A 115,343-nucleotide genomic window follows, 5' to 3' on the forward strand; every position below is an offset into this window, starting at 1 on the left:
GTGGCGATCCACGCGGGCACGGCGGTGGCGTCATGGCCGAGCAGCCGTGGCGCGTACACGCCGCCCATCCGGGACAGGGCCTCCGCCTCCGTTGAGATCAGCGCGGCGCTCCACGACCGCTCCATTTCCGGGATACGGATCACGGCGATCCCCGCATGCTGCTCGGAGGTCCCCAGATACAGCCCCATATGAGGCCAGCCGTACCGATGCCGGGCGATCAGCCGGAAGGGACCCGCAGTCCGCGGGTTCCCCGGGGCAGGCGACTGCCAGTCGGAACCGGGAGCGTCGACGAACGACGGCGGCGGAACCGCGGGGCCCCGCGGAACCCCGAGCCGTCGCAGCAGCCGCTCGTCCATCCACCCGAAGGGGCGCCCGCCCGCGGGCAGCCGGTCCGTCCCCGAGGGATGCGGCAGCCAGGCAGGGAAGTCCGCCTGGCGGTCGGCGAGTTCGGCGAGTCGTGCACTGACCGCGCGGGTGGCCCGTACGAGTTCGCCGGCCGGGAGCGTGTCGAGCAGGATGCGCCGGGTGTCCTCGGCGAAGTCGAAGCCCCGGTGCTGCGGCAGCAGATCGTCCCCGCCCGCAGGGCGCATGAGGCCGCCCAGGAACACCTCCGCCAGATGCCCGGTGTCGATCTCGGGGCCCAGCGCGTCCTGCACCAGTCGCATGGCGGGGACCGAGAGCGGGGAGACCGCCGCGAGATGGGCGGCGAGACGGTACGCCTGAGGGGAGGCCGCCGTGCGGAAACGCAGCAGGCCGTCCCCGCCGGGCGTGCGCGTCGCGGCGTACGGGCGGGCAGGGGTCCGGTTCGCGAGCAGCGGCAGGACCGCCGAGGTGCCGGGCGATGCGACCAACCGGGCCCAGGCGCCCAGGGATTCGGGGGTCGCCGCGAGCACCGGCACCGCAACCCTGTCGTACGGGGCGACTTCGGGCGGCAGCACCGGGTCCACGACCCGCCAGGTGTGGTTGGGCGCGCCACGCCTGGGCGTGGTCACCTCCCATTCCTCGGTACGGATGCCGGAGCCCTCCCACAGCCGCTCGGGCAGCGCGTGCAGCACGGCCGTCGGGCCGACCCGCGCGGCGCGCTCCAGCGCTGTGTGCATCCGGCCGTCCCGCCACGCCGCGCCGACGCCGTCGCTGATGGCGAGCAGCAGGGTGTGGCCGGCGGGGTCCGTGACGGCGGACGCGGGCAGCGGGGCGCTGTCCTGCTCGTAGGGGCGCCTGCCCAGCAGGGGAGCCTTAGGGCTCCGGCTGTCCAGCCCGTACACGCGTACGTCACGGAAGGCGCCACTGCGCTCCATCAGCAGCCGTGTCTCGCCGGCGAGCCGCTGCCACAACAGCATCGACACCCCGTCGTCCACGAGGAGCACCAGATCCAGCCAGCGGGCGCGGCCCGGGCGCAGGACCGCGTCGGGCAACCGGGTCTCGGCCATCGCGGTCACGGTGGCGGGCTCGTCCAGCTCGGCGGTCCTGCGGTCGGGGCGCAGCTGTTTGAGCGGGCGCAGCGCACGGCCGAGGGGCAGTTCGGCGGAGCCGAGCGCCTTGTCCTGCGGGGCACGTACGGGGACGGCGGGCCGGTCGTGCCGCGGGCGCTGCCGTGGGGCGGGTGCGCCGTGAACGTCGGAGCCGCGTCCCATGCCGGGCCGCGCGTCCGGCGAGAGTCGCGCGTCCGGCGCTGTGGGCACGGGCCTCTGCGAGGCCTCCGGCCAGGGAGGGCGGGGGTCGGCGGCCGGGTCCGCGCAAGGAGGTGCCTCCTGCCCCTCCGGCGGTGGCTCGGCGTCGGCGCCCGCCCCGGCCAGTACCGTCGACGCTCCCGCCGGCAGCCGCCCGGCCAGCCACAGCGCATCCAGCAGCTCTTCGTGGGACAGCTCCGCCCCGCAGTCCGCCAGGATCCGCCGCAGCTTGCTCCACACCGGCGCTACACCGTCCCGCCGAGCCGGTGCAGTACGGCGTCGAGCAGGCCGTCGGCGTCCAGGTCGACGCCGCCCTTGCGCAGGAAGACGGCGTTCAGCAGCTGGTCGGTGGCGAGTTCACCGCGGGCCCGCCGTGCCAGGAAGGCGCGCAGCAGCTCGTCGACGCCGGGTAGATCCGCCGATCCCAGGTGGGCGCGGACGATGGCGAGCAGCCTGTCCGGGTCCGGTTCCGGCAGAGCGAGCCGTACGCACCGGCGCAGAAACGCGGGCGGGAAGTCGCGTTCGCCGTTGCTGGTGATGACGACGACCGGGAATTCCGAGCAGCGCACCCGGCCACTGACCACCTCCGTCCAGGACTCGGGGTCGGCCGTCATCACCTGGACCGAGGCCTGGTCCTCGGGCAGCCGGGCCAGCTCGGGGATCTCGAACTCACCCTCCTCGAAGACGTTCAGCAGATCGTTGGGGAGATCGACGTCCCCCTTGTCGAGTTCGTCGACGAGCAGAACCCGTGGGCGTGGGCCGGGAACCAGCGCCGTACCGAGCGCTCCCAGCCGCACGTACGAGCCGACGTCCAGCTCTCCGGAGACCTCGCCGGCCTCGTTGCGGAGGTTCGACTCACGCAGCCGGCCGATCGCGTCGTAGTGGTAGAGGGCGTCCTGCAGGGCGGCCCGGCTGTTGACCGGCCAGTTCAGCACCCGGCCGAGCCGCAGTTCGTGCGCGATCGCGTACGCCAGGGACGACTTGCCCGTGCCTGGCCGGCCCGTCACCAGCAGGGGGCGGCGCAGATGCAGCGCGGCGTTGACGATATCGGCTTCGGCCTGCCCGATCAGATACGGGAGCGGGCGCGGCGTGCTCGCCGAGACCGAGGAGTTGTTGTCGAAGCGGCGCCACGGCGGAGCCTCGGGGAAGTCGACCGTACGCGCCTGCCCGTCGCCGCGGAACAGCCTCCAGTCGCCGTTGCCCTGGTGGTCCTGTGCGGGGTTCATCGGATGTCCGCTCCTTCCGCGGGGTCAAGCAGTTCGAGCCCACCGGGCAGTGGCAGCTCCGTGTTCTCCCACACGAGTGAGGGCCGGGCGGGCGACGGGACGCTCGCGCCGTACTGCTCGGCTCTGAAGTGCTGGATGCGCTCGGGGAGTTGGTGCAGCGGTCCGGAGGGTGCGATGCCGTCGAGCCGGTCGGCGTGCTCGTGGCTCTGGGCCGCCCGGTCCCACAGCACCACGGGGACGCCGAGGGCCAGACAGAGCTGGAGCAGCGCCTCCCGCGGGGCGGGCGGGCCGTGCAGCACGACCTGCGCGGTGTCCCGGTGGCTGGTCTCCAGCAGTGCGTACACCTTCTCCGGCGACGCACAGTTCTCGTCGACGACGAGCGGCCCGGTGTGCGCGCTCTCCCAGCGGCGACGCAGCTCGGCCTCGCGGCGCGGGGCGCGGGCGCTCACCTCGGGGCAGCGCAGCGCGATACGGAACTTCACCCCGAGCGGGATCCGCGGCAGGAACTCCACCGAACTGGCCGCCTCCCACTCGTCGAAGGGCAGTTGCAGCCCGTCACGGTCGACGACGATGTCGACATGGGTGACGCCCTGACCGCCGTCGTCCCGGGCGGTCTCGGCCGCCTCACGGATCAGCCGGGCGATCTCGGCCCCGCTGCGCGGCTCGTCCGCGGTCACGAGCGAGGCCGTGGCACCGTCCTGGCGCACTTCCCACAGCGCGCAGGCGTACCGGTCGGGCGGACCGGAGATCTCGGCGACCAGACGGACGACGGGGGAGGGGCGGTACGCGGCCCAGGCCGTGGCATCCGCACGGCGCAGCTGCAAGGCGGCCGGATGGCAGCCGAGCCGTGCCGCGACCCGCTCCGACCAGGCGTGAAGGGCCGCGCGCACCGGCGGCGCGGTGGCCGCGGCCGCATACTCGACGAGCGTGAGCAGGGCGGGCACCGGCGAGATGCCGTCCGCGGGCCGCCCGCCGTCGCGGTACGCCTCCAGCTCCGTCACCGCCGCATCCAGGTCGCGCGGATCCAGCCTGGCGCCGCTCAGCGACCGGGGAGGGGCGATGTACCGCAGTGCCTCGCGTGCCGCCCGCGGCAGCAGCGCGGCGTCCGCGACGACAGCCGGTCGCAACTCCCGTAATAACGACCGGTGTTCGTCGAGGGAGAGCAGCCGCGCCGTACCGGTCAGCCTGCCCAGCGCGAGCAGCCGGTCGAGCCCGGCGCGCGCGTGGCCGTCCTGGAGGGTGGGGGCGAGCGACTCGCTGAGCGAGGCGAGTGCGCGTTCCTCGGAGGCGAGCAACTGCGCCAACTCCTCCACGGCCGGGGCGGATTCCCCGGGCGGGGGCTCGTATCCGAACAGGGCGGCCAGGGTGCGGGCGTGCTGCGCCCGGCGCGCCGGATCGCCGAGCAGTGACCACAGCTCGGCGGCGAAGCCGGCGGCCGTGGAGCCGTCTGCGCACGCCGCCGTGCCGTACCGTCCACGCACCGCGCACTCGGCGACGGTGTCGGCCGCCCCCGCCCGCTCCAGCTCGTCCCGGATCGCCTGCCACGGCACGGCCCAGCTGCGCCGCACCGTCGCCTGCGGGCTCATCGGCCCCTCGCCGGGCATCACATGGGCCACGACCAGACCCACCACCGTCGCGTCCTCGGTCGCCCACAGCGGCCCGCCGCTGAAACCGGGCCCGATCGCGGCGCCGGACAGCTGCCCGTCCAGATAGCCGAACCGGCCTTCCTGGAGCTTCACTTCGGTGTCGGCGAACGCGATGGCCTCTCCGCCGCCGTGCCACGCCCGCAGCCTCTGCCCCTCGGCCATGTCGCGCCAGACGACAGGGCTGAGCCACTGCGGCGCGGGCTCTTCGAGTTCCAGTACGGCGAGATCGCCCTGCCAGACCATCGCGGACGCGCCCCACTGCGGCGGCACCCACACCACGAGCCTGGCCGTGCGGTGCTGGGCCGCGCCGGGCCCGTGGAAGGCCAGGTGCAGCGCGTCGTCGGCGGGCGGGGCCGTGGTGTACAGCTCGCGGCCCAGCGCGTCGTTGACGACATGGGCGCAGGTCACCACACGGCGGGCGGAGAGCAGTGCGGCGCCGCCCGCCGCCGTCTTCGCGCCGCCGTGCAGCACGGAGACGCGGGGCGCGGCGGCGGCCGCCGGCCTTCTGAACCAGCCCATCAGTTCCGCGGTGTCCCACTCTGCCAGGTAGCCGAAATGCTCATAGTGGCCTTGCCGTTAGCCCCGACGATGCCCAGCTTCAGATCCTGGCCGATCTCGACGCCGAACGCGACGGTGATCTCCTGCGGCGGGTTCTCGGACGCCGACACCGCGCCGTGGACCTCGTCGAGCAGCGGACCGAGCGGGCGCAGCGCCGTACGCAGCGCGTCAGCGGCCAGCGCCGCCGCCCGGCCGGGGCCGCTCGCCACCGGCCTGGCCGCACCGAAGCCCTCCGGCAGATCGGCAGTGCCGGTGCCCTGAGACGGTACGGCGAGCGGCTCTCCGGCCCCCGACAGCTCCAGGCGCACCTGCGAACCGTCCGACAGCGCAAGCTCCATGTACTCAGGCATCTGGCCATTGTGCCGATCAAGCACCCCCGGCGGCAGCCGTTTCGCGTCAACTCGCGGAGAACGCCGCCAACCGCACCGTACGCTCCGCCAGTTCGCTGATCCGTACGCCGTCGAATCCGAACACCGCTGTACGCAGCCGGTCTTCCAGAGGCTCCGTCCACTGCGCGGGGATGGCGGCCGCTCCGCTCAGCACACCCGCCACCGAGCCCGCCGTCGCCCCGTTGGAGTCGGTGTCAAGGCCGCCGCGGACCGTGAGGGCGATGGTGGCGGTGAAGTCGCCCGCGCCGTACAGCAGTCCGGCCGTGATGACGGCGGCGTTCGGAACGGTGTGGATCCAGCCCAGGCCGCCCGTCTCGTCGGCCAGTTCGCCGAGCGTGTCGGACCAGGACGTCCCGGAGGCGTGCAGGGCCACGGTGTGGCGCACCGCGCGCGCGAGCCGGCAGCCCGCGGGGATACGTTCCAGAGCCGCCTCGACCGCATCGCGCGGGATGTTCGCGGTGAACGCGGCGGCGATCAGGGCCGCCGCCCACATCGCCCCGTACACGCCATTGCCCGTGTGCGAGAGGACCGCGTCGCGGCGGGCGAGCGCGGCGGCTCGGTGCGGGTCGCCGGGACAGGTCCAGCCGAAGATGTCGGCGCGGATGAGCGCGCCGATCCACTCCTGGTAGGGATTGTCGCGCGTGGCGCTGACCGGAGGCTTGAGACCGTTCGCGAGATTGCGGTACGTGGCCCGCTCGGCGGTGAACGTCTGCAGAAACGGCAGATGCAGCAGCCATGCCTCGCCCACCTGCTCAGTGGTGAATCCGAAACCGTGGCTCTCCAGCAGATGCAGCCCGAGGACCGTGTAGTCCACGTCGTCATCCCGGCAACTGCCGTGGATCCGGCCCCGTACGCACTCACGCCACTCGGGACGCAGCTCGAATTCGCCGGGCAGCGCGTCCGCCGGCGGCCCGGGCAGGTAGTCGGTGAGCGGGAGCGCGTCGGTGCGGCGCAGATACCGGTCGATGCGGTCGCGGGTCCAGTAGTCGCCACGCTCGACGGGCTTGCCGAGCATGTTGCCGGCGACCCGGCCCAGCCAGCCGCCGAGAATCCGGTCGGCGAGGTCGACCTGCTGTTGGCCCATACGTCCGGTTTACCGAATCGGCGCCGGGTCCGCGCGGCAGTGCCCCGGTATGGTCCGAAATATCAAGCCATGATGAGGTGGCAGACCGTCTGAACGTCCGGATAGGGTCGGGGCGGCGCGACTGCCTGTTCGAAAGCAAGGGATAGCAAGGTGACGAACGGAGCAGTTACTCAGTCCGCGCGTGTGCTCGTCGCGGCTGACAAGTTCAAGGGCTCGCTCACGGCCGTACAGGTCGCGGAACGGGTCACCGCAGGTCTCCAGCGGGTCGTACCCGGTCTGGCGGTCGAGACCCTGCCCGTCGCGGACGGCGGCGACGGCACGGTCGCCGCGGCGGTGGCGGCCGGGTTCGAACGACGCGAGGTCCCGGTGACCGGGCCGCTCGGCGAACCACTCACCGCGGCGTACGCCCTGCGGGAGGGCACCGCGGTCGTGGAGATGGCGGAGGCCTCCGGGCTCCAGCACCTCCCCGACGGGGTCTTCGCGCCGCTCACCTCGACGACGTACGGCTCCGGCGAGCTGCTGCGCGCCGCGCTCGACGCGGGAGCCCGGACGATCGTCTTCGGCGTCGGCGGCAGCGCGACCACGGACGGCGGCGCGGGCATGCTCGCCGCACTCGGCGCGCGCTTCCTGGACGCGGACGGCGAGCCGGTCGGCCCCGGCGGCGGCGGCCTCCGCGACCTCGCGTCCGCGGACCTGTCCGGCCTCGACCCCCGGCTCAAGGACGTCGAGCTGGTCCTCGCCAGCGACGTCGACAACCCGCTGACGGGGCCGAAGGGCGCGCCCGCGGTGTACGGCCCGCAGAAGGGCGCGACCCCGGAGGACGTCGCCACACTGGACGCGGCGCTGACCCACTACGCGTCCATCCTCGGCCCCGAGCAGGCCCAGCTCCCCGGCGCGGGGGCGGCGGGCGGCATCGGTTACGGCGCGCTGGTCGCCCTCGGGGCGAGCTTCCGGCCCGGCATTGAGGTCATGCTCGACGTGCTCGGCTTCGCGGCCGCGCTGTCCCGGGCGACTTTGGTGATCACCGGCGAGGGCTCCCTCGACGAACAGACCCTTCACGGCAAGGCCCCCGCGGGCGTCGCCGCGGCGGCCCGCGCCCGGAACATCGAGGTCGTCGCGGTCTGCGGCCGCCTGACGCTGCCGCCCGAGGCGCTGGGCCGGGCGGGGATCCGCAGGGCGTATCCCCTGACGGCGCTGGAACCGGACCCACGGAAGTGCATGGCGGAGGCGGGGCCGCTGCTGGAGCGGGTGGCGGAGGGTATTGCGCGGGATTTCCTGCGGTAGGGGGTTGTCCCCCATGGGTGGTTTCGCGGGCGAACCCCGGCGGCCCGGGGACCCGCTTGGGCGTCGGGCTTCGTGGCGCGGGGGTTTGTTCCCCCACCACGCCCCTTCCCGAAACTGGGGCGAGGCCCCCAGACCCCCGGGGAGGGGGGAGGAACGTGGGGGCTGGCGCCCCCACACCCCCGGGGCGCCGGCTTCCCGGCGCGCCGCGCCCGTCACCCGCACTGCGCCGGCTGCGCGGCGCAGGCCTCCGGGTCCCCGAGGGGGAGGGGGACGTGGGGGCTGGCGCCCCACACCCCCCGAGCGCCAGCTTCGCGGCGCAAGCCGGGCATCCGCTTCCCGCGGCGCGAGCAAAGCACCCGCGTCTCCGCGGTGCGGGGACCGAGAAGCGTCATCCCGCAAGGGGGCCGCGGAGCGGGTGGAGTCGGGACGTAGAGCGTGATTTGTGGCGCGGGGACGCCCGCGCCCCTAGGTACGGCTGAGACGCGCCGTAAATCATGCAGTCCCGGCTCCACCCCGGAGCGGACCCCAGGCGCCCACCCCGCGGCGCCGGGCAACCCCGTGACCCGCACCCCGGACGCCCCGCGGCACCGGGCAACCCCGCGACCCGCACCCCAAACGCCCCGCGGCACCGGGCAACCCCGCGACCCGCACCCCAAACGCCCCGCGGCACCGGGCAACCCCGCGACCCGCACCCCAAACGCCCCGCGGCACCGGGCAACCCCACACCCCGCACCCCGGACGGCCGCGCCCACCCTCACCCCAGCCGAAACGCGTCCAGCGCCAGCGTCATTTCGATCAGGTCTCGCGGGCGGCCCAGGGATCTCGACGTCAGTTGTTCCAGGCGGCGCAGGCGGTTGAACACCGTGTTCCGGTGGCAGTACAGCCGCGTCGCCGCCCGGCCCGCCGAGCCCCCGCACTCCAGCCACGCGTCCAGCGTCTCCAGCAGCAACGCCCTGTCCGCCGGGTCCAGGTCCAGCAGGGGGCCGAAGACATCCGCGATCAGGCGGGCCGCCAGTTCCGGCTGGCTCACCACCAGGGCCGTGGGGAGGTGTTCGTCCAGGCGCACGATCCCGCGCGCGTCCGGGCCGCACGTGCGCAGGGCCGTCTCCGCCAGGCGTCGCGCCAGGCCCAGGTCGGCCAGGCCCGGCACCACCGGGCTGATCCCGCCGGGGCCCTGGCAGCGCCGGTGCAGAACAGCGGACAGCTCCGCCAGCCCCACCCCCGCCTCCAGCGCGACCACCGCGATCTCGTAGTCCGTACGCATCCGCCAGAAGAACCGCAGCCCCTCTGCCATCGCGACCCGGCGGAACGGCTCGCGCCCCGCCGCGCGCTCCACCCGGACCACGACCACCGCGTACCGCCCCTGTTCCGGCAGGTCCAGGCCCGCCGCCGCGCTCGATGCCAGGCCGGGCGTGGAGCGGCCCTCCAGGAGCGCGTCCAGCAGCGCCTGGACCCGCTCGTCGCTGCGCCGCTGCATCTCCTGCTCGGTGTCGCGGTACGCGTCCGCGACCGTGGAGGCCTGCCGGTCCACGCCCGCCCACACGTCGGATGCCAGATGCACCAGCACAGGCAGTGCGTCCGGGTTCTTGTCGGTGACGATCTCCAGGAGCTCGTCCCAGACGAGATAGCCCGCGTGCCGGTACGCGTACAGGACGAGGTCGAGCGGGAGCCCCTGCTCGGCGCGCTGCCGGCCGAGCTGTTCCGCGTACAGCAGGTCCCGCCGCGGCGCCGAACGCGATGCGGCCAGCGCCTCGATGCCGTACCGCATCGCCTCGTTGATCTGCTGCCAGTGCTCGTCCCGCGGCACGGCGAGATCGAACTGCGGTGAATGGGCCTGAAGTTCGTCGATGAGCAGGTCCGTCAGTCCGGGCACGCGCTCCAGCAGCACCTTGGAGGCGCTCACCAGGACGGACCACTCATGCTCGGTGCGTGCTCTGTGGCCACCCATGACCGGAGGATGCCAGCCCTTGTGCCGGTGCACAATGCGCGCGCCGCACCGCTGGTCATGCGCAGCGATTCGAGCATACCGCCTGGACGGTACGCCCGGCCGGTGCTGGTGTGTGCCCCCACAGGGCAATTTCGAACAAGCCCGGAAAGGGGGTCCACATGGCTGCCACGTCGCTCGAAGTGCGTGCGCTGTCCGTCGGCTACGGGCCGGTACGGGCACTGCGGGACGTCTCAATCGATGTGCCCGAGGGCGCGATCGTCGCCGTCCTCGGCGGCAACGGTGCCGGCAAATCGACCCTGCTGCGCTCCGTCTCCCGCACCCTCGGCTTTCAGCGTGGCCGCGTCACGTCCGGCAGCATCAGCTACGACGGCCGTCCGCTGGAAGGGCTGAGCGCGGCCGCGGTCGTCGCCGCGGGCGTCGTCCAGGTCCCGGAGGGACGGCAAGTCTTCGCGCGGATGACCGTCGCCGACAATCTGCGGGCGGGCGCACTGGGCGCGACCGGCGGGCGCCGCTCCGGCGCCGAGGCTCTCGCCCGGGTGCATGAGCTCTTCCCCGTCCTCGCCGACCGCGCGCACCAGCGTGCCGGACTGCTGTCGGGCGGCGAACAGCAAATGCTGGCGATGGGACGGGCGTTGATGGCCCGGCCACGGCTTCTGCTGCTCGACGAGCCGTCGCTCGGCCTCGCCCCGCTCATGGCGGCGCGCATCGCTGAGACCGTGCAGGAGATCAACGCCGCCGGTACATCGGTCCTGCTGGTCGAGCAGAACGCGGCGATCGCGCTGCGGCTGGCCTCGACGGCGTACGTACTCGACGTCGGCGAGGTCGCCCTCTCGGGCCCGGCGGACGAGCTCGCCTCCTCGGACGAGGTACGCCGCCGCTACCTGGGCGTCGTCGACGAGACGGCTGCGGCCGACGCCGTCAGCGCGGAAGCGGCGGCGCCGACGCTGAGCAGGTGGTCGGCATGAGCGCACCCCGTACCGACCTGGAAGGCGCGGCGACACCCCCCGCCCCCGCCGTCCCCGCCCTGACCGTCACCGATCTCACCGTCCGCTTCGCCGGGCTCACGGCCCTCGACTCCGCCTCCTTCACCGTCGCACCCGGCAGTGTCCACGCCCTCATCGGCCCCAACGGCGCCGGCAAGTCCACCACGTTCAACGTCCTGTCGGGCGTCTACCGGGCCACCTCCGGCAGTGTCCGCTTCGGCGGGAGGGAGCTCACCGGGCTCCCTCCCGACCGCATCGCAGCCCTCGGCATCGCCCGTACCTTCCAGAACCTCGCGCTCCCGCCGCACGCCACCGTCGCCGACAGCCTGCTGCTCGGCAGGCACCGGCTCACCCGCGCAGGGTTCCTCGCCGCCGGGCTGCGGCTGCCGTCCGCCGCCCGCGAGGCCCGTCAACATCTGGACCGGGTACGGGAGATCGCGGAGTTCACCGGACTCGGCGGCGATCTGGACCGGCTCGCGGGAGCACTCCCGTACGGCAAGCAGAAGCTCGTCGAACTCGGCCGCGCCCTGTGCATGGAACCCCGGCTGCTGCTCCTCGACGAGCCCGTCGCCGGGATGACCGCGGACGAGCGGCGGCAGACGGCCTCCGTCATCGCGGGCGTACGAGACAGCCTCGGCATATCCATCGTGCTCGTCGAACACGACATGGGGGTGGTGATGCGGCTCGCGGACGCCGTGACCGTACTCGACTTCGGGCGCCGGATCGCCGACGGCAGCCCCGCCCAGGTACAGAGCGACCCGGCCGTCGTACAGGCCTATCTCGGAACGGAGGCGCAGGCATGACGACCTTCGTCGAACTACTCCTCGGCGGAGCTCTCCATCGGCTCCGTCTACGCGCTGATCGCGCTCGGCTTCGTCGTCATCTTCAAGGCCACCGAAGTCGTCAACTTCGCCCACGCGTCCCTGCTGCTCGCGGGCGGCTATGTCACCGCCGTACTCCACGACGACATCGGCTTCTGGGCCGCGCTCGCCGTCGGCATCGCGCTGAGCGGCCGCTGCTGGTCCGGCGCGGCCGGGAAGCCAAGTACCTCGTCGTGCGCCGCCGCCGGGGCTCCCGTACGGCAGCGTCCTGGCCATCGTCACCATCGGCGTCGACATTCTCCTGACCACCGAACTCACCCGCCGTATCGGCACGGACGTCCTCGCGCTCGGTGACCCGTGGGGGGATCGCGTCGTCACCATCGGGGACATCACCATCGCGCAGACCCGCATCGCCGCCTTCGTTGCGGCGGCCCTGCTCATCACCGTGTTCCTGCTCGCGTTCCGGTACACCTCGTGGGGCGTGTCGATGCGCGCGGCGGCCGAGAATCCGGAGACCGCGGCGCTGATGGGGGTACGCCTGGGCCGGGTCTCGCTCGCCGCCTGGGCGGTCGCGGGCGCGCTCGCCGCGGTCGCCGCCCTCTTCCTCACCGTCTTCCCGACGCCGGGGCTCGAACGCGCCACCTCGCTCGCCGCACTCAAGGCCTTCCCGGCGGCGATCCTCGGCGGGCTCGACTCCACGCACCGGCGCGCTCGCGGGAGGTCTGATCGTCGGCGTCACCGAGTCGTTCGCCACCGGCTACCAGGACGAACTGTCCTTCCTGGGCCGGGGGATCGGCGATCTCGCGCCGTATCGACGGTGATCGCGCGCTTTCGTCGTGCTGTACTCCAGGCCCGCCGGTCTCTTCGGTACTGAAGGAGCGCTGCCGATGGCTATCGCGACGCTGAAGACGCCCGAGGCGAGACGTGACGAGCGAGGCCTTTCGAGCGTGCGAGCCAGCCGCAGGGCGTACGTGAAGAATCCGGGCACACCGCACCTCGGATCGCGGCGCAACGTCCTGCTCCTCGCGCTGCCCTTCCATCTCGACCGCTCTTCTGGCTGCAAGCCGACTCTTCCAGCGAAATGGCCGCCTCGCGATCCGGCGCAGATCGGCATCAACACCTCCTCTGCCGGTGCCACCGGACGGCTGCAATCCATGAGGTGGCGGCCGCGCCTGTGCTCACTCGCAGGCGGGCGCGTGCGGCCAGCTGCCGTCCTGGCGGGCGAGAGCGGAGTCGAGAACGGCCACCGCCTCACTGGCCTCGGCCTACCGACCTGGCTCGCCGCAGTACTCGCGGTGCTCGTCGCGGGCGCGGCAGGCGGCCTGTTCAGCCCCATCGCGGGGCGGCTGCGCGGCGCGTATCTCGGCATCGCCACGCTCGCGCTGATCTTCATCGGCCAGCACGTCCTCTTCAACGCCCGTGACCTGACAGGAGGGTTCAACGGCCGGGCCGTGCCACCCCTCTCGCTCTTCGGCATCGACTTCGACGACAGCGAGACGGTCATCGCAGCCGTCCCCTTCCAGTCCGCCGAGAAGCTCTGGTACGTGGCACTGCTCGCCCTCATCGGCTGCGGCCTCTTCGCCCGCGGAGTGCTACGGGGCCGCCCCGGCCGCGCCATGAACGCCATCCGGGACCATCGCATCGCCGCGGGCGTCATGGGCGTACCGGTCGCCCGCTACCGGGCCGCCGTCTTCGTCCTGTCCTCGATGTACGCGGGACTCGCCGGCGTACTGATCGCCCTGGTCTTCCAACGCACCGTCCCCGAGTACTTCGGCGTGATCCTGTCCCTCGAATTCCTCGCCATGATCGTGATCGGGGGCCTCGGCACGGTCGCCGGCGCCGTCGTCGGCGCGGTCTTCGTCTCCCTGCTGCCCCAGATCCTCACCCACTACAGCGACACCCTCCCGCTGGTCTCCGCCCCCGGCACCGGCGGCGTCGCACCCGGGGAGGCATCGCGCTACCTGTACGGCGCCGCGGTCGTCGCGGTCGTCCTTTTCCTGCCCGGCGGACTCACCCGTCTCATCACCTCACGCAAGACCCCACGGGAGTAGACATGAAGCCACGTCTGTACCTGGCGGCGCTGGCCGCCGCCCTGACCCTGACCAGCTCCGCCCTCGCCGGATGCAGCTCGAAGGCCACCGAAGGCGGCGGTGACGAGAAGGACGCCGGAGGTGTGAAGACCGGCGAAGGCGTCACGGCCAAGACCATCAACCTGGGCGTGCTCACCGACATGACCGGCGTCTACGCCTCGCTCGGCAAGAGCGTCACCCAGGCGCAGCAGCTGTGGGCGAAGCAGACCAACGCTGCCGGCGGCATCTGCGGCCGCAGCATCGAACTGACCATCCGCGACCACGGCTACGACCCGCAGAAGGCCGTCGCCGGGTACACCGAACTCGAACCGAAGGTGCTCGGCTTCTCGCAGTTCATCGGCTCGCCCTTCGTCGCCGCGGTCAAGGGCCGCATCGACGGCCAGGACAAGGCACTCGTGGTGCCCCAGGCCTGGTCGGCATCGCTGCTGGGCAGCCCGTACATCCGGGTCGTGGGAGCGACGTACGACATCGAGACGATCAACGCCGTCGACTATCTCCTCAGCCAGAAGCGCATAGCCAAGGGCGACAAGATCGGCCACGTCTACTTCGAGGGCGACTTCGGAGAGAACGCGCTGAAGGGCTCCAAGTACGCGGCGCAGCAGGCCGGTCTGACCGTCGTCGAGCAGAAGATCAAGCCGACCGACAACGACATGTCCGCGCAGGTCGCGGCGCTCAAGAAGGCGGGCGTCAAGGCGGTCCTGATCAGCGCCGGGCCGCGCCAGGCGGCCTCGCTGGTCGGCGTCGCCGCGGCGGGCGGGTTCAACGTCCCGATGGTCGGCAACAACTCGGCCTTCGCTCCGCAGCTGTTGGGCACCCCGGCTGCGCCCGCGTTGACGAAGGACTACTACGTCGCCGCCTCCACCCTCCCCATCGGCGACCCGGGCGCGGGTCCGGCGAAGCTGGCGAAGGAGTACAAGGCCGCGTACCCCAAGGACGGCCTCGACAACGGGGTGGTCGCCGGATACACGGCAGCGAGCGTCTACGGCGAGGTGCTGAAGAAGGCCTGCGCGGCCAAGGACCTGACGCGGGAGGGTATCGACAAGGCACTGCTCACCATCTCCTCGTACGACAACGGCTTCGGCATCACGAACAACTTCTCCGACCCCGCGGCACCGTCGACGCGGCAGAGCCTGATCATGAAGCCGGACCTCAAGGTGCCGGGCGGTCTGAAGGTGGTGCGGCCCGCGACCGCCGCGAAGGCGGCGGAGTCGTACAAGGCGGGTGGCTGAGGGGAGTGTCCTCAGTCGCCGGACAGGCTGAACATGAGGCTCCCGGCGATTGAGGCTCGGGGTGGACGCCTAGGGTCGTGGCGTGTGGATACGTGACGCCCGTCCCGATGAGGCCGACGCCCTGACCGCTCTGGTCCTGCGCTCCAAAGCGCACTGGGGCTACGACGAGGCATTCCTGGCGGCGTGCCGCGACGAACTCGCCATCCGGGCGGGGGAGTTGGTGGCACGCCGCATCGTCGTCGCCGAGAACGACACTGCAGTGCTCGGCGTCGCGTCTCTGGAGGGCGAGGCACCCGACGGTGAGCTGGGCCTGCTGTTCGTCGAACCCTGGGCGATCGGCGGCGGAGTCGGCAGGACCCTCTACGCGTATGTCCTCGACGCCGCACGGCAGTTGGGCTTCAAGCGGCTGGCCATCGACGCCGACCGGAACGCCGAGCCCTTCTACCGGGCGATGGGCGCACGCCCCGTCCCGGAAGCCGGGCGGGAGCTGCCGCGCCTGGAGGTGACGCTGACCCCGCGCGCCGACTGGGCGCAGGCCTGGACGGACGGGCGGCGGGCGGTGCATCTGGGCAATGTCGCGGAGTTCCAGGGCCAGTTGGGGGAAGTGACGGACGAGGCGCGGCGGGCGGCCGACCACTACGCCTGCTTGGCCGCCTTCGCGAGCCCGCACCCGGCGGCGCTCGTTCTGCCCGGGTCCGTACCCGGCGGGTGGATCACCATGGTGGCCCGGCAGCTGTGCTGGGGCCAGGTAGAGGTGTACGCCGACCTCACCGGCCCCGATGTACTGGCTCGCCCCGCCCTGGTACGGAATCTGCGCGCGCTCGGTCTGCCCTTCGTGCCCTGGGGCCACACCGAGGCGTCCGGCGAGCTCTCCGGACGCCGACTCCCGCCGGACGCCCTGCGCTACGAGTCCAAACGGGCCTCCCACACCCTCTTCCGGCAGCTCGCCCCCGAGCATCCCGCCATCGTGGTGCCCGAGCGGTGGACGCCCGCCACCCGCCGTGAGGCGGCCCGGCTGATCGCCGCAAGGGCCCGCGCCGGTGCGGCCACCGTCGTCAAGACCGAGCACGGCGCCGGAGGTTCGGGTACCCGCGTGGTGACGGACCGCGTCCGGGCGGGCTCTCTGCCGAGGGGCCCGCTGCTGCTCGAGGAGTATGTGGCGGGTGACGGGACGACGGGCGATCCGACGTACGACGGGCTGATCGACGCCCAGGGTCAGGTGCACGATGTGGGCGTCGCGGCGATGGACGTCGAGGGCACGGTCTACCGCGGGGCGACCGTGGGCCCCGGAGCCGTACCGGACGACCTTGCCGCGCATGCCCTGCGGTTCGGCCACGCCGTGGGCCGGGAGCTCGCCGCGAGCGGATACCGCGGCTGGTTCGACGTCGACTTCGTGACCGGCCCCGGGGGGCGGCTCGCCCCGACCGAGACCAATCTGCGCCTCACGGGCCCCTCGGCCGCGTTCATGGTGAAACTGCGCCTCGATGAGCTCCGCGGTGGCGACCATCTCGTACGGTCACTGGACCGCGTACCGCTCGGCGCACGCCTTCCCGCGCCCGAACTGATCGCATTTCTACGGGATTTGACGGAGCGGTGCGCCGGGATCGACGCGGTTCTCGTCCCGTCGATCCCCACGGCGGGCTATGAGCCCGATCCGTACGTTGGTGTGCTCATCGCGGCGTGTACGTCAGAGCGGCTGGATGCGGCCGAGGCTTTGGTGCGCGCCGCGAGTCGCGACCTGGGCCGGATCTTCCCTGATCACTTCTGGTCCTCCGGATCGGACTTCAGCGCTCCCCACACGGCCCAGGTCGCCACCACACCCGCCGCGATCATCAGCGGCACATTGAAGGTGTAGACGAGCGCCGCCTGCCGTGGCCAGTCCTGCTTGGCCGCCAGCCGGTACAGATTGTCCTGCGGCCACCAGGAGGCGAGCAGATAGACGATGGCCAGATGGGCCGCGGTCGTCAGTCCCTTCGGTCTGCCCAGGCTCGGCATCAGCCTCCGCCCGCCGATCAGGAATCCCACTCCGGCCGCGAAGGCCAGGCTCTCGGCGACGTACAGGCCGCGGAAGAACCATGCCCAGGGGTCGGGCACCAGGGACAGATCGGTGGAGCCGGGCCAGATGGTGTCGGTGAAGAAGAACGACATGATCGCGACCGGGAACGCCATGGCCCAGCCGGCGACAACCCGGTCCTCGGCCGTGAGCGGAACGCCGCCACCCTTGCTGCCGGCCGACCTGCTCGTGGCGGACCGGATCGGCGGGCGCACCAGCGCCTTGCGGTCCACCTTCCCCGCGCTGTTGCGCGGCAGCGACGTGATCGGCACCACCGTGCGCGGGATGTCCGCGGCCGGTACAACGCCGGTCAGATGGCTCCGTAAGGCCTCTGCCCCCGGCGACGCACTCCTCGGGGCCGGCAGGACATAAGCGATCAGCCGCCCGCCGTCCTCCCCGACGACCGCCTCGCCGACCCGCGGATGCCCGGCCAGCGCAGCCTCGACCCGGTAGGTGTCGACGGTTCGTCCAGCGACCTTGACCCGGTGTGCCATCCGGCCTCGGAACTCCAGCGGTCCCTCGCCCTCCTGCCGCCCGAGATCCCCGGTGGGCACGGCGTCACCGCCGCCGGGCGGCGTCAGCCAGATCTGCCCCTTGCGGACCTGTGCCTTGCAGCCCGGGAACGGTCGTCCGAGATAGGCGTGGCGCTCGGGATAGTTCACCGGACCGCCGAGCTGACCGGTCTCGAACCAGGTGCCGCATCCCGCGACCTCCGTCGGACCGTACACATTGATCAGTCGCGCGCCGGGGGCGAGCCGCCGCTCCAGCCGCACCTGCTCGTCGAGCCGCAGTTGTTCACCGCCCACCGCGACCAGCCGCAGCCCCGAGACGTTGCGGGCGTCGTCGAGCAGCCGCGCCACCGTCAGCGGATCGGTGTCGGCGACGGTGAAGGCCTCGCGCCGGGACAGCACCAGCGTCGCGCCGGAGCCGAGGACCCGTATCCAACCGGCGGCGAACTCGGTGGTGTCCGGCGCCGCGGTGACGAGCACCCGGCCCTCGGCGTCGAGCTGGTAGACCTCGGCCCAGGCGTCGTACGCGGCCCTCAGCCGCTCGTGCGAGATGCCCACCGGGCGGCGCACACCTGTGGTCCCGGCCGTGAGCAGCACGCCGGCTCGCCAGCCCGTGGCGGGGGGCTCGTCGAACGGTTCGCCTGAGTGAGCCCCGATGGCCGCGGCGTCGCCGTCCAGAGTGATGACGGGCCGGTCGTTGCCGTCGTCGATCCGGGCCAGGTGTCGCTGATGAGTGATGACGGCCCGCGCATCGGCGACGACCGGGTGTGCCTTCTGGTCGGGCCCGACGACGGCATAGGCACCGCCCGCCTTGAGCACGGCCAAAACGGCGACAAGCACATCCGGGGTGCGCAAGGTGCGGATGGCGACCAGATGTCCGGTCGGCAGACGGACGGTCTCGGCAAGATGCCGGGCCAGCCGGTTGGCCCTGGCGTCCAGCTGCTGATAGGTCAGCCGGGTGCGGTCGGTGATCACGGCGGTACGGTCCGGCTCGGTCCGTACCCTGTCTTCGAACAGCTGGTGAAGCGTTCCCCCTGACATGGCCGTCGATCATTCCAGAAGGGACGGCACATGACGAGGGCCCGGATGCAGATCGCATCCGGGCCCACCGTGCGTTTGCGCTAGGGCAGCTGCGCCGCCCTTGCCTCGCGGTTCTCGCGCCGGTTGTCACGGAACGTGTTCACACGTCGCGCCGTCGCGAAGAGCGGAATCGTCGCCGCCATCACGATCTGCAGCGCGCAGCCGGTCTGGAGCAGCACCTGGCCGCCCGGGGCGTCGAAGGCCCACGCCGCCAGCATCCCCATCGCGGCAACGATCCAGCCGAGCATCGCCACCGCGAGGACACCCCGCGGCTTGGGGTACTCGACCCGGCTCACCATCAGCCATGCGGTGCCGATGATCGCCAGCAGCGTCGGGATGAACGGCAGCTCCAGCAGCACGATCGAGACGACCGTGAGCGCTCCGAAGGGGCTCGGCATGCCCTGGAACATGCCGTCCTTCATGGTCACGCACGAGAATCTGGCAAGCCTCAGCACCACCGCCAGCAGTACGACGATCGCGGCCACCGCCGAGACCTTCTGCTGGGCGTCGTCCGCGACCATTCCGTACACGAGCACGAAATAGGCCGGGGCGAGACCGAAGCTGATCAGGTCGGAGAGGTTGTCCAGCTCCGCGCCCATCGGCGAGCTGCGCAGCTTGCGCGCCACGAGCCCGTCGCAGAGGTCGAAGATCGCGGCCAGCAGCATGAGGATCACGGCGGTCGCCGCGCTGTTGCGCGCCATGCCGCTCTCGTTGCTGCCGGTGAGGTGCGGGATCAGGATCCCGGTGGTGGTGAAGTACACCGCCATGAAGCCGCACGTGGCGTTACCGAGCGTGAGGGTGTCGGCTATCGACAGCCGCAGTGAGAGCGGCATCTCCTCCGCGTCGTCCTCGGCCTCTGCCTCGGCGACCCAGCCCGCCTGTGTGTCGGGATCAATCACGGTCAATTCGAGTCACCCCCGCGGTCGTGGTCTGACCGACCTCGACGGCGACGTCGACACCTTCCGGCAGGTAGATGTCAACGCGCGATCCGAAGCGGATCAGACCAATGCGCTCGCCCTGCTCGACCTTCGTCCCCTGGGGGATGTACGGCACGATGCGCCGGGCGACAGCCCCCGCGATCTGCACCATCTCGATGTCGCCGAGCTCGGTGTCGAAGTGCCAGACAACGCGCTCGTTGTTCTCGCTCTCCTTGTTGAACGCCGGCACAAAGCCGCCGGGTACGTGCTCGACGGACGTCACCGTGCCCGCGAGGGGGGCGCGGTTGACGTGGACGTTCAGCGGGCTCATGAAGATCGCGACGCGGGTACGTCCGTCCTTCCACGGCATGATGCTCTGCACCACACCGTCGGCGGGGGAGATGACGCGGCCCTCGGCGATCTCGCGCTCGGGGTCGCGGAAGAACCACAGCATGCCCGCCGCGAGCGCGGTGGTGGGCACGGCGATGGCCGCCGCACGCCGCGAGCGGCGCGAGCGGGCCAGGCTGAGTGCAGCGGTGGCGACGGTCGGCAGAAGCCACGGCGATGCTCCGCGCGCAAGGCGGACGCGGCCGCGTGGTGCAGAGGTTTGGCTGTGGGGCATGGATGACCTTCGTAGCGGATGATGCCGCGCAGGCAACGGGGGGACGGCGGCTTTCGGGCGATGCTATCGGTTGCGGGCCGCAACTGGGAAAGCCAGAGCCCGAGTCGGCAGCCGGAAGACGATGACAGGCTGTGATCGTCTTCGCGGCCGAACCGGCTCAAACGCGACAATCAACCCTGGAATCGGTACTCCTCGAGCAGCCGACGACCGATGATCATTTTCTGGATCTCGGCGGTACCTTCGCCGATCAGCAGCATCGGAGCCTCACGGTAGAGGCGCTCGATCTCGTACTCCTTGGAGAAGCCGTAACCGCCGTGGATACGGAAGGCGTCCTCGACGACTTCCTTGCAGTACTCGGAGGCGAGGTACTTCGCCATCCCTGCCTCCAGGTCGTTTCGTTCCCCGGAGTCCTTTTTGCGTGCCGCGTTCACCATCATCGCATGCGCGGCCTCGACCTTGGTAGCCATCTCGGCCAGCTTGAACTGAATCGCCTGGTGCTGAGCGATCGGCTTGCCGAAAGTGTGACGTTGCTGGGCGTAGGAGACGCCCAGTTCAAAGGCACGCTGTGCGACGCCGCAGCCACGTGCCGCGACATTCACGCGGCCGACTTCCACCCCGTCCATCATTTGGTAAAACCCTCGGCCTGTGGTGCCGCCGAGTACCCGATTGGCCGGAATGCGCAGTCCGTCCATGATGAGTTCGGTCGTGTCGACGCCCTTGTAACCCATCTTGTCGATCTTCCCGGGGATGGTGAGACCGGGACGGACCTCTCCGAAGCCGGGCTCCTTCTCGACGAGGAAGGTCGTCATCGACTTGTGGGGGGCGGTGCCCTCCGGGTGTCCTTCGTCACTCCGGCACAGGACGGCGACCAAAGTGGACGTTCCGCCGTTCGTCAGCCACATCTTCTGGCCGTTGAGGACGTACTCGTCGCCGTCCTTGACGCCCTTGGAGGTGATGGCCGACACATCGGAGCCAAGACCCGGCTCCGACATCGAGAACGCGCCACGCACCTCGCCGAGCGCCATCCGCGGCAGGAAGGTGTCCTTCTGCTCCTGGGTGCCGTGCTGCTTGAGCATGTACGCCACGATGAAGTGCGTGTTGATGATGCCCGAGACGGACATCCAGCCACGCGCGATCTCCTCGACGCACAGGGCGTAGGTGAGCAGCGACTCGCCCAGGCCGCCGTACTCCTCCGGGATCATCAGCCCGAACAGGCCGAGTTCCTTGAGGCCTTCGACGATCTGCGTCGGGTACTCGTCGCGGTGCTCCAGCTCGGTCGCGACCGGGAGGATCTCCTTGTCGACGAAGTCCCGGACGGTGGCCAGGATTTCCTGCTGGATGTCGGTCAGACCTGCGGTCTGGGCGAGACGCGCCATGGCTACTTCTCCTGTGCCTTCAGCTCCGGGCGGCCGGGCTGCTCGCCGCCGCGCTCCTTGATGTACGTCTCGGTCGGGACCATCACCTTGCGCCGGAACACGCAGACGAGGGTGCCGTCCTGCTTGTAACCCTTCGTCTCGACATAGACGATTCCGCGGTCGCTCTTGGAGCGGGAGGGGGTCTTGTCGAGGACGGTGGTCTCGCCGTAGATCGTGTCGCCGTGGAAGGTCGGCGCGACGTGCTTCAGCGACTCGACCTCCAGGTTGGCGATGGCCTTGCCGGAGACATCCGGGACCGACATGCCGAGGAGCAGCGAGTAGATGTAATTGCCGACGACCACGTTCTTGCCGAAGTCCGTCGTCTTCTCCGCATAGTTGGTGTCCATGTGGAGCGGGTGGTGGTTCATGGTGAGCAGACAGAAGAGGTGGTCGTCGTACTCGGTGACCGTTTTTCCGGGCCAGTGCTTGTAGACCGCGCCGACCTCGAACTCCTCGTAGGTGCGTCCGAACTGCATGATCAGGCCTCCGGGGCTTCGAACTTCGAGGTGCGCTGCATGCCGGCGGCGCGGCCCTTGCCGGAGATGACCAGCGCCATCTTGCGGCTCGCCTCGTCGATCATCTCGTCGCCGAGCATCGCCGAGCCCTTCTTGCCGCCCGCCTCGGAGGTGTAGTACTCGTACGCGTCCAGGATCAGCTCGGCGTGGTCGAAGTCCTCCTGCGAGGGCGAGAAGATCTCGTTCGCGGCGGCGACCTGGTCCGGGTGCAGCACCCACTTGCCGTCGAAACCGAGGGCGGCGGCGCGCTGGGCGACCGCGCGGTAGCCCTCCTGGTTGCGGATCTGCAGGTACGGGCCGTCGATCGCCTGGAGGTTGTGCGTCCGGGCGGCCATCAGGATGCGCATGAGGATGTAGTGGTACGCGTCCGCCGGGTAGCCGGGCGGCTGCTCGCCCACGACCAGCGACTTCATGTTGATCGATGCCATGAAGTCGGCCGGGCCGAAGATGATGGTCTCGACGCGCGGCGAGGCGGCCGCGATGTCGTCGACGTTCACCAGGCCCTTCGCGTTCTCGATCTGCGCCTCGATGCCGATCTTGCCGACCTCGAAGCCCATGGTCTTCTCGATCTGGGTCAGCAGGAGGTCGAGGGCGACGACCTGCTGGGCGTCCTGGACCTTCGGCAGCATGATGCAGTCGAGGTTCTGCCCGGCGCCCTCCACGACCGTGACGACATCGCGGTAGGTCCACTCGGTGGTCCAGTCGTTGACCCGCACGACCCTGGTCTTGCCCGTCCAGTCGCCCTCGTTGAGGAACTTGACGATGGTGTGCCGGGCCTCGGGCTTGGCCAGCGGGGCGCAGGCGTCCTCCAGGTCCAGGAAGACCTGGTCGGCCGGCAGGCCCTGGGCCTTCTCCAGGAAGCGCGGGTTCGAGCCGGGAACCGCCAGGCACGAGCGACGCGGGCGGAGACGGTTGACGGTCATGCGGGGACCTCCAGAGGGTCGAGCTTGTTCGCTTTCCGGATCTCGTCGACGATACGGCCGATGATCTCGGTGATGCCGAAGTCCTTCGGGGTGAACACGGCGGCCACACCCGCCGCCTTCAGATCGGCGGCGTCGGCGTTCGGGATGATCCCGCCGACGATCACCGGGATATCGGCCGCGCCGGCCTCGCGCAGCCGCTCCAGTACATCCGGTACCAGCTCGGCGTGCGAGCCGGACAGGATCGACAGGCCCACGCAGTGCACGTCCTCGGCGAGGGCCGCGTTGACGATCTGCTCGGGTGTGAGCCGGATGCCCTGGTAGACCACCTCGAAGCCCGCGTCGCGGGCCCGTACGGCGATCTGCTCGGCGCCGTTGGAGTGCCCGTCCAGGCCGGGCTTGCCGACGAGGAGCCGCAGCCGTCCCGCGCCGAGCTCGTCGGCGGTACGCGACACCTTCTCGCGTACGACGGCGAGCGGCGTGCCCGCCTCGGCGGTCACGGCGACCGGTGCGCTGGAGACACCCGTCGGCGCGCGGAACTCGCCGAAGACATCGCGCAGCGCCCAGGACCACTCGCCGGTCGTGACACCCGCGCGGGCGCACTCGACGGTGGCGGCCATCAGGTTCGTGGACCCCGCGGCCGCCTTCTTCAGCGCGGCCAGCGCCTCGGTCGCCCGGGCCTCGTCGCGGTTGTCGCGCCACTCGTGGAGCTTGGAGACCACCCGCGCCTCGTTGGCCGGGTCGACCGTCATGATCGCCTCGTCCAGGTCCGCGGTGAGCGGATTGGGCTCGGTGGTCTCGAAGATGTTGACGCCGACGATCTTCTCGTCGCCCGATTCGATCCGGGCGCGCCGCTCGGCGTGCGAGGAGACCAGCTGCGACTTGAGATAGCCGGATTCGACGGCTGCCATCGCGCCGCCCATTTCCTGGATCCGGGCGATCTCGGCGAGGCACTCGTGGACCAGGGCGTCCACCTTGGCCTCGATGACGTGCGAGCCCTCGAAGATGTCCTCGTACTCCAGCAGGTCGCTCTCGTGGGCCAGCACCTGCTGGATACGCAGCGACCACTGCTGGTCCCAGGGGCGGGGCAGGCCCAGGGCCTCGTTCCAGGCGGGCAGTTGGACGGCACGCGCGCGTGCGTCCTTCGAGAGCGTCACGGCCAGCATTTCGAGGACGATGCGCTGGACGTTGTTCTCCGGCTGGGCCTCGGTCAGGCCGAGCGAGTTGACCTGGACGCCGTAGCGGAAGCGCCGCTGCTTCTCGTTCTCGATGCCGTACCGCTCGCGGGTGACCTTGTCCCAGATGCGGCCGAAGGCGCGCATCTTGCACATTTCCTCGACGAAGCGGACGCCCGCGTTCACGAAGAAGGAGATACGCGCGACCACATCGCCGAACTTCTCGGCGGGCACCTGACCGGAGTCGCGGACGGCGTCCAGCACGGCGATCGCGGTGGACATCGCGTACGAGATCTCCTGGACCGGTGTGGCCCCGGCCTCCTGCAGGTGGTAGCTGCAGATGTTGATCGGGTTCCACTTGGGGATGTTGGCCACCGTGTACGTGATCATGTCGGTGGTCAGCCGGAGCGAGGGGCCGGGCGGGAAGACATGCGTCCCGCGCGACAGGTACTCCTTGACGATGTCGTTCTGCGTCGTCCCCTGGAGCTTGTTGGCGTCGGCGCCCTGCTCCTCGGCGACCACCTGGTAGAGCGCCAGCAGCCACATCGCGGTGGCGTTGATCGTCATCGAGGTGTTCATCTGCTCCAGCGGGATGTCCTGGAACAGCCGCCGCATGTCACCGAGATGCGAGACGGGGACCCCGACCCGGCCCACCTCGCCGCGGGCGAGGATGTGGTCCGGGTCGTAGCCCGTCTGCGTCGGCAGGTCGAACGCGACCGACAGGCCGGTCTGGCCCTTGGCGAGGTTGCGCCGGTAGAGCTCGTTGGACGCCTCGGCGGTCGAGTGACCGGCGTACGTCCGCATGAGCCACGGCCGGTCCTTCTGACGCTCTGTCATGTGTGCGTCTCTCAGACGTTACGGAAGCGGTTGATGGCGTCGATGTGCTTGGCGCGCAGCTCCTCGTCGCGGACGCCCATACCCTCGCGCGGGGCGAGGGCGAGCACGCCGACCTTGCCCTGGTGGAGGTTGCGGTGCACGTCGTACGCGGCCTGGCCGGTGTCGTCGAGCGAGTAGACCTTCGACAGCGTCGGGTGGATCTTGCCCTTGGCGACCAGGCGGTTGGCTTCCCATGCCTCGCGGTAGTTGGCGAAGTGCGAGCCCACGATCTTCTTCAGCGACATCCACAGGTAGCGGTTGTCGTACTCGTGGTTGTAGCCGGAGGTGGAGGCGCACGTCACGATCGTGCCGCCCTTGCGGGTGACGTACACGCTCGCGCCGAAGGTCTCGCGTCCCGGGTGCTCGAAGACGATGTCGACGTCCTCGCCGCCGGTGAGCTCACGGATGCGCTTGCCGAAGCGCTTCCACTCGCGCGGGTCCTGGTTGTGCTCGTCCTTCCAGAACTTGTAGCCCTCGGCGTTGCGGTCGATGATCGCCTCGGCGCCCATCGCACGGCAGATGTCCGCCTTCTGCGGGCTGGAGACGACACAGATCGGGTTGGCGCCGCCGGCAAGCGCGAACTGGGTGGCGTACGAACCGAGTCCGCCGCTCGCGCCCCAGATCAGCACGTTGTCGCCCTGCTTCATGCCCGCGCCGTTGCGCGAGACGAGCTGGCGGTACGCGGTGGAGTTGACCAGGCCCGGAGCCGCGGCCTCCTCCCAGCTAAGGTGCTGCGGCTTGGGCATCAGCTGGTTGGACTTCACCAGCGCGATCTCGGCCAGACCGCCGAAGTTGGTCTCGAAGCCCCAGATGCGCTGCTCGGGGTCGAGCATCGTGTCGTTGTGGCCGTCGCTCGACTCGAGCTCGACGGACAGACAGTGCGCCACGACCTCGTCGCCCGGCTTCCAGGCGTTGACGCCGGGGCCCGTGCGCAGCACGACGCCCGACAGGTCGGAGCCGATGATGTGGTACGGCAGATCGTGCCGCTTGGTCAGCTCGGAGAGCTTTCCGTACCGCTCCAGGAAGCCGAAGGTGGCCATCGGCTCGAAGATGGAGGTCCAGACGGAGTTGTAGTTCACCGAGCTGGCCATCACCGCCACCAGGGCCTCGCCCGGCCCGAGTTCGGGCACCGGCACGTCCTCGACATGGAGGGACTTGCGGGGGTCCTTCTCGCGGGTCTCGAGACCCGCGAACATCTCGACCTCGTCCTTGTGCACGGTCACCGCGCGGTACGAGTCGGGGATGGGCAGTGCGGCGAAGTCGGCGGACGTGCTGTCCGTCGACTGGATCGCGTCCAGGATTTCCTTCACGGGGTGCCTCCGGCGAAGCGCGTTTCGGGGAACGCTGAGGGGAACGTCGGGATGCTGCTGTGGAGGTGTGCCGTCGGTTCGGCGGGGGTGGTGCTGTTGGCAGCGCTGGTTGGCGCGGGAGGTTGCCTGTGACGCAGGCGTCCGGGCGCACAAACCGATGGTTTGCGGGGACAGCCGGCGTACGAGTGGTCTCTGCACGCCGGCCGCCCGGACTCTCTCAACGTATGGCACGCCGTGCCAGCTCGCAAGACACTGCGTGCCAAGACTTTGAAACAAAGGTGTCTCGCGGATGTCACCTGGGCGCCGCACACGCGAAACGGCCCCGCTATGTGCGGGGCCGTCGCGTTCTGTGTTCGCTTGTGTGCAGGTCGCCTGGGGCGGGCCTGTTCCCCTACCCGCCCCTTCCCGTAACCGGGGGCGCTGCCCCCGGACCCCCGCGCCTCAAACTCCCCCAGACTTCGTCCGGGGAGACCCCCACGGGGCTGAGATGTGCGGCGGGGCCGCACATTCAGCCCGTCCGGCGTTTGAGGACATGCGGCCGAAGGTCGCATACGGGGAGGTTGGGGGGTCCCCCCGGACGGAGTCTGGGGGAGGGCGGGGTGAGGGCTAGCCGCGCAGTGCGCGCTCGATCGTGCGCATGACCTCGTCCAGCGGCGCATCCGTCCGTGCCACCGTCACCAGCACGTCGTCACTCGTCCGCGTCGCCACCGCCGCCGGCCCCGTCCGTTCGCCCTGCGGCGCGCGGCCCGCGCCGATGCCCGTGCCGAAGGCGTCGCGGACGATCGCGAAGGCGTGGTCCAGCTGGGACTCGACGTCCCCCTGGCCACCCGCCCGCAGCCAGCGGCGCAGCACGTGGTTGTGCGCGGTGACGACCGCGGACGCGGCCACCTCCGCCAGCAGCGGGTCGTCGTTGCCGTCGTGGTGATCGCGCTCGTCGAAGTGGCCCAGCAGATAGCGGGTGAACAGCCGCTCGTAGCGGGCCACCGAAGCGATCTCCCGCTCCCGCAGCGTGGGCACTTCACGGGTCAGGCGGTAGCGCTCGACCGATACCGCGGGGGAGGCCGCGTACATCCGCATGACCTCCTTGATGCCCCGGCACACCGTGTCCAGCGGATGCTCGTGCGCCGGAGCCGCGTTCAGCACAGCCTCGGCGCGTACGAGCGTGTCGTCGTGGTCCGGGAAGATCGCCTCTTCCTTGGAGCGGAAGTGGCGGAAGAAGGTCCGCCGCGCGACCCCGGCCGCCGCGGCGATCTCGTCGACGGTCGTCGCCTCGTAGCCCTTGGTCGCGAACAGCTCCATGGCCGCGGCCGCCAGCTCCCGCCGCATCTTGAGGCGCTGGGCGGCGGCGCGAGAGCCCGCGGCACTTTCCGGAGCGTCGGGAGTGGCTTTGGTACGGGTGGGCTTGGCGGGCTGGGGCATGAGCTGAACGTACTGCATTCGTGCAGCCGAGCGCGCCTGCGGGTGCGGTGCCCCGGAGGCATCTGGCGGGCCGTCCGAGGGATCGAGCAGCCCGCCCCAGCCCGCTTCGCGATCAGCGCCGGGCATATTCGCGGAAACCACGCCCCGTCTTGCGGCCGAGGCAGCCCGCGGCCACCAGGTGCTCCAGCAGCGGCGCCGGGGCCAGGCCCGGGTCGCGGAACTCGCGGTGCAGCACCTTCTCGATGGCGAGCGAGACATCGAGCCCGACCACGTCGAGCAGCTCGAAGGGGCCCATCGGATAGCCGCCGCCCAGCCTCATCGCGGTGTCGATGTCGTCCAGGGTGGCGTAGTGCTCCTGGACCATCTTGATCGCGTTGTTGAGGTACGGGAAGAGCAGGGCGTTCACGATGAAACCGGCCCGGTCGCCGCAGTCCACCGGGTGCTTCCTGATCTTCGTGGTGACCTCGCGGACCGTGGCGTGGACGTCGTCGGAGGTGAGGACCGTACGGACCACCTCGACCAGCTTCATCGCCGGGGCCGGGTTGAAGAAGTGCATTCCGATGACGTCCTGCGGGCGCGAGGTGGCGCGGGCGCAGGCGACGACGGGCAGCGAGGAGGTGGTGGTGGCGAGCACCGCGCCCGCCTTGCAGATCTTGTCCAGGGTGGCGAAGAGCTGCTGCTTGATCTCCAGGTCCTCGGCGACCGCCTCGACGGCGAGGTCGACTTCGGCGAAGGCATCGAGCGAACCGGCCGGGGTGATCCTCGCGAGCGTCTCCTCGCGCGCCTCGGCCGTCATCCGGCCCTTGTCGACGGAGCGCGAAAGCGACTTGGCGATACGGAACTTGGCGGTCTCGGCCTTCTCCAGACCGCGGGCGGCGAGCACCACGTCGTAACCGGCCTTGGCGAAGACCTCGGCGATGCCGCTCGCCATCGTGCCGGAACCGGCGACGCCGACGGCGCTGACCTCGCGGCCGCCCGACGCCTCGGCCGACGGCTGCGGGGTGAGCGCGTCCGGCACCACGTCTCCGGTGCCCGGCGCGGCATAGGTGTAGAAGCCGCGGCCCGACTTGCGGCCGGTCAGGCCCGCCTCGCTGAGCTGCTTGAGGATGGGTGCGGGAGCGTGCAGCCGGTCGCGGGACTCGGCGTACATCGCGTCCAGCACGGTACGGGCCGTGTCGATGCCGATCAGGTCGAGCAGCGCGAGGGGGCCCATCGGCAGTCCGCAGCCGAGCTTCATCGCGGCGTCGATGTCCTCGCGTGAGGCGTACTTGGCCTCGTACATCGCTGCAGCCTGGTTGAGATAGCCGAACAGCAGCCCGTCGGCGACAAAACCGGGCCGGTCGCCGACCGCGACGGGCTCCTTGCCGAGCTCACGGGCGAGCACGGTGACCGCTTCGACGGCGGCCGGAGCGGTCAGCACCGAGGAGACGACCTCGACCAGCTTCATCGCCGGGGCCGGGTTGAAGAAGTGCAGGCCGAGCACGCGCTCGGGGTGCTCGGAGTCGGCGGCGAGCCGGGTCACCGACAGCGCGTTGGTGCCGGTCGCGAGGATGGTGCCGGGGCGGACGACTGCGTCCAGGGCGCGGAAGACCTGCTGCTTGGCCTCGTACGACTCGGACACGACCTCGATCACGAGGTCCGCATCGGCGGCGGCCTGCAGATCGGAGAAGGTGCGGAAACGGGCGAGGGTGTTCCGGCGCTCCTCCTCGGTCATCCGCTCGCGCTCGACGGCGCGGGCGGTGGAGGCCTCCAGGGCGGTGACGGCCCGGCGGGCGGCGGCGTCGCTGATGTCGATGCCGATGACCTCGCGTCCGGCGCGGGCAAGGACCTCGGCGATGCCGGTGCCCATGGTGCCGAGGCCGACGACGGCAATGGTGTGGAGAGGGGTGTCCATCGGGGGACTCCAGGGATGAGTGACGACTGATGAGGGGAGCGCGCAGGCGGAGCGCGGGCGAGAACGCGGGCGGAACGCCAAGGGGCGCGGGGCGCACGGAGAATTCGCCGCACCGGATGACATACGTGTCGTGGTGCGGGTCGACGGACTCTGTCCCGGAGTCGCGTCGTACGTCGTGCAGGAACTGCCGAACCGACAAACACTCGCGGCGGCTGCGTCACCAGGCCACCGTGAGCTGTGCGGGGGTTACCCGCTCACTTGAGATTAACTCGCGAGTAACGAGCGCGCCAGGGGTGAGGCAATGTGATCTGGATCGCCGACGCCGCGCCGCTACCCTGGCCGCCATGGATGAGGAGTTACGGGTACTGGCGCAGCGGCTTCGGGGCGAGTCGGGCGGCTCGGTGGCATACGAAAGACTGCTGACGACCGAGGACCGGGAGGAGCTCGCGGGCGTCCTCACGGGACAGGAAAGGCCCCTGTGGGCGCGCGAAATGGCCGCCTTCCGGCTCGGCTGCGCTGGGGACGGGCGGGCCTTCGAGGCCCTGGTCCTGCTCCTCAACCACCGCGACCCCGATCGCTGTGTCTCGGCCGCGCACGCCCTGTCCCGGCTGGCCGACCCCCGCACGCCGCGTGCCGCGGCAGCCCTCGCCACGAACGAGCTGCGGGTCGCCTATGCGCTGCTCCCCGTACGCCTGCTCACGCGCTTGAGGGCACCCGAGTCCGTACCGGCCCTGATCACGGTCCTGCGGCGCAGGCTGGCCCCGGGCGACCCGCACTGGAGGCTGGCGCTCGCGTGCGTCGAGGGGCTGGGCGCGCTGGGCGACAAGCGGGCGGGGGAGATACTCAGGTCGGCGCGGGCGCATCCGCGTCTGACGGCGGCGGCGGAGGCGGCGCTGGCGCGGCTGGCCTGACGCGCGCGGCGCCTGCGGCGGGCTTTCCCCACCCCGCCCCTTCCCGTAACCGGGGGGCCGAAGGTCGCATACGGGGTCCGGGGCGAAGCCCCGTCGGGGGTCCGGGGGCTTGCCCCCAGTTCAGGGAAGGGGCGGGGTGGGGGACAACCCCGGCAACGGCCTAGCCGTTGAGCCGCCGGGCGTACCGCACTTCCGGGACCTCGACGCCCGCCACCTCGAACCGCTCCTCCGCGCCGTCCGGTGCGAAGCCCGCCTTGCCGTAGAAGCGGCGGGCGCGGTCGTTCTCCTTCAGGACCCACAGCAGCATCCGCTCGAAACCGTCCCCCTCGGCCCGCCCCGTCAGCTCGTCCATCAGCGCCCGTCCCACCCCCGTGGAGACCCGGTCCGGCAGCACGTATATCGCGTAGAGCTCGGACACCCCGGGCGGCTGGCCCTCGTCCCTGCTCGGTCCGAAGCAGCCCCAGCCGCGAACCTCGCCGTCCTGCTCGGCGACCACATTGGTCATCACGCCGCCGCCCTTGGTGAGGAATTCGCGGCGCCGCGCCGCGTCCTCCTCCACGCTCATCGCGTCGAGATACGACGCCGGCATCAGCCCGTCGTAGGCGAACTGCCAGCCGCGCACCCGGACCGTCGCGACGGCCTCGACGTCCTCCAGCGTCATGTCCCGCACCCGGACGTCCATCACTCGCTCTCCCCGACGAGGACGAAGTAGGTCGCCCGGACGACATGGCTGTATCCGGTGCCGGGGGCGACGCCTTCAGGGGCATGTACACGGGTGAGTCGCGAAGTCATGCGTCCATCCTTGCGTACGCCACTGACAACCCTGATCAGAGCAGCGTCAGCTGCTCCGGCTGCGGAAGAATCGCCGGATCCGGCTCCTGCGGCACCGGAATGCGCCGGGGCATGCCCCGGTCCGCCGGGCCTATCCCGAACTCCGTGGCCAGCTCATGGACATGGCGCGTGATCCGGCGCTGGTACCACTTCGGCGCGTACGCCCCCTCCGCGTACAGCCGCTCGTAGCGCTGCACCAGATGCGGATGATGCTGCGCCACCCAGGCCATGAACCACTCACGTGCGCCGGGCCGCAGATGGAGCACGAGTGGGGTCACCGATGTCGCCCCCGACGCGGCGATCGCCCGGACCGTGGCGCGCAATTGGTCCGGGTGGTCGCCCAGGAACGGGATGACCGGCGCCATCAGCACCCCGCAGCCGATGCCGTTGTCGGTGAGCGTGCGCACCACGTCGAGGCGGCGCTCGGGCGAGGGCGTGCCGGGCTCGACCGTGCGCCACAGTTCGCGGTCGGTGAAGCCGACGGAGACGGAGATGCCCACCTCGGTCACCTCGGCCGCCTGCCGCAGCAGCTCCAGATCGCGCAGGATCAGCGTGCCCTTGGTGAGGATCGAGAAGGGATTCGCGTGGTCGCGCAGGGCGGCGATGATGCCGGGCATCAGCCGGTAGCGGCCCTCTGCCCGCTGGTAGCAGTCGACGTTCGTCCCCATTGCGACATGCGCGCCCTGCCACTGCCGGGACGCGAGCTGCCGGCGCAGCAGCTCCGGCGCGTTGATCTTCACGACGATCTGGGAGTCGAAGTCGAGCCCGGTGTCGAGGTCCAGATAGCTGTGGGTCTTGCGGGCGAAGCAGTAGACGCACGCGTGCGTGCAGCCCCGATACGGGTTGACGGTCCACTCGAACGGCATGCGTGAGGCGCCCGGCACCCGGTTCAGGATCGACCGGGCGCGGATCTCATGAAAGGTGATGCCGCGAAATTCGGGTGTGTCGAAGGTTCGGGTGGTCACCGCCGACGTCGCGAAGAGCGCGGTGTCCCCGGCCGCCCGGGGGTTCTCGACCAGATTGTCCCAGCGCATGGACGCCTCCTCGGTAGCACTGACCACAGAATAGAACACTTGTTCCCTTGATCACCGCAACCCTGTTCCCTGAACCGGATCCGGGCTGGACCCGAACCGGACCCGAGGCGGATTTGGGCGGCCGCATGCGAGGTGATTGGCTAGCGGTCACCCCCGAAGAACGAAGTGCTGGAGGAACAGGAATGGCGCAGGTCGAGGCCACCACGGAACGGATCATCTCGGCGGACGCGGAGAAGGTGTTCGACGCGCTGGCCGACTATGAGAACACCCGCGCGAAGCTCCTGCCCGAACACTTCAGTGAGTACGAGGTCCGCGAGGGCGGCGACGGTGAGGGCACCCTCGTCCACTGGAAGCTCCAGGCGACCAGCAAGCGCATCCGTGACTGCCTCCTCGAAGTGACCGAGCCGACCGACGGTCAGCTGGTCGAGAAGGACCGCAACTCCTCTATGGTCACCACCTGGACGGTCACCCCGGCGGGTGAGGGCCGGTCCAAGGTCGTCGTCAGCAGTGTCTGGAACGGCGCGGGCGGCATCGGCGGATTCTTCGAAAGGACCTTCGCCCCCAAGGGACTTGGGCGCATTTACGACGCGGTGCTCGCCAAGCTGGCCGCCGAGGTCGAGAAGTAGCCGAGAAGAGCCGAGAAGAGTCGAGAAGCAGCCGAGAAGGAATCGACTCCAACTCTCACCGTTTCGAGTGGTTTTCCCCGCGGCTCCGTGATGCGCCCGCGCGCCACGGGTCGCGGGAAAGCCCCTGATGAGCGCCCGACGTGCGCCCCGCCAGGGCGAGTTGGGCCCACGACGCGCCCTCGTTCTCAATAACGTCCCGCTTGCTCCCCGTTGGCGTGTAATGCGAAGAATTACGCCGCGCAGTCGCGACGAGGGGAGCAGTTGACGTGGGCGGGATCACTCTGGTGAAGGACGAACAGGCCGCTCCGGCCGCGGCCCCGCCGCCACCCCCCGGACCTGCCGAGAGCACCGCTCTCAGCCCCCGCCGCGTACGCCTCGTCTTCACCGGCCTGATGCTCGCGATGCTCCTCGCCGCGCTGGAGCAGATGATCGTCGCCACCGCCCTGCCGAAGATCGTCGGCGAGCTCCACGGCCTGGAACGGATGCCGTGGGCGATCACCGCCTATCTCCTCACCGCCACCATCGGCCTGCCCCTCTACGGCAAGCTCGGCGACCTCTTCGGCCGCAAAGGCGTCTTCCAGTTCGCGATCGTCGTCTTCGTCATCGGCTCCGCACTTGCCGGCCGGTCGCGCAGCATGGACCAGCTCATCGCCTTCCGCGCCATCCAGGGCATCGGCGCCGGCGGCCTCATGATCGGCGTGCAGGCGATCATCGCGGACATCGTCCCGGCCCGAGCGCGCGGCCGCTTCATGGGACTCATCGGCGCCGCCTACGGACTCGCCTCCGTCGCGGGACCCCTGCTCGGCGGCTACTTCACCGACCATGTCTCCTGGCGCTGGTGCTTCTACTTCAACGTGCCCCTCGGCCTGGTCACCCTGCTCGTGATCACCGCGGTGCTGAAGCTCCCGAAGCCCGCGGCACGCGGCCGGCTCGACGTCCTCGGTGCCCTGTTCCTCACCGCCGCCTCCACCTTCCTTGTTCTGCTGACCAGTTGGGGCGGCACTCAGTACGCGTGGGGCTCGCGCGTCATCCTGGGACTGGCGGCCGGGGCGGCGGGATGCACCCTGCTCTTCATCGTCGTTGAGAACTACGCCCCCGAACCGATCATCCCGCTGCGGCTGTTCCGCGACTCGGTCTTCACTGTCACCAGCCTCGTCGGCGCGGTCGTCGGCGTCGCGCTCTTCGGCGTGGCCAGTTATCTGCCGACTCTCCTCCAGATGGTCGACGGCGTCAGCGCCACCGAGTCCGGGCTGCTCATGCTGCCCATGATGGGCGGCATCGTCGTCGCCTCGATCGTGTCGGGCCGGCTCATCACCCGTACCGGCCGCTACAAGATCTATCCGGTCCTCGGCAGCGCGGTCTCGGTCGTCGGGATGTGGCTGCTGTCCCGCCTGGACAGGGACACCCCGCGGCTGGACCACAGCATCGGGCAGGCCGTGCTCGGTGTGGGCATCGGACTGGTGATGCCGGTACTGATCCTGGCCGTGCAGAACTCCGTACCGCCCGCCGACCTCGGCACCGCCACCAGCGCCGGCAACTACTTCCGGCAGATCGGCGGCAGTGTCGGCGCCGCCGTCTTCGGCACCCTCTTCGCCGACCGCCTCACCCGCGCCCTCGCCGACCGCCTCCCGGCCGGCGCCGACCTGCCGGACCCGCAGTCCATCACTCCCGAGCTCGTCCATGCCCTGCCGCCCGCCCTGCGCGACGGCTATGTCCAGGCCTACGCAGACGCGATGCCGCGGATCTTCCTCTTACTCGTGCCGGTGCTCGCGCTCGGCCTGTTCATCGCCTTCTTCCTCAAGGAGAAACCGCTGGTGTCCCACATCGCCTCCGCCGAAACCGCGTCCGTGCCCAAGGCCCGCACCGCGCCCGCGTACACCTCCGGCGTGCCGGTCTGCGGAACCGTCCAGCACCACGACGGAAGCGGCGTCCCGCGCGCAGCCCTGACCCTGATCGACGTGTACGGGAGCCAGATCGGGCGCGGGGCGAGCGGCGAGGACGGGCGGTACGCGCTGAGCGTGCCGGGCTCCGGCTCGTACGTGATGATCGCGGCAGCGGGCGGGCATCAGCCGCAGGCGGTCACTGTCACCGTCGGCGACCGGCCCGTTGAGCTCGATGTGGTCCTCGGCGGTGCCGGACGCCTCGCCGGGACCGTCGTCACCGCTGACGGCTCACCCGTGCGGGACGCGGCCGTCACGCTCACCGACGTACGCGGCGATGTCGTCGCCTCGACCCGCAGCGGCCGCGAAGGCGGCTATCAGTTCACGGACTTGGTGGCGGGGGAGTACACCCTCGCGGCGAGCGCCCCCGCCTTCCGTCCCGCCGCGCTCCCCGTTAGCGTCCAGGCGTCCCGCGAGACGAGGCAGGACGTCGAGCTGGCGGGGGGTGCGGTGCTCAAGGGCACGGTACGGGCCGGTGGCGGGCGGCCGGTCGAGGATGCCCGGGTCACTCTGCTCGACGTGGCGGGCAATGTGGTGGACACCCTCACCACGGGCCCCGACGGCACCTTCCGATTCGTCGACCTGTCCTCGGGCGAGTACACGGTCATCGCCGCAGGTTACCCGCCGGTCGCCACAGTCCTGCAGGTCGCGGGCGGGGGGCGCACCGAGCGCGATCTCCAGCTGGGACACGAGGACTGATCCGTCGTCAGTTGCGAGCGGGCGCACAACCTATTCCGCCGTTGCCCGGCGCAGGGCGTGCGCGGGGCCGTACCGTGGGGTAAGGCCGCAGGAACTGCGGCGGGGAAGGAGCCTCCCACCCATGGACAGTGGTGTTCCGCCGACACCGCCACAGCAGTACGCCGTGGCCGGCCGGATTCCGCTTGCCGTGGTCGTCGTGGACGGCGACGGCCTGGTCTCGCACTGGTCGACCGGTGCGCGGCGGCTGTTAGGTCCCACCAGGGAGGAGGCGGTGGGCAGGCTCGCCGTCGATCTGCTCCCGGTCACCGGAGCGCTGGCCGCCGAGGGTGAGTACGACTCGTACGACGGCTATGGCGGCCTCGGCCCCGGACTCGACGCTTCCCTGAACGGCCTCACCTCCTATCCGGCGGCGGGCAGGGCCCGGCTCGCCGAGCCGGGACGCGAGCGGGTCGATGTGCTGTGGTGGGCGTATCCCATGGTCGGCCCCGGCGAGGAGCGGCTGCTCGTACTGGCCGCGGACGCCGCGCAGTTCGTGGGCGAGGACCAGAGCGTCGAGCGGATAGCTCCGGGTTTCGCCCTGCACACCGAGTTCCCCGGCTCCGACGAACTGGCGCGCAGGCTCCCGGAGATTCTGCCGAGCATGAGCGTCCAGGAGTCGACCCGGATCGTCTCCCAGGTCCTCGATCTGGGCTATCCGGTGCTCGAGTTCAGCCATCACGATCGGGTGCCGGTCACACCCGACTGGGGAGTGCCCCGCCGCGCGGAACGCAAGGCACGGCAGGAGGCCGCCGAAGCCGCGGCCGCCGCGGGCCGGGCGGTGGACACGGCCGATCTCGAGCAGGACCTCGAATACGCCGCGGTGCGTGAACGGCTGGAATTCCTCAACGAGGTGAGCGGCCGCATCGGCTCGTCCCTCGACCTCGCCCGCACGATCCAGGAGGTCAGCGCCGCCGTCGTGCCGCGCTTCACGGATGTCGCGGGCACCTATCTGCGCGAACAGGTCATCGCGGGTGAGGGCTTCCCGGACGGACCGCCCGACGCGACGACGATGTGGCACCGCGTCGCGGTCGAGCATGTGGACGAGCCGGGCCGCTGGGACGATGTGGTGCCGGTCGGCGAATCCATGCCGTTTCCCGAACACACCCCGTTCTTCCAGTGCATGACCACCGGCGACCCGGTCCTGGTGCCGCGTATCAGCGAGCAGATGGGCACGGCCATCGCCTCGCAGTTCGAGAAGCGTGACATACGGCCACTCATCAGCGGACGTTCCATGCTGGTCGTTCCGCTGAAGGCGCGCAATGTGGTGCTCGGCTTCATGATTCTGCTGCGCCACCCCGAGCGCGCCCTGTTCAACGACATGGACCGCGTCACGGGGGCGGAACTGGCCGCGCGCGCCGGGCTCGTCCTCGACAACGCCCGGATGTACACCTACCAGGAGAATGTCGCCGAGACGCTCCAGGACTCGATGCTGCCGCAAGTGACCCCGCGGATGGCCGGATGCGACACGGCCACCCGCTATCTGCCGGGCACCCTGCTCGGCCGGGTCGGCGGCGACTGGTTCGACTCCATCAAGCTGCCCGGCTCGCGTACGGCGCTGGTGGTCGGCGATGTGATGGGCCACGGCCTCAACTCGGCCGCGATGATGGGCCAGTTGCGTACGGCCGTGCAGACCATGGCCGCGCTGGATCTGCCGCCCGAGCAGCTGCTGCGCAATCTCGACGACCTGGCGCAGCGCCTGGGCGAGCACTATCTCGCGACCTGTCTGTACGCGGTGTACGACCCGATCGGCAATGAGCTGCAGATGGCGAACGCGGGCCATGTACCGCCCGTGATCGTCCGCGCGGCCGACGGGCGCAGCGAACTCCTCGACCTGCCGACCGGAGCGCCGATCGGTGTCGGCGGAGTGCCCTTCCGATGCGTCCGCGTGCCGGTGGCGCCCGGCGACCGCCTGGTGATGTGCACGGACGGCCTGGTGGAGGTGCGGGGCGAGGACATCGGCGTCGGGCTCGCGACGCTCTGTGAGTCGGCCGCGCACCCCGCGGCCTCCATGGACGACGCCTGCGACACCATCATCCGCTCCCTGAACACTCGCGGCGGACGCAAGGACGACGTGGCTCTGCTGATGGCCCGGCTGAACGGCATCGATCCCGAGGACGTGGCTGTCTGGGAACTGTCCCGTGAACCGCGCGAGGCGGCCAGGGCACGGCGCCTGGTCCTCGGGCAGCTGCGCTCCTGGGGGCTCGCGGAGCTGACCGAGACCGTGGAACTGCTGGTCAGCGAAGTCGTCACCAATGCGATACGGCACGCGAGCGGCCGGAGCGCGGAGCTTCGCCTCGTCCGGGCGGGATCCCTGCTGTGCGAGGTGGCCGACGAGGACCACAACCTGCCGGCCATGCTGGACGCGCGCCCGGCCGACGAGCTCGGGCGCGGACTGCGGTTGGTGAGCAGCCTGGCGCGGGAGTGGGGCACGAGCCGCACGACCGAGGGCAAGACGGTCTGGTTCGAGCTGGCGCTGCCGTAGGCGATTGCGAGAGGCACCAGGCCCGTCGCTCGAACGCCACGTGAAGGAATAGGCGGGGTGCTTGTCGCCGCAACCCGGGAGCGGTAGACCGATCTTGACGCTGTGTCATACCCCTGGGGAGCTGGTCATGAGCGTGACGAGTCGGTACAAGAACGCCTGGGAAGGCTTTTGGAGCGAGGTCTCCGGGGAGCCCGGATCGGTCTTCTGGGACGCGGAGCCGGCGCTGACCGCGGGACTGCATCTCGCGCTCTACGAACCGCATGTGGACCATCCCGGGCTGACGCTCCTCGACCTGGGCTGCGGCAACGGCACCCAGACGCTCTTCCTGGCCGACCGCTTCCCGAAGGTGCTCGGCGTCGACCTGTCGTCCGCCGCGATCGAACTCGCCAGGAGGCAGGACAAACAAGGCGATGCGCTGTTCCGGGTGATCGACGCCGTGGACGGGGACCAGGTGGCGCAGCTGCATACGGAACTGGGCGACGCCAACGTCTATATGCGCGGTGTCCTGCACCAGTGCGACCCCGAGGACCGTCAGCCGCTGGTCGACACCATCGCCACACTCGTGGGCGAGCGCGGACGCGCCTTCGTGGTGGAACTCGCCGAGGCGGCCGGCCAGAAGCTGATGGGCCTCGCGAAATTGCCCTCAGGCCCGCCGCCGAAGCTCCAGCCGGTCTTCAAGCACGGCATCGTGCCCGGAGCGGTGGCCGACGCGGAAGTGGCCGAGTTGTTCCGTACCGCCGGTCTCGACGTGCTCGCGAGCGGTGACCTGCCCCTGACGACAACGGAGTACGCGGCGGACGGCTCCCGGATCGAACTCCCCTCGAAGTGGCTGATCGTCGGGCGGAACGGGTAGCGCCGCACCGCCCTCTTCCCGCGCACCCTCGTCCCGCCGAAGCGAAAGTAGCCGGGGGATCGGCGACCGGGCCTCCGTCGACCGGACCACTGGCACGTCCATCAGTCCTGGCCCGGTTGTTGAACGACGCGTACCGTGATGCCGTGAAGATCCTCATCAGCGCCGACATGGAAGGCGCCACTGGTGTGACCTGGCCTGCCGACGTGTTGCCCGGCACGCCCCAGTGGGAGCGCTGCCGGGCCATGTTCACCTCGGACGTGAACGCCGCGGCACTCGGTTTCTACGACGGTGGCGCCGACGACGTGCTCATCAACGAAGCGCACTGGTCCATGCGCAATCTGCTGCTGGAGCGGCTGGACGACCGGGTCGAGATGCTCACCGGCAAGCACAAGTCGCTGTCGATGGTCGAGGGTGTGCAGCACGGCGACGTGGACGCCATCGCCTTCGTCGGGTACCACACGGGCGCGGGCACCGAGGGTGTGCTCGCGCACACCTATCTCGCCAACTCGATCACGGGCGTGTGGCTGAACGGCATGCGAGCGAGCGAGGGGCTGCTCAACGCGCATGTGGTCGCGGAGTACGGCGTGCCGGTGGTGCTCGTCACCGGAGACGATCTGACCTGCGTGGACGCCGACGGTTATGCGCCCGAGGCCAGGAAGGTCGCGGTGAAGGATTACGTGTCCCGCTATGCGGCGGTGTGCCGCACGCCGGGCCGGACCGCGTCCGACATCCGCGCGGCGGCCAAGGAGGCGACGGCCCTGGCCGGACGCGACGAGCCGGTGCGCGGCGGCCCGTTCACCGTGGAGCTGGAGTTCGACGCGGAACATCTCGCTGCCGCGGCCACCGTCGTGCCGGGAGTCGCGGGCAGCGGTGAGCGCAGGGTCGCGTACACCAGCGAGACGATGTTTGAGGGCATTCGTACCTTTAAAGCGGTCACGACGATCGTATCGGCGGCAGTGGAGGAGCAGTATGGCTGACGTGACAACGCCCATCGACTGTCAAGCGCTCGACGAGGTGGTTACCTTCACCTCCGAGCTGATCCGGATCGACACCACCAACAAAGGCGGCGGCGACTGCCAGGAGCGGCCCGCCGCCGAGTACGCCGCCGAGCGCCTCGCCGGTGCCGGACTTGAGCCCACCCTGCTGGAGCGCACCCCGGGGCGCACCAATGTCGTCGCCCGGATCGAGGGAACCGACCCCTCCGCCGACGCCCTGCTCGTCCACGGCCATCTGGACGTGGTGCCCGCCGAACCCGTCGACTGGGCCGTGCACCCCTTCTCCGGGGAGATCCGCGACGGCGTCGTATGGGGCCGCGGCGCGGTCGACATGAAGAACATGGACGCGATGATCCTCGCGGTCGTCCGGGCTTGGGCGCGGGCCGGAATCAGGCCCCGGCGCGACATCGTGATCGCGTACACCGCCGACGAGGAGGCCAGCGCGGTCGACGGCTCGGGCTTCCTCGCCGACCACCACCCCGGCCTCTTCGAGGGGTGTACGGAAGGAATCAGCGAATCCGGGGCCTTCAGCTTCCACGCCGGACCCGGGATGACGCTCTACCCGATCGGCGCCGGTGAGCGCGGCACGGCATGGCTCAAGCTCACCGCGCACGGCACGGCCGGACACGGCTCCAAGATCAACCGCGCCAACGCGGTGACCCGGCTGGCCGCGGCCATCACGCGGATCGGCGAGTACGAGTGGCCGCTGCGGCTCACCCCGACCGTACGGGCCGCGCTGGCCGAGCTCGCCCGGCTGCACGGCATCGACGTCGATGTCGAGGCGGACGGCTTCGACGCCGACGCGCTGATCGCCAAGCTCGGCCGGGCCGCCGCCCTGGTCGAGCCCACCGTCCGCAACAGCGCCAACCCGACGATGCTCGAAGCCGGTTACAAGCTCAATGTGATCCCGGGACACGCGACCGCCTATGTCGACGGGCGGATGGTGCCCGGCGGCGAGGACGAGTTCAAGGACACCCTCGACCGGCTGACCGGTCCGGACGTCGACTGGGAGTTCCACCACCGCGAGGTGGCACTGCAGTCACCCCTCGACTCCCCGGCGTACACCAAAATGCGCGCGGCCGTCGAACTCTTCGACCCGGACGGCCATGTCGTGCCGTACTGCACCCCGGGCGGCACCGACGCCAAGCAGTTCTCCCGCCTCGGCATCACCGGGTACGGATTCTCGCCGCTGAAGCTCCCCGTCGGCTTCGACTACGCGGCCATGTTCCACGGGGTCGACGAGCGCGTCCCGGTCGAGGCGCTGCACTTCGGGGTCAAGGTTCTCGACCACTATCTGCGGTCCGCATAGGGGGAGTCGGTCATGGTACCCACGGGAGCCTACGGAACCTGGCCGTCGCCGATCGACGCGGCACTCGCCGCCTCGCACGACGGGCGACCTGAGTTCCTCGGCATGATCGGCGACGAGGTGTGGTGGACCGCGCCGCGCCCCACCGAGGGCGGCAGACGTGCCCTGGTGCGCCGACGGGCCGACGGCGCGGAGGAGTCGGTGCTCCCTGCCCCGTGGAATGTACGCAGCAGGGTCATCGAGTACGGCGGGCACCCCTGGGCCGGAGCCCGGCGCCCCGACGGCGGGCCCCTCGTCGTCTTCGTGCACTTCCCCGACCAGCGGCTGTACGCGTACGAGCCGGACGCACCGGAGGCCGCCCCGCGCCCGCTCACCCCCCTGTCCCCGGTCGGCGGCGGACTGCGCTGGGCCGACCCCCAGCTCCTCCCGGAGCGCGGCGAAGTCTGGTGCGTGCTGGAGGAGTTCACCGGCGAGGGACCCACCGACGTGCGCCGGGTGATCGCGGCCGTGCCCCTGGACGGCTCGGCGGCAATGGACCGTGCGGCGGTACGGGAACTCTGCGACGACCGGCACCGCTTCGTCACCGGGCCGCGGCTCTCACCGGACGGGCGGCACGCCGCCTGGATCGCCTGGAACCATCCGCAGATGCCCTGGGACGCCACCGTCGTCATGCTCGGCGAGGTGAGCGACGACGGTCCCTTCGGCGAGGTCCGGCCGGTCGTCGGAGACACGGACGAATCGGTGTGCCAGGTCGACTGGGCCCCGGACGGCTCGCTCCTCTTCGTCTCCGACGTGAGCAACTGGTGGGAGCTGCACAGGGTCCGGCCGGACGCGCTCCGGCCGGGCGCGGGGCCGGGCTTCGTGCCGGGCACCGGCCTGTGCCCCGGCCGCGGGGAGGAATTCGGCGGGCCTCTGTGGAAGATCGGCCTCAAGTGGTTCCACCCGCTGGAGAACGGACTGATCGCCGTCATCCACGGCAAGGGCACCACCGCCCTCGGGCTGCTCGACCCGGAGACCGGTGAGCTCGTCGACGCCGCGGGGCCCTGGACCGAGTGGGCGTCCACCCTCGCCGTGCACGGAGACCGGGTCATCGGAGTCGCGGCCAGCCCGCGCAGCGCGTACGAGGTTGTGGAGCTCGACACCCGCACCGGGCGGACCCGGGTCATCGGCTCGGCGCACGACGACCCGGTGGACCCGGTGTACTACCCGGAGCCGCAGATCCGCACCTTCACCGGCCCCGACAACCGCGAGATCCACGCCCACATCTACCCGCCCCACAGCCCCGACCGGATCGCTCCCGACGACGAACTGCCGCCCTTCGTGGTGGCGGCGCACGGTGGCCCCACTGGTCATGTACCGCTCGTCCTCAATCTGGAGATCGCCTACTTCACCTCGCGCGGCATCGGCGTCGCCGTGGTCAACTACGGCGGCTCCACCGGGTACGGCCGCGAGTACCGCGAACGGCTGCGCGAGCAGTGGGGCGTCGTCGATGTCGAGGACTGCGCGGCCGTCGCCGAGACCCTGGCCGCCGAGGGCACGGCGGATCCCGCGCGCCTGGCCATCCGCGGTGGCAGCGCCGGCGGCTGGACCACCGCGGCCTCCCTCGCCACCACCGGCATCTACGCCTGCGGCACCATCATCTATCCAGTTCTGGACCTGGTGAGCTGGGCGGACGGCGAGACCCACGACTTCGAGTCGCGGTATCTGGAGTCGCTGATCGGCCCGCCCGACGAGGTGCCCGGCCGTTACCGCGAGCGCTCCCCACTCCAGCACACCGACCGCATCGGCGTGCCGTTCCTGCTGCTCCAGGGGCTCGACGACGTGATCTGCCCGCCGGTGCAGAGCGAACGTTTCCTGGCGCAGATGGCGGGCCGCGGCATCCCGCACGCCTACATCGCCTTCGAGGGTGAGGGCCACGGCTTCCGCCGGGCCGACACCATGGTCCGTGCGCTCGAGTCCGAACTGTCCCTCTACGCCCAGACCTTCCGCATCGTCCGCCCCGATGTCCCGCTGCTGGAGCTGAAGAAGTGACCCTCAGGCCCCTGACCCGGCCGGAGCGACTGAGGCCCGGGGCCAAGGTCGCCGTCGTGTCCACCAGCGGTCCCGTCCCCGGCGACCGGCTCGAAGCGGGCCTGGAGATCCTTCGCGGCTGGGACCTGGATCCCGTCGTGATGCCACACGTCCGGGACCGGCACCTGCGGCTCCCGTATCTCGCCGGGACCGACGAGGACCGCGCCCGTGATCTGACCCGGGCGTGGTGCGATCCGTCGGTCTCGGCGGTGATCTGCGCACGCGGCGGATACGGCGCGCAGCGCGTGGTCGACCTGCTCGACTGGAGTGCGATGCGCGCGGCCGGTCCCAAGATCTTCATCGGCTACAGCGATGTCACCGCACTCCATGAGGCCTTCGCCGTCCGGGCGGGCCTGGCCACACTGCACGGGCCGATGGCCGGCGCGCTCACCTTCCTCAAGGACGAACGCACCCGGGAGTCGCTGCGCGCCACGCTCTTCGAGCCCGAGTCGGTACGCACCCTGGGCCTCGAGACCGCCCGCACCATGGTCCCCGGCCGGGCCCGGGGCGTCACCCTGGGCGGCTGTGTGAGCCTGCTCGCGGCAGAACTCGGAACCCCGCACGCCCGGCCGTCGGCCCGCGGCGGTCTGCTGCTGATCGAGGACGTGGGCGAGGAGGACTACCGGCTCGACCGGATCCTCACCCAACTGCTGCGCTCCGGATGGCTGGAGGGCGTCGCGGGCGTCGCTCTCGGATCGTGGGAGGAGTGCGGTCCGTACGAGAAGCTACGGGCGGTGCTGCTGGACCGGCTCGGCGGCCTGGGCGTGCCGGTCGTGGAGCACCTGGGCTTCGGGCACGGGGCGCCGGCGCTGACGATGCCGTTCGGGGTGGCAGCGGTGCTGGACGCGGAGGCGCGCACACTGACGCTGGACGAGCCGGCGCTGCGGTGAGGGGTAGGGGGTGCGGGGGTGCGCCTGCGGCGGGCTTTCCCCTCCCCGCCCTCCCCCAGACTCCGTCCGGGGGGACCCCCAACCTCTCCGCGCCTCAAACGCCGGCGGGGCTGGATTGTGCGGCAGGGCCGCATATTCAGCCCGTCCGGCGTTTGAGGACATGCGGCCGAAGGTCGCATATGGGGTCCGGGGCGAAGCCCCGTTGGGGTCTGGGGGCTTGCCCCCAGTTCGGGAAGGGGCGGGTGGGGAAAGCCCGCCGCAGGCGCCACGCTCCCCGGACGCGGACTAGCCCGCCGACAGCGCCGCGTACCCGGGACGGATCACCTCGTCGATCAGGCGGCGCCGCTCCGGCAGCGGCAGGAACGCCGACTCGACCGCCGCCACGGTGAACTCCTCGAAGACCTCGGGCCCGTAGCCGAACGCGTGCACCATGTGCCGGAACTCCTGGCTCATCGTGGTGCCGGAGACCAGCCGGTTGTCCGTGTTCAGCGTGATCCGGAAGCCGAGGCGGCGCAGCAGGTCGATGGGGTGCGTCGCGTAGTCCTTGGCGGCGCCCGTCTGGAGGTTGGAGGTCGGGCAGACCTCCAGAGCGATGCGGTTGTCGCGTACGTACGCGGCCAGGTGGCCCAGGTCCGCGGTGCCGTCGTCGTGCACCGTGATGTCGTCGGTGATGCGGACGCCGTGGCCGATACGCTCGGCGCCGCAGATCTGCACCGCCTCGTGGATGGACTCGGCGCCGACCGCCTCGCCCGCGTGGATCGTGAAGTGACAGTTGTGCCGCTTCAGATGCTGGAAGGCGGGCAGATGCCGGGACGGCGGGTTGCCGATCTCGCCGCCCGCGATGTCGAAGCCGGCCACCCCGCGCTCGCGGTGGGCGACCGTCAACTCGGCTATTTCCAGAGAGCGTTCGGTGTGCCGCATACCGGTGAGCAGGGCGCGGACCGTGATCCGGCCGCCGCTGCGGCGCTCGCCCTCGCGGAAGCCGGCGTTGACCGCGTCGACGACCTCGTCGAGGGTCAGGCCGCGCTCCAGGTGCTGCTCGGGGGCGTAGCGCACCTCTGCGTACACGACCCCGTCCGCCGCCAGGTCCTCCGCGCACTCCGCCGCGATGCGCTCCAGCGCCTCGCGGGTCTGCATCACCGCGCAGGTGTGGGCGAAGGTCTCCAGGTAGCGCTCCAGGGAGCCGGAGTCCGCGGCGTCGCGGAACCAGACCGCCAGCTCGGCCGGGTCCTCGGTGGGCAGCTCGCGGTAGCCGCACTCCCGGGCCAGCTCGATGATCGTGGCGGGGCGCAGACCGCCGTCCAGGTGGTCGTGGAGGACCGCCTTGGGTGCGCGGAGGATGTCAGACAAGTGCATCCCGGGAGTGTACGGCACGTCCCGGGAGGGTGCCGTGACGGGCGTCTCCCGCGCTCGGCCACCCTCAGTTCGACTGGAGGACGGGCAGGGCGGGCGCCCCGGTCGGCAGCATGTGCTTGGCCGCCAGGATCGGGGTGTCGTCGACCCGCACCACCTGGGTGACCAGCACCGCAGGGGTCTCGGCCGCCCGGCCGAGCTGCTCGCCGCGCCGCTGTCCGAGCAGCGTCGCGCTCACCCCGCTGTGACCGGTGAGCGTCACCCCGCGGGATGCCCCGACCAGGACGGCAAGCATCGAGACGGCCGGAGCAGGCGCGGCCCGCAGCGCATCGGCGAAGGCCGGATGCACCAGATCCAGCACCCCCTCGGCGGCCGCCCACTCGTGGCTCAGTGCCGCCGCTGTGCCCTCCCCGGCCAGCAGCGACTCCCAGAAGCGCAGCTCCGCCCCGGCCGGGGCGAGCAGATGCTGGGTGGTGAAGTCGGTGGGCTCCTCCACGGCTCGAAGCAGTGGCCGCACCCGCAGCGGTGAGCCGGTGGACAGCAGCTCTTCCAGCGGCTGGATGTGCTCGTAACCGCGCCGCGGCGGGCGGTCGTTGACGGTCCGGCCCACTCCCCGGCGTACCGAGAGCAGCCCGTCTTCCTGGAGCAGCAGCAGGGCCTCGCGCAGGGCCGGTCTGCTGACCCCCAGCTCGGCCGCGAGCCGGGGCTCGGACGGCAGGGTGGAGCCGGGCGGATAGGTGCCTTCGTGGATGGCGTCCGCGATCCGCTCGTACAGAATGACGACCGGCCTCCGCTGCTGCCCGCTGACTGCCACTGACCCTCCTCGGCTCACTTGTCAGCAAGCTATGCGAGCCGCGGCGGCGTGGCAATGTTCAACGGATCCTGGGCGAGCTGCGGTTTCGCGGTTCTGTGAACGTCACCGCCGCGTCATGCGGCTGTAGGTCCCCATCTGCAGCGGCCCAACTTGTCAGACAAGATCGAATCGCATCACCCGTACGGCCCGCTCCGCCACCCTCATGGGACCAGGACCCGATTAGGCTGGCGTGATGGCCGAGACCTCCTCCGCCTCCCCGTACCTCACCACGGGCCCACGGGTCGGCATCCGCCCCTACACATACGAGGACGGCGAGGAATTCACCGAGCTGGTGCGCCGGAGCACGGAATACCACCGGCCCTGGCTCTTCCCGCCCGCCACGGCCGAGACCTACGCCATGTACGCGCAGAAGCTCATCGAGGACCCGACCAAGGCCGGATTCCTCGTCTGCGAGCGGGAGTCCGGCGGGATCGCGGGCTTCATCAACATCAACAACATCGTCGCGGGTGGCTTCCGCTCAGGGGCGATCGGCTACGGCGCCTTCGCGCACGCCGTCGGCCGCGGCCTGATGGGCGAGGGCCTCGGCCTGGTCGTGCGATACGCCTTCGGCGTCATGGGCCTGCACCGTCTCGAGGCCAATATCCAACCGCTGAATGCGGCTTCCATCGGGCTCGTGCGCGGTGCGGGCTTCCGCCTGGAGGGCTTCTCGCCCGCCTTCCTCTTCATCGACGGCGCCTGGCGCGACCACGAACGCTGGGCGATCACCAGCGAGATGCTCGACCGCTGACTTTGCCGAAGCCTGACCGAAGTCTGACCTGCGGAGCCCCTGGTCAGGGCGGCGACCTCCGTGTTCCATGGTCGTCATGACAACCGTGCGGCGTACCGTACTGACCCTGCCGGCCGCCCCCGTGGGGCCGCCGAATCCGCTGCCCGCACTGCGTCCCCTCGATGAGATGCACGCCATCGACGAGCGCGCCAAGCAGGAGCTGCCGCGCGAGATGGCTCGGCAGATCGGGTACGAGCCACTGCGCACGCTGCTGCCGGTGCGGGTGCTCGACGGGTACGGCCGCCGGCGCACCGAGACCCCACTCGACGCCATCGTGATCGAGAACGAGCGGTTGCGGGCGACAGTGTTGCCGGGCCTCGGCGGCCGTATCCACTCACTGCACCACAAGCCGACCGGGCGTGAACTCCTCTACCGCAACCCCGTGTTCCAGCCCGCCGACTTCGCGCTCAACGGCGCCTGGTACTCCGGCGGCATCGAGTGGAACATCGGCGCCACCGGCCACACCACGCTGTCCTGCGCACCGCTGCACGCCGCCGTCGTACCCGCGCCCGACGGGGGCGAGATGGTCAGGCTCTGGGAGTGGGAGAGGCTGCGCGATCTGCCGTTCCAGGTCGATCTGTGGCTGCCCGAGGGCTCCGACTTCCTCCATGCCGGCGTGCGGATACGCAATCCTCACGAGCGGCCCGCGCCCGTCTACTGGTGGTCCAACGTCGGCGTCGAGGAGCACGAGACGACCCGGGTGCTCGCACCCGCCGAGGAGGCCTGGCACTTCGGATACGAGCGCAGCCTGCGCCGGGTGCCCGTGCCCGAATTCCGGGGCGCGGACCGGACGTACCCCCTGCGCAGCGAGTATCCCGCCGACTACTTCTACGAAGTGCCCGCCGAGGCCCGCAAATGGATCGCCTCGCTGGACGCGGACGGCCACGGCCTCGTCCAGACCTCGACCGACGCGCTGCGCGGTCGCAAGCTCTTCCTCTGGGGTTCGGGTCGCGGCGGACGGCGCTGGCAGGAGTGGCTGACCGAGCCCGGCACGGGAGGTTACGCGGAGATCCAGGCGGGGCTCGCGCGCACCCAGCTGGAGCATGTACGCCTCGACGGGGGCGGGGAGTTCAGCTGGCTGGAGTCGTACGGACCGCTCGCCGCCGACCCCGCGGCCGTCCACGGCGAGGACTGGGACGCGGCGCGCGCCGAGGTGGAGACCCGGCTGGCACAGGCGCTGCCACGGGAGGCGGTGGACGCCGCGTACGAGGCGTGGCGGCCGTGCGCGGACACCGAGCCGGGCGAGCAGCTCGCCACCGGATCGGGCTGGGGAGCCCTGGAGGTGCTGCGCGGCGGACACAAACTGCCCGGCACGCCCTTCGACGAGTCGACGCTCGGTGAAGAGCAGGCGCCCTGGCGGGAGTTGCTGAGGACCGGCGTCTTCCCGGCGCCCCGCAGGGTCGTTCCGCCCGGCCCCTCGCTCGTGGCACCGCACTGGCGCGACATGCTGGAGACCGCGCCCGCCGAACCGCTGACCGAGTACCACCTCGGTGTCGCCCAGTGGCACGCGGGCGACCTCGCCCAGGCCGTACGCAGCTGGGAACGCGGCCTCGGACTCGCGCCCTCCCGCTGGCCGTTGCTGCGCTGCCTCGCGGTCGCCGACCTGGAAGGCGGCCAGACGACGCGCGCCGCCGACCGCTACGCCGAAGCCTTCGACGACCTGTGCCAGGAGCGCCGCGACGACGGCGCGACGTGGACGTCGGCGACGGCAGCGCTCGGCCGCGAAGCCATCGCGGCCCTGCTCGCCGCCCGCCGCACCGCGGAGGCCCGCGCGGTCTGGGACCGGCTGCGTCCGGCGGTCCAGCAGCGCGGCCGCTTCCGGCTCGTCGAAGCCCAACTCCTCGTCGCCGAGGGCCGCAAGGGCGAGGCGCGCGCGATTTTCGACGCGGGCTTCGAGGTGGCGGACCTGCGGGAGGGCGCGGAGATCCTCGAAGAGGTGTGGTCCCGGATCACCGACGAGCCGCTGCCCGAGGCGTACGACTACCGGATGCGTCCGTCAGGGGGCTGAGGGCGGCGACCGCAGGTCATTCGGCGGCCTTGCGGTCGACGTACTCGAACACCGCACCGTCCGGGTGCACGGCGATCAGATTGCGGCCCACCGGGGTCGGCACCGGACCCGCGACGACCCTCGCGCCGGTCTCGGAGAGCGTGGCGTACGCCTCGTCCACGTCCTTCACCGCGATCGTCGCCGTCACCTTGCGCAGCACCTCCAGCTCCGACTCCGGTCCGCTCATCAGCAGGAAGCAGCCGACGGCCGCCACCGAGACCCCGCCGCGCTCGAAGCGCAGGGGCGTGGCTCCGGTGAGCCGCTCGTAGAAGGCAGCCGCGGCCTCCAGGTCGTCGACGCAGATGCGAAGCGTGGTTCCGAGGATCTCCATACGAGCGAGCGTAGTTCGCGGCGGCGGGCGGCGAAATCGATTGCCGGATTGTCATACCCGGCAGAGGACTTCGCCGTGCGGAACCATGAACCAGGCGTCGTCCTGGTGGCCCCATTCCCGCCAGCCGTCGGAGACCGCCGCCAGTTGCTCCGCAGTCGCATGCCCGCCGTCGACGGCGAGCCGCGCGTACACCGACGCGGTCGTACGGTCCGCCCACAGGCCACTCCACCAGGCGCGCTCGTCGGGCCCTGCGAAACACCAGGCCGCGGCGGACGCGGTGATTTCGGTGAAGCCCGCCGCCCGGGCCCAGGACAACAGCCGGCGGCCGGCGTCGGGCTCGCCGCCGTTCGCGCGGGCGACGCGCCGGTACAGCCGCTGCCAGTCGTCGAGCGCGGGGAGCTCGGGGAACCAGGTGAACGCGCCGTAGTCGCTGTCGCGCGCCGCGACGATGCCGCCGGGGCGGCAGACCCGCCGCATCTCGCGCAGCGCCTGCACCGGATCGCCGACATGCTGCAACACCTGATGGGCGTGGACGACATCGAAGGAGTCGTCGGGATAGTCCAGTGCGTGGACGTCGGCGACCTCGAAGCGGACGTTGTCGAGGCCCCGTTCGGCGGCGGTCTCGCGCGCCTGGACCAGTACGTCCTCGGCGGCGTCGACGGCTGTCACCCGGCCCGGCGCCACCAGCTCGGCCAGATCGGCGGTGATGGTGCCCGGACCGCAGCCCACGTCCAACACGTCCATACCCGGCCGGAGTTCCCCGATGAGATATGCGGCGGAGTTCGCGGCCGTCCGCCAGCGGTGAGAACGCAGCACCGACTCGTGGTGCCCATGGGTGTAGACGGCGGTCTCCTTCGGCATGGCCGAACTCCTTCTCCGGAAGCGGGTACGGCAACCGTACGCCGCGGTCCCGCATGACGAGACCCGTGTCTTGTCATGTGGGACGAGCCTGCGTCAGGAAGGCCGGGGGCTCATGGCGAGGTCCGCCTGCCAGCGCACCTCGCCGTCCCGCACCCGGTCGGTGGGCCTGAGGCCGGCCGCTGCGGCGACCGCCGCCGACGCGAGATGGTCCGAGTGCACATGGGCGACGGCCGTGTGCACCGACCGGTCCGCGAGCCAGCCGACGAGCGCGCGTGCCGCCTCGGTGGCGACACCCCGGCCCTGCCAGGGCGTGCCGACCACCCAGGCGACCTCGGCCGTGCGGCCGTGTCCCGAGGGGCGCACCGTCGCCTGGACGGTGCCCGCGAGACAGGACTCGGCCCGGAGGCTGATGACCCAGTTGCACCAGGACACGGCGGGATCGGGCGCACCTGCCAGCATGCGGGCGTACCGCGAACGCAGGGCTTCGACCGTGTCGGGCGCACCGCCGATGAAGGTGTGCAGGGACGGATCGGCCAGGGCCTTCGCCATCTCGTCCGCGTGCTCGACGGCGAGCGGCAGCAGCACCAGCCGTTCGGTGCGGATGAGCTCGGAGGCGAGGCGTGGCAGCAGCGGGCGCCGGTAGCGCAGCTTGATCAGCGGGAGGCCGGAGCTCGTGTCCACCTCCACGGCGCCGTCCTGGCGCCAGCCGGACGCCTCGTAGAACCGGCGTGCCCGGTCATTGGCCTCCAGCACCCACAGCGTGGCCCGGGTGAAGCCCGCCTCCGTGAACTCGTCGACGACGGCCGCCAGCAGGCTTGAGCCGACTCCGGAGCCCCACACCTCCGGCAGCGCGTACAGCATGCCGATCTCGGCGGTGCCCGCGGTGCGGCCCGGTGCGTACGAGGCGAAGGCGACGATCCCCTCAAGGGTCTCGGCGACCAGCACACCGGCGCCGGGTCTTCGGGGCTGGGTGAGCCGTCCCGTCCAGGTCAGCGCCTCACGCGCGGGATCGAGCGAATCGAGATGCTCCTGAGGCACGAGACCGGAGAACGCCGCCTGCCAGGACCGTACGTGGACCGCGGCGATCCCCGGTGCGTCATGCGTCTGCGCGCGGCGGATCTGCATGTGCTCATGGTGCGGGACGCAGGCCGAGCCCGTCGATCCGGTTTCCGTGCGAGTCCCGCGAGTGGACGGGCTTCAGAGCAGGGCCTGCGGGCGGTAGACGGTCAGCACCTCGACCTGCTTGTCCACCACCAACTCCCGTGGCGCTGCGGTCACTTCACCGTCGTATGCCAGCGGCGTGCCCGGCGCGAGCCCGGAGATACGCAGCTGGTGCAGCTTCTGCGCCGCGTGCACCGGCGAGCGGCTCAGCGGGCCGGCGAGCGCCGCGGCCAGCAGCCGCAGCCCCGGCCAGCGGCCGCCGTGCACCACGCGCACATCCAGCAGGCCGTCGGCCAGATACTGGCGGTTGCCGGGCGTCGGGCCCACCGGCTGGTAGATGCCGTTGCCGGCGAACAGCATCCACATCGGGCGGCGGCGGCCCTGAACCTCGGCCTCCAGCGGGTGTTCGCCGCGCAGCACCCGTGCCGCCGCGAGCACCCCGGCCGGCCAGCCGCCGATACGCGGCGACCAGCGCTCACGGATGCGCACCAGCTCCGGATAGACGCCCAGGCTGAAGGTGTTGAGAAAGTGGCCCGGTTCGGCGCCGCCCCCGGGTCCCGGGGTGAAGCGCCCCAGGTCGACGCGGACGGCCTCGCCGCCCGCGAGGGCACGGCAGGTGTCCTGGACCGTTTCGATGCCCAGGTCGTACGCGAAGTGGTTGAGCGTGCCGCCCGGGAAGACGGCGAGCGGCACACCGCGCGCGGCGGCGAAAGTCGCCGCCCGGTTGACGGTTCCGTCGCCCCCGAGGATCCCCAGCACCCGGCCGCGTCCGGCCGCCTTCTCCAGCTCCGCCGCCAGCTCGTCGGGGCGGCACTCCACCAATTCGGCGAGCGGTAGCAGCTCATGCACCAGCCGGGCCGAATCCGCCGAGCCCGCCTGCCGGTTGACCACGACCACCAGGCCATCGCCGTCGCGCAGCGCGGGTGCGTCGGCATGCGGCGGGCCGGGCGGTGGAAGCTGCGAACGGGTCGGCACCGCGCCGCGCAGCGCGAAGGCTGCACCCACTCCCAGCGCCGCGCCCACCAGCACGTCGCTCGGATAGTGCACGCCGGTGTAGACGCGCGAGAACGCGACAGACGCGGCCACCGGCGCGACGACCGCGCCCCAGCTCTTCGACTCCAGCGCCACGCCGGTCGCGAAGGCCGCCGCCGAGGCGGCGTGCCCGGAGGGGAAGGACGTCGTGAACGGCTGCCGCTTCAGCTGCCGTATCACGGGCACCGCGTCGAGCAGCGGCCGTGCTCTGCGCACCGAGCGCTTGCCGATGGTGTTGATGGCGGCGGAGGCGAGCGCGAGAGACGCCACGCCCCGTACCGCGGCTCGCCGAGAGCGCGTTTCCAGGGTTCGTGGCCGGCGTGGGCCAGGGGGCGTTGGTGGTTGCTGCCCGGTGGGTGGTTTCGCGAGCGAGCCCGCTACGCGCCCGAGCGCGGCAATCCCGGCGGCCGTGCCGAGCCAGAGCAGCCCGTGGTTGGCGCTGCGGCTCAGCCGAGGCAGCACCGGCTCCGCGAGTGGCCAGTGCCGGGCCGCGACGGCGTGGTGGACCTGCCGGTCCCACGCGCCGAGCAGCGCCGTGACCCGGGCGCGGACCTGCGACATTCCCTGTGTTTGAGCCTGTGCGTGAGCGTCTGACATGGAACGCGGGTACCCGGTGGACGGCGCCGCCACGCAGGAGGGGACCCATTCACCCACCAGGAGGCGGCCCGTGCGGGGTGTCGAGCCGGTGGTCCGCCACCCGGTCAGCGTCGCCCGGCACCGTCGTCCAATGCCCGGCAGATCGCGACTCCCGCGCGGCGAGCTCGCGCAAACCTCCGTATAAAGGGCTCGTGGGCCGGTGACCGGTCCTGGGGACACGCGGAGGTGACGGCACATGCAGCGGACGGCACCGGAAGACCGTGGCCGTGTCCGTTACGGACCGCCCGCCCCCGAGTCCGGACTGCCCGTGCTGCCCGAGCTCGTCGATGTGCTCGCGGCCGCGTCGGACCGCGCCGTGGGGGAGCCGCCGGGCGGCGGCCCCGAGCTGCGCGAGGCGGCCTGCGGCTACTGGTGGCGGCGCGGGCTGCGCTCCCGGCCCGAGGAGGTGGCCGCGGCTTCCGGCGCGCAGCCCCTGCTGCTCGCCCTGATCGGGGCGCACGACGGCGATGTGCTGATGCCGCGCCCGTGCCCCGCCTGGTGGACTCCGCAGGTCCGGCTGCTCGGCAGGCCCGCCTACCATGTGCCGACCCCGGCGGAGTGCGGCGGTGTGCCCGACCCGTTCGCCCTGCTCGAGACCGTACGCAGAGTCCGCGCCGAGGGAGGCATGCCCCGGCTGCTGCTGCTCTCAGTCGCCGACGACCCCACCGCGACCGTCGCCCCGCCCGAGACCGTGCGCGAGGCGTGCGAGGCCGCCGTCGGTGAGGGGCTGCACATCATCAGCGACGAGACCTGGCGCGACACCCTGCACCGGCCCCACGAGACGGTGCTGCTCAGCCCCGCGGAGATGTGCCCCGAGGACGTGACCATCATCAGCGATCTGGCCGGAGCGCTCACGCCCCCATCCTGGCCGGTTGCCGTCGCCCGCTTCCCCCGCACCGACGAGGGCGCGCTCAGGCGGGCCAGGACCCTCGACTTCCTCACCGCGCTGGGCGCGGTCGTCGCCGAACCGATCGCGGTGGCCGCGACCCACGCGCTCGACGAGCCCGGTCCGGTCACCGAAAGGGCCGAGCGGGCGGCTGCCCTGCACGCGCGCGTGGCCGCGGAAGTGCACCGCGCGGTGCTCGCCTCCGGGGCCCTGTCCCGGCCGCCGCAGGCGGGCCGCCATCTGTACGCCGACCTCGGGCCGCTGCGCTCGCAACTCGCAGACCGGGGTGTGAACGACTCCATGGAGCTCGAGGAGTATCTGAGCGACCGCATCGGGACGCCCGTACCCGGCGGACACCGGTTCGACGACGAGCTGGGGGCGCTGCGGGTACGGCTGGCCACCGGGCCGCTGCTGGGTTCGACTCCCGAGCAGCGGCAGGAATCACTCACCTCACCGGCACCTCTGGAATTGCCGCACGTGGCGGGGGCGTTGAGCATTCTTGGAACGGCCTTCGACGAACTGCGTTGAACGGAGCCCCGGATGACGGAACAGACGGAGCAGGCGGAGCACTCGGGCCAGGCAGACGACGCGGCACACGCCACCGACGGGTCACAGGCGACCGACCCCGCACACGCAGACGCCTCGGCACAGGCGACCGCGCCCGCACAGCCAACTCACCCCGCACCGCCGAACCACCCCGGCGTACGCTCCCGGCCCCGCCCCCTCGGAGAGACCCGCACCTGGCCGAGGACCTTCGCCGACCGGCTCACCGCGCCCCTGCCCGGCGTACGCGCCATGGCCCGCCTCGCCACGGAGGGCGCCGTGCGCCCCGGCCCCGACGGGCTGCGCGACATTCCGCTGCTGCCCTTCGCGCCGGGGCCGCTGCCCGCCGTGGACACCGCGACCGTCGCCGTCACCTGGGCGGGACACGCCAGTTGGGTGCTCGGCATCGGTGGGCTCACCGTCCTCACCGACCCCGTCTGGTCCCGCCGCATCTTCGGCACCCCCGCCCGGATCACGCCCGTCGGAGTGCGCTGGGAGGACCTGCCGCCGATCGACGCGGTGGTCATCAGCCACAACCACTTCGACCATCTGGACGCCCCCACCGTGAAGCGACTGCCGCGCCACACCCCCGTCTTCGTCCCGGCGGGCCTCGCCCGCTGGTTCCGGCGCCGCCGCTTCACCCGCGTGACCGAACTGGACTGGTGGGAGTGCGCGGAGCTGGATGGCGTCCGCTTCGACTTCGTCCCCGCCCACCACTGGTCCAAGCGCACTCTCTTGGACACCTGCCGCTCGCTCTGGGGCGGCTGGGTGCTGACGGACCGGCTCGGCCAGTCCGTGTACTTCGCGGGCGACACCGGCTACGGCCACTGGTTCAAGGAGATCGGCCGCTGCCACCCGGACCTCGATGTGGCGCTGCTGCCGATCGGCGCGTACGACCCGCGCTGGTGGCTCAGCGATGTGCACACCGACCCCGAAGAGGCGGTACGCGCCTTCGAGGATCTCGGCGCGCGCCATATGGCCCCGATGCACTGGGCGACGTTCGTGCTCTCCGCCGAACCCGTCCTGGAGCCGCTCAGCAGGGTTCGCGCCGCCTGGGAGCGCACCGGCCGGCCGCGGGACCGGCTGTGGGACCTGCCGGTGGGCGGCTCACGCCTGCTGGCCGGTTGAGCCCGCCGAGCCGGGGCGCGACCCGCGCCGGACCCGGCGCCACAGCGTCGGCGCCCCGCTGATCACCACGGTCAGCGTCACAGCCACGACCACGCCCTTCCACGGCTCGTCGAACAGCGAGCCGCCGAGAATCCCGATCAGCTGATACGTCGCCGCCCAGGCCAGGCACGCGGGGATGTCGCCGCGCACGAAGGCGCGCAGCGGCATCCGGCTCAGCAGGCAGGCCAGCATCACCGGGATCCGCCCGGCCGGCACCAGCCGGGAGAGCACCAGCACCGTCACCCCGTGCTCATCCAGCTTGCGCTGCGCCTGATCGAGCCGGTCCGGCGCGGCACGGTCGCTCAGCGCCGCGAGCCACCGCGAGCCGTTCTTGGAGCGGAACCCGCGCTGGCCGAGCCAGTACAGCGTCACATCCCCGAGGAACGCCGCGAGCGACGCCACCAGAAACACGAACAGCAGCGACAGCGGGGCCGTCTGATGGAAGGCCACCACCGCCGCCGAACTGACCACCGCCCCCGTCGGCACCACCGGCACCAGCGCACCCAGCACCACCAGCAGAAACAGCGACGGATAGCCGACCGCCTGCTGCGTCGATTCCGGCGGCAGCTTCCCGACGATCTCGGACAGCTGCCCGAGCGACTCCCAGGGCTTCGAACTCACCGGGCAGCCTCCGGCCTGACCCGCTCGCCGTGCCCCAGCCGGTGCACCGCCACCTGCGGAGCCAGCCGAGCCGCCTTGCGTACGAACTCCTCGCCCGGGGCGTAGAACTCGTGCGGCCGGATCCCGTCCATCCCGATCGGCCAGTACGTGCCGTAGTGCACGGGCACGGCCGCGCGCGGCGCCAGCGAGGCCAGCGCCTGCGCCGCCCGTCCCGGGTCCAGATGCCCGTGGCCGAGAAACGGCCCCCAGCCGCCCACCGGCAGCAGCGCCACATCGACCGGCCCGACCTCGTCGGCCATCGCGTCGAAGAGCCCGGTGTCCCCGGCGAAGTACGTACGCGACTCGCCGCTGATCACATAGCCGAGCGCCGGCGAACGGTGCGGCCCGAGCGGCAGCCGCCGCCCGTCGTGCAGCGCGGGCACGGCCCGCACCACCAGGTCCCGGACCCGTACCTCGTCACCCGGCGCCACCTCGGTGACCCGCAGACCCAGCCGGGCCAGCCCCGGCACGGACCGCGTCGCGGCGCGCGGCACCACCAGCCGGGTGCCCGGAGCCAGCCGCGCCAGTGAGGGCAGATGCAGATGGTCGGAGTGCAGATGCGACACCAGGACCGCCTCGGCGACCGCCGCCTCCGCGGGCGGCAGCTCACCGCGCCGTCTGCGCAGATGCGCGAGCCGGCGCACGAACAGCGGATCGGTCAGCACCCGGACGCCGGAGTCCTCGACCGTGCAGGTGGCATGACCCCACCAGGTGACCTCCACGCGCGCCTCCTCCTTGCACCCGTACGCCTACGAGCCTAGGTCCTGTCCGGAGTAGGGTCATCGGCCAGTGACCGAGAGTGCAGGGGGAGCCCATGTCCATCGACGGCTTACGCGTGGCGGCCATCGCCAGCCTGACCCCCCTTGAGGAACTCGACCGCGACCCCTTCCTGGTGGACACCCGCAGCCAGCACGCGATGTGTGCCCGCTGGGCCGCCGACGAGGGTTATGTCGTCACCCGGCAGCTCCTCTTCTACGGACTGCGCCCCGACCACTGCGCGCTGTGGGCCGACGTCGGGGCGGGAAATGTGGATCTGTTCGTCGCCCCCAACGAGCGGGTGCTGGCCCGCGCCCTGACGTCATTGCCGGACTTCCTCGCCGAGTGCGAACGCAGAGGCGTACCGCTGGAGACGGCGAACCTCGACGAGCCCGTGTACGACGCGGCGATGAAGGCCAGTGTGCATCGCAGGCTCTCCATGCCGACCGCCGGATACGACGGCTGCTGACGCCCCGCCCGGCCCCGCCCATGACCCTGCCGATAACCCCGCCGGACAAACTGAGCCCCTGTGCCAGGCTGGAGACCTGATCCAAGGGTGAGGTGAAAGCGGCGTGGGCGAAGGGCGATGGCGTACGGCCGGCAGAGCCCTGGTGCGGGTGATCGTGGTGTGGGCGGTGTCCACACTGACGATGCTGGCGCTCGCCGGGCTGCTGCCCGACTTCCAGCTGCAGTCCGACGACGGGGACTCCATCACCAGGACCGCCGTCACCGCCGCCTGGGGCGCGGGCGCCTTCGGTCTGCTGACCGCGCTGGTCTGGCCCGTCGTCGTACGGGCGCTGCTGCTCGTACCGGCCCTGGTGCTCGGCCTGTTGGTGTTCTTCCTCAACGGCTCGCTGCTGCTGATCGCGCTCTGGCTGATCCCCGACGGGCGCGGCGCGGCGAACCCGGAGACCGCGGTCGTCGTCGCCGCCGTGATGTCCGCCGTCGCGTCGGCGACCTCCACCGCTCTCGCCGTCCGCGACGACAACGCCTACCGCCGCCGGCTCTCCCGGCTCGCCGACCGCCGAAGACGCAGACGCGGCGAGGACAGCGGGCCCCCTCGGACGCCCGGCACGGTCTTCCTGCAGCTCGACGGGGTCGGATACGAAGTCCTGCGGAACGCGGCCGACGACGGCGTCATGCCGACCGTCGCAGGATGGATCGGCACCACCCACCGGCTCAGCCGCTGGCGCACCGACTGGTCCAGCCAGACCGGCGCCAGCCAGCTCGGCATCCTGCACGGCTCCAACCACGACGTCCCCGCCTTCCGCTGGTACGAGAAGGACAGCGGCCGGGTCATGGTCAGCAACCGGCCCGCGAGCGCCGCCGAACTCCAGCGCCGCGCCATCGAGCGCACCGGCGACGACGGACTGCTCACCGTCGACGGCGCGAGCCGCGGCAACCTCTTCAGCGGCGGCGCGGACCAGCTCGCGCTCGTCCTGTCCATGGCCGCCAGACGAGGCAAGGCCAACCGCTCCAGGGCGGGCTACTTCGCGTACTTCTCCGACCCAGCCAATGCCGTGCGTACCGCACTGTCCTTCGTCGCCGAAGTCGCCCGTGAGATCGGGCAGTCGACGCGGGCACGCCTGCGCGGCGACCGGCCGCGGGTCGGACGCGGCGGGCTCTACCCCTTCATCCGGGCGTTCGCCACGGTCATCGAGCGCGATGTGGTGGTCGCCTCGGTGATGGGAGACATGCTCGCCGGGCGCACCGCCGTCTACGCCGACCTCGTCGCGTACGACGAAGTGGCCCACCACTCCGGACCGCACAGCAAGGACGCCTCGCTGGTGCTCGAACGCCTCGACCAGTCGATCGCGCTGATGGCCAAGGTCGCCGAACACGCGCCCCGCGACTACCGGATCGTGCTGCTGTCCGACCACGGCCAGAGCCCCGGAGAGACTTTCGAGAGCGTGTACGGACTCACCCTCAAGGATCTCGTGCGCGCCGGGTGCGGAATGCCCGTCTCGCGCCGGGCGGAACGTTCCAAGAGCGGCGCGGAGGCACGCGACGCCGCGGGCGACGCCCTGCGCATGGCGCTGCACCGGCAGCGCGCCGAAGGAGCGGACGAACATCCGCAGGCGGGCTCCGACCCCATCGTGCTCGCCTCCGGCAACCTCGCGCTGATCTCCTTCCCCGACACGAAGGAGCGCCTCAGCCGCGAGCAGATCGAGCGCCGCCACCCGGCGCTGCTCCGGACGCTCGCCAGCCACCCCGGCATCGGCTTCCTGCTGGTACGGAGCGAGGAGTACGGCTCATTGGTCCTCGGCCCCGACGGCGAAGAGGTACCCGTCAGCCGGCTGAACGACTACGGCCCGCTGAGTGTCTTCGGCACCGGCGCCGCGGAGGCGGTACGGCGCACCGACTCCTTCCCGCACGTCGCCGACATCATGGTCAACTCGATGTACGACCCGAAGACGGGCACCGTGCATGCCTTCGAGGAACAGATCGGCTCGCACGGCGGGCTCGGCGGCGAACAGTCCCAGCCCTTCCTGCTTTCGCCACTCGACCTGTCGGCACCGGCCGAACCCGGCGCCGAACTGGTCGGCGCCGAGCGTGTGCACCACGTGCTGCGGCGCTGGCTGCGCGAGTGCAAGGTGCCGCAGGTGCCGATCGGGTCTGCCGCAGAAGCCTCCCCTCCGGATACGTTGACGCCGTAGAAGGTCAGGCGAACCGGGAGTGTGCCGAGTGCGTGCTGTGGTGTTCGAGGAGTTCGGCGGGCCGCTCGACGTACGCGAGGTCCCCGATCCCGTGGCGGTCCCCGGTGGCGCGGTGATCAGGGTCGAGGCGACGGGGCTGTGCCGCAGCGACTGGCACGGCTGGATGGGCCACGACCCCGACATCACGCTCCCGCACGTCCCCGGGCACGAACTGGCCGGAGTCGTCGAATCGGTGGGCGACGGCGTCGCCGAATGGCGAGCCGGCGACCGGGTCACCGTGCCGTTCATCTGCGCCTGCGGCCGGTGCGCGGCATGTGCGCGCGGCGCCCAGCAGGTGTGCGAGCGCCAGGAGCAGCCCGGCTTCACCCACTGGGGGTCCTTCGCCGAGTACGTCCCCGTCCACCACGCCGACACCAATCTGGTCGCCCTGCCCGGAGCGATGTCGTTCAGCACGGCAGCGAGCCTGGGCTGCCGGTTCGCGACCGCCTTCCGCGCGGTGGTGGCGCAGGGAAGGGTGCGGCCGGGGGAGTGGGTCGCCGTCCACGGGTGCGGTGGCGTGGGCCTGTCCGCGGTGATGATCGCGGCGGCCTGCGGGGCCAGGGTCGTCGCGGTCGATGTCTCGCCGGACGCGCTGGAGCTCGCGCGGACCTTCGGCGCGGAGGTGTGCGTGGACGCGTCGGCCCTCGGCGCGGGCGTCGCGGACGCGGTCCGCTCCGCGGCCGGCGGGGGTGCGCATCTGTCACTGGACGCGCTGGGCGCGCCGGTGACCTGCGTCAACTCCGTCCAGAGCCTGCGCCGCCAGGGGCGCCACGTCCAGATCGGCCTGCTGCCCCAAGGCGTCCACCTGCCGATGGACCGGGTCGTCCCGCTGGAGCTGGAGATCCTCGGCACCCACGGCATGGCGGCGCACGCATACCCCGAGATGATGGCGATGGTCGCGTCGGGGTCGCTGCGGCCGGGCTTGTTGGTGACAAGGACGATCGGCCTCGCGGAGGCTCCGGGGGCGCTGGCGGCGCTGGGGGCGGGGACCGGGGTGACGGTGATAGCGCCGCGCATGGGGTAAGGGTGCGCCTGCGGCGGGCCTTGTCCCCTACCCGCCCTCCCCCAGACTCCGTCCGGGGGGACCCCCAACCTCCCTGCGCCCGCTTCGCGGCGCGAACCGGGGGCTCCGCCCCAGACCCCGCTCCTCAAACGCCGGAGGGGCTGAAGGTGCGGCTCGGCCGCCGATTTCAGCCCGTCCGGCGTTTGAGGACACTCCCCCTACGCCCTGCGGGCGTGGGGGGACCCCCAGAAGGGCGTATGGGGGCTCGGGGGCGGAGCCCCCGGCTCGCGCCACGAAGCGGGCGCAGGGGTCCGGGGCGGAGCCCCGGTTACGGGAAGGGGCGGGTGGGGAACAGGCCCGCCGCAGGCGCACCCCTCACCGGCCAACCCCCCACCCCCCGCCCCGTTTTGGCTCGCTCCGCAATCATCAATACCATCCGGTGATGATCACAAGAAAACGGCTGGCGGCCGCCACCTGCGGCCTCCTCGCCGCCCTGGCCGCCGCGCTCCCCCCACCCGTCGCCGCCGCCGACGAACCGGCAGCCAAGCCCCCGTCCCCCAAGGTCGAACTCGTACTCGACGTCAGTGGCTCGATGCGCGCGAGGGACATCGACGGCCAGACCCGCATGTCCGCCGCCAAGCAGGCGTTCAACGAGGTGCTCGACGCGGTCCCGGGCGAGGTCGAGCTCGGCATACGCACCCTCGGCGCCAACTACCCCGGCAAGGACAGGAAGGTCGGCTGCAAGGACACCAAGCAGCTCTACCCCGTCGGGCCGCTGGACCGGACCGAGGCGAAGACCGCCGTGGCGACCCTCGCCCCCACCGGCTGGACCCCGATCGGTCCCGCCCTGCTCGGCGCGGCCGAGGATCTCAAGGGCGGTGACGCGACCCGGCGGATCGTCCTCATCACGGACGGCGAGGACACCTGCGCCCCGCTCGACCCGTGCGAGGTGGCGCGCGACATCGCCGCCAAGGGGATCCATCTCGTCATCGACACGCTGGGCCTGGTCCCGGACGCCAAGACCCGCAACCAGCTCAGCTGCATCGCCGAGGCCACCGGTGGCACGTACACCTCCGTGCAGCACACCGACGAACTCTCCGACCGGGTGAGCCAGTTGGTGGACCGGGCCGCCGAGCCGGTGGTCACGCCGGTCGCCACCGAAGGCGCGACTGAGTGCGCGAAGGCCCCGCAGCTCAAGGCTGGGCTCTACAGCGACCGCGAGAAGTTCGGCGAGCACCGCTGGTACCGGGTGGACGTCCTGCCCGGCCAGGAGCTGCGCGCCTCGGTGAGCGTCGCGGCAGACCGCGCAGTCAACAACGACTACGGCGTGCTGCTGCGGGCCGTGACCGTCCACGGCCGTGAGATCGTCCGCGGCTCGGAGGCGGGCGACGGACGCACCGATGTGATCTCCACCGGGCTGCGCTATCCGAAGGACGAGCTGGAGGATTCCGATGGCGTGAAGCCCGCCGCGGAGACCGTCTGCCTGCAGGTCAGCAACTCCTTCTCGGCGCCCGCGTCGGTGAAGACGGACCCCGGCCTGCCCGTCGAGCTCACTGTCGACGTCGTGGACGCGCCCGACGAGGCGTCCGACGTGGCCGCCTTCGGTCTCGGCCGTGGCTGGTGGCTGCTGGCGGTCCTGGTGCTCACCGGCCTGGTGGCCGGTCTGCTGTGGGGCTGGATCTCACGCTGGCGCTTCGCCGTATGGAGGACCAACTGATGCGTATCGCACGTGTGTTGACGACTGCGCTGATTGCCGCGACCGCGCTGACCGGCACGGCCGGCTCGGCGGTGGCGGACGACCCGTCGCCCAGCCCGGACAAGAGCTCGGACACGGCCGGACCGACCAGGGCGGGCACCGGCTTCCGTGACGCGACCGCCGTCGAGCAGGGCCACAAGGCCACCGCCGAGGCGTCCGCGGGCGACTACCTCTACTGGGTGTTCCCCGCCGACGCGGGCCGCCGGGCCACCGTGAACGCCACGGTCACGCTCCCCGAGCCGGCGGCCCGGCACGGCGCGTCCACCTGGCGGCTCGATGTGTACGACGGGCTGCGCAGGCGCCAGTCCTGCATGTACGGCATGCAGAGCAGGGGCGCGGCCAAGGAGGCCGCGTCGGTCGAACTGTCCTGCACGCTGCGTACGGTCCGCTCCTGGGCCGAGCCGTGGGACAACGACCCCCTGCCTGGCAGCTATTACATCCGGCTGACCGTCACCGATCTGCCTGCGGAAGACCTCGGCCTGCCGGTGAAGGCAGAGGTCGAGGCCACGTCGGTCGACGCCGGCGGCGCGCACGCGGGCGGCGGTTCGCTCTCCGCCCCGCTGGTGCCGGGCACGGTCAACCGTGCACGGGACGGCGAAGGCAGCACGCCGAAGCAGGCGGCGGCCACCATCAGCGAGCCGGACGGCGGCTGGTCGGCGGGCTGGTGGTCCGACCGGTGGCTCTGGACCGCGGCAGGAGGGTTGCTCGGCGCGCTGGCGGCCATCGGCGGCTACTCCCTCACCCGCGGATCCGGACGCCCCTCGCGCGTACCGCCCGCGGCCTGAACACGGTGGCCACGGCAGCGATGCCGTGGCCACCCAGCAGCGCGTACGTCACGCGTCCTGGAGCGCCGAGAGCTGTCGGGCCAGCGTCTCCTTCGACTGGAACGTCGCCCCGAACAGGGCCACATGCTTCCAGTGCAGCGTCCCGTCGGCCGCTATGACGAAGACGGCACGCCGCAGCCCGATGCCCGGCGCCGCGATGCCGAAGTCCCGTGAGACGGCCCTGTCGGTGTCGGCGAGCAGCGGCATGCGCAGCCCGTACTTGCGGGCGAACGACTCATGGCTGTCCACGCTCTGCGGGCTGACCGCCCAGACCTCGGCGCCGCAGTCCGTGAACGTCTCCAGACCACTGGAGTACGAGCAGAGCTGCTTGGTGCACACGGTGGTGTCGTCGCCGGGATAGAAGGCGATGACCAGCGGGCGGCCCCGCTGCCCGCTCAGCGTGAACTCGCGGCGCTCGAAGACGTCGTCGACCAGAATCCCGCCGGGGAGGGTGAAGTCGGCGACGGACTGGCCGTGTTCAGGTGATGCTGCCAAGGGAACTCCTGCGGCTACGAGTGCGGACGGACGGGAGTACTGTCTTGCGGCCCCTCGTCGAGGGCATCGTCGAAGGGCCGCGTACCCACACAGTCCACGCCGAAGCAGGTCCCGGATGGAAGACGAACCGGCGATCGTGGCCGGGTTGCAATCGAAGGTCATCGGCGGAACCGATGATGTGGAACGCCAGCCGCCTGCCGCCCGGGAACAGGTCACGGATCTCCTGGAGGGTCAGCTCCCGGTCGTCGGCGAGCGCGCCGACATCCACGAACAGCACGGTGAAGCCCTCGGCCTCCCGCAGGCGCAGCGCCCCGGTCAGCATCGGAGCGGTGGACCGGGCCAGCCGGCCGCTCACGGCGAGCCACACCTGTGGCCCGTCCTCCGCCAGTACACGCACCCGTATCGTCGCTCGCACCTGCGCCCCCAGAGCCGGTCCGCCGCACCGCCGACCGGTGCGCCGCCACACGACTGTCATTCGGCGCCGGTGAGGCCCGGGATTGCTCAGAATCCGGTCTCTTTGCCCGCGAGGGAGCACTCTTTGAGCAGCGTGCCCGGACCGGCACCTTCCGGGCGGGCCACGGTGCGGCTCGGCACCGGCGCTCTGCCGTGTCCGATCCATGCCTCCAGCACCGTGAAGGCCGAGCGGTGACAGGGTGTCAACGGCCGGAGATTGTCCGGAAAGACGTCGTACAGTGAGTCGACATGCGTGCCGCCCTCGATCCGGTAATAGCGGAACAGCCCGCCGCGGCCCGCGTCGCGCACCATGCGGGCGTACACATCGGAGTCCTGGCCGATGGGCAGCAGGACGTCGAGAGTGCCGTGCAGGGTGATCAACGGCTTTCCGATCCGGCCGGTCAGTGCGATCGCGGCGACAGCACGGCGGACCTCCGGGGGCCGGGAGGAGTACACATAGTCCGCGTCGCACGCGGGCGTGCCGGGCGCGCAGTACGGGGTGCCCGCCTCGGCGGACCCGTCGTAGCCCGGGTCCAGCTCCTCGCGGTAGATCCGCTGGGTCAGATCCCAGTAGTACCGATGGTGGAACGGCCACAGAAACTCCGACCCCGCCGGATATCCGGCGGCAACCATGGCCCGGTGCGCCTCGTCCGCGCCGGGTCCGCCCGATGCGTAGAGCGGATAGTGGCGCAGCGCGGGCGGCAGGAAGGTGAGCAGGTTCGGACCCTTCGCCCGCCAGAGCGTCCCCTCCCAGTCGACACCGCCGTCGTACAGCCCGGGATGGTTCTCCAGCTGCCAGCGCACCAGATAGCCGCCGTTGGACATGCCTGTGGCGAGGGTGCGGGACGGCGGTCGGTGGTAGCGCTGGGCGACGACCGCGCGGGCCGCCCTGGTCAACTCGGTGACCCGGTCGTTCCATTCGGCTATCGCCTCGCCGGGCGCCTCGCCGTCACGGTAGAAGGCCGCCCCGGTGTTGCCCTTGTCGGTCGCGGCGAACGCATAGCCGCGGGAGAGGACCCAGTCGCCGATGGCCCGGTCGTTCGCGTACTGCTCGCGCACGCCGGGGGAGCCCGCGACGACAAGGCCGCCGTTCCAGCGGTCGGGCAGCCGGACGACGAACTGGGCGTCGTGTTTCCAGCCATGGTTGGTGTTGGTAGCGGACGTCTCGGGGAAGTAGCCGTCGATCTGGATGCCGGGCACACCGATGGGTGTGGCCAGGCCCGCCGGGGTCAGTCCGGCCCAGTCGGCCAGGTCGGTGTGACCGGACGCCACCGTCCCCGCGGTGGTCAACTCATCGAGGCAGGACGCCTCTTGGTGCTCGGCACCCGGCACGTCCAGCCGGGCGATCCGGGTGCAGTGGCCGGACGCCGAGGTGCCCGGTTGATGGGCGACGGCCGGGAGCGCGGCGACGGAGAGCAGCAGCGCGGCCACGTAGGGAACGGCGTGGGGCAGGGGCACGGAGAGACCTCCTGGGGGTACGGACCGTGGGGTCAGGGGCAGTTGCCGTCGGCGACGACGTAGTGGCCGACCGGGGATTCCTTGAGCGTGTGGGTGACGAAGGTGTTGTAGAGGCCCATGTCCTGCCCGGAGCCCTTGGCGTAGGCATGGCTGCCGTCGGTGTTGGCCCGCCCCGCCTGCACCTGGTGGTAGTTGTCGGTGGTCCAGCAGGCGGCGGTCGCCCCGCCGGTGGTCGTGGCCGCGACTGTGCCGGAGCGCGCGCCCTCGGTTCCGGCGGCATCCCGGGCGGCCACGCTGTAGCCATGAGCGGTGCCGGGGCTCAGACCCGTGTCCGTGAAGGACGCGGCCGCCGGGGTGGCGATACGCGTCCTGTCCCGGTACACCGCGTAACTCGACGCACCCTCAACTGCCGTCCATGTCAAGGAGATTGATGTGTCGGTGACACCACCAGCCGCCAGCCCGGACGGTGCCGGGAGACTGCCGGGACCCGGGCCCGGCGTGGAGCCGTCGAGGCCGAGGAACTCGGTGATCCAGTAGCCCGAGCAGATCGAGTCGATGAAGTTCGCGGTACCGGTCTGCCCGCACTGCTGCGGCCCGCTGCCCGGATCCACCGGTGTCCCGTGCCCGATCGCGGGCACCCGGTCGACCTCGACGACGACGGTCCCGCTGCCGTCCGCCGCCAGATACTGCTCCCGGCGCGTCTGATTCGGCCCGATCGTGGACGTACGGTCCGGACTCTGGTCCACACCGTGCACCGCGGTCCACTGGTCCCTCAGTTCACTGGCGTTCCTCGGGACGACCGTCGGGTCGTTGTCGCCGTGCCAGATCGCCACCCGCGGCCAGGGCCCGGAGTACGCGGGATAGGCGCCCCGCACCCGCTGCGCCCACACTGCGGGCGTACGGTCCACACCCGGGTTCATGCAGGTGAAGGCGCCTGTGTCCTTGGTGCAGTCGTACGGCAGCCCCGCAACCACCGCGCCCGCCTCGAAGACGTCCGGATAGGCGGCGAGCATCACCGCGGTCATGCCTCCCCCGGCCGACAGACCGGTGACATACGTACGCGCCGCATCGGCGCCGTAGGCACTCTCCGCATGCGCGACCATCCGGCTGATGGAGGCGGCCTCGCCCTGTCCGCGCCGGTTGTCGGTCGCCTGGAACCAGTTGAAGCAGCTGCTCGCGTTGTTCGCGGAGGTCGTCTCGGCGAAGACCAGCAGGAAGCCGTGCCGGTCGGCGAAGGTCGTGAGACCGGAATTGTCGGCGTAGACCTGGGCGCTCTGCGTACAGCCGTGCAGCGCGACCACGACGGCAGGGTGCGCGGGGAGGCCCGCGGGCCGGTAGACGTACATGTTGAGGGCGCCGGGATTGGCGCCGAAGCTGCTCACTCGCTCCAGAGGTACGGCCGCCTGGGCGGCGGGCGCCGGCGCCAGCAACAGGGCGGCCGCGAGGAGCACTTGGACGACGGCCAGACGGCCGGGCGACTTGGACAGGCGTTCACGCAACCGCATCAGGGCCTCCCGCAGGCGTACCGAGGTGCGGTCACAGTAGGAACGGGGCCGGTGGGGGAGGAATGGTGACGAGGCCTATAGCGCGGGGGGCGCACGGCGGCGTGGGGACTGTTGCGGGTGCGTTGGCGGGGTGCTAAGCGGCGCCCAGTTTTCGGTCACTATCAGCTCAGTCCGATAACTGACTACTTTTCATATGCGGAGAAACGGTACTGATTGTGGAGTTCGCGTAGAGAGAACGATGAATCTGGAGGTACACCATGGTCCGTCTCCGTTCGGCCTCGCTTGCTCTGCTGACCGCTGCCGCATGCGTCGCGCTCCCCGGACTGTCGGCCTCGGCCGCACCCGGCGACACCGCGTCCATGTGCTACAGCAATCTGACGCCGTCCGGCTGGGTCGATGTGCAGTGGTGGAACAGCTGGGCGTGCGGCACCACGTTCAACCCCAATATGAAGAAGATCAAGCAGGTGTCCGGCATGCCCATCGGCACCACCGTCAACGCCTGCATGTCCACCCTGCCCCCGGCGGGCTGGGTGCTGGTGAACCGCTTCTACAGCGGCGCCTGCCAGTACTCGGCAGTGCCCAGCCATGACCCCAACACCTGGACGATCAAACGGGTTTCCTGAGGCCGGACGTCTCCCTCGACAGGGAGAACCCCGGGTAGGTCAGAGGGGCAAGGAGACGTGTACAGCCTTGCCCCGCCGATCGGGGTCGCAGCGGACTTCCAGGGTGCCGTCGACCTCGGCGGCGAGGTCGTGGACCAGCCGAAGGCCCCGTCCTCCGATGTCATCCGGGTGCGAGGGGGGCAGCACGCGGGGGAGGCGGGGGTCGCGGTCGTGGACGGCGATCGTCAGACAGTGGTCGTCGGTCACGAGAGTCAGCTCGGCGCGGGGGGACAGCCGGGCGGCGTGCTGGACGGTGTTGGCCACCAGCTCGGTGATGATCAGCAGCGCACGGTCGAGGCAGTCATCCTTCATGCCCGGAGTGCCCCCTAGAAGGATGGCCTTGGCCGCGCGCCGGGTGGCGGGGACAGAACGATCGTGGGTCTGGAAGGTCATTTCATAGCGGAACCGCGGGGCGCTCAGGGGCTGCATCAGCGACTCCTGTGCCGCCACACCATCTGAGCGGCTGCTGTGAATCTGGGTTGCATACATTTCCAGTGACCGTCCTGAATTGTGTCGGACTGGAGTGTGGTGGATCGCGATCGGCCTGATGTCCCGCGGAGAAGAGCGAGGCTGGGACCGTGCGGTGTCGGCGGTGGAGGGGGCACCTCTGAGCCGGAACCTGGAGTTATGCATACATGTTAAGTAGGTGTGTAGGGGGCGTGTCAATGGCTCCAGGCGAAGGATCAAGATGTTATGTCCGGCAATGTCGGGCATCGCGACCGATCCGCGCAGCTCAGCCCCTGCGCACGATGGCCCGCAGCTCGTGTGCCAGGCGGGCGACCGCTTCATCCGAGGTCTGCCGACCCGCAAGGGCGTCGTGGGCGACTGCCTGGACAGCCAGACTCACCTGCTCGTAGTGCGCACTCTTGGGGCGCGGCTTGGCCGTCAGGACGCTCTGCTTGAGCGTCGGCAGGTAGGGGAACCGGCGTACCAAGGCGGGGTCGGAGTACAGGGCCGCGCGTACGGGCGGCAGTGACCCCTGGGTGAGCACCTGGCGCTGGACGCGCTCGCTCGTGAGGTAGGCGATCAGCTCGTTCGCCGACTTCTGATGCCGTGAGTTGGCGTTGACGGCGAGATTGGAGCCTCCGAGGATGCTCGAACCCTGGCCGTTCGGTCCGGGCAGCGGGACGGCGCCGACCTTCCCGGCTATCTCGGAGCCCTTCTCGTTGGCCAGGTCGTACACGTACGGCCAGTTGCGCAGAAAGAGCAGGTCGCCGTTCTGGAAGGCGCGCCGGGATTCTTCTTCCTTGAACGTCAGAGCATTCCGGGGAATCCAGCCGTCGCGAACGCCGCGGGCGAGGAAATCAAGGCCCTCGCGGGCGGCGGGGGAATCGACGGTGACCCGTGCTCCCTCGTCGCTGAGGATCTGGCCCCCGGCGGACTGCATGACCTCGGCGATGTTGACGGTGAGACCCTCATAGGGAAGGTACTGGCCGGCATAGCCGTCGAGGCCGTACTTGGGTGCGATCGACTTCGCCATACTCTCGAGTTCGCGCCAGGTATGTGGCGGCTGCCTGCCCTCTCGCTGGAGTAGATCCTTGCGGTAGTAGAGCAGCCCCGCGTTGGTGACGTAGGGGACGGCATAGAGCTCCCCCCGGAAGGTTGCCGTGTCCACGACCGGAGGCAGGAAGTCGTCGAGCGGGAACCGGTCGGCGTCGAGCGGGGTGATCCAGCCGGCGGCGGCGAATTCCGAGGTCCACGTCACGTCGATGTTGAGTACGTCGAAGCGGCCACTGCCCGAAGCCAAGCCGGTTGCCATTTGTGCGCGTACCTCGTCCGCGGCTTCCGGCAGCTCGATGACCTTCACTTTCTCGGCGGGGTGCGAGCGGTTCCACTCGCTCAGCACGTTGCGCAGATAATCCGTCAGGTCGCCGCCGGTCACGAACGTCATCGGACCGGTGTCAGCGGGCCGTTGTCCGCCGCCGTCCCCGGTGCAGCCCGCGAGGAGCAGGGCTCCGGCCATGAGCCCTCCACTTGCGGCCCGCGCCCACCGCATGGATGCCTCCTTCGCGCGCCGCGTCGGTCGCTCTCCCGGCGTATGCTCTATGCATACCTGTTAGCCATGACGGATAGCGGAACCGGTCGAAAAGGGAAACGAAGCCGGAGGAAGTCACAATCGCTTCCCTGATCCGCGGCGAGGGGAATAGACAGAGTGCGTCTCGCCCTGCTGGTGCTCTTGTTCAAGGGGCCGGCTCATGGATATGAGCTCAAGCAAGCTCTTGAGAAGCTCATGGGTGCAGCTTACTCTCAGCCCAACATCGGGCAGATTTATGTCACTCTCAGTCGCCTGGAGAATGCGGGTCTGATCCAGGGGGAGGACATCACTCAAGCCAGTCGGCCGAACAAGCGCATCTACCGGCTCACCGCAGCCGGGCGGGAAGCAGTGGCTGACTGGTTCGAGGAGCCGGCCGAGCCGAAGATCCGGGATGATTTCTTCATGAAGCTCGCGCTCGCCCACGAGACGGGAGCGGCCGACCGGATCGGATTGATCAACAAACAGCGCCGCCATTGCTTGAACACCATGCGTGATCTGTCCAGGCTCGCGGCCTCGGAAGACCGTGACAAGCGAATCTCGCAATTGCTGATCGAGGGTGCGATGCTGCACCTACAGGCTGACCTCGACTGGCTGGAACGCTGTCAGGAGGAGCTGGAATGAGCCGCGATGCCTCCTCTGCTGCTGATCCCCAGTCTGCTGCTGATCCCCCGCCGATGGTGAAGGCGCAGGGCCTGGTCAAGACCTACAAGGCGGAAGGCGCCGAGGCACGGGCCGTGCGGGGCGTCGATCTGCAGGTCGAGCCGGGCGAATTCGTCGCCGTCACCGGGCCCTCCGGCGCGGGCAAGTCCACCCTCCTGCATTTGCTGGGCGGTCTGGACCGCCCGGACAGCGGGAAAATCTGGCTGGACGGCCGACAGGTCGACTCGCTGAGCGAGGCTCGCTGGGCAGTGCTGCGTCGGCGCAGCATCGGAATCGTCTTCCAGTTCTTCAACCTGGTCTCCAACATGACCGTGACCGACAACATCGAGCTCCCGGCGCTCCTGGCCGGCAAGAGTCCACGGCAGGCAAGGGCGAGCTGCGAGGAGCTGCTCGCTGAGCTGAGCCTGGAAGGCAAGCAGCGCAGCATGCCCGGCGAGCTGTCCGGAGGCGAGCAGCAGCGGGTGGCGCTGGCTCGTGCCCTGGTCAACCACCCACGTCTGCTCCTCGCCGACGAGCCGACCGGCAGCCTGGACAGCAAGGGAGGCCGCGATGTCCTGCGGTTGCTCACCCGCTTCCATCAGCGCGGCCAGACCATCCTGCTGGTCACCCATGACGCGAGGGCTGCCAGCACGGCGGACCGAGTGATCAGTTTCTTCGACGGCCAGGTCGTCGACGACGCGGTCCTCGGCGGTCCTGAGCATGTGCCGAGGAGTGTCGCCGACATCTTGAGAATCAAGGGTTGACCGATGCGGGCCACCGTGCGGTGGGCGCGCGCCGACCTTCGGGCCAACCGCGGCGAGGCACTGTTCATCATCCTGGCCACCGCAGGCATCATCGCCTCGCTACTGTTGGCGGGCGCGCTCCTGCTCTATGCGGCCAACCCATGGCAGCGCGTCTTCACCGAGTCCTCCGGCGCGCACGTATGGATCCACACCAGGGCAGACGCGCCCACCGAGAAGCTGACTGACATCGACGGCGTCGCAGCCTTCTCCGGGCCCTTCCCCACTGCCCCCGCGACCGCCGAAATCCGCGGCGCGAAGGTGTCACTGGAGCTGCGCGGTGCCCCAACCGAACCGCCCAAAGCGGCTCGCCCACTGGTCGACTCCGGACACTGGCTGGAGAACGACGTCCCCAACGGCATCGTGCTCGAGCGATCGGCCGCCGATGCGCTCTGGGTCAAGCCCGGTGACACTCTGCGCGTCCGCGGCAGCGACGGCAGAGATACGACTCTTCAGGTCGTGGGGATCGCGGACACCGCGGAGCCGCGCTTCGTCCGTGGTGTGGTGCCCGGCGTCGCCTGGATGCTGCCCTCACAGCTTCACCGGGTCGAACCCGACACCCGCCGAGTCGGGCAGACGGTCGGCCTTCGCCTGGCCGATCCCCAGGACACCGATTTCGCCGTGCAGCAGGCGGTGACATTGATCGGTGCCGACCAGGTTGCCAAAGTCTCCACCTGGGAGGAGGCGCGGGACGAAGCGGAGGGCGACAACCGCCTCCTGGGACTACTGCTCGGCTCCTTCGGCCTGGGGGCCCTGCTGGCTGCCGCCCTCGCGGTAACCGGAGCCATCAGCACCCGAGTTCGGGGACATCTCCGGGACATCTCCGTCCTGAAAGCCATCGGCTTCACCCCCGGTCAGGTCGTCCGCGCGTTCCTGGTCGAGCACGCGGCATTCGCGCTCATCGGCGTGGCCTTCGGGGCGATCGTCACAGAGACGCTCGGCCCCCGGATTCCCGGCCGCATCGGGGACGCGATGGTGCTGTGGCGCGACCTGCCCGAGCATGCCTGGAGAGTCCTTGCCACGTCACTCGGGGCGGTTCTCGTCATCGCGACAGCCACCGTCCTTGCTGCCTGGCGTGCTGGTCGCGTCTCACCCGTTCCCATCGCCCGAGGAGCCATCAAGAGCGGCCGCCGGCTGTCCAGAACCGCCAGATTCGCTCTGCAGCTGAGAACGCCGCCCGCACTCGTGCTCGGCTGGCGCGGGGCATTCCACCGCCCGGCGCGCGCCGCGGCGGCCGTGGGGCGGCTCGCGCTCCCGCTGCTGATGATCACGATCGCTCTGGGAGCCTGGTCGACCCTCGACCGCTTCGAAAGCCGACCCGAGGACGTGGGACTCGCCGCGGAACTTCGCGCCAAGCCGGAGGGCATCGACGACGCGACGGCACGCAGGCTGCTGTCCGATCAACCGGGCGTGTCCGCCGCCCACCCGGGCGTCGAGGTTGCTGCGCTCGTCCCTGGCCAGACCAGGACGATCACGCTTCGCGGCCTGGGCACCATAGGGCACCCCTACCCCTTCACCATTGCTGAGGGCCGCACCATCCAGAACTCGGACGAAGCGGTGGCGGGCCAGGGACTTCTCGACCTCCTGGGAGCGGAGGTCGGTGACTGGGTCCGCATGACCGTCGGAGGCAGCCCGCAGGTCCTCCATATCGTGGGCCGCAGTATCGAGCCACAAGACGGCGGCCGCGTGATCTCCACAACCGTCGACACGCTGCGGGAGGGGGACGCCTCGCTGCGGCCCGAGTTCTACAACCTGGTCCTGACGCATGCGGCCGACCCCGAAGCTGTGAGCAGTGCACTGGCCGAGTCCTCCGACGGTGGTCTCGAGGTGCGGAAGAACACCAATCCCGCCGACCAGCTCTCGGCCGCCCGCGGGGTCATCATCGGACTCGTCGGAGTGCTCGCCTTCATCGGTCTGGCCGAACTGTTCACCGTCATCGCCGCGGGACTTCGCGAACACGGCCGCGACCTTCTCGCCCTCAAAGCCATCGGGCTGACCCCCCGTCAGATCACCGCGGTGATCGTCACAAGCACGGGGTTCATCGCTGCGGCAGCAGCCCTGACGGGGACCATCCTGGGCGTGTACGTATCGACGTGGCTGATCGACCTGCAGGGGCGATCGAGCGGGCTCGGCGCGGGCATTGCCCAGCCTCCTTCCCCGGGAATGCTGCTCCTGCTCGGCGGAGCCGCCGTCGCCGGGGCGATCGCCGTCTCGACCCTGCCGGCCGCGAGGGCCTCCCGGCGCAGGCTGGCGGACACGCTCAGCGATGTCATGTGAGCTCACGGCACGCCCGTAGTACGCCAGCCGCGCAGCAGCGGACCTACTCCGGTGCCGGACGCGACAGTTGTCATACCCGAAACCGTAGTACGGCACGTCGACGGCGTGCGCAGTTCATGCGGACGGCGAGCGGGTCAATGTGACCTGCATCACAAAATTGGGGGGCTTGGGGGTTTGCTGGTTAGGCTCGGCAGCTTCGCATTCATCACAAATAGGACAGGAGTCTGCTTATGTCCGAGAGTCCCTCGGCCTTGGACTCGGACGCCTATGCGCGGCTGTGCTCAGAGCAGCAGCCGCGGCTCGTCGCGTACGCCCGCTCCCTCACCGGCAATCCCTGGCTGGCCGACGATCTCGTCGCCGAGGCGCATTTCCGGGTCTGGCGGCGGCTGTCTTCGGGACGCTCGGTCGACGACGTGCCCGCCTCTCTGGCGACCACTGTGCGTAATCTCGCCGACGCGGACGGGGATCCGAGCCGCCGGATCGCGTACGTCGGACTCCTGTCACGCGTCCTGCGGCAGCTGCCGGAGCGCTGGGTCAAAGCGCTCTGGCTGGCCGAGGTCGAGGATCACCCTCTCGACGTGGTCGGACACCGCGTGGGCGCCGGGCACGGAGCGACGGCGGTGCTGCTGCACCGGGCGCAGGAGGGTTTGCGGCACGCGTTTTTGCGCGCGCATCCCGGGATACCGGACGACCCTGCGTGCGAGAGGCACTGGAAGCGGATTCCCGCCCATGTGGGCGAGGCCCCGGAGTCACCGCGACAGGCCGGGGGACTGTGCCTCCACCTGGAGGACTGCGCGGACTGTCGCGCTCGGCTGGCCCTGCTGACCTGCGTGAACGACCGGCTGCCCGCGCTGGTCGGCCCCGCGCTGCTGGCGCTCGAAAGGGAAGCCCCGGCCGGAACGGGGGTTTCCGGCCGGGGCGGCACAGGGTGGGGACGCATCGCGTCTCCACGTATAGGTGAACGATAAACCGTCCCGGCCCGTTCCCTGTTACCGGGGGTCAGGCCTGTGATGGACGTAACGTTCCGTTACTGTCCGCTGCCCCTCGACACAACCGTCGCGAGCACCGACGGCAGCGGGTACCAGTCGGCCGAGACCACGCTCGCGTAACGGCCCGCCAGTAGGTTGACGCGGTCCCGCGCCTGCGTCTCGGTCGGGTTCGTGCCGTCGATCGCGGGCGCGACGTTGTGTGCGTCCGTCATGACGACGAGGTAGTGGTTCCGGTCGTACCACGAGGTGTCGACGCTCCCGCCCGCGTACGTACCGGCGTCACCGTCGAAGAGGACGAACCAGGGGCGGATGCCCGCGTCGGCGTACCGGGTGCGGGGATCACCCGCGGCGGCGCCATGGACGGCCGGGAACGCGGCCGCGTCCCGGAGGCGCCCTGCGGCGGCGAGATTACGCAGATGCATGGCGTACTCACGGTCCGTCCACAGTGAGTCCGCCGGGTTGCTCTCCTCCACCGTGCCGGGGATGAGCTCCACCACGAACTTCCCCGCGAGGGCCGAGCGGGCGGGCCAGCCGTTCGTCCTGACAGCCGTGTCGAGCTCCGGGAGGCCGCCCGCCAGATCGGCTGGACGGAACAGGGCGTCGCCGAGCCGGGCGGAGAGCAGTGCGTCGAGCGCGGCGGGGCCGCGGCCGTTGTTGTTCTGGAAGCCGTCCTTCATCTCGACCTTGATGAGGATGGGCCGGTGACCGGGGTGGGCGTCGTGCCACGCCCTCATGTCCGAGAGGCAGCCGCCGAGGTCCTGGTTTCTGGCCTTGGTGCGCAGCTGGGCGGGGCTGGAGGCGCTCTCGCAATTGTTGTTGTTGCCAAGGGGATTGCTGTGCGAGACCCGCCACGACCGGCCGAACACATTGGTCCAGACGTCGAGTTCGAGCATCCCGGCGCCGGAGTCGAGGGCGTCGGCGAAGTACGGGTACTTGGCCTTCTCGTAGGCGTTGTGGACGCCCACCCAGGTGGCGGAGGAGTAGGGCAGCTGCCCCGGATCCACCGAACCGGGCGTGGCCGCCTCTGCCGGCGCGAGCGCGCTCGCGAACAGCCCGGCTGCGACGGTGGTCGTCAGGGCGGCGCGCTTGAGGTTCCCCATGGTCCCCTGCCTTTGCGTCGATTGGGTCGATGCGATCAAGTCGACGGAAGAGTAGGGGAGTTGAGTGAACCGGGGGGAGACGGGGACCGGCCGTTACGGATGCGGCGGATGTGTGCGGGGGGAAATCGGTCGCGCCTCGTGAGGTGAGCCGTTAACTTCTGCCTGAGCGCAGCGAGGCACGAGGCGCGAAGGCGAAGGGGAGCCAGGCATGGGGACCGAGGGCGCGCGGACCGACCGTTTGGGCTTGCTGCTCGACCAGTTCGACCACGCCAGGGAGATGGCCCAGGTGCGGCTGACGGGGCTCAGCGACGAGGAGTACCTGTGGGAGCCGGTGCCCGGTTGCTGGTCGATCCGGCGCCGGGGCGAGGCGGCGACGCCCAGGGCGTTCGGGCCGGGCGAGTGGGTGCTCGACTTGGGCGCCCCGGACATCCCGGCAAACGAGTACGCCGAGGTTGCCCGGCAGGCCGCCGGCGGCATGACCGTCGCCAAGATCGCCGATGACTGGAGCGTGAGTGTCGAGCGGGTCGAGCAGATCCTCACCCACACCGGTGCGCCGGAGCCCGACGCGACGCCGATCACGACCATCGCGTGGCGGCTGGCGCACCTGCACTTCCAATTCGCGGGCGGATGGGAGTGGACCTTCGGTGAACGGCGGCAGGATCCGAAGCTGATGGTCGACTTCGTCCCCTCCGCCGCCTTGACGCTGGAGCGGTTCTGGGCGGTGATCGACCGCTGGCGCGACAGCGTCGCCGCCGTCACCGACGAGCAGCTCGACACGGTCGGCTTCTCCCAGTACCCGTACAGCAACGACGCCGACCACCCCTTCATCACCGTGCTTTCGGGGGCCAACCTCGAACTCATCCACCACATGGCCGAGATCGCGTTGCTCCGCGACCTGTGGCGGGCCCGCTTCACCACTCCCGGGTAGGCCCCGGCGCGCCCGTACCCCGTCGCACCGCGTGCGCTCGACCTCGGTGCGAGGGACCATGGCCGCATGCTTCTCGTACGGGTCGCCGATGTGTCGCGCGACGTCGCCGCCACCTCCGCCCGCTCGCGGAAGATCGCCGCGCTCGCGGGGCTGTTCGCCGAGGCCGAGCCCGATGACGTCGGGCTCGTCATCTCCTACCTCGCCGGGCGCCTCCCGCAGGGCCGTATCGGCATCGGCTGGAGCGTGCTCAAGGAACCCGTACCTCCCGCCGAGGCCCCCAGCCTCACCGTCGCCGACACGGACGCCGCCCTGACCGGGCTCGCGAGCGTCGCGGGGCCCGGGTCCCAGGCCGAGCGCAAACGGCTCGTGCGGGAGCTGATGGCCGCCGCCACCGCCGCGGAGCAGGAGTTTCTGATGCGGCTGCTCATCGGCGAGGTCCGCCAGGGCGCGCTCGACGCAGTCGCGCTGGAGGCCGTCGCGAAGGCCGCCGACGCGCCCGCCGCCGATGTGCGCCGGGCCGTCATGCTCGACGGGTCGCTGCCCCGCGTCGCCCGCGCCCTGCTCGCCGACGGGCCGACCGCCCTGGCGCGGTTCCGGCTGCGCGTCGGTACCCCCGTCCTCCCGATGCTCGCTCACACGGCGAAGTCGGTCACCGAAGCCGTCCAGGCGCTGGAGACGGCCTGCGTCGTCGAGGAGAAGCTCGACGGCATCCGCGTCCAGGTGCATCGCGCCGGTGAGAACATCCGTGTGTACACCAGGTCCCTCGACGACATCACCGACCGGCTCCCCGAAGTCACCGCCGCAGCACGGGCCATGACCAGTGATCAGTTTATTCTGGACGGCGAGGTCATCGCCCTGGACGCGAGGAGCGGACGCCCCGTCTCCTTCCAGGACATCGCCTCCCGCGTCGGCTCGCGCGTCGATGTGGACGCCGCCCGGGCCACTCTCCCCCTCTCGCCCGTCTTCTTCGATGTGCTGGCCGCCGACGGGGAGCCGACCCTTGACCTCACCGGGGCCGAACGGCACACCGTCCTCGCCCGCCTCGTACAGGAGCCGATGCGTGTGCGTCGTACGGTCGTCGAGGACCCGGCGGACGCGGGGCAGATCACCGACGCAGAGGAGTTCTTCGCCGAGACTCTGCGCCGCGGCCACGAGGGCGTGCTCGTCAAAGCTCTCGACGCGCCCTACACGGCAGGCCGCCGCGGCCGCTCCTGGCTCAAGGTCAAGCCGGTCCACACGCTCGACCTCGTCGTCCTGGCCGTCGAGCGGGGCCATGGCAGGCGTACCGGACTCCTGTCCAACCTGCACCTCGGCGCACGCGCCGCCGACGGTACGTACGTCATGCTCGGCAAGACCTTCAAGGGCCTCACCGACGAGATGCTGCGCTGGCAGACGGAGCGGCTGGGCGAACTGGCAACCGGGGACGACGGGTTCACCGTCACCGTCCGTCCCGAACTCGTCGTCGAGATCGCGTACGACGGAGTCCAGCGTTCCTCCCGCTACCCGGCCGGCGTCGCGCTGCGCTTCGCGCGCGTACTGCGTCACCGCCCCGACAAGCCCGCCGAGCAGGCCGACACCATCGAACAGGTCCTGGATTCCCGCGCCTGAACCCCGGTCGGCTCAGCGCAGGCCCATCACCTTGTCGGCGAAGGCCGTGAGGTTGTCGACCGTGCGGGTGATCCGTTCGTCCAGGGTGAGTGTCTCCTCGTGCAGACCGCCGCGCAGCTTCGGCAGCTTCCGCCCGCGGATGTAGAGCGAGCAGGCGAGGTCTGCGCAGAGATACGTGCCCACGGTGTTGCCGTCCCGGCCCGCCGCGCCGGCCAGGGGAGCGGCGAAGAGGGTCACCCCGGACGAGGCGTGCCCGGTGAGGCAGACCTGGCACATGCTGGACTTCACGGCGCTGGTCCGTCCGGTGGAAGGCACCCGGAGGGTGATGCCGACCGGCCCGTCCTCGCGGGGAAGGACGATGTGCGCCCTCAGGGGAGCACCGGGATCGGTCCAGCCGAGGAAGTCGAGGTCGTCCCAGGGGAGTTCGGCGAAATCGGCGGGCAGCTTCATGCGCGTGGCCTCGCCCTTCGTACAGTTGACGAAGGATCCGCGTATCTGCTTTTCGGTCAGTGCTTCCACCGGTGGAAGGTACACAGAGCGCGTTCGGGCGGGCATCCCATTTATGGTGGCCGAAGCCGCCGCCGTTTCCTGAGCCGCTTCCTGAGCCGTTTTCAGAAGGGATCCTGGTCATGCCTACAGAGCCGCTGTCGCAGAAGGAGATCGAGGACCGCCTGCGGGAGCTCCCCGGCTGGTCCCAGGAGGGCGACCGCATCGCCCGCGCCTACCGCCTCTCCACGCATTTCGCGGCGACCGCGATGGTCGTGCACATCGCCCAGATCCAGGAGGCGCTGAACCACCACTCGGATCTGACGCTCGGCTACAACACCGTCGCCCTGTCGGTGAACAGTCACGACGCGGGCGGCGCGGTCACCGAGAAGGACTTCGAGCTGGCCCAGCGCGTGGAAGAGATCGCCGCGGGCCACGGCGCGGGCTGACGGGCGTGGCCGGACGCCCGGCCCGGCCTGTTGCGAGCATCCGTAAGCCCGAAGGCCGGCTCCTCGTGCGGGCCGTCGCCCTGTCGATGCCGGGCAGCGCCCAGGCGCAGGGCGAGCGCGCGCAACACTTCGAACGCCGGATCCACGCCATCGAACGCATCCGTGAGCGAGCCGCGGCCCGCGGCGAGAACCCCCCGCCCCTCGAACAGATCCTCGATCAGCTCATCGCACCGCTCTACCTACGAGCGATCTTCGGCATCGAACCACCGGCCACCGGCTACCCGGAACTCCTCGTGGACAGACTGCTCAGCAACGCGGGCGGGTCGGAAACGGCCTGAGCGAGCACACCTGAACCCCTGGCCCCCAGGCGCTCATGCCAGAGAGTCGCGTCGACGGCGACCGGCGCGCCGCCCCGCCAACGGGCCGGCCAGCGGGCGCAGGTGAAGGCCGAGCGGCTGCCGGTTCAGCACGCGGACCGGCTCCCCTGCTCACCGGTGCGGGCGTCAGCCGCCGGCCCGGAGTACCGCTGCCACCAGCGGTCCCGCCGACTTGCCTCCGCGCCCGCCCTGTTGCACCACCGCCGCTGCAGCCAGGTCGCCGCGCCACGCGGTGAACCAGCCGTTGGGCTTCTCCTGGCCGTCGACCTCGGCCGAGCCCGTCTTGCCTCCGATGTCCGGGCCCAGGCCCGCCATGGCCTCGGCGGCGGAGCCTGACGTCGCGGTGTAGCTCAGCAGTTCGTGCAGCTGCGTCTGCGCGGAAGCGTCCAGCTTGCGCTGGGCCGTCGCGAGCGACCGGTCGTCGACGTCGGGCGAGACCAGATACGGCTGCCGGAAGATGCCGGTCTTGGCCGTGGAGATGATGGACGCGACATTGAGCGGGTTCATCCGTACCCCGCCCTGCCCGATGAGCGATGACGCCATCTGTGCGTTGCTCTGCACCGGCACCGCGCCGTCGAAGCTCGACACCCCTGTCGACCAGTTGTTCAGGCCCAGCCCGAAGACCTGCTGGGCCTGCTTGGTCAGATCGTCGTCGTCGAGCTTCCCGGCCTGCGTGATGAAGGCGGTGTTGCAGGACGCCGCGAAGCTCGAACGGAACGTACCGTTCTTGATCTCGAAGTTCTCCACGTTCTGGAACTTCCAGCCGCCGTACGACGCGTACTTGGGGCACGGATGCTGCTTGTCGATCGACGCGAGGTTCTTCTCCAGCAGCATCGACGCAGTCACGATCTTCATCGTGGAGCCGGGTGCCAGGGACCCCTGGAGCGCCGTGTTGTAGCCATGGCTCGAATTGGCCGCCGCGAGGATCTCGCCCGTCGACGGCTTCATGACGACGACGGATGCCCGCTCGCGTTCGCCCACTTCGCGCTCGGCGACCGCCTGGGCGGTCGCGCTGAGCGTGGTCCGCAGCGTTCCGGGTATGCCCTTGGACATCGTCAGCAGCGTCTTGTTGGGGGGCTGGTCCTCGCTCTCCTCCGCCCCCTGCTCACTCTTCTTCGCGCTGTCCCCGCGGACCACCCGCAGTTCGACCCCTGCCTTACCCCCGGCCTTTCTGCCGTACTTCTCCCGCAGGCCGTCCAGGACGGTGCCGAGCGAGGGGTACTTCGCCGTGGTGAGCTCCGCGCCATTGCGGTCCAGTGCCCTGACCGGCGGGTCGGCCTCGCCCGTGACCAGCGTGTCGCCCTCTTTGAGGTCCGGGTGCACGACGGACGGCTGCCAGCGGACGAGCGGTTTGCCGTCCTCGGCCCGGACGACTGTGAGCTCGGAGTCGTAGGTGAGGGGCTTGCTCTTCCCCTTGTACGAGACCGTGGCGGAGACCCTGAACGTCACCTTCGGCCCGGACGCCTTACCGCGGGTCAGCGTCACCTCGTCGATGTGCGCGTCCTTGCGGTACCCGGACAGCGCGGCCCGTGCCGCCGCTGTCCGGTCCGTGAACGCTGCGGCCTTCGCGGCGTCGCCCCGCTGCCAGGCGGTGAGGAACCCGTCGGCCGTGGCCTGGACCTCCGCGGCCTTCACCGGGCCTGCTGCGAGTGTCCTCGCAGTGCGGTCGGCCGTGCTGTCCTCGCCCGCCGCGTCGCCGCTGTACATGCTGTACCCGGCGAACCCCGCACCGCCCACGACCACCGCGACCACCCCGCCGATCAGGGCGGGGTTCGTTCTGCTGCGCGCGGCGCGCCTTCTCTTGCCCACAAGTCCTCCGCTGTCCCCCGCTCCCCCGGGCTCCTCACCGGAGGCCCCACCATAGGGGTGGCGGGGCCAGGGTCAACCCCTCAGCCCCCCCCCGCAGGACCGCCACCAGGTCGGCTTCGCGCTTGCAGGCCGCACCATGGGTGGCTCGTGCCTGCACGGTCGTCGGTCCTCCAGGTGAGAGCAGCGTCATACCGACTTCGTCCTGATGCTGTTCATCGGCGAGCGCGGCCGAAGGTCGCATACGCGGACCTAGGGGGCGAAGCCCCCGGGGCCCTACCCCCACGCACCCCCGCCCGCCGCGTCCCGGGCGAAGGCCGCGAAGTCCTTCGGCTCGCGGCCCAGTACCCGCCGGACCCCGTCCGTCAGCGACGCGTTGTGGCCGTCGAGCAACATCGTGAACAGGTCCGACAGCCACTCCGACTCCGGTCCGGGGAAGCCGAACTGCTGCAGCATCTCGGCGTATTCCACCCCGGACACCGGGACGTACCGCACCTCGCGGCCCGACGCCCGGCCTATCTCCACCGCCACCTCGCCGAAGGTGAGCAGCCGCGGTCCCGTCAGCTCATGGACCTGTCCGGCGTGACCGTCCTCGGTGAGCGCCGCTACCACCACGTCCGCCAGGTCGTCGGCGTCTATGAAGGGCTCGGCGGTCTCGCCCGCGGGGAACGGGATCTCTCCGGTGAGGACCCCCTCGTACATCGCGCCCTCGCTGAAGTTCTGGGCGAAGAAGCTGGCTCGTACGACCGTCAGGTCCAGGCCCGATTCCCGCAGCGCCTCCTCCGCCACCACCGCGTCCGGCTCACCGCGGCCGGAGAGCAGCACCAGACGCCCGACTCCGCTCGCGGCCGCCACCCGGCCGAGGGCCCGCATCGCCTCGGGCGCGCCCGGGGCCGCGAGGTCCGGGAAGTATGCGACGTAGGCCGCGTCCGCGCCGCGCAGTGCGGGTCCCCAGGTCGACTCGTCCTCCCAGTCGAAGAGGACCGATCCCTTGCGCGATCCGGCCCGCACGTTCACGCCGCGCGCCGCGAGGCGCTCTGCCACCCGCCGGCCGGTCTTGCCCGTGGCCGCTGTCACCAACACCGTTTCCTGCTTCAGGTTCTCTGTCATGCCTCAAGGGTCGCGGCCACGGTCTGGACTCTCCATGCTCCCAAGACTCAATGCCATATGCGTCCGTCTACGCTGAGGACCATGGACGCTCTCGCCGGACTTCTGGACGGACCGCGCGCCAGGGGAGCCTTCCTCCTGCGGATGGTGATGGAGCCGCCGTGGTCCGTACGCATCGAGGACCGGGCCCCGCTGTCCCTGCTCTGCATGACCGCCGGCGAGGCCTGGATCATGCCCGACGACGGTGACCCGGTGCTGTTGCGTCCCGGCGATGTCGCGATCGCACGCGGCCCGGGACCGTACACCGCGGCGGACCAGGTCACCCGCGAGCCGACGGCGCTGATCGGTCCTGGCGGCACCTGCCACACCCTCCAGGGCGAACCGCTCGCGGAGTCCATGCACTTGGGCGTACGCAGCTGGGGCAACGACCCGCACGGCTCGGCCACCATGCTGGTCGGGACGTACCAGATGAAGGGCGAGGTCAGCGCGCGCCTGCTGGACGCGCTGCCCCAACTGCTCCATCTGCCCGCCGACATCTGGGACTGCCCGCTGATGCCGGTGCTCGACGACGAGATCACCCGGGACGAGCCGGGCCAGAGCGTGGTGCTCGACCGGATCCTGGATCTGGTGCTGATCGCCGTGGTGCGGGCCTGGTTCTCGCGTCCGGGCGCCGAGGCGCCCGCCTGGTATCTGGCCATGGGTGACCCGGTGGTGGGCCGGGCGCTGCGGCTGCTTCAGGACGACCCGGCGCACCCGTGGACGGTGGCTTCGCTGGCCGCGAAGTGCGGGGTCTCCAGGGCCGGGCTCGCCCGCCGCTTCAACGATCTGGTGGGGGAGCCGCCGATGGCGTACCTCACGGGGTGGCGGCTCGCGCTCGCAGCGGATCTGCTGCGCGACACCGACGCGACGGTCGAGGCGGTGGCCAGAAAGGTCGGCTACAGCGGCTCGTTCGCGCTGAGCGCCGCCTTCAAGCGGGTACGGGGCGTCAGCCCGCAGGAACACCGCACCGGCGCAGCTTTGCCGGAACGGCAACAAGATTCGCGCTGACGGCACCGCGGCGCGACGCTGGGGGCATGAGTCATCACCACGACAATCACGACACCACGCATATCGACTGGGACGAGATGAGCGGGCTGCTCGAACGCAACGCGCAGTTCCAGAGCCCCCTGTACGAGCAGGTGGGGGACTGGCTGGGTGAGTTGCTGCCGGCGGCCGGGGTCCGGCGGGTCCTGGACATCGGCAGCGGCCCGGGAGTGCTGACCCTGCTGCTGGCTCGGGCGTTCCCGTACGCGGAAGTGGTGGCCGTGGACGCCACCGAGCCGCTGCTCGAACGAGCCCGCGCCCGCGCCGAGCGCGCCGGGCTCGGGGACCGTGTCCGTACGCACCATGCCGAACTCCCCGACGGAATCGACGAGTTGGGCGAGGCGGATCTGATCTGGGCGGGCAACTCGCTGCACCACATCGGCGACCAGCGCGCCGCGCTCGGCGGTTTCGCCCGGCTGCTGCGCCCGGGCGGGCTCCTCGCGATCGCGGAGGGCGGACTGCCCACGCGTCAGCTGCCGCGCGACATCGGGATCGGCCGGCCGGGTCTGGAGAGCAGGCTCGAGGCAGCGCAGGGCGAGTGGTTCATCGAGATGCGGGCCGGGCTGCCCGGAGCGAAGGACGAGATCGAGGACTGGCGGGCGCTGATGGCTGCCGCGGGCCTCACACCCAGCGGGACGCGCTCGTTCCTGCTCGACATCCCCGCGCCGGTGCCCGACGCCGTACGCGAACATCTCGTCGGCGCCCTCGACTGGCAGCGCAAGATGCTGGACGGACGGCTGGCGGCGGACGATGTCGCGGTGCTCGACCGGCTGCTCGACCCCGAGGACCCGCAGGGCCTGCTCCACCGCCCGGACGCGTACCTGCTCACCGCGCGCACGGTGCACACCGCACGGCGGGACTGAGTCAGGAGCAGGGCTCCAGGCGCCACCACTGGCCGGGGCAGTCGGTGTCCTCCCACTGCCGCACGTTCGCGCCGTCCTCGGTGCTGCCGCCCTCGACCTCCAGCAGCAGACCGCTGATGAAGCTGACGACGGTGACGGTGCCCGGCGCGTCCAGGTGCTGCTCGACGATCCATTCCTGGGCGCCGAAGTTGTTGGCCTTCCACTGCTGGATGTTGGCGCCGTTCTCGGTGGAGGCGTTCGCGACGTCCAGCCGCTTTCCGCTGGCGGCGTTCACGAAGTGGTAGAGCCCGCTGCCACCCGGCACGGGATCGATCTGCCACTGCTGGGCCGGGGCTCCGCTGTCCTTGCCCTGCTGGACATTGGCACCGCTGCCCTTGGCTCCGCCGTACACCTCGAGGAGCAGCCCGCTGCCGATGTTGCGCACCAGATAGAGCCCTGGTGCCAATGCCCCGCTCAATGTTCGTACCTCTCGGTCGGCCTGTCGCGTTCGCGCTGACCGATCGTACGAGAGGGGTTGGGCGAAGCCCTCGCCGGACGCCTGACGGCGGCGAGGGCGACGCCTTCCGGTGAGGCCGTGCCGGCCTCAGTGCACGCGGACCTTGAGGGGCGGCGAAACGGTGCCGCCGCCGACGATCCGGAGCGTGTTGCGGCCCTTGAGGCCGAGGTAGACCCGCATCTTGTAGGTCGACCTCTGCGTGAGGTTCATGGAGGCGGGCAGGGTGACCCACTTGCCGCTCTGCTTCTGCTGCAGCGTGACCCGGGTACCCGGCGCCAGATGCCTGGCCTTGCCGTACACCCGGAACTCCTGCCACGCCCGGACGCCGTCGGTCGTGGCTCTCGCCGTCAGCGTGGGTCGTTCCTGGGCCGGTCTCGCGCTGTCACGGCCGGTGTCCGTCGCCGGTGGCGCGGGGGAGACAACGGCCATGGCCACTCCGACCGAACCGGCCAGCACGGCGGCCGTCGCGATTCCGGTCACCGACGCACGCTTGAAACGCTCCATGGGATCACTCCAGGGGAAGGGGGACTGCGGATCACCAACCCTAGGCATATGGGGCGTAAATATGAGGAATCGACGCGCTCGCCGCGAAACGGCCTTCGGCTGCGTTACGGGTCAGTCGCGTCCTCGCTCGACCGGTCGCCTCCCGGGCAGTGCGGCATACCTCGCGAATGCCTCCCGGCCGTCGGGAACGAAAGGCCACTGATCCAGTGCCTCCCGCAGCGCGGGTTCGGGCAGCCAGGCGTGCCACGCGATCTCCCGCGGGTCCGGCGTCAGGGCGTCCACCCGTTCGGACATGATGCCGGTCACCGGCCGCCGGAGACCCTCAAGACCGTGCCCGTCGTGTACGACGCGTCCGGCGACAGCAGCCAGGCGACCGCAGCGGCGATCTCCTCCGGTTCGCCGGGGCGGCCGAGCGGGATCGTGGTGGCCGCCTTGGCCGGGCGGTCGGGGTCGCCCATGGTCGCGTGCATGTCGGTGTTGATGACGCCGGGTGCGACCGCGTTGACCCGGATACCGTCCGGGCCGAGTTCCTTGGCCAGGCCGACTGTCAGGGCGTCGGTGGCCGCCTTCGTCGCGGCGTAGTGGACGTACTCGCCGGGACTGCCCAGCGTTGCCGCCGCGGAGGAGATGTTGACGATGGCGCCGGAGCCGAGCGCGGCCATGTCGCGGGCGGCCCGCCGGCAGCACAGCAGGTAGCCCAGGAGGTTCACCTCGACCACCCGGCGCAGGTCCGAGGTACGGGTGTCGGTGAGTCTGCCGAGCGGCCCGGTCACTCCGGCGTTGTTGACCAGGCCGGTCACCGGGCCGAGTTCGCGTGCGGCGGTGTCGAACAGCCGCTCCACGTCGGCCTCTTCCGACACGTCCGCCCGCACCGTGACGCAGCGGGCGCCCGCCGCACGTACAGCGGCTGCGACCTCGTCCGCCGCCGCGCTGTCGCTGACGTACGCCAGGGTGAGGTCGTGGCCGTCGGCAGCCAGCCGGGCGCATGTCGCTGCGCCGATGCCCCGGCTGCCGCCTGTGACGATGGTGACCGGACGTGACACGTGCTGCCTCCTGACCGTGCCCCTGGCTGCTGAACAGCAGCCAGGGGCACGCCCTTTGCGTCGATCAGGGACGTCAGTTCCAGTCGAAGCCGTCCGGGTCGGGGCCCAGTCGCTTGCCCTCGTCCAGGGCGGCCATCGCCAGCATGTCCTCGTCGTCCAGCTCGAAGCCGAACACATCGAAGTTCTCGGCGATACGGGACGGAGTAACCGACTTGGGAATGACCACGTTCCCCGTCTGCAGGTGCCAGCGCAACACTACCTGGGCGGGCGTCCTGCCGTGCTTCTGCGCGATCGCGACAACCGTGGGGACCTCCAGAAGGCCCTTGCCCTGTCCCAGCGGGGACCAGGCCTCGGTGCGGATGCCGTGCTCGGCGTGGAAGGCGCGCAGCTCCGCCTGCTGGAGCTGCGGGTGCAGCTCGACCTGGTTGACGGCCGGTACGACGCCGGACTCCTCGATGACGCGACTGAGCTGCGGCACCTTGAAGTTGGAGACGCCGACCGCCTTCGCGCGGCCGCTCTGCTCGATCTCGGTGAATGTCTTCCAGATCGTGAGGTAGTCCTCGCGCATCGCGCGCGGCCAGTGGATCAGGTAGAGGTCGACATGGTCGAGGCCCAGCTTCTTCAGCGAGGCGTCGAATTCGCGCAGGACGGCGTCACGCGTCCACGTCACGGACGAGCCGTTCCACAGCTTCGTCGTGATGAAGAGTTCCTCGCGGGCGATTCCGGAGGCGGCCACGGCACGTCCGGTGCCCTCTTCGTTCTCGTAGATGGCCGCGGTGTCGATGCTGCGGTAGCCGGCTTCCAGAGCCGTGCCAACCGCCTTCGCCGCCTCGTCGTCAGGCACCTGCCAGACACCGAAGCCGAGCTGCGGCATCGCGACGCCATTGTTGAGGGTGAGGGAGGGGACCTTGCTCACGAGCGGTCGATCCTTACGTCGTCGGTTGGTACGCCCATCGTCAACGATCACCTTCGCAGACGCATTCCCGACGCCGAAGTTGGCCTGATACAGCTCCGACCTTATCGGTCCGGACCATTGACCACGTCTCCTCAAGACGCAACTCTATGGCACATAGCTGAACGCCGGACACTCATGTGAACGGAAGTTTCAGTCCTGCTCCACCATGCGTCACCGGGCAATCACTCCTGAATCACTCCTGACCCCCACATCTCAGGAAGGCAGGTACGGCTCATGCAGGACAGCAAGGAAACATCGGAGGAGACGGCCACCTGGCAGACCCCCGAGTACATGGTCGTCGAGACCGCACTCGAAGTCACCGCCTACGCCCTCACCGACCGGTAGACCCCGCCGCCATGCTGCTGCAGGTGCTCGGCACCGCGGCGGGCGGCGGACTGCCCCAGTGGAACTGTGCGTGTCCCGGCTGCGCCGGGGCACGCACACACCCGCACCGGCGCCGCCGTCACGCCTCACTCGCCCTGCGCGCGGACGAGAGCCGCTGGTTTCTCGTCAACGCCACCCCCGACATCGGTGATCAGATCGAGGACTGCCACGCGCTGCGGGCCGGGCCGGGCCGGCGCGAGTCCCCCGTGGCCGGAGTGATCCTCACCGACGCCGAACTCGACCACACGCTCGGGATCGCCCGGCTGCGCGAGGCCGACGGCTTCGACATCCTCGCCACCCGGCCGGTACGGGACGCACTGCTCGGACGATTAAGACTCGGCGAAGTGCTCGCCCCCTACACCCGCATCGAGTGGCGGGAGTTGAGCCACGTAGCGGAACCGCTGACCAAGAGCGGCACCGTGGAGATGGCTGCCGTACCCCTCTCGGCCAAACGGCCGCGCTACGCCGCAGGCACCGGAGAGGACGAGCGCACCTGGGTCGTCGCGCTCCGGCTGCGCGAGACCACGACCGGCCGCAGCCTGCTCTACGCACCGGCCCTCGCCCACTGGAGCGACGAGTTCCAGCATGCCGTCGAGGAAGCCGACTGCGTCATCCTCGACGGCACCTTCTGGGACGACAACGAGCCGGTACGCACCGGAGTTTCCGCCGGGACCGCGACCGGAATGGGCCATCTGCCCATCGCCGGGCCGAACGGCACCGCCCGCCGCCTCAGCGGGCTGCGCGCCCGCTGTCTCTACACGCACCTCAACAACACCAACCCCCTCGCGGACCCGGACGCCCCGCAGCATGCGCTGCTCGGCGACTGGGGACTCGAGGTCGCCGCCGACCGAATGGTGATCGAGCTGTGAGCACAGTCGCTCCGCCCGCAACGGGCGCCGGTGAGCTGTGGAGCCCCGAGGAGTTCACGGCGCGGCTGCGCGCCGTGCCCGCCGAGCGCTACCACGACCGCCACCCCTTCAACCTGCGCATGCACGAAGGCGCCCTGCGCCCCGACGAGTTGCGCCGCTGGATCCTCAACCGCTTCCACTACCAGCGCCACATCCCCGTCAAGGACGCGCTGATCCTCGCCAAGTTCGACGACTCCTCGCTGCGCCGCTCCTGGCTGCGCCGGATCCAGGACCACGACGGACGGGTGGAGGGCGAGGGCGGCATCGAGCGCTGGCTGCGGCTCGGCGAAGCCGCCGGGATCGACCGGGAGCGGCTGCTGTCGGGCGCGGAAGTACTCCCGGGCGTACGGCTCGCGGTCGACGGATACGTCAACTTCTGCCGGCTGCGCTCCCCGCTCGAAGCCGTCGCCGCCTCCCTCACCGAACTCGCCGCGCCGACCATCATGCGCACCCGTATCGACGCTTTCGAACGCCACTACCGCTGGATCGAGGCCGACGGACTCGTCTACTTCCAGAGCCGCATCGGACAGGGCGCCCGGGACAGCGAAGAAGCCCTCGCCCTGGTCCTTGCCTGGGCGGCGACCCGGCGGGAGCAGGAGGCGGCCGTGGCAGCCCTCCGCTTCAAGTGCGATGTGCTCTGGTCGCTGCTCGACGCAGTGGACGGCGCGGGGGAGCGGCCATGACCGATACCTCGACAAGCGACACCTGGAAACCCGTGCTCTCGCGGTCGGTGGTGTTCCGGCACGACCGGGTGCGCGGCGCCGATCTGCTCGTACTTCCCGAGCGGGTGGTCGTGCTCCAGGGCAACGCCGGATCCATCGTGCGGCTCTGCGACGGCGTGCGTGACGTCGGCGCGATCGTGGCCGAGCTCGCCGAGCAGCATCCGGGTGCGCCCGTGGCCGAGGAAGTCCCGGAGTTTCTGGGGCGGTTGCGCAAGGAGGGCTGGCTCAAGTGACATCCGTCGACCCGCCCTGGGCGCTACTCGCCGAGCTCAGCCACGGCTGTCCGCTGCACTGCGCCTATTGCTCCAACCCCGTCGAACTGGTCGGTCGGTCAGATGAGTTGACCACCGCTCAGTGGGCCGAGGTGTTCCGGCAGGCCGCCGACCTGGGCGTCGTACAGTCCCATCTCTCCGGCGGAGAGCCGCTGCTGCGGCGGGATCTGCCCGAGATCGTGGCCGCGGCGGACGGCGCCGGAATCCATACGCAGCTGGTCACCAGCGGGGTCGGCCTGCACGAGAAGCGACTGGCTATGCTGATAGACGCCGGGCTGCGCAGCGTCCAGCTCTCCGTCCAGCACGCCGACCGGGCCGCCTCCGAACTCATCGCCGGAGCCCGCTCCTTCGCGGCCAAGGAGCGCGCCGCACGGCTGGTACGCGAGGCGGATCTGCCCCTCGGCCTCAATGTCGTACTCCACCGCGCCAATCTCGACGCGCTCGACGACCTCGTCGAACTCGCCCTGGACTGGGGCGCGGAGCGGATCGAACTCGCCAACGCCCAGTTCTACGGCTGGGCCCTGCGCAACCGGGACGCCCTGCTGCCAGGCCGTGAGCAGATCGCCGCCGCGCGCGCCGCGGTCGAACGATGGCGGAACCGGCTGGCGGGCCGGCTGGACCTCGTCTGGGTCGTGCCCGACTACGTCGACGGCATCGCCAAGCCCTGCATGGGCGGCTGGGGCGCTCTTTCGCTCACCGTGGCACCCGACGGCACGGTCCACCCCTGCCCGGCGGCCGCGTCCCTGCCCGGCCTGGACGTCCCCAGCGTCAAGGACCACTCCCTGGAGTGGATCTGGCACGAGTCGAGGACCTTCAACCTCTACCGCGGCGAGGAGTGGATGCAGGACCCGTGCCGCAGCTGCGAGCTGCGCACCAAGGACTTCGGCGGCTGCCGCTGCCAGGCGTACGCCCTGACCGGCGACGCCACCCGCACCGATCCGGCCTGCCGTCTCTCGCCGGAACACGCGTTCGTACGCGATCTCGTCGACCGCCCGCGCCTCCCCGTGCCGGTGGCCGCACCCGCGTACGCCTACCGCAAGGAAGGATCATGAAGCGATCAACTCCCCTGCTGCTGGCGGCCGCTCTCGCGGGCAGCACCCTGTCCGCCGTGCCCGCGAGCGCGGACCCCGCGATCTCGGCCGCGGCCGTTCGGTACGAGGCCGAGAGCGCCCTCATCCACCAGGGCGCCGTGGAGGCCAACCACGCCGGATTCACCGGAACCGGATTCGTCAACTACGACAACGCGGCCGGAAGTCATGTCGAGTTCACGGTGGACTCCGCCGAGACGACGAACACCATCCTGGCCCTGAGATTCGCCAACGGCACGACGGCGAACCGCCCGCTCGACATCACCGTCAACGGCCGACTGGTCGCCGACGACCTGGCCTTGGGCCCCACCGGCAGCTGGAGCGGCTGGCAGACCAAGAACGTCACCGCGGAGCTCAAGGCGGGGACCAACGCCGTACGGGCCACCTCCGCCGGCGCGGCCGGCGGCCCCAATCTCGACTCGCTCACCGTCGGCGAAGACGCCTCCACCGCCGACTGGTCGATCGCCATGATCGAGTCCACGATGGCCCGCTACTCCCCGAGCGCCATCGGCGGCTGGTCCTACCCCGTGGGGCTGTATCTCTACGGCCAGTACCTCGTCTATCAGCGCACCCACGACGCCCGCTACCTCAGCTACATCAAAAGCTATGTCGACCGCTTCGTCGACAGCGGAGGAAACATCGGGCAGAACTTCAATAATCTCGACAGCATGCAGGCGGGACGGCTGCTGAACATCCTCCACCACGAGACGGGCCAGGCGCGCTACCAGAAAGCCGCCAAGAAGATCCGGGATCGGCTCACCACCTATCCGCGTACCTCCGACGGCGGATTCTGGCATTCGACTTCGGATTCCCGGCGCAGCCAGCTGTGGGCCGACGGCGTCTACATGGTGAACCCCTTCCTCGTCGAGTACGGAAAGGAATTCGGCGACTCGGCGTACACCAGTAATGAGGCGACCTCGCAACTCGCCGTCTACGGCAGCCACTTGCAGGTGGCGAACGGACTGCTCAGGCACGCCTGGGACGAGTCGCGCGACGCGAGCTGGTCCGATCCGGGGACCGGACTCGCACCCGAGCACTGGTGCCGCGCCATCGGCTGGTACGCGATGGCGATCGTCAACGTCCTGGACGCCGTCCCGGCCGGCCATCCCCGCCGGGCCCAGCTGCTGACCGTGCTGCGAAAGCTCGCCGCGGGCATCGAGACATACCAGGACCAGGCCACCGGCCGCTGGTTCCAGGTCGTCGACAAGGGCGCGCACGGCGACAACTGGACCGAGACCTCCTGCTCCAGCATGTTCACCTTCGCCCTTTCCCGCTCGGCACAGCAGGGATATGTCGACGCGCACTACGCACAGGTGGCGCAGCGCGGATATCAGGGCGTGCTGGAAAAGATCTCGACCGGCGGCGACGGTCTCACCCATCTCACCGACATCTCCATCGGGACAAATGTCGGGAACTACAGCTACTACATCAACCGCGACCGGAAGACCAATGACTTCCACGGTCTCGGTGCCTTTCTCATCATGAACGAACAACTCCGGGCCAGGTGACAACAAATGACCCCCACCAGAAGGACCGTTCTGGGCGCCGCGCTGGGCGGTGCCGTCGCGGCGGGCATGCCCGCCGCGACGGCGAGCGCCGCATCGTGGCAGCTGCGCTGGTCGCCGTCGGCGAGCAGCGACAAGCTCAAGGCCTTCGAGACGATCGAGGACGACCGGGCGGACTCCCACCCGGCCGGGGCGCCGCACATCTCCGCCGAGGGCGACAACTTCCGGTTCACCATGCACACGGTGGACCGGGACACCATGAAGGACCGGCAGCGCCACGAGGTCACCGGCTGCCGCAACGGCAGCTCCTTCCTCCAGTGGAAGTCCGGCCAGACCTGGCGCGTCACGTACTCGATGTACATCCCCAGCACGCTGAAGGCGACCACCAGCTTCACGCACATCATGCAGATGAAGCAGCCCGGCACCGGCTCGTCGCCGATCGTCGTGCAGTCGCTGCGCCGCGTCGACGGCGTACAGACCATCGAGCTCAAGGTCATCGAGGGGGATGTCCTCGTCGGCCGTACGAACCTGGAGCCGCTGCACAACAAGTGGACCGACGTCGACTTCCAGATCAAGATCGGCAACGGTACGTCGGGCTCGGTCCGCTGGATCCTCAAGAGCGGCGGAACCACGGTGATCGACAAGTCCAAGTCGGGCGTCGACACCTTTCTCGCGGACCGGGTGCGCCCCAAGTGGGGCATCTACCGCTCCCTGGGCGACAGTTCGGGCTCGCTGCAGAACTGCCACCTGCTCCTCACCAATATGCGCTGCTACCAGCTCGTCTGAGGAGGACGACCATGAAGTGCTTACGGAGAACCGCCGCCACCGCCTTACTGGGCTTCGCGCTCGCGCTGGGCATCGCCCAGCCTCCGGCGGGGGCTGAGCCCGAAACGCCGCGGACCGCGGCCGCGACGACACCCGCACCCGCCGCGGCCGAGTTTCAACGTCCGCGACTACGGAGCTGTCGGCAACGGCTCCACCAACGACACCGCGGCCATCAACAAGGCCATCGCCGCCGCCAACACCGCGGGCGGCGGAATCGTGCGCTTCCCCTCGGGGACGTACGAGTCCAAGAACACGATCAGGATGAAGAGCAATGTCACCCTGCAGCTCGACGCGGGGTCGACGATCAGCGGAAACGGCGCTGACACCTATGACCCGCCCGAGCCGAACCAGTGGGACGACTACCAGGACTACGGCCACAGTCACTTCCACAACGCCATGATCTACGGCGACAACCTCAGCAATATCGGCTTCACCGGCTCCGGCGTCATCGACGGCGACGGCGCGCTGATCACCGGCAACCCCAAGCCGGGCGAAGCCGACAAGATCATTTCACTGACGCGCTGCAAGAACCTCACGCTCAGCGGCATCACCCTGCGCGAGGGCGGCCACTTCGCCGCGCTCATCAACAACTGCGACAACGTCGTCTCCGACCGTCTCACCATCGACACGGCGATGGACCGCGACGGCTGGAACATCATCTCCACCACCAACGTCAAGATCACAAACGCCCATCTGGAGGCGAACGACGACGCGCTCGCCTTCAAGAGCGACTACGCGCTCGGCGCCAAGCTCAACAACGGGCATGTCACCGTCACCGACTCCCATCTCTCCGCCGGCTGCTGCAACGCGCTGATGTTCGGCTCCGAGACCTGCGGCGACTTCACCGACTACCGCTTCGAGCGGATCACCATCAAGGGCTCGGACAAGTCCGGCCTCGGTCTGGTCTCCATGGACGGCGCCAAGATCTCCGACGTCCACTACAAGGACATCACCATGACCGACGTCCGTTCGCCGATCATGCAGAAGGTCGGTACGAGAAAACGGTGTGGGAGCAACCCCGGCGTCGGCTCCATCAGCAACATCACGTACACCAACATCAAGGCCAACGGCACGACCCCGTCGTTCTCGCCGACCCTGTGGGGCGAGTCCGGGAGCGGCCGCATCCACGACATCACCTTCACAGACGTCGACATCACCGTGCCCGGCGGCAACGGCACCATGTCCACCAACCCGCCGAGCAACGACCCGAAGGACTACAACCCCAAGGCGATCGGCACCCGCCCCGCCTACGGCTGGTACATCCGCAACGCCGACAACGTCCGCTTCACCGACAGCGAGGTGCGCTTCGCGGCGAATGACGGCAGGCCCTCCGTCATCGCCAACAACAGCACCGGCGTCCGCTTCGACCGCTTCACCGCGCAGCGCGGCAGCAACAGCCCGTCCGATCTGCTCTTCCAGTCGGTCAACGGCTACTGCGTCGCGGGCAGCGCCAACACGAGCGGCGGCCCTCTGCGTGTCAGCCAGACCGGCTCCAGCCAGAACTGCGGCGGCGGACCCTCGCCCATGCGGTACGAGGCCGAGAACGCCGCGTACTCCACCGGCTCGACCGTCGACTCCGACCACACCGGCTACTCCGGCACGGGCTTCGTCAACACCCCCAACACCGTGGGCGCGTACGTGGAGTGGACGGTGAACGCCACCGAGGCGGGCAGCGCCGACCTCGTCATCGCCTACGCCAACGGCACCACCACATCCCGCCCGCTGGACATCGCCGTCAACGGAGTCACTGTCGCCGCCGCCTCCCCCTTCGCCGGCACCGGCGCCTGGTCCACCTGGCGCACGGTCACCGTGCCCGTCGCGCTCAAGGCCGGAGCCAACACCGTCCGCGCCACAGCCACCACCGCGAACGGCGCACCCAACCTCGACTGTCTGGACGGCCCGGCATGACCAGACGCCTCTTGGCGCGGCTGGTGCTGGTGGGCGCGCTGCTCCTCGGCACGCTCACCCTGCAGGGCCCCGCCCGCGCCGATCTGGAACACCCGCGCCAGGACTTCCTGCGCTCCTCCGTCGGCGGTCTCTTCCTGCACTGGGGCCAGCGCACCACCCCCTCGCACACGAGCTGCAGCCAGTGGGAGTCCGATGTCACGGGCGGCGGCTGGACGCCCGACTACTGGGTGCAGGAAGCGCAGAAGCTGCACACCCAGTACCTCGTGCTCGCCACGTTCCACAGCCGCCTCGGCTACGCCCGCCCCTGGCCGTCCAAGATCCCCGGAAGCTGCAGTACCAAGCGCGACTTCCTCGGTGAGCTGATCACCGCCGCCAAGGCCAAGGGCCTCAAGACGATCCTCTACATGACCGACGACCCTCAGTGGCACGACGAGGGCGGCCATGAATGGCTCGACTCGGCGGCGTACTCGACGTACAAGGGCCGCACCGTCGACCTGACCGGCCGCGACGGCTTCGGGGAGTTCAGCTACGACAACTTCTTCGAGGTCATGGACCGCTATCCGGACCTCGGAGGCTTCTGGATCGACAACGACAACGCGTACTGGGAGAGCCGCAACCTCTACGCGCAGGTGTACCAGAAGCGCCCGAACTACACGATCAGCAACAACAACGAAGACACGCCGATCATGGACATGATCAGCAATGAGCAGAAGACGGGGATGAGCCCGTCGTACGACTACCCGCAGGCCGTCTACACGGCGGCGCCCCGGCTGGTCGAGGCCGACTTCAAGCTCCCCTCCACCGGATCGTGGTGGTACACCGGCTCCGATCCGGCCGTCGACCGCAAGCTCACCCTCGGGCGGCTCATCACCAACGCAGGCTCCTCGGTGAAGGCGCTGATGGCCGAGACGGCGATGGTCAACGGCAGACTCCCGGGCAACCAGGTCGCGTTCAACAACTTCGCCAAGGGCTATCTCGACGCCATCGCCGAGTCGCTGCACGGCACCGAGGGCGGCGGCTACCTGCACGGCGGCCTCGCGCCCGGGTTCTGGAACGACGGCTCCCACGGCGTCACCACCGTCAGCAGGGCCGACCCGGACAAGCACTACATCCATGTGCTGACCCCGCCCTCCGCCTCCACCCTGCGGCTGCGGGACAACGGCTACCGGGTGACGGGCGTGACCAACCTCCGTACCGGTGCGCCCCTTGCGTACAGCCAGAGCGGCGGCATCCTCAGCCTCACCGGACTCGGCGGCTGGGACCCGTACGACACCGTCTTCAAGGTCATCACGGCCGGACGCGAAGGCATCATCCCCGCCTCCTCGTACACGATGAGCGCCAGCGCGTCGGCGGGCGGACACGGGGCCGCGGCCGCCGCCGACGGCGACTACCGCACCTATTGGGACAGCAACAAGACCACGCCCGTCTCGCTCCGCTTCGACCTCGGATCCGCGAAGCGGGTGCAGTACATCGGCGTCAACCAGCGGGAGGACTCGGTCAGTTACGCACGCTCCGGCACTGAGCAGTCCGCCCGGATCAGGGACTACCGGGTGTACGTCAGCAACGACGGCACCACCTGGGGAAGCCCGGTCAGGACCGGCACCCTGCCCAGCCGCCGAGGCGTCGCCGTCATCGACATCCCCGCGACGACCAACCGCCATGTCCGTCTCGAAGTGGTCAACACCCATGCGGCATCGAGCGATTCGACCCGATACAAGCGGCTGCGGATCGACGAGGCGTGGATCGCCAGCGCCTACGCAGGGGGCGGCACCACTCCGACGCCCAGCCGGTACGAGGCCGAGGACGCGGCCTACTCGACGGGCTCGACCGTCGACTCGGACCACACCGGCTTCACGGGCACCGGCTTCGTCAACACGCCGAACGCGGCGGGCGCGTATGTGGAGTGGACGGTGCAGTCGGCCACCGCCCGCAGCGCCTCGATCGCGATCCGGTACGCCAACGGCACTACGACCGGCCGCCCGCTGGATGTCTCCGTCAACGGCACGGTCGTCTCCCCGAACCGGACCTTCGACGGCACCGGCTCCTGGACCACCTGGGCCGACTCGACCCTGACCGTCCCGCTCGCCGCCGGGGCCAACTCCTTACGCGTCACCGCCACCGGCGCGAACGGCGCACCCAACCTCGACCACCTCGATGTGGAGGCGCCATGCTGCGTCTAATGGGGGGACGCCCCCCAACCCCCCCGCCCCTGAGAGCCCTGCTGGTGGGAGCGCTCGCGATACCCCTTGCCGCCGCCGGACTGACCGCGGCCCCGCCACCGGCCGCCGCGTCCGACAACGGCCTGTCCGTCCGGCCCGCGATGGGCTGGTCCAGCTGGAGTTTCGTACGCCGCCAGCCCACCGAGGCCAAGCTGAAGGCCCAGGCGGACGCCCTGGTCAGCAGCGGTCTCAAGGACCACGGCTACCTCTACGTCAACCTCGACGACTTCTACCAGAAGTGCGATTCCAACGGCTTCACAGTCGACCAGTACGGGCGCTGGGCCGTCGACTCGGCGAAATTCCCCTCGGGCATCAAGGCGCTCGCCGACTACATCCACTCCAAGGGGCTGAAGTTCGGCTTCTACGTCACGCCTGGTATCGCCAAGAACGCCGTCACCAAGAACACGCCGATCGAAGGGACCTCGTACCACGCGAAGGACATCGCCGACACGTCCAAGCTGGAGAAGAACTACAACTGCAAAAACATGTACTACATCGACTACAGCAAGCCCGGCTCCCAGGAGTTCGTGAACTCCTGGGCCCGCCAGTTCGCTTCCTGGGGAGTCGACTACCTCAAGATCGACGGCGTCGGCAGCCACGACATTCCCGACGTGCGTGCCTGGGACAAGGCTCTGCGCGCATCGGGCCGCCCCATCAACTACGCACTCTCCAACAACCTCGCCATCGCCGACGCCCCCACCTGGCGACAGCTCGCCAACAGCTGGCGCACGCAGGGCGATGTCGAGTGCTACTGCGGCCCCGGACCCAACGGCAGCGGCTTCCCGCTCACCGACTGGAACCACATCACCTCCCGGTTCAACTCGGCGGCGAACTGGCAGCAGTACGCCGGACCCGGCGGCTGGAACGACCTGGACTCACTCGAGATCGGCAACGGCGACCAGGTCGGCCTCAACGCCGACCAGCGACGCTCGCACATGACGCTGTGGGCGATGGCCGCCTCCCCGCTGCTGCTCGGCACCGACCTCACCGCGCTCAACGCCACCGACAAGGCGATGCTCACCAACGACCGGCTGATCGCGGTCAACCAGGACGGTGTCGCCGCCAGACGCATCGTCAACTCCGGCCCCCAGCAGGTCTGGAGCAAGCGCGAGCCGAATGGCGACTACATCGTCGCCCTCTTCAACACCGGCACCTCCGGCAACCAGAGCGTCGCCGTGAACTGGTCCCAGGTCGGCTTCTCCGGAGCCGCTGCCGTCACCGACCTCTGGTCGGGCCAGAGCGGTGGCCTCGTCAACGGCTCGTACAGCGTCACCCTGCGACCGGGGGAGACCCGGCTGATCCGGGCCACCCCGCAGTCGGGCACCACCGTCCGGTACGAGGCCGAGAACGCCTCCTACAGCACCGGGGCGAGCGTCGACACCGACCACGGCGGCTTCAGCGGCACGGGCTTCGTCAACACGGCCAACGCCGCAGGCGCGTATGTCGAGTGGACGGTCGAATCGGCGACCGCCCGGGATGCCGAACTGACCATCCGCTACGCCAACGGCACCACGGCGGGCCGGCCGATGGACATATCCGTCAACGGCGCCGTCGTCTCCGCGGGCCGGGCCTTCGACGCCACCGGCGCGTGGACCACCTGGGCCGATTCCACCCTCACCGTCCCGCTCAAGGCGGGTTCGAACACCGTACGCGTCACCGCCACCACGGCGAACGGCGCACCCAACATCGACTACCTCGACAGGGGATAACCGACGTGCGACCCCCCACCAAACGGCTCCGTAACTCCGCGATCGGCGCCGCAGTCACCGGACTGCTGGGCTCCCTGGCGATGGCGGCCTCCCCGGCGGTCGCCGGCGCGGCACCCGATGCCGCCCCGAAAGCGCCGGGCGCGATGGCCGCGGCACCGTACGAATACCTCGGCTGGGGCAGCCCCCAGAAGCCGACCGACGTCATGGCGGCGACGGGCGTGAAGTGGTTCACGCTCGCCTTCATCCTCTCCGACGGCGGCTGCAACCCGAAGTGGGACGGCAGCCGCGCCCTCAAGGGCGGCTCCGACGAGTCGGCCATCAAGTCCATCCGCGCGGCGGGCGGCGACATCGTCGTCTCCGTCGGCGGCTGGAGCGGTGCGAAGCTCGGCGAGAAGTGCTCCAGCGCCACCGCGCTCGCCGGGGCGTACCAGAAGGTGATCGACGCGTACAGGCTCAAAGCCTTCGACATCGACATCGAGGCGAGCGAATTCGGCAACGCGACCGTGCGCCAGCGCGTCGTCGACGCGCTGAAGATCGTCGAGCAGAAGAACCCCGGCATCGTCACCTACATCACCATGGGCACGACCCCCAGCGGCCCGGACGCCACCGGCAAGGACCTGATCAAGCGCGGCGCCAGGTCGGGTCTGGCCGCGGACGCCTGGGTGATCATGCCCTTCGACTTCGGCGGCCACAGCGGCACCATGGGCCAGGCCTCGGTCAGCGCACTCGAAGGCCTCAAGAGCGCGGTCAAGAGCGCATACGGATACAGCGACTCCGCCGCCTACCAGCACATCGGCGTCTCGTCGATGAACGGCAAGACCGACGTGGCCGGGGAGACCGTCACACTGAACGACTTCAGGACGATCCTCGCGTACGCGCAGCAGCACCACATCGCGCGCTACGCCTTCTGGTCCGTCAACCGCGACCGCAGCTGCGGCTCGGGCGGGGACGCGGACGCCTGCAGCGGTGTCTCTCAGTCCCCCTACGCCTACACCAAGATCGTGGCCCAGTACGGGGGCTGACACCCCGTCGGCGGCACGAGCCTTCGCCGACCGCTGCCCGGCGCGGAACTCCTGCCCCGCGCCGGGCAGTTCACCTCAGTGGTAGAGCGCGTCCACCTCGACCGAGTAAGCCGCCTCGATCGCCTTCCGCTTGAGCTTCAGCGAGGGTGTGAGCAGACCGTGCTCCTCGCTGAAGGGATGCGCCAGGATCCGGAACGTACGGATGGACTCGGGCTTGGACACCAGGGTGTTGGCGGCCACCACGGCCCGGCGGATCTCCATCTCCAGATCCGGGTCGCGCACCAAGTCGGCGGGCGCAAGCGGTGCCTTGTTCTGCATGGCGAGCCAGTGGTCGACGGCCTCCTGGTCCACGGTGACCAGCGCCGCGATGTACGGACGGTCGTTGCCGACGACGATGCACTGCGCCACCAGCGGATGGTTGCGCACACGCTCCTCAAGGCCCACGGGTGAGACGCTCTTGCCGCCCGAGGTCACCAGGATCTCCTTCTTGCGCCCGGTGATGGTCAGATAGCCGTCCTCGTCGAGCGCCCCGAGATCGCCGGTGGCCAGCCAGCCGTCGTGCAGTACGGCATCGGTGGACTTCGGGTCGCCGAGATAACCGCCGAAGATGTGCGCTCCGTGCAGCCACACCTCGCCGTCCTCGGCGATGTGCACCGTGGTGCCGGGGATCGGCTGGCCGACCGTGCCGTAGCGCGTGCGCTCCGGCGGGTTCGCGGTTGCCGCCGCCGTCGACTCGGTGAGTCCGTATCCCTCGAAGACGGTGACGCCCGCGCCCTCGAAGAAGAGCCCGAGCCGCCGGTCCATGCCCGAGCCGCCGGACATCGCGTGCCGTACGCGGCCGCCCATCGCGTCACGAACCTTGCCGTAGACGACCTTCTCGAAGAACTGGTGCTGCATGCGCAGCCCCGCCGACGGTCCCGGGCCGAGCCCGAAGGCCCGGTGCTCCATGGCTTCCGCGTATCTCACCGCCACGTCGACGGCCTTGTCGAACGGGCCCGACTTCCCGTCGGCCTCCGCCCTGCGGCGCGCGGCGTTGAAGACCTTCTCGAAGATGTACGGCACAGCCAGGATGAACGTCGGCCGGAACGCCGCCAGGTCCGGCAGCAGCGCGCTCGCCTGCAGCACCGGCTGATGGCCGAGCTTGACCCGGCCGCGCACCGCCGCGACCTCGACCATCCGCCCGAAGACATGGGCGAGCGGCAGAAAGAGCAGGGTCGAGGCCTCGTCGCCGGGTTTGGAGTGGAACACCGGCTCCCAGCGTTCGATCAGGGTGTCGGTCTCGAACATGAAGTTGGCGTGGGTGATCACACAGCCCTTGGGGCGGCCGGTGGTGCCGGAGGTGTAGATCACGGTGGCGATCGAGTCGGGAGTCACCGCCCGCCGGTGGCGGTGCACCACCTCGTCGTCGATGTGCGCGCCCGCCTCCAGCAGCTCGGCGACGGCCCCGGCGTCCAGCTGCCACAGCCGTTTCAGCTGAGGCAGCCGGTCGATGACCGAGCCGATGGTCATGGCGTGGTCCTCGTGCTCGACCATGCAGGCCGAGACCCCGGCGTCGTGCAGCATCCAGAAGACCTGCTCGGCGGAGGAGGTGGGATAGACCGGCACCGACTGGGCGCCGACGGTCCACAGCGCGAAGTCGAAGAGCGTCCACTCGTAGCGCGTAGGGCACATGATCGCGACGCGGTCCCCGAACCGCACACCGTGCGCGAGCAGCCCCTTGGCCAGGGCCAGCACCTCGTCGCGGAACTGCGCGGAGCTCACGTCCTGCCAGTTGCCCGAGGCATCCTTGCGTCCGAGGGCGACCCGCTCGGGATCGTCCTCGGCATGGTCGAAGACCGCGTCCGCAAGTCCGCCTACCTGAGGCGCCGCGGCCATGGGTGGGACAGTGAACTCGCGCAATGGCCTGCTCCTTGTGGCGCTCCCCGCACAGCGCCGTGACGCTACCCCACGCCGCCGCGGGGCGGGAGAGGCTTCATGAACTGTGGACGAATGGCATCACCACAGGTCAGGTGCAGATGTCCGGCAACATGGTGCAGGCCCGGGCGGGGTTCTGACCCCACGGTAAGTACGCCGGGCCGGAATCTCCACCGAATCTGTACGGTGCGCTCACCGTCGCTCTACGCCTGCCGGGCCTTGGTCCGTACCTGCGCCGTCGATGCGGTCGGCCGGACGGTTGTTATCGTACCGAAAGCCGCCGCGCCGAACGCCGTCGGCCGCGACACCGCAGCCCTCGTCAGCCCGCTGTCACCCACCGCGGTGCAGCCGGTCCCCGCCCGCGAGGATCGACGCCGCCAGAGCGTCCGCCGCCCCCCGCGCCTCCCGGTCCGCTCCGGCGCGGCGGCCGTGCAGCAGGACGAAGTCCACATCGCCGAGCTCGGGCAGACCCGCACGGGCCTGAACCGGGACGAGGCCCGGCGGAATCAGCCCGCGGGTGTGGGCCATCACGCCGAGCCCGGCCCGCGCCGCCGCGATCAGACCGCTCAGGCTCGTACTCGTACAGGCGATGTGCCAGGCGCGGCCGTCGGCCTCCAGGACCTCCAGAGCGCGGGCGCGCGTGATCCCCGGCGGCGGAAAGACGATCAACGGGACCGGGCGGTCCGGGTCCAGCCGCAGCTGCGGGGCGCCGATCCAGGTCAGGGTGTCCTGCCAGACCAGCTCGCCATGCGTGTCACCCGCCCGCCGCTTGGCCAGCACCAGATCGAGCCGGCCCGCCTCCAGCCGCTCGTGCAGGGTGCCCGACAGTTCGACCGTGAGTTCCAGATCGACCTCCGGGTGATCGCGCCGGAACGCCTGCAGGATCTCCGGGAGCCTGGTCAGTACGAAGTCCTCGGAGACCCCGAAACGCAGCCGTCCGCGCAGCCGCGTCCCCGCGAAGAACGCGGACGCGCGCTCGTGCGCCTGCAGGATCGTCCGGGCGAAACCGAGCATCGCCTCGCCGTCCTCGGTCAGCTCCACGCTGTGCGTGTCCCGGGTGAACAACGGGCGCCCTGTCGCCTCCTCCAGCCGCCGCACATGCTGGCTCACCGTCGACTGACGCAGACCGAGCCGACGGGCGGCCTGGGTGAAGCTCAGGGTCTGGGCGACCGCGAGGAAGGTACGCAGCTGGGCCGGGTCGTACATCCTTCGAGGCTACGCGTCATCGCGATACGTGATGACAGTCAGAGCGGTATACGGGATTCCCGATCGCCCCTCTCGGCGGCAGCATGGAGAGGGCCCGTCCCGACCCGAGAGCAAGTGGAGCACATGAGCCGCCGCACGAAGCTGCCGTCCTGGCTGCCGGTCGATCCGTACATCCTGGCGCTGCTCGGGACGGTGGTCCTCGCGGCACTGCTCCCGGCGTCGGGAGCGGCGGCGGACATTGCGGGCGGAGCATCGACCGGGGCGGTCGCGCTGCTCTTCTTCCTGTACGGCGCGCGACTGTCCACAGGCGAGGCCCTCGACGGGCTACGGCACTGGCGGCTCCACCTGACCGTGCTGGGCGCGACATTCCTGGCCTTCCCGCTCCTCGGCATCGCCGCCCGAAGCCTCGAACCGCTGGTGCTCACGCCGCAGCTCTACAGCGGCCTGCTCTTCCTCTGCCTTGTCCCGTCGACGATCCAGTCCTCGATCGCCTTCACCTCCATCGCCCGCGGCAACGTCCCCGCGGCGATCTGCGCGGGCTCCTTCTCCAGCCTCGCGGGCATCGTCCTGACCCCGCTCCTCGCGGCCCTGCTGCTCGGCGGCACCGGGGGCGGCTTCTCCGCGGACTCCCTGCTGAAGATCGTCCTGCAGCTGCTTGTGCCGTTCCTGGCAGGGCAGTTGCTCAGACGATGGATCGGCGGCTTCCTGCTCCGCCACAAGAAGGCGCTCGGCTACGTCGACCGGGGCTCGATCCTGCTCGTCGTCTACACCGCCTTCAGCGAAGGCATGGTCGCGGGCGTCTGGCACCAGGTCACGCCCCTGCGCCTCGGCGCGCTGCTCCTGGTCGAGGCGCTGCTGCTCGCGGCGATGCTCGCGCTGACCTGGTACGGCGCGAAGCGGCTCGGCTTCGGCCGGGAGGACCGGATCGCGATCCAGTTCGCGGGCTCGAAGAAGAGCCTGGCGGCGGGGCTGCCGATGGCGAGCGTGCTGTTCGGGGCGCAGGCGGCTGTGGCGGTGCTGCCGTTGATGCTTTTCCATCAGATGCAGCTGATGGTGTGCGCGGTGATCGCGAAGCGGCGGGCGCGGGACGTGGTGACCGCGGTGCCGTTCCCCCACCCCGCCCCTTCCCGAAACTGGGGCAGTCAGACAAAGGAAAGGCCCTAGCAGTAACCCGCGTGCAGAAAGCCGCGCCGGCCCGGTGCCCCCAGGTCCAGCGGGATGGTGACATGGCTCGGCAGGGCGGTGAAGGGGGCGTTCGGCAGGATGAACTCGCGGCCGGTGTACCTCTCCCGCACGCTCTGCCGGTCGGCGGGCTGACACATGAACGGATTGGCGTACGTGTTGTACCCCAGCCCCACACCGGTGTTGAGGAACCCGGCGTCCTGGCACTGGAACAGCGCGCCCCGCAGCGCCGAAGCGTCCCGGTGGCCCCGGTAGCGCGTCTGGAAGTTCGCGAAGCACGTCCGGGAGTCGCCGCCGTCGTACGGGGACGGGCCAGCCGCCAGCGCGCCGAGGAACGAGCGGTCGCAGCCGATCTCCGCCGAGGGAGCCTCACCCGCGAGCAGTGCGTCGCGGCGGCAGCCGGTGACCTCCTCGAACGCCCCGACGACGTCCTCACCCCGGTCCAGCCGGGAGTACGCGACGACCAGGTCGCGCTGGGCCGCGAGCGGATACGCCCCCGTCGTACCGAACTCCTCGTCGAGCAGCCGGAACCAGGTCTCGAAGGCCGGCACCTGCGCACGGACGCCGGACGGCAGCGTGTAGACCTCCAGATCGGTCGGCGTCGACCAGTCGTCCAGTCCCGGGTAGCCGACGTAGGACAGGACGCCGATGCCGACCTTGGCCGGCTGGTCGCCGTACCGCGCGCGCAGCTTCAGGTACTGCTCCAGGTTGGTGCTGGAGCCGGCCCAGGCGTAGCGGAAGCCGCTCGGGTAGAGGGAGGTCTGGCCCCGGGCGTACGTGGTCCCGAAGAGGGACGGCGCCACGCACCGGACCTCGCGCGCCTCCCACGCGGCCCGGTACGCGCCCGGTGTGGAGACGCAGCCGGCGGCGACGCTCGCGCCGTCGCGGGAGAGCGGGAACGCGCTCGGTGCGCCCGCCAGCAGGAACAGTCCCGCCACGAGGGCGGCCAGCAACCGGGCGCGCGATCCGAGGGATTGTTTGTCGGTGATTCATGGGGCTCAGTCTCGAAACGGGCTCGCGGCCCCGCCAGCCCACTGCTCCACCCGGCTCAGCGGGGCCATTCCCCCGGTCTGTCACACGGGCGGAAGAAAACGGCCGGGCGGCGGACGGACAACCGCCGCGCCGGACGACCCCTGGTCGTCCCAGGTGTAGTGATCGCGACGCGTTGTTAGCACTCGCGGGTCTTGATCATGGCAAAGGCCTCCGTGTGTGGTGGAGGTGTCGAATCTTCACCGCACGGAGGTCGTGTCCCACTTTGATGCCCGGCTGACCGTCTTCGGGAGGTGGCTGCTGGTTGAACGTCCGTTCCGGCCGCCCGGTCGCTCACGTGGCCGCAGAAATGGGCATCTCGGGGGCCACCGCCCACAAGTGGGTCCGCCGGTGGCGGGCGGAGGGAGATGTAAGCGTCCCGGCTCTACCCCGGAGCGGACCCCAAACGGCCACCGCGCGGCGTCGGGCAGCGTCGCGGCCGGCACCACGGACCCGCCCACCCCGCCGCACCGGGTAACCCCGCACCCCGTGCCGCCGGACGCCCACCCCGCGGCACCGGGTGACCCCGCGCCCCGCACGGAAACCGCACCGGGTAACGCCGCACCCCGTACCCAATCCGCACCAGGCAACCCCGCACCGCACCCCCCACCCCCCGACTGGCAAGATCGCCAGGTGACGACGTACGCGACACGCCCCCACCGCCCCCGCCCCTGCACCCTCGTCGTATGCCGCGGGTGCTGCTGTGGCGACCCCCGCAAGAACCCCGGCACCGACCACGACGGGCAGTTGGCTCGGCTGCGCGAAGCCGCCGCGGGCTCCGGTGGGCGACTCGCGGTCCGTACGAGCGACTGCCTCGGCCCCTGTGGTCAGGCGAACGTGATCGTGGTCCAGCCCACCACCGAGGCCCGCCGCCGGGGAGCCCGTGCGGCCTGGATCGGCTGGGCGCTCGACGACGACGCGACGGACGACGTGCTGGAGTGGGTCGCCGCCGGCGGTCCCGGCGTGGCCGAACCCCCCGCCACCCTCGCGCTCCAGATGATCCCGCCGCCCTCCGAGGCCCGTCGCCGGGCCCGCTGACCCACCGTCACACGCGGGCCCGCCGCCTCGTTCACCCAGTCTTCGTCCGGACGTCCCCGCTCCGGCCCCGCCGTGCCCGACCCCTTCGCCTAGCGTGCTCACCGTTCACCCCGACGAACGCACCGCGGAGACGTCCATGTCCAGTCCCCTCCACCAGCCCGACGGTCCCCTCCCCGCCGCCAGCCGTCGCACGTTCCTGCGTGCCACCGGACTCACGGGCGCGGCCGCCGCGGCCGCGGCAGCGGGACTCGCCACCGCCACGCCCGCCGCGGCGCTTCCCCAGCAGAAGTCCGCTGACAACGTTGCCAGTTGGCGTCCCGACCCGGACAGTCAGAGATTCACTTTCGTCGTCATGCCGGACACCCAGTACCTCTTCGACGGCGCCAGCATCCACGCCGCCCCCGTCAAGGCCTCCCTGCGCTACATCCTCGACCACGGCCGCGACGAGAACATCGTCTTCCTCTCCCACCTGGGCGATCTCACCGAGAACGGGCAGCCGGGCGAATTCGGGCCGCTGAGCGAGGCGTTCGAGCTCCTGGACCGGCGCCGCGTCGGCTAAGCGTCGTCGCCGGCAACCACGACATCAAGTCCTCGACCGACGACCAGCGCGGCCGCACCCCCTACCTTGACGCCTTCGGCCCGCAGCGCCTGCGCCGGCTCCCCACCTTCGGCGGCGCCACGCCCGACGGCTACAACACGTACCACCTCTTCCGCGCCGCCGGCCGCGAATGGCTGGTCCTCGCCCTGGACTGGCGGCCCTCGGCGGCCTCGCTCGCCTGGGCCAGGGGTGTCAAGGCCGTCTCCCGGACCCGGTCGACACCACCGAGCCGCAGCCCGGCAGCGACTTCTGGCCGGGCCAGTTCAGCCGTACGCACGTGGGTGTGACCCGCTACGGCTACCGCCATGTGATGGCCGGGCTGCGGGCCGGCCGGGTCTGGGTCGACCACGGCCAGCTGCTCGACGGCGTCGACGTACGGGTGAACAGGGAGCACGGCATCGGCCGCGGCGTGACTCTGGGCAGCAGGTTGCGCGTACGCCGCGGCGAGAAGATCGTCCTCAACGTCACCGTCACCACCGCCACCCGCCCCAACCACCACGGCGAAGTGCCTCGGCTCGCCCACCTCGACGTGATCCGCGGCGCGGTGTGCGGCCCGGCCGCCGACCGCGACGAGTGGCGCGCACCCGACACCAAGGTCGTGCACACGGCCGATGTCGCTGGCCGCACGGGCCGGTACACGCTGCGCATCCCGCTGGGGAAGGCCGAGGAGTCCTTCTACGTACGGCTGCGCGGCAGCGACGGCAAGCGCAACGGCCCCGGCTTCCTGGGCGCGGCGATCGACCCGCACGGACCGATTCCGCACGAGCCGGGCAACGGCGACGCGTGGGCGGACACCTGGTGCTACACCAACCCGGTCTTCGTGGACGTCGTCCGCTGACGAAGAGCACACGAAGGGACCCGGCCCGCGCACGGGCGCTCCCCGCCTGGCCGGGTCCTTGTCCCGGCCGGCGGGGGCGTTTCAGACCCCGGTGCCCAGGGCGATGCGCTCGTCGCCCGCGTACACGTTCATATTGGCGCCGCGCAGAAAGCCGACCAGGGTCAGACCCGTTTCGGCGGCCAGGTCGACGGCGAGCGAGGACGGCGCGGAGACCGCGGCGAGCACCGGGATCCCGGCCATGACCGCCTTCTGCGCCAGCTCGAACGACGCGCGCCCCGAGACCAGAAGGATCACCCGGGACAGCGGCAGCCGCCCGTCCTGCAGGGCCCGGCCGACGAGCTTGTCGACGGCGTTGTGGCGGCCGACGTCCTCCCGTATGTCGAGCAGCTCGCCCTCCTCGGAGAAGAGCGCCGCGGCGTGCAGACCGCCGGTCCGGTCGAAGACCCGCTGTGCCGCCCGCAGCCGGTCGGGGAGGGCGGCGAGCAGCGAGGGCTCGACGCGGACAGGGGGTGTGTCGGCGATCGGGAAGCGGGCGGTGGTGCGTACGGCGTCCAGGCTCGCCTTGCCGCACAGACCGCAGGAGGACGTGGTGTAGACGTTGCGCTCAAGGGTGATGTCGGGCACGGGCACACCGGGCGCGAGCCGCACGTCCACCACGTTGTAGGTGTTGGTGCCTCCCCCAGCTACCGCTGGGGGTGCCCCCACCGTGGCCCCGGCGCAGTACACGATCGACTGCAGCTCGTCCGCGGACCCGAGCACACCCTCGCTGACCAGGAAGCCCGCCGCGAGCGCGAAGTCGTCGCCCGGGGTGCGCATGGTGATCGCGAGCGCTTTGCCGTTGAGACGGATCTCCAGGGGCTCCTCGGCCACGAGGGTGTCCGGGCGGGACGAGACCGCGCCGTCCCTGATGCGGATGGTGCGGCGGCGCTCGGTGACCCGTCCCATGGCGATCAATTCCGATTCTGTACGGTCGTGCGGCGAGGTGACCTGGAGATCTCATTCTCCTGCATGTACAGGGCCCAGCGACTCAGCACCCTTCGGGAAGCTCCAAATTCCGGCCCCCGAATCCTGTGGGATCACATGCCGTCGTACCCGGTGGTAGCCGCCAAGACTGGGTAATTCCACTGTCCGCACCCAGGGGGACCGCTCATGACCGGCTCACGCATCGTCGCGCTCGGCCACTACCAGCCCGCAAAGGTGCTCACCAACGCCGACCTGGCGGAGATGGTCGACACCAGCGACGAGTGGATCCGCAGCCGCGTCGGGATCGAGACCCGGCATGTGGCAGGACCCGACGAGCCGGTCGACGAGCTGGCCGCGCACGCCGCCGCGAAGGCGCTCGCCTCCGCCGGTCTCACACCGGCCGACATCGATCTCGTACTGGTCGCCACCTCCACCGCGATCGACCGCTCGCCCAACACGGCCGCCCGCGTCGCGGCCCGTCTCGGCATGGGCTCGCCCGCCGTCATGGACCTCAATGTCGTCTGCGCCGGCTTCACGCACGCGCTCGCCACGGCCGACCACGCCGTACGGGCCGGGGCCGCCGCCCGTGCGCTGGTCATCGGCGCCGACAAGATGGCGGACATCGTCGACTGGAGCGACCGCTCCACCTGCGTGCTCGTCGGCGACGGTGCGGGCGCGGCCGTCATCGAGGCGAGCGCGGAACCGGAGATCGGCCCGGTGCTGTGGGGCTCGGTCCCCGAGATGGGCCATGCCGTACGGATCGAGGGCACGCCGCCCCGCTTCGCCCAGGAGGGCCAGTCCGTCTACCGCTGGGCCACCACCCAGCTCCCGCCCATCGCCCGCAAGGTCTGCGAGCGGGCGGGCGTCACCCCCGAGGAACTGGCCGCGGTCGTCCTCCACCAGGCGAACCTGCGGATCATCGAGCCCGTCGCCCACAAGATCGGTGCGGTCAACGCCGTCATCGCCCGCGATGTTGTGGAGTCCGGCAACACCTCGGCCGCCTCGATCCCCATGGCCTTCTCCAAACTCGTCGAGCGCGGCGAGATCCGTTCGGGCGACCCGGTGCTGCTCTTCGGCTTCGGCGGCAACCTCTCGTACGCGGGTCAGGTCATCCGCTGTCCCTGAGCCGGGCACACTGAACGGCATGGTGGCGAAACGAAGCGCGGGCCTGCTGCTGTACCGCAGGCGGAGTCCGGACATCGAGGTGCTCCTCGGCCATATGGGAGGGCCGTTCTGGGAGGGGCGGGACGCCGCGGCCTGGTCCGTGCCGAAGGGGGAGTACACCCCGGAGGAGGAGCCGATGGCTGCCGCCCGGCGGGAGTTCGAGGAGGAACTGGGCCTGGCGCCGCCCGAGGGCGACTGGCAGCCGCTCGGTGATGCCCGCCAGACCAGCGGGAAGATCGTCACCGCATGGGCGCTGGAGGGCGACCTCGACACGGACCTCGTGGTGCCGGGGACCTTCACCATGGAGTGGCCGCGCGGCTCGGGCCGTATGCAGGAGTTCCCCGAGATCGACCGGGCCGAGTGGTTCGGCCTGGACGAGGCCAGGGAGAAGCTGGTGACGGGGCAGCGGGTCTTCATCGACCGGCTGGAGGAGCTGCTCGAATCCGGCCTGACGTGAGCCGATCGCTGGGGCTCCGCCCCAGACCCCGCTCCTCAAACGCCGGAGGGGCTGAATTATTCAGCCCGTCCGGCGTTTGAGGACATGCGGCCGAAGGTCGCATACGGGGGTCTGGGGGCTTGCCCCCAGTTCGGGATGGGGGTACCTCCCACGGCCGCCAGGCCGTAGGGGGAGGGCGGGGTGTGAACAGCCCCGCGCAGCGGAACCTCCCGCCTACCCGAACGCCCCCGCATGCGCCTCCGCCCACGCCCGGAACGTCCCCGGCTCCCGCCCCGTCACCTCCCGCACCGTCCCCATCACCCGCGACTCGTCCAGCGCCCCCGCCGAGTAGAAGCTGAAGAACGCGTCGACGTACTGCTCCGGCATCGCCGCGCTCATCTCCGCCCGCGCCTCCTCGTCCGACTGCCCCTCGAAGCGCAGTTCACGGCCGAGCACCTCGCCCAGGATCCGCACCCGGTCCGCCGGGAGGAGTGATTCGGGCCCGGACAGGGCGTAGACGCGGCCCTCGTGGTCGCCGGTGCGCAGTGCCGCCGCCGCGACCGCCGCGATGTCGGACGGGTCGATGTTCGCGATCCGTACGCCCGCCCACGGCGCGCGCACCACATCCCCCGCGCGCAACTGGGGTGCCCACTCAAGCGTGTTGGTCATAAAGGCGCTGGGCCGCAGGAAGGTCCAGGGCAGCCCGGACTCCCGTACCGCGGTCTCGGACTCAACCATGTAGCGGGAGATGGCATTGTCGAGGTCGCTGCTTCCGGCGGAGCTGCCCGACAGCAGCACCACGCGTTCGGCCCCGGCCGCCCTGATCTCGGCCAGCGTCGTGGGCATGTCCGCGTAGCCCGGCATCAGGAAGACCGCTCGTACTCCGGCGAGGGCGGGGAGCAGCGACTTCGGGTCGTTGAGATCGCCCGCCGCGGCCTCCGCGCCCGGCGGGAGCTTCGAGGGGTCGCCGCCGCGGCTGAGGCCGCGCACCGGCTCGCCCGCCTCGGCGAGCCGGCGGACCAGCGCCGATCCCACGTTCCCCGTGGCACCTGTCACCAGGATCATGCGATTCCCTTCTCGCAGCTTCTCGACGACCTCGACGATCAGATCTTTGTCCCGAGTGTGGAGAAAGTTGTACCAGAACCCCGCGCAAGTTCTTCCCAGTTGGAGAAAGCGCTGCTACGTTCCCCTCGAAAGAAGGACGGACACGGCCGAGAAGGCGGGGAGTGCACGTGAGACGCATGACCGCTCGACCCGCGAACGCGCACCAGGCGCGACTGCTCCGGCTGTTGCGCGACGGCGGGCCCAACTCCCGTGCCCAGCTGGGCGACCAGGTGGATCTGTCCCGTTCCAAGCTCGCCGTCGAGGTCGACCGGCTGCTGGAGACCGGGCTCGTCGTCGCCGACGGCCTCGCCGCCTCCCGCGGCGGGCGTCGCTCCCACAACATCCGGCTCGCCCCCGCGCTGCGCTTCCTCGGCGTCGACATCGGCGCCACTTCCATCGACGTGGCCGTCACCAACGCCGAGCTAGAAGTGCTCGGCCACCTCAACCACCCCATGGATGTCCGCGAGGGCCCGGTCGCCGTCTTCGAGCAGGTGCTGTCGATGGCGGCGAAGCTCAAAGCCTCCGGACTCGCCGAGGGCTTCGACGGCGCGGGCATCGGCGTCCCCGGTCCGGTCCGTTTCCCCGAGGGCGTGCCGGTCGCTCCGCCGATCATGCCCGGCTGGGACGGCTTCCCCGTACGCGAGGCGCTCAGCCAGGACCTCGGCTGCCCGGTCATGGTCGACAACGATGTGAACCTGATGGCGATGGGGGAGCAGCACGCGGGCGTCGCACGCTCCGTGGGCGACTTCCTCTGCGTCAAGATCGGCACGGGCATCGGCTGCGGCATCGTCGTCGGCGGTGAGGTCTACCGCGGTACGACGGGCAGCGCCGGCGACATTGGCCATATCCAGGTCGAACCGGACGGTCGTGCCTGCGCCTGCGGGAACAAGGGCTGCCTGGAGGCCCACTTCAGCGGTGCCGCGCTCGCCCGCGACGCCGAGGACGCGGCCCGCAGCGGCCGGTCGGAGGAACTCGCCGCCAGACTGGAGACGGCGGGCCGGCTCACGGCGATCGATGTCGCGGCAGCCGCGGCCGCGGGCGACGCCACCTCGCTCGCACTCATCCGTGAGGGCGGCAACCGCGTCGGCCAGGTCATCGCCGGACTGGTCAGCTTCTTCAACCCGGGGCTCGTGGTGATCGGCGGCGGGGTGACCGGCCTCGGCCACACGCTGCTGGCGAGCGTGCGCACCCAGGTCTACCGCCAGTCGCTGCCGCTGGCGACCGGCAATCTGCCCATCGTGCTGGGCGAGTTGGGCCCGACCGCCGGAGTGATCGGCGCGGCCCGGCTCATCAGCGACCACCTGTTCTCGCCGGCCTGATCCAGCAGGCCGGTACGTACGACCCGCACGTGCACCTGGAACCGCCCTGCCCGCTCACCGGCCGCACCCGCCGAGGGGATTTCGTCATGGCACCAGAACCGCCCCTGCTCACCATGTCCGGCATCACCAAGTCGTTCCCCGGCGTCCGCGCGCTCGACGGAGTGGACCTGGAGGTCCAGGCCGGCGAGGTCCACTGCCTCCTCGGCCAGAACGGCGCCGGCAAATCCACCCTCATCAAGGTGCTCGCCGGAGCCCATCAGCCCGACGGCGGAGAGATCACCTGGCGCGGCGAGGCGGTCTCCCTAAAGTCGCCCATCGCCGCCATGCGGCTCGGTATCGCCACCATCTACCAGGAGCTCGATCTCGTCGAAGGGCTCTCCGTCGCCGAGAACGTCTTCCTCGGACACGAGCCGACCTCGGCCGGTTTTGTCGTACGAGGCACAGAGGCCAGGTCCGCAACTGCCGCCATTCTCAAGCGCCTTGGTCACCCCGAGATCGAGCCGGGCCGTCATGTCGGCGAGCTCTCGGCCGCCCAGCAGCAGATTGTCTCGATGGCCCGCGCGCTCTCCCACGACGTACGCCTCATCGTGATGGACGAGCCGTCCGCCGCACTCGACCCCGACGAGGTCGACAACCTCTTCCGTATCGTCGGCGATCTGACCGCCGACGGGGTCGCCGTCGTTTACATCTCCCACCGCCTCGAAGAGATCCGTCGCATCGGCGACCGGGTGACCGTCCTCAAGGACGGCAGGGCCGTCGCCGTCGGACTGCCCGCGCGGGACACCCCCACCCGCGACATCGTTGCCATGATGACCGGCCGGAATGTCGAGTACGTCTTCCCCGACCGCCCCCACGCCGCACACGCGGCGGGCCGGCAGCCGGTCCTGACGGTCGAAGGTCTCGCCAGGAAAGGGGAGTTCGCGCCCGTCGACCTCGAACTGCGCCCCGGCGAGATCGTCGGGCTCGCCGGACTCGTGGGCTCCGGGCGCTCCGAGATCCTGGAGACGATCTACGGCGCCCGCAGACCCAGCGCCGGACGTGTTCTCGTGGACGGCTGCCCGCTGCGCCCCGTCAGCGTACGCGCCGCCGTACGCGCCGGAATCGGCCTCGCCCCCGAGGAGCGCAAGGCGCAGGGCCTGCTGATGCTGGAGTCCGTCACCCGCAACGTCTCCGTCTCCTCCCTCTCCCGCTTCTCCCGCGGCGGCTGGCTCGACCGCCGCGCCGAACGAGCAGCGGCACAGCAGGCGACCAGGGAGCTCTCCCTGCGCCCCGACAACCCCGACGCCCGGATCCGCACCCTCTCCGGCGGCAACCAGCAAAAGGCCGTGCTCGCCCGCTGGCTGCTGCGCGGCTGCCGGGTGCTGCTTCTCGACGAGCCCACCCGCGGCGTCGATGTCGGCGCGCGCGCCGAACTGTATGCCGTGATCCGCCGGCTGGCCGACGAAGGGCTCGCCGTACTGCTCGTATCCAGCGAGGTGCCCGAAGTCCTGGGCCTCGCCGACCGGGTGCTGGTGCTCCGCGAGGGCAGCGTCGTGCACCGGGCCGACGCCCGGGAGCTGGACGAGCACCGCGTACTCGACCTTGTGATGGAAGGGAGCCCGACGGCATGACGCAGCCAGCCTCTCCGGCGCGGCAGGACGCGCCTATACCCACCGCCAAGTCCGCACCCGCAGGCGGGGGTTGGCGTCGACCGCTGGGACTGCGCGCGGATGTCCGCAATCTCTCGCTGATCGGCGTCCTCGCCGTACTGATCGCCGTCGGCGGCATCACCAAGCCCGACGAATTCCTCGCCACCAGCAATCTTCAGCTCGTCCTCACCCAGGCGTCGATCATTGGCGTCGTCACCGTCGGCATGACCTTTGTGATCACCAGCGGCGGCATCGATCTGTCGGTCGGCGCGATCGTGGCACTCGCCTCCGTGTGGGCGACGACGGTGGCGACGCAGGAGTACGGCTTCACAGGCATCCTCTTCACCGCCGTGATCGTCGGCCTGGGCTGCGGACTGGTGAACGGTCTGCTCATCGCGTACGGCGGGATGGTGCCCTTCATCGCGACCCTTGCGATGCTCGCATCGGCGCGCGGGCTCGCCCTGCAGATCACCGACGGCAAGACGCAGATGGTCACCGTCAACTCCGTGCTGGACCTGGGTATCAAGGACGCGTACATCCTCGGTATCCCGCCGCTCGTGCTCGTCTTCGCGGCCGTCACGGT

99 protein-coding genes and 5 pseudogenes (2 of these 104 only partly in view) are annotated in these 115,343 nt (G+C 70.6%); 57 read left to right on the plus strand and 47 right to left on the minus strand.

From position 1 onward, the window contains the following. The 5 genes in view from OOK40_RS18860 to OOK40_RS18880 are tightly spaced (at most 46 nt apart) and all read right to left on the minus strand, a layout consistent with a single transcriptional unit that may run on beyond the window. A protein-coding gene (locus OOK40_RS18860; RefSeq protein WP_266482955.1) for an SAV_2336 N-terminal domain-related protein crosses the window boundary here: on the minus strand, positions 1 to 1,910 show its 5' portion. It extends 1,879 nt beyond the left edge of the window; only the first 1,910 of its 3,789 coding nucleotides appear in the window; it begins with the start codon at positions 1,908 to 1,910; its stop codon lies off the left edge, out of view. A 5-nt stretch (positions 1,911 to 1,915) separates the two neighbouring features. Then, positions 1,916 to 2,896, minus strand: a complete 981-nt coding sequence (locus OOK40_RS18865) for a MoxR family ATPase (protein ID WP_266482957.1) — start codon at positions 2,894 to 2,896, stop codon at positions 1,916 to 1,918. Continuing rightward, positions 2,893 to 5,061 carry a trypsin-like peptidase domain-containing protein gene (locus tag OOK40_RS18870; protein WP_266482959.1) on the minus strand — a complete coding sequence of 723 codons (2,169 nt, stop codon included), beginning with the start codon at positions 5,059 to 5,061 and terminating at the stop codon, positions 2,893 to 2,895. Before OOK40_RS18870 ends, OOK40_RS18865 begins: the two co-directional genes overlap by 4 nt. Continuing rightward, positions 5,061 to 5,450 (minus strand): CU044_2847 family protein, encoded by a 390-nt coding sequence (locus OOK40_RS18875; protein WP_266482961.1) that lies wholly within the window; start codon positions 5,448 to 5,450, stop codon positions 5,061 to 5,063. The genes OOK40_RS18870 and OOK40_RS18875 overlap by 1 nt, the downstream gene beginning before the upstream one ends. A gap of 46 nt (positions 5,451 to 5,496) precedes the next feature. Then, positions 5,497 to 6,573, minus strand: coding sequence for an ADP-ribosylglycohydrolase family protein (locus OOK40_RS18880; protein WP_266482963.1), 1,077 nt, complete (start codon positions 6,571 to 6,573; stop codon positions 5,497 to 5,499). 150 nt (positions 6,574 to 6,723) lie between these two features. Here OOK40_RS18880 and OOK40_RS18885 point away from each other — a divergent pair, with 150 nt between their 5' ends. Continuing rightward, a complete protein-coding gene (locus OOK40_RS18885) occupies positions 6,724 to 7,857 on the plus strand; it encodes a glycerate kinase (RefSeq protein WP_266482965.1) in 1,134 nt (377 codons plus the stop codon). A gap of 754 nt (positions 7,858 to 8,611) precedes the next feature. On the opposite strand, the gene OOK40_RS18890 is transcribed toward OOK40_RS18885, so the two are convergent. Next, entirely contained in the window at positions 8,612 to 9,805 is a 1,194-nt protein-coding gene (locus OOK40_RS18890; RefSeq protein ID WP_266482968.1) for a CdaR family transcriptional regulator, read from the minus strand. Between the two features lie 158 nt (positions 9,806 to 9,963). Between OOK40_RS18890 and OOK40_RS18895 the strand changes: the two genes are divergently transcribed. The 6 genes and pseudogenes from OOK40_RS18895 (at position 9,964) to OOK40_RS35295 (ending at position 16,783) form a co-directional block, all read left to right on the plus strand. After that, a complete protein-coding gene (locus tag OOK40_RS18895; protein ID WP_266482971.1) occupies positions 9,964 to 10,770 on the plus strand; it encodes an ABC transporter ATP-binding protein in 807 nt (268 codons plus the stop codon). After that, positions 10,767 to 11,591, plus strand: coding sequence for an ABC transporter ATP-binding protein (locus OOK40_RS18900; protein ID WP_266482973.1), 825 nt, complete (start codon positions 10,767 to 10,769; stop codon positions 11,589 to 11,591). Before OOK40_RS18895 ends, OOK40_RS18900 begins: the two co-directional genes overlap by 4 nt. After that, a pseudogene (locus tag OOK40_RS18905) lies at positions 11,588 to 12,421 on the plus strand (branched-chain amino acid ABC transporter permease); the annotation flags it as partial. The gene OOK40_RS18900 and the pseudogene OOK40_RS18905, both read left to right, overlap by 4 nt. 75 nt (positions 12,422 to 12,496) lie before the next feature. Further along, positions 12,497 to 13,660 (plus strand): branched-chain amino acid ABC transporter permease, encoded by a 1,164-nt coding sequence (locus tag OOK40_RS18910; protein WP_266482975.1) that lies wholly within the window; start codon positions 12,497 to 12,499, stop codon positions 13,658 to 13,660. A 2-nt stretch (positions 13,661 to 13,662) separates the two neighbouring features. Continuing rightward, positions 13,663 to 14,928: an ABC transporter substrate-binding protein gene (locus tag OOK40_RS18915; protein WP_266482977.1), complete on the plus strand. Its 1,266-nt coding sequence runs from the start codon at positions 13,663 to 13,665 to the stop codon at positions 14,926 to 14,928. 82 nt (positions 14,929 to 15,010) lie between these two features. Further along, entirely contained in the window at positions 15,011 to 16,783 is a 1,773-nt protein-coding gene (locus OOK40_RS35295) for a GNAT family N-acetyltransferase (RefSeq protein WP_323136075.1), read from the plus strand. On the opposite strand, the gene OOK40_RS18925 is transcribed toward OOK40_RS35295, so the two are convergent. The 10 genes from OOK40_RS18925 to OOK40_RS18970 all read right to left on the minus strand — a co-directional run bounded on the left by OOK40_RS18925 (position 16,687) and on the right by OOK40_RS18970 (position 29,633). After that, on the minus strand, positions 16,687 to 18,531 hold the full coding sequence (locus tag OOK40_RS18925; RefSeq protein ID WP_266482979.1) for an AMP-binding protein: 1,845 nt from the start codon (positions 18,529 to 18,531) through the stop codon (positions 16,687 to 16,689). The two genes, OOK40_RS35295 and OOK40_RS18925, sit on opposite strands and share 97 nt — an antisense overlap. An 80-nt stretch (positions 18,532 to 18,611) precedes the next feature. Further along, on the minus strand, positions 18,612 to 19,469 hold the full coding sequence (gene pssA, locus OOK40_RS18930) for a CDP-diacylglycerol--serine O-phosphatidyltransferase (RefSeq protein ID WP_266484421.1): 858 nt from the start codon (positions 19,467 to 19,469) through the stop codon (positions 18,612 to 18,614). Next, entirely contained in the window at positions 19,462 to 20,109 is a 648-nt protein-coding gene (locus OOK40_RS18935) for a phosphatidylserine decarboxylase (protein WP_266482981.1), read from the minus strand. The genes pssA and OOK40_RS18935 overlap by 8 nt, the downstream gene beginning before the upstream one ends. Before the next feature lie 170 nt (positions 20,110 to 20,279). Next, a complete protein-coding gene (locus tag OOK40_RS18940; RefSeq protein WP_266482984.1) occupies positions 20,280 to 21,485 on the minus strand; it encodes an acyl-CoA dehydrogenase family protein in 1,206 nt (401 codons plus the stop codon). A gap of 2 nt (positions 21,486 to 21,487) precedes the next feature. Then, a complete protein-coding gene (locus tag OOK40_RS18945; protein WP_266482987.1) occupies positions 21,488 to 22,000 on the minus strand; it encodes a MaoC family dehydratase in 513 nt (170 codons plus the stop codon). A 2-nt stretch (positions 22,001 to 22,002) separates the two neighbouring features. Further along, positions 22,003 to 22,962 carry a CoA ester lyase gene (locus tag OOK40_RS18950; RefSeq protein WP_266482990.1) on the minus strand — a complete coding sequence of 320 codons (960 nt, stop codon included), beginning with the start codon at positions 22,960 to 22,962 and terminating at the stop codon, positions 22,003 to 22,005. Continuing rightward, the gene (locus tag OOK40_RS18955; protein WP_266482992.1) at positions 22,959 to 24,971 is read right to left on the minus strand and encodes a protein meaA; all 2,013 of its coding nucleotides are present in this window, start codon (positions 24,969 to 24,971) and stop codon (positions 22,959 to 22,961) included. The genes OOK40_RS18950 and OOK40_RS18955 overlap by 4 nt, the downstream gene beginning before the upstream one ends. A gap of 11 nt (positions 24,972 to 24,982) precedes the next feature. Continuing rightward, on the minus strand, positions 24,983 to 26,320 hold the full coding sequence (gene ccrA, locus OOK40_RS18960; RefSeq protein ID WP_266482995.1) for a crotonyl-CoA carboxylase/reductase: 1,338 nt from the start codon (positions 26,318 to 26,320) through the stop codon (positions 24,983 to 24,985). A 606-nt stretch (positions 26,321 to 26,926) separates the two neighbouring features. Beyond that, positions 26,927 to 27,757, minus strand: coding sequence for a TetR family transcriptional regulator (locus OOK40_RS18965; RefSeq protein WP_266482998.1), 831 nt, complete (start codon positions 27,755 to 27,757; stop codon positions 26,927 to 26,929). Positions 27,758 to 27,851: 94 nt separating this feature from the next. After that, positions 27,852 to 29,633 carry a 3-hydroxyacyl-CoA dehydrogenase family protein gene (locus OOK40_RS18970; protein ID WP_266483000.1) on the minus strand — a complete coding sequence of 594 codons (1,782 nt, stop codon included), beginning with the start codon at positions 29,631 to 29,633 and terminating at the stop codon, positions 27,852 to 27,854. A 344-nt stretch (positions 29,634 to 29,977) separates the two neighbouring features. Here OOK40_RS18970 and OOK40_RS18975 point away from each other — a divergent pair, with 344 nt between their 5' ends. Then, on the plus strand, positions 29,978 to 30,544 hold the full coding sequence (locus OOK40_RS18975; protein ID WP_266483003.1) for an adenylosuccinate lyase: 567 nt from the start codon (positions 29,978 to 29,980) through the stop codon (positions 30,542 to 30,544). Between the two features lie 160 nt (positions 30,545 to 30,704). Here OOK40_RS18975 and OOK40_RS18980 read toward each other — a convergent pair whose 3' ends face one another. Together OOK40_RS18980 and OOK40_RS18985 are read right to left on the minus strand one after the other, a co-directional pair. Beyond that, entirely contained in the window at positions 30,705 to 31,226 is a 522-nt protein-coding gene (locus tag OOK40_RS18980) for a GNAT family N-acetyltransferase (RefSeq protein WP_266483005.1), read from the minus strand. A gap of 145 nt (positions 31,227 to 31,371) precedes the next feature. Next, positions 31,372 to 32,409 (minus strand): Rv2578c family radical SAM protein, encoded by a 1,038-nt coding sequence (locus OOK40_RS18985; protein ID WP_266483007.1) that lies wholly within the window; start codon positions 32,407 to 32,409, stop codon positions 31,372 to 31,374. Positions 32,410 to 32,591: 182 nt separating this feature from the next. Between OOK40_RS18985 and OOK40_RS18990 the strand changes: the two genes are divergently transcribed. From OOK40_RS18990 to OOK40_RS19025, 8 genes are all read left to right on the plus strand, one after another. Next, entirely contained in the window at positions 32,592 to 33,035 is a 444-nt protein-coding gene (locus tag OOK40_RS18990) for an SRPBCC family protein (protein WP_266483010.1), read from the plus strand. Between the two features lie 266 nt (positions 33,036 to 33,301). Continuing rightward, complete coding sequence (locus OOK40_RS18995) at positions 33,302 to 35,674, plus strand: MFS transporter (protein WP_266483013.1); 2,373 nt, start codon at positions 33,302 to 33,304, stop codon at positions 35,672 to 35,674. Between the two features lie 121 nt (positions 35,675 to 35,795). Continuing rightward, positions 35,796 to 38,195, plus strand: a complete 2,400-nt coding sequence (locus tag OOK40_RS19000; RefSeq protein WP_266483015.1) for a SpoIIE family protein phosphatase — start codon at positions 35,796 to 35,798, stop codon at positions 38,193 to 38,195. A gap of 127 nt (positions 38,196 to 38,322) precedes the next feature. After that, a complete protein-coding gene (locus OOK40_RS19005) occupies positions 38,323 to 39,048 on the plus strand; it encodes a class I SAM-dependent methyltransferase (RefSeq protein ID WP_266483018.1) in 726 nt (241 codons plus the stop codon). A 143-nt stretch (positions 39,049 to 39,191) separates the two neighbouring features. Continuing rightward, positions 39,192 to 40,025, plus strand: a complete 834-nt coding sequence (locus OOK40_RS19010) for a M55 family metallopeptidase (RefSeq protein ID WP_266483021.1) — start codon at positions 39,192 to 39,194, stop codon at positions 40,023 to 40,025. Next, positions 40,018 to 41,352 carry a M20/M25/M40 family metallo-hydrolase gene (locus OOK40_RS19015; protein ID WP_266483024.1) on the plus strand — a complete coding sequence of 445 codons (1,335 nt, stop codon included), beginning with the start codon at positions 40,018 to 40,020 and terminating at the stop codon, positions 41,350 to 41,352. The genes OOK40_RS19010 and OOK40_RS19015 overlap by 8 nt, the downstream gene beginning before the upstream one ends. Before the next feature lie 12 nt (positions 41,353 to 41,364). Then, positions 41,365 to 43,380 (plus strand): prolyl oligopeptidase family serine peptidase, encoded by a 2,016-nt coding sequence (locus OOK40_RS19020; protein ID WP_266483026.1) that lies wholly within the window; start codon positions 41,365 to 41,367, stop codon positions 43,378 to 43,380. After that, positions 43,377 to 44,309 carry an LD-carboxypeptidase gene (locus tag OOK40_RS19025; protein WP_266483029.1) on the plus strand — a complete coding sequence of 311 codons (933 nt, stop codon included), beginning with the start codon at positions 43,377 to 43,379 and terminating at the stop codon, positions 44,307 to 44,309. Before OOK40_RS19020 ends, OOK40_RS19025 begins: the two co-directional genes overlap by 4 nt. Before the next feature lie 285 nt (positions 44,310 to 44,594). On the opposite strand, the gene OOK40_RS19030 is transcribed toward OOK40_RS19025, so the two are convergent. Both OOK40_RS19030 and OOK40_RS19035 read right to left on the minus strand, forming a co-directional pair. Further along, positions 44,595 to 45,665: an adenosine deaminase gene (locus OOK40_RS19030; protein WP_266483033.1), complete on the minus strand. Its 1,071-nt coding sequence runs from the start codon at positions 45,663 to 45,665 to the stop codon at positions 44,595 to 44,597. 64 nt (positions 45,666 to 45,729) lie between these two features. Beyond that, positions 45,730 to 46,476 (minus strand): GntR family transcriptional regulator, encoded by a 747-nt coding sequence (locus OOK40_RS19035; RefSeq protein ID WP_266483036.1) that lies wholly within the window; start codon positions 46,474 to 46,476, stop codon positions 45,730 to 45,732. Positions 46,477 to 46,708: 232 nt separating this feature from the next. On the opposite strand from OOK40_RS19035, the gene OOK40_RS19040 reads away from it, so the two are divergent. After that, positions 46,709 to 47,263, plus strand: coding sequence for a GNAT family N-acetyltransferase (locus OOK40_RS19040; RefSeq protein ID WP_266483040.1), 555 nt, complete (start codon positions 46,709 to 46,711; stop codon positions 47,261 to 47,263). A gap of 67 nt (positions 47,264 to 47,330) precedes the next feature. Beyond that, the gene (locus tag OOK40_RS19045; protein ID WP_266483043.1) at positions 47,331 to 49,310 is read left to right on the plus strand and encodes a DUF5107 domain-containing protein; all 1,980 of its coding nucleotides are present in this window, start codon (positions 47,331 to 47,333) and stop codon (positions 49,308 to 49,310) included. Positions 49,311 to 49,326: 16 nt separating this feature from the next. Here OOK40_RS19045 and OOK40_RS19050 read toward each other — a convergent pair whose 3' ends face one another. From OOK40_RS19050 to OOK40_RS19070, 5 genes and pseudogenes are all read right to left on the minus strand, one after another. Beyond that, complete coding sequence (locus OOK40_RS19050) at positions 49,327 to 49,680, minus strand: VOC family protein (RefSeq protein WP_266483046.1); 354 nt, start codon at positions 49,678 to 49,680, stop codon at positions 49,327 to 49,329. A 51-nt stretch (positions 49,681 to 49,731) separates the two neighbouring features. Further along, positions 49,732 to 50,541 carry a class I SAM-dependent methyltransferase gene (locus OOK40_RS19055; protein ID WP_266483049.1) on the minus strand — a complete coding sequence of 270 codons (810 nt, stop codon included), beginning with the start codon at positions 50,539 to 50,541 and terminating at the stop codon, positions 49,732 to 49,734. Positions 50,542 to 50,634: 93 nt separating this feature from the next. Continuing rightward, a complete protein-coding gene (locus OOK40_RS19060; protein WP_266484424.1) occupies positions 50,635 to 51,168 on the minus strand; it encodes a GNAT family N-acetyltransferase in 534 nt (177 codons plus the stop codon). A gap of 27 nt (positions 51,169 to 51,195) precedes the next feature. Further along, positions 51,196 to 51,666, minus strand: a pseudogene (locus tag OOK40_RS19065) (N-acetyltransferase family protein); the annotation flags it as partial. A 72-nt stretch (positions 51,667 to 51,738) separates the two neighbouring features. Then, positions 51,739 to 53,295, minus strand: a complete 1,557-nt coding sequence (locus OOK40_RS19070) for a bifunctional phosphatase PAP2/diacylglycerol kinase family protein (protein WP_266483051.1) — start codon at positions 53,293 to 53,295, stop codon at positions 51,739 to 51,741. A 271-nt stretch (positions 53,296 to 53,566) separates the two neighbouring features. On the opposite strand from OOK40_RS19070, the gene OOK40_RS19075 reads away from it, so the two are divergent. Further along, a complete protein-coding gene (locus OOK40_RS19075; RefSeq protein ID WP_266483053.1) occupies positions 53,567 to 54,784 on the plus strand; it encodes an aminotransferase class I/II-fold pyridoxal phosphate-dependent enzyme in 1,218 nt (405 codons plus the stop codon). A gap of 12 nt (positions 54,785 to 54,796) precedes the next feature. Further along, positions 54,797 to 55,927, plus strand: coding sequence for an MBL fold metallo-hydrolase (locus tag OOK40_RS19080; RefSeq protein WP_266483055.1), 1,131 nt, complete (start codon positions 54,797 to 54,799; stop codon positions 55,925 to 55,927). Here the strand turns inward: OOK40_RS19080 and OOK40_RS19085 are convergent. Together OOK40_RS19085 and OOK40_RS19090 are read right to left on the minus strand one after the other, a co-directional pair. Then, the gene (locus OOK40_RS19085) at positions 55,907 to 56,587 is read right to left on the minus strand and encodes a DedA family protein (RefSeq protein WP_266483058.1); all 681 of its coding nucleotides are present in this window, start codon (positions 56,585 to 56,587) and stop codon (positions 55,907 to 55,909) included. The two genes, OOK40_RS19080 and OOK40_RS19085, sit on opposite strands and share 21 nt — an antisense overlap. Beyond that, positions 56,584 to 57,348, minus strand: a complete 765-nt coding sequence (locus OOK40_RS19090) for an MBL fold metallo-hydrolase (protein ID WP_266483062.1) — start codon at positions 57,346 to 57,348, stop codon at positions 56,584 to 56,586. The genes OOK40_RS19085 and OOK40_RS19090 overlap by 4 nt, the downstream gene beginning before the upstream one ends. A gap of 98 nt (positions 57,349 to 57,446) precedes the next feature. On the opposite strand from OOK40_RS19090, the gene OOK40_RS19095 reads away from it, so the two are divergent. The 5 genes from OOK40_RS19095 to OOK40_RS19115 all read left to right on the plus strand — a co-directional run bounded on the left by OOK40_RS19095 (position 57,447) and on the right by OOK40_RS19115 (position 63,622). Continuing rightward, a complete protein-coding gene (locus OOK40_RS19095; RefSeq protein ID WP_266484426.1) occupies positions 57,447 to 57,851 on the plus strand; it encodes a hypothetical protein in 405 nt (134 codons plus the stop codon). A 103-nt stretch (positions 57,852 to 57,954) separates the two neighbouring features. Continuing rightward, positions 57,955 to 60,039: a phage holin family protein gene (locus OOK40_RS19100; protein WP_266483064.1), complete on the plus strand. Its 2,085-nt coding sequence runs from the start codon at positions 57,955 to 57,957 to the stop codon at positions 60,037 to 60,039. Positions 60,040 to 60,067: 28 nt separating this feature from the next. Then, positions 60,068 to 61,102, plus strand: coding sequence for a zinc-dependent alcohol dehydrogenase family protein (locus OOK40_RS19105; protein WP_266483066.1), 1,035 nt, complete (start codon positions 60,068 to 60,070; stop codon positions 61,100 to 61,102). A gap of 421 nt (positions 61,103 to 61,523) precedes the next feature. Beyond that, on the plus strand, positions 61,524 to 62,798 hold the full coding sequence (locus tag OOK40_RS19110; RefSeq protein ID WP_266483068.1) for a VWA domain-containing protein: 1,275 nt from the start codon (positions 61,524 to 61,526) through the stop codon (positions 62,796 to 62,798). Further along, positions 62,798 to 63,622, plus strand: coding sequence for a hypothetical protein (locus OOK40_RS19115; protein ID WP_266483071.1), 825 nt, complete (start codon positions 62,798 to 62,800; stop codon positions 63,620 to 63,622). Before OOK40_RS19110 ends, OOK40_RS19115 begins: the two co-directional genes overlap by 1 nt. A 48-nt stretch (positions 63,623 to 63,670) precedes the next feature. Here the strand turns inward: OOK40_RS19115 and OOK40_RS19120 are convergent, their stop codons facing one another. The 4 genes from OOK40_RS19120 to OOK40_RS19135 form a co-directional block, all read right to left on the minus strand. Beyond that, positions 63,671 to 64,156, minus strand: a complete 486-nt coding sequence (locus tag OOK40_RS19120; protein WP_266483073.1) for a peroxiredoxin — start codon at positions 64,154 to 64,156, stop codon at positions 63,671 to 63,673. Further along, a complete protein-coding gene (locus OOK40_RS19125; protein ID WP_266483075.1) occupies positions 64,140 to 64,571 on the minus strand; it encodes a hypothetical protein in 432 nt (143 codons plus the stop codon). Before OOK40_RS19125 ends, OOK40_RS19120 begins: the two co-directional genes overlap by 17 nt. Positions 64,572 to 64,657: 86 nt before the next feature. Beyond that, positions 64,658 to 66,067 (minus strand): tannase/feruloyl esterase family alpha/beta hydrolase, encoded by a 1,410-nt coding sequence (locus OOK40_RS19130; RefSeq protein WP_266483077.1) that lies wholly within the window; start codon positions 66,065 to 66,067, stop codon positions 64,658 to 64,660. A 32-nt stretch (positions 66,068 to 66,099) separates the two neighbouring features. Further along, entirely contained in the window at positions 66,100 to 67,572 is a 1,473-nt protein-coding gene (locus OOK40_RS19135) for a PHB depolymerase family esterase (protein WP_266483079.1), read from the minus strand. Positions 67,573 to 67,829: 257 nt separating this feature from the next. Between OOK40_RS19135 and OOK40_RS19140 the strand changes: the two genes are divergently transcribed. Beyond that, a complete protein-coding gene (locus OOK40_RS19140) occupies positions 67,830 to 68,195 on the plus strand; it encodes a hypothetical protein (protein WP_266483081.1) in 366 nt (121 codons plus the stop codon). Between the two features lie 39 nt (positions 68,196 to 68,234). Here OOK40_RS19140 and OOK40_RS35300 read toward each other — a convergent pair whose 3' ends face one another. Together OOK40_RS35300 and OOK40_RS19150 are read right to left on the minus strand one after the other, a co-directional pair. Beyond that, positions 68,235 to 69,023 (minus strand): ATP-binding protein, encoded by a 789-nt coding sequence (locus tag OOK40_RS35300; protein WP_323136076.1) that lies wholly within the window; start codon positions 69,021 to 69,023, stop codon positions 68,235 to 68,237. Beyond that, complete coding sequence (locus OOK40_RS19150; RefSeq protein WP_266483082.1) at positions 68,968 to 70,230, minus strand: ABC transporter substrate-binding protein; 1,263 nt, start codon at positions 70,228 to 70,230, stop codon at positions 68,968 to 68,970. Before OOK40_RS19150 ends, OOK40_RS35300 begins: the two co-directional genes overlap by 56 nt. A 156-nt stretch (positions 70,231 to 70,386) precedes the next feature. Here OOK40_RS19150 and OOK40_RS19155 point away from each other — a divergent pair, with 156 nt between their 5' ends. The 4 genes from OOK40_RS19155 (at position 70,387) to OOK40_RS19170 (ending at position 74,953) form a co-directional block, all read left to right on the plus strand. After that, positions 70,387 to 70,890 (plus strand): PadR family transcriptional regulator, encoded by a 504-nt coding sequence (locus OOK40_RS19155; RefSeq protein ID WP_266483083.1) that lies wholly within the window; start codon positions 70,387 to 70,389, stop codon positions 70,888 to 70,890. Further along, positions 70,887 to 71,672: an ABC transporter ATP-binding protein gene (locus OOK40_RS19160; protein WP_266483084.1), complete on the plus strand. Its 786-nt coding sequence runs from the start codon at positions 70,887 to 70,889 to the stop codon at positions 71,670 to 71,672. The genes OOK40_RS19155 and OOK40_RS19160 overlap by 4 nt, the downstream gene beginning before the upstream one ends. Before the next feature lie 3 nt (positions 71,673 to 71,675). Then, on the plus strand, positions 71,676 to 73,985 hold the full coding sequence (locus OOK40_RS19165) for an FtsX-like permease family protein (RefSeq protein ID WP_266483085.1): 2,310 nt from the start codon (positions 71,676 to 71,678) through the stop codon (positions 73,983 to 73,985). A 230-nt stretch (positions 73,986 to 74,215) separates the two neighbouring features. Next, the gene (locus OOK40_RS19170; RefSeq protein ID WP_323136077.1) at positions 74,216 to 74,953 is read left to right on the plus strand and encodes a sigma-70 family RNA polymerase sigma factor; all 738 of its coding nucleotides are present in this window, start codon (positions 74,216 to 74,218) and stop codon (positions 74,951 to 74,953) included. A 59-nt stretch (positions 74,954 to 75,012) separates the two neighbouring features. On the opposite strand, the gene OOK40_RS19175 is transcribed toward OOK40_RS19170, so the two are convergent. After that, positions 75,013 to 76,074: a phosphatidylinositol-specific phospholipase C domain-containing protein gene (locus OOK40_RS19175; RefSeq protein WP_266483086.1), complete on the minus strand. Its 1,062-nt coding sequence runs from the start codon at positions 76,072 to 76,074 to the stop codon at positions 75,013 to 75,015. Positions 76,075 to 76,282: 208 nt separating this feature from the next. Between OOK40_RS19175 and OOK40_RS19180 the strand changes: the two genes are divergently transcribed. Then, positions 76,283 to 77,002, plus strand: a complete 720-nt coding sequence (locus OOK40_RS19180) for a DinB family protein (RefSeq protein WP_266483087.1) — start codon at positions 76,283 to 76,285, stop codon at positions 77,000 to 77,002. A 66-nt stretch (positions 77,003 to 77,068) separates the two neighbouring features. After that, positions 77,069 to 78,610 (plus strand): ATP-dependent DNA ligase, encoded by a 1,542-nt coding sequence (locus OOK40_RS19185; RefSeq protein WP_266483089.1) that lies wholly within the window; start codon positions 77,069 to 77,071, stop codon positions 78,608 to 78,610. A 12-nt stretch (positions 78,611 to 78,622) separates the two neighbouring features. On the opposite strand, the gene OOK40_RS19190 is transcribed toward OOK40_RS19185, so the two are convergent. Then, complete coding sequence (locus OOK40_RS19190) at positions 78,623 to 79,129, minus strand: FBP domain-containing protein (RefSeq protein ID WP_266483091.1); 507 nt, start codon at positions 79,127 to 79,129, stop codon at positions 78,623 to 78,625. A 110-nt stretch (positions 79,130 to 79,239) separates the two neighbouring features. On the opposite strand from OOK40_RS19190, the gene OOK40_RS19195 reads away from it, so the two are divergent. Beyond that, positions 79,240 to 79,545: a 4a-hydroxytetrahydrobiopterin dehydratase gene (locus tag OOK40_RS19195; RefSeq protein WP_266483092.1), complete on the plus strand. Its 306-nt coding sequence runs from the start codon at positions 79,240 to 79,242 to the stop codon at positions 79,543 to 79,545. Positions 79,546 to 79,550: 5 nt separating this feature from the next. Then, a complete protein-coding gene (locus tag OOK40_RS19200; protein ID WP_266483094.1) occupies positions 79,551 to 79,883 on the plus strand; it encodes a TetR-like C-terminal domain-containing protein in 333 nt (110 codons plus the stop codon). A gap of 165 nt (positions 79,884 to 80,048) precedes the next feature. Here the strand turns inward: OOK40_RS19200 and OOK40_RS19205 are convergent, their stop codons facing one another. Beyond that, a complete protein-coding gene (locus OOK40_RS19205) occupies positions 80,049 to 81,731 on the minus strand; it encodes a penicillin-binding transpeptidase domain-containing protein (RefSeq protein WP_266483096.1) in 1,683 nt (560 codons plus the stop codon). Positions 81,732 to 82,004: 273 nt separating this feature from the next. After that, the gene (locus OOK40_RS19210) at positions 82,005 to 82,838 is read right to left on the minus strand and encodes an NAD(P)H-binding protein (protein ID WP_266483098.1); all 834 of its coding nucleotides are present in this window, start codon (positions 82,836 to 82,838) and stop codon (positions 82,005 to 82,007) included. Between the two features lie 81 nt (positions 82,839 to 82,919). On the opposite strand from OOK40_RS19210, the gene OOK40_RS19215 reads away from it, so the two are divergent. Both OOK40_RS19215 and OOK40_RS19220 read left to right on the plus strand, forming a co-directional pair. Next, positions 82,920 to 83,882 (plus strand): AraC family transcriptional regulator, encoded by a 963-nt coding sequence (locus OOK40_RS19215; RefSeq protein WP_266483100.1) that lies wholly within the window; start codon positions 82,920 to 82,922, stop codon positions 83,880 to 83,882. Between the two features lie 26 nt (positions 83,883 to 83,908). After that, positions 83,909 to 84,781 (plus strand): trans-aconitate 2-methyltransferase, encoded by an 873-nt coding sequence (locus tag OOK40_RS19220; RefSeq protein WP_266483101.1) that lies wholly within the window; start codon positions 83,909 to 83,911, stop codon positions 84,779 to 84,781. Position 84,782: 1 nt separating this feature from the next. Here OOK40_RS19220 and OOK40_RS19225 read toward each other — a convergent pair whose 3' ends face one another. The 5 genes from OOK40_RS19225 to OOK40_RS19245 all read right to left on the minus strand — a co-directional run bounded on the left by OOK40_RS19225 (position 84,783) and on the right by OOK40_RS19245 (position 87,740). Continuing rightward, positions 84,783 to 85,238 (minus strand): RICIN domain-containing protein, encoded by a 456-nt coding sequence (locus OOK40_RS19225; RefSeq protein WP_266483102.1) that lies wholly within the window; start codon positions 85,236 to 85,238, stop codon positions 84,783 to 84,785. 126 nt (positions 85,239 to 85,364) lie between these two features. Further along, entirely contained in the window at positions 85,365 to 85,781 is a 417-nt protein-coding gene (locus OOK40_RS19230; protein WP_266483103.1) for a hypothetical protein, read from the minus strand. Between the two features lie 111 nt (positions 85,782 to 85,892). After that, a complete protein-coding gene (locus tag OOK40_RS19235; RefSeq protein ID WP_266483104.1) occupies positions 85,893 to 86,075 on the minus strand; it encodes a hypothetical protein in 183 nt (60 codons plus the stop codon). A gap of 8 nt (positions 86,076 to 86,083) precedes the next feature. Beyond that, positions 86,084 to 86,824, minus strand: coding sequence for an SDR family NAD(P)-dependent oxidoreductase (locus OOK40_RS19240; protein WP_266483105.1), 741 nt, complete (start codon positions 86,822 to 86,824; stop codon positions 86,084 to 86,086). 73 nt (positions 86,825 to 86,897) lie between these two features. Beyond that, a complete protein-coding gene (locus OOK40_RS19245; protein WP_266483106.1) occupies positions 86,898 to 87,740 on the minus strand; it encodes an aldo/keto reductase in 843 nt (280 codons plus the stop codon). Positions 87,741 to 88,013: 273 nt separating this feature from the next. On the opposite strand from OOK40_RS19245, the gene pqqA reads away from it, so the two are divergent. The 11 genes from pqqA (at position 88,014) to OOK40_RS19300 (ending at position 100,341) form a co-directional block, all read left to right on the plus strand. Then, positions 88,014 to 88,124, plus strand: a complete 111-nt coding sequence (pqqA, locus tag OOK40_RS19250; protein ID WP_266483108.1) for a pyrroloquinoline quinone precursor peptide PqqA — start codon at positions 88,014 to 88,016, stop codon at positions 88,122 to 88,124. A gap of 11 nt (positions 88,125 to 88,135) precedes the next feature. Next, positions 88,136 to 89,032, plus strand: a complete 897-nt coding sequence (gene pqqB / locus OOK40_RS19255; RefSeq protein WP_266483115.1) for a pyrroloquinoline quinone biosynthesis protein PqqB — start codon at positions 88,136 to 88,138, stop codon at positions 89,030 to 89,032. Next, complete coding sequence (pqqC, locus tag OOK40_RS19260) at positions 89,029 to 89,754, plus strand: pyrroloquinoline-quinone synthase PqqC (RefSeq protein ID WP_266483118.1); 726 nt, start codon at positions 89,029 to 89,031, stop codon at positions 89,752 to 89,754. Before pqqB ends, pqqC begins: the two co-directional genes overlap by 4 nt. Next, positions 89,751 to 90,026: a pyrroloquinoline quinone biosynthesis peptide chaperone PqqD gene (pqqD, locus tag OOK40_RS19265; RefSeq protein WP_266483122.1), complete on the plus strand. Its 276-nt coding sequence runs from the start codon at positions 89,751 to 89,753 to the stop codon at positions 90,024 to 90,026. The genes pqqC and pqqD overlap by 4 nt, the downstream gene beginning before the upstream one ends. Next, complete coding sequence (pqqE, locus tag OOK40_RS19270; RefSeq protein ID WP_266483125.1) at positions 90,023 to 91,117, plus strand: pyrroloquinoline quinone biosynthesis protein PqqE; 1,095 nt, start codon at positions 90,023 to 90,025, stop codon at positions 91,115 to 91,117. Before pqqD ends, pqqE begins: the two co-directional genes overlap by 4 nt. Positions 91,118 to 91,431: 314 nt before the next feature. After that, the gene (locus OOK40_RS19275) at positions 91,432 to 92,661 is read left to right on the plus strand and encodes a glycoside hydrolase family 88 protein (protein WP_266484431.1); all 1,230 of its coding nucleotides are present in this window, start codon (positions 91,432 to 91,434) and stop codon (positions 92,659 to 92,661) included. Between the two features lie 6 nt (positions 92,662 to 92,667). Beyond that, positions 92,668 to 93,444: a heparin lyase I family protein gene (locus OOK40_RS19280; RefSeq protein WP_266483128.1), complete on the plus strand. Its 777-nt coding sequence runs from the start codon at positions 92,668 to 92,670 to the stop codon at positions 93,442 to 93,444. A 210-nt stretch (positions 93,445 to 93,654) separates the two neighbouring features. After that, a complete protein-coding gene (locus OOK40_RS19285; RefSeq protein WP_266484435.1) occupies positions 93,655 to 95,391 on the plus strand; it encodes a glycosyl hydrolase family 28 protein in 1,737 nt (578 codons plus the stop codon). Next, the gene (locus OOK40_RS19290) at positions 95,388 to 97,571 is read left to right on the plus strand and encodes a discoidin domain-containing protein (RefSeq protein WP_266483132.1); all 2,184 of its coding nucleotides are present in this window, start codon (positions 95,388 to 95,390) and stop codon (positions 97,569 to 97,571) included. Before OOK40_RS19285 ends, OOK40_RS19290 begins: the two co-directional genes overlap by 4 nt. Before the next feature lie 44 nt (positions 97,572 to 97,615). Then, positions 97,616 to 99,319, plus strand: coding sequence for a CBM35 domain-containing protein (locus OOK40_RS19295; protein WP_266483136.1), 1,704 nt, complete (start codon positions 97,616 to 97,618; stop codon positions 99,317 to 99,319). Between the two features lie 5 nt (positions 99,320 to 99,324). Beyond that, positions 99,325 to 100,341: a chitinase gene (locus tag OOK40_RS19300; protein WP_266483139.1), complete on the plus strand. Its 1,017-nt coding sequence runs from the start codon at positions 99,325 to 99,327 to the stop codon at positions 100,339 to 100,341. A gap of 75 nt (positions 100,342 to 100,416) precedes the next feature. On the opposite strand, the gene OOK40_RS19305 is transcribed toward OOK40_RS19300, so the two are convergent. Beyond that, on the minus strand, positions 100,417 to 102,216 hold the full coding sequence (locus OOK40_RS19305; protein WP_266483143.1) for a long-chain fatty acid--CoA ligase: 1,800 nt from the start codon (positions 102,214 to 102,216) through the stop codon (positions 100,417 to 100,419). A 369-nt stretch (positions 102,217 to 102,585) separates the two neighbouring features. Continuing rightward, positions 102,586 to 103,461, minus strand: coding sequence for a LysR substrate-binding domain-containing protein (locus tag OOK40_RS19310; protein WP_266483146.1), 876 nt, complete (start codon positions 103,459 to 103,461; stop codon positions 102,586 to 102,588). Positions 103,462 to 103,584: 123 nt separating this feature from the next. Between OOK40_RS19310 and OOK40_RS19315 the strand changes: the two genes are divergently transcribed. Continuing rightward, positions 103,585 to 104,625, plus strand: coding sequence for a bile acid:sodium symporter family protein (locus OOK40_RS19315; RefSeq protein ID WP_266483149.1), 1,041 nt, complete (start codon positions 103,585 to 103,587; stop codon positions 104,623 to 104,625). Here OOK40_RS19315 and OOK40_RS19320 read toward each other — a convergent pair. Then, positions 104,622 to 105,581, minus strand: a complete 960-nt coding sequence (locus tag OOK40_RS19320; RefSeq protein WP_266483153.1) for a hypothetical protein — start codon at positions 105,579 to 105,581, stop codon at positions 104,622 to 104,624. The genes OOK40_RS19315 and OOK40_RS19320 overlap by 4 nt on opposite strands. 307 nt (positions 105,582 to 105,888) lie before the next feature. Between OOK40_RS19320 and OOK40_RS19325 the strand changes: the two are divergent. From OOK40_RS19325 to OOK40_RS19340, 4 genes and pseudogenes are all read left to right on the plus strand, one after another. After that, positions 105,889 to 106,042: pseudogene (locus OOK40_RS19325) on the plus strand (leucine zipper domain-containing protein); the annotation flags it as partial. Positions 106,043 to 106,305: 263 nt separating this feature from the next. Further along, complete coding sequence (locus tag OOK40_RS19330) at positions 106,306 to 106,710, plus strand: (2Fe-2S) ferredoxin domain-containing protein (protein ID WP_266483156.1); 405 nt, start codon at positions 106,306 to 106,308, stop codon at positions 106,708 to 106,710. Positions 106,711 to 106,846: 136 nt separating this feature from the next. Continuing rightward, positions 106,847 to 107,508, plus strand: a pseudogene (locus tag OOK40_RS19335) (metallophosphoesterase); the annotation flags it as partial. After that, positions 107,505 to 108,146: pseudogene (locus OOK40_RS19340) on the plus strand (histidinol-phosphatase); the annotation flags it as partial. The pseudogenes OOK40_RS19335 and OOK40_RS19340, both read left to right, overlap by 4 nt. Positions 108,147 to 108,227: 81 nt before the next feature. On the opposite strand, the gene fdhD reads toward OOK40_RS19340, so the two are convergent. Beyond that, positions 108,228 to 109,091, minus strand: a complete 864-nt coding sequence (gene fdhD / locus OOK40_RS19345; protein WP_266484437.1) for a formate dehydrogenase accessory sulfurtransferase FdhD — start codon at positions 109,089 to 109,091, stop codon at positions 108,228 to 108,230. A 204-nt stretch (positions 109,092 to 109,295) separates the two neighbouring features. On the opposite strand from fdhD, the gene OOK40_RS19350 reads away from it, so the two are divergent. Further along, positions 109,296 to 110,234, plus strand: coding sequence for a beta-ketoacyl-ACP synthase III (locus tag OOK40_RS19350; RefSeq protein WP_266483159.1), 939 nt, complete (start codon positions 109,296 to 109,298; stop codon positions 110,232 to 110,234). Positions 110,235 to 110,253: 19 nt separating this feature from the next. Further along, positions 110,254 to 110,730 (plus strand): NUDIX domain-containing protein, encoded by a 477-nt coding sequence (locus OOK40_RS19355; protein ID WP_266483163.1) that lies wholly within the window; start codon positions 110,254 to 110,256, stop codon positions 110,728 to 110,730. Positions 110,731 to 110,943: 213 nt separating this feature from the next. Here the strand turns inward: OOK40_RS19355 and OOK40_RS19360 are convergent, their stop codons facing one another. After that, positions 110,944 to 111,774, minus strand: a complete 831-nt coding sequence (locus OOK40_RS19360) for an NAD(P)H-binding protein (protein WP_266483166.1) — start codon at positions 111,772 to 111,774, stop codon at positions 110,944 to 110,946. Between the two features lie 176 nt (positions 111,775 to 111,950). Between OOK40_RS19360 and OOK40_RS19365 the strand changes: the two genes are divergently transcribed. From OOK40_RS19365 to OOK40_RS19375, 3 genes are all read left to right on the plus strand, one after another. Further along, positions 111,951 to 113,132, plus strand: a complete 1,182-nt coding sequence (locus tag OOK40_RS19365) for an ROK family transcriptional regulator (protein ID WP_266483169.1) — start codon at positions 111,951 to 111,953, stop codon at positions 113,130 to 113,132. 86 nt (positions 113,133 to 113,218) lie between these two features. Next, entirely contained in the window at positions 113,219 to 114,742 is a 1,524-nt protein-coding gene (locus tag OOK40_RS19370) for a sugar ABC transporter ATP-binding protein (RefSeq protein ID WP_266483171.1), read from the plus strand. Continuing rightward, positions 114,739 to 115,343: the 5' portion of an ABC transporter permease gene (locus OOK40_RS19375; protein ID WP_266483173.1), read on the plus strand. Its footprint extends 430 nt past the window's final position; 605 of the gene's 1,035 nt are visible here — the first part of the coding sequence; the start codon lies at positions 114,739 to 114,741; the stop codon falls past the right edge of the window. The genes OOK40_RS19370 and OOK40_RS19375 overlap by 4 nt, the downstream gene beginning before the upstream one ends.

Source organism: Streptomyces sp. NBC_01481, assembly GCF_026339995.1.
GTDB lineage: Bacteria > Actinomycetota > Actinomycetes > Streptomycetales > Streptomycetaceae > Streptomyces.

Coding starts and splice junctions, on each gene's coding strand:
- OOK40_RS18865 (WP_266482957.1), bottom strand. CDS start 2,896: ATGAACCCCGCACAGGACCACCAGGGCAACGGCGACTGGAGGCTGTTC.
- OOK40_RS18870 (WP_266482959.1), bottom strand. CDS start 5,061: ATGGGCTGGTTCAGAAGGCCGGCGGCCGCCGCCGCGCCCCGCGTCTCC.
- OOK40_RS18875 (WP_266482961.1), bottom strand. CDS start 5,450: ATGCCTGAGTACATGGAGCTTGCGCTGTCGGACGGTTCGCAGGTGCGC.
- OOK40_RS18880 (WP_266482963.1), bottom strand. CDS start 6,573: ATGGGCCAACAGCAGGTCGACCTCGCCGACCGGATTCTCGGCGGCTGG.
- OOK40_RS18890 (WP_266482968.1), bottom strand. CDS start 9,805: ATGGGTGGCCACAGAGCACGCACCGAGCATGAGTGGTCCGTCCTGGTG.
- OOK40_RS18895 (WP_266482971.1), top strand. CDS start 9,964: ATGGCTGCCACGTCGCTCGAAGTGCGTGCGCTGTCCGTCGGCTACGGG.
- OOK40_RS18900 (WP_266482973.1), top strand. CDS start 10,767: ATGAGCGCACCCCGTACCGACCTGGAAGGCGCGGCGACACCCCCCGCC.
- OOK40_RS18910 (WP_266482975.1), top strand. CDS start 12,497: ATGGCTATCGCGACGCTGAAGACGCCCGAGGCGAGACGTGACGAGCGA.
- OOK40_RS18915 (WP_266482977.1), top strand. CDS start 13,663: ATGAAGCCACGTCTGTACCTGGCGGCGCTGGCCGCCGCCCTGACCCTG.
- OOK40_RS18925 (WP_266482979.1), bottom strand. CDS start 18,531: ATGTCAGGGGGAACGCTTCACCAGCTGTTCGAAGACAGGGTACGGACC.
- OOK40_RS18935 (WP_266482981.1), bottom strand. CDS start 20,109: ATGCCCCACAGCCAAACCTCTGCACCACGCGGCCGCGTCCGCCTTGCG.
- OOK40_RS18940 (WP_266482984.1), bottom strand. CDS start 21,485: ATGGCGCGTCTCGCCCAGACCGCAGGTCTGACCGACATCCAGCAGGAA.
- OOK40_RS18945 (WP_266482987.1), bottom strand. CDS start 22,000: ATGCAGTTCGGACGCACCTACGAGGAGTTCGAGGTCGGCGCGGTCTAC.
- OOK40_RS18950 (WP_266482990.1), bottom strand. CDS start 22,962: ATGACCGTCAACCGTCTCCGCCCGCGTCGCTCGTGCCTGGCGGTTCCC.
- OOK40_RS18955 (WP_266482992.1), bottom strand. CDS start 24,971: ATGACAGAGCGTCAGAAGGACCGGCCGTGGCTCATGCGGACGTACGCC.
- OOK40_RS18965 (WP_266482998.1), bottom strand. CDS start 27,757: ATGCAGTACGTTCAGCTCATGCCCCAGCCCGCCAAGCCCACCCGTACC.
- OOK40_RS18970 (WP_266483000.1), bottom strand. CDS start 29,633: ATGGACACCCCTCTCCACACCATTGCCGTCGTCGGCCTCGGCACCATG.
- OOK40_RS18975 (WP_266483003.1), top strand. CDS start 29,978: ATGGATGAGGAGTTACGGGTACTGGCGCAGCGGCTTCGGGGCGAGTCG.
- OOK40_RS18980 (WP_266483005.1), bottom strand. CDS start 31,226: ATGGACGTCCGGGTGCGGGACATGACGCTGGAGGACGTCGAGGCCGTC.
- OOK40_RS18985 (WP_266483007.1), bottom strand. CDS start 32,409: ATGCGCTGGGACAATCTGGTCGAGAACCCCCGGGCGGCCGGGGACACC.
- OOK40_RS18990 (WP_266483010.1), top strand. CDS start 32,592: ATGGCGCAGGTCGAGGCCACCACGGAACGGATCATCTCGGCGGACGCG.
- OOK40_RS19000 (WP_266483015.1), top strand. CDS start 35,796: ATGGACAGTGGTGTTCCGCCGACACCGCCACAGCAGTACGCCGTGGCC.
- OOK40_RS19005 (WP_266483018.1), top strand. CDS start 38,323: ATGAGCGTGACGAGTCGGTACAAGAACGCCTGGGAAGGCTTTTGGAGC.
- OOK40_RS19015 (WP_266483024.1), top strand. CDS start 40,018: ATGGCTGACGTGACAACGCCCATCGACTGTCAAGCGCTCGACGAGGTG.
- OOK40_RS19020 (WP_266483026.1), top strand. CDS start 41,365: ATGGTACCCACGGGAGCCTACGGAACCTGGCCGTCGCCGATCGACGCG.
- OOK40_RS19030 (WP_266483033.1), bottom strand. CDS start 45,665: ATGCACTTGTCTGACATCCTCCGCGCACCCAAGGCGGTCCTCCACGAC.
- OOK40_RS19040 (WP_266483040.1), top strand. CDS start 46,709: ATGGCCGAGACCTCCTCCGCCTCCCCGTACCTCACCACGGGCCCACGG.
- OOK40_RS19045 (WP_266483043.1), top strand. CDS start 47,331: ATGGTCGTCATGACAACCGTGCGGCGTACCGTACTGACCCTGCCGGCC.
- OOK40_RS19050 (WP_266483046.1), bottom strand. CDS start 49,680: ATGGAGATCCTCGGAACCACGCTTCGCATCTGCGTCGACGACCTGGAG.
- OOK40_RS19055 (WP_266483049.1), bottom strand. CDS start 50,541: ATGCCGAAGGAGACCGCCGTCTACACCCATGGGCACCACGAGTCGGTG.
- OOK40_RS19070 (WP_266483051.1), bottom strand. CDS start 53,295: ATGTCGCAGGTCCGCGCCCGGGTCACGGCGCTGCTCGGCGCGTGGGAC.
- OOK40_RS19075 (WP_266483053.1), top strand. CDS start 53,567: ATGCAGCGGACGGCACCGGAAGACCGTGGCCGTGTCCGTTACGGACCG.
- OOK40_RS19080 (WP_266483055.1), top strand. CDS start 54,797: ATGACGGAACAGACGGAGCAGGCGGAGCACTCGGGCCAGGCAGACGAC.
- OOK40_RS19110 (WP_266483068.1), top strand. CDS start 61,524: ATGATCACAAGAAAACGGCTGGCGGCCGCCACCTGCGGCCTCCTCGCC.
- OOK40_RS19115 (WP_266483071.1), top strand. CDS start 62,798: ATGCGTATCGCACGTGTGTTGACGACTGCGCTGATTGCCGCGACCGCG.
- OOK40_RS19135 (WP_266483079.1), bottom strand. CDS start 67,572: ATGCGGTTGCGTGAACGCCTGTCCAAGTCGCCCGGCCGTCTGGCCGTC.
- OOK40_RS19140 (WP_266483081.1), top strand. CDS start 67,830: ATGGTCCGTCTCCGTTCGGCCTCGCTTGCTCTGCTGACCGCTGCCGCA.
- OOK40_RS35300 (WP_323136076.1), bottom strand. CDS start 69,023: ATGAAGCGGTCGCCCGCCTGGCACACGAGCTGCGGGCCATCGTGCGCA.
- OOK40_RS19150 (WP_266483082.1), bottom strand. CDS start 70,230: ATGCGGTGGGCGCGGGCCGCAAGTGGAGGGCTCATGGCCGGAGCCCTG.
- OOK40_RS19160 (WP_266483084.1), top strand. CDS start 70,887: ATGAGCCGCGATGCCTCCTCTGCTGCTGATCCCCAGTCTGCTGCTGAT.
- OOK40_RS19165 (WP_266483085.1), top strand. CDS start 71,676: ATGCGGGCCACCGTGCGGTGGGCGCGCGCCGACCTTCGGGCCAACCGC.
- OOK40_RS19170 (WP_323136077.1), top strand. CDS start 74,216: ATGTCCGAGAGTCCCTCGGCCTTGGACTCGGACGCCTATGCGCGGCTG.
- OOK40_RS19175 (WP_266483086.1), bottom strand. CDS start 76,074: ATGGGGAACCTCAAGCGCGCCGCCCTGACGACCACCGTCGCAGCCGGG.
- OOK40_RS19180 (WP_266483087.1), top strand. CDS start 76,283: ATGGGGACCGAGGGCGCGCGGACCGACCGTTTGGGCTTGCTGCTCGAC.
- OOK40_RS19185 (WP_266483089.1), top strand. CDS start 77,069: ATGCTTCTCGTACGGGTCGCCGATGTGTCGCGCGACGTCGCCGCCACC.
- OOK40_RS19195 (WP_266483092.1), top strand. CDS start 79,240: ATGCCTACAGAGCCGCTGTCGCAGAAGGAGATCGAGGACCGCCTGCGG.
- OOK40_RS19210 (WP_266483098.1), bottom strand. CDS start 82,838: ATGACAGAGAACCTGAAGCAGGAAACGGTGTTGGTGACAGCGGCCACG.
- OOK40_RS19215 (WP_266483100.1), top strand. CDS start 82,920: ATGGACGCTCTCGCCGGACTTCTGGACGGACCGCGCGCCAGGGGAGCC.
- OOK40_RS19220 (WP_266483101.1), top strand. CDS start 83,909: ATGAGTCATCACCACGACAATCACGACACCACGCATATCGACTGGGAC.
- OOK40_RS19230 (WP_266483103.1), bottom strand. CDS start 85,781: ATGGAGCGTTTCAAGCGTGCGTCGGTGACCGGAATCGCGACGGCCGCC.
- OOK40_RS19235 (WP_266483104.1), bottom strand. CDS start 86,075: ATGTCCGAACGGGTGGACGCCCTGACGCCGGACCCGCGGGAGATCGCG.
- pqqA (WP_266483108.1), top strand. CDS start 88,014: ATGCAGGACAGCAAGGAAACATCGGAGGAGACGGCCACCTGGCAGACC.
- pqqB (WP_266483115.1), top strand. CDS start 88,136: ATGCTGCTGCAGGTGCTCGGCACCGCGGCGGGCGGCGGACTGCCCCAG.
- pqqD (WP_266483122.1), top strand. CDS start 89,751: ATGACCGATACCTCGACAAGCGACACCTGGAAACCCGTGCTCTCGCGG.
- OOK40_RS19280 (WP_266483128.1), top strand. CDS start 92,668: ATGACCCCCACCAGAAGGACCGTTCTGGGCGCCGCGCTGGGCGGTGCC.
- OOK40_RS19290 (WP_266483132.1), top strand. CDS start 95,388: ATGACCAGACGCCTCTTGGCGCGGCTGGTGCTGGTGGGCGCGCTGCTC.
- OOK40_RS19305 (WP_266483143.1), bottom strand. CDS start 102,216: ATGGCCGCGGCGCCTCAGGTAGGCGGACTTGCGGACGCGGTCTTCGAC.
- OOK40_RS19310 (WP_266483146.1), bottom strand. CDS start 103,461: ATGTACGACCCGGCCCAGCTGCGTACCTTCCTCGCGGTCGCCCAGACC.
- OOK40_RS19315 (WP_266483149.1), top strand. CDS start 103,585: ATGAGCCGCCGCACGAAGCTGCCGTCCTGGCTGCCGGTCGATCCGTAC.
- fdhD (WP_266484437.1), bottom strand. CDS start 109,091: ATGGGACGGGTCACCGAGCGCCGCCGCACCATCCGCATCAGGGACGGC.
- OOK40_RS19350 (WP_266483159.1), top strand. CDS start 109,296: ATGACCGGCTCACGCATCGTCGCGCTCGGCCACTACCAGCCCGCAAAG.
- OOK40_RS19355 (WP_266483163.1), top strand. CDS start 110,254: ATGGTGGCGAAACGAAGCGCGGGCCTGCTGCTGTACCGCAGGCGGAGT.
- OOK40_RS19360 (WP_266483166.1), bottom strand. CDS start 111,774: ATGATCCTGGTGACAGGTGCCACGGGGAACGTGGGATCGGCGCTGGTC.
- OOK40_RS19365 (WP_266483169.1), top strand. CDS start 111,951: ATGACCGCTCGACCCGCGAACGCGCACCAGGCGCGACTGCTCCGGCTG.
- OOK40_RS19370 (WP_266483171.1), top strand. CDS start 113,219: ATGGCACCAGAACCGCCCCTGCTCACCATGTCCGGCATCACCAAGTCG.